Annotated in this window: 84 protein-coding genes (1 of these 84 cut by a window edge); 53 read left to right on the top strand and 31 right to left on the bottom strand. The window is 70.9% G+C overall.

The features are described from left to right. The 11 genes from K8625_RS34895 to cysI form a co-directional block, all read left to right on the top strand. Nucleotides 1–4,605: non-ribosomal peptide synthetase (locus K8625_RS34895; protein WP_223785118.1), on the top strand; the 4,605-nt coding region annotated here is incomplete at its 5' end. A gap of 99 nt (nt 4,606–4,704) precedes the next feature. Then, entirely contained in the window at nt 4,705–5,196 is a 492-nt protein-coding gene (locus K8625_RS34890) for a nuclear transport factor 2 family protein (protein ID WP_223751316.1), read from the top strand. Nucleotides 5,197–5,211: 15 nt separating this feature from the next. Next, nucleotides 5,212–6,315, top strand: coding sequence for a serine hydrolase (locus tag K8625_RS34885; RefSeq protein ID WP_223751315.1), 1,104 nt, complete (start codon nt 5,212–5,214; stop codon nt 6,313–6,315). A gap of 84 nt (nt 6,316–6,399) precedes the next feature. Then, the gene (locus K8625_RS34880) at nt 6,400–7,623 is read left to right on the top strand and encodes an alpha-hydroxy acid oxidase (protein ID WP_223785117.1); all 1,224 of its coding nucleotides are present in this window, start codon (nt 6,400–6,402) and stop codon (nt 7,621–7,623) included. A gap of 490 nt (nt 7,624–8,113) precedes the next feature. After that, nucleotides 8,114–8,848: a phosphoadenylyl-sulfate reductase gene (locus tag K8625_RS34875; protein ID WP_223785116.1), complete on the top strand. Its 735-nt coding sequence runs from the start codon at nt 8,114–8,116 to the stop codon at nt 8,846–8,848. A gap of 14 nt (nt 8,849–8,862) precedes the next feature. Beyond that, nucleotides 8,863–9,519: a bifunctional precorrin-2 dehydrogenase/sirohydrochlorin ferrochelatase gene (locus K8625_RS34870; RefSeq protein WP_223785115.1), complete on the top strand. Its 657-nt coding sequence runs from the start codon at nt 8,863–8,865 to the stop codon at nt 9,517–9,519. Then, on the top strand, nt 9,516–10,316 hold the full coding sequence (cobA, locus tag K8625_RS34865; RefSeq protein ID WP_223785114.1) for a uroporphyrinogen-III C-methyltransferase: 801 nt from the start codon (nt 9,516–9,518) through the stop codon (nt 10,314–10,316). Before K8625_RS34870 ends, cobA begins: the two co-directional genes overlap by 4 nt. After that, nucleotides 10,309–11,226: a sulfate adenylyltransferase subunit CysD gene (gene cysD / locus K8625_RS34860; RefSeq protein WP_223751310.1), complete on the top strand. Its 918-nt coding sequence runs from the start codon at nt 10,309–10,311 to the stop codon at nt 11,224–11,226. The genes cobA and cysD overlap by 8 nt, the downstream gene beginning before the upstream one ends. Beyond that, a complete protein-coding gene (locus K8625_RS34855) occupies nt 11,226–12,944 on the top strand; it encodes a GTP-binding protein (RefSeq protein ID WP_223751309.1) in 1,719 nt (572 codons plus the stop codon). The genes cysD and K8625_RS34855 overlap by 1 nt, the downstream gene beginning before the upstream one ends. Beyond that, nucleotides 12,941–14,776: an assimilatory sulfite reductase (NADPH) flavoprotein subunit gene (locus K8625_RS34850; protein ID WP_223751308.1), complete on the top strand. Its 1,836-nt coding sequence runs from the start codon at nt 12,941–12,943 to the stop codon at nt 14,774–14,776. The genes K8625_RS34855 and K8625_RS34850 overlap by 4 nt, the downstream gene beginning before the upstream one ends. 21 nt (nt 14,777–14,797) lie before the next feature. After that, nucleotides 14,798–16,483 (top strand): assimilatory sulfite reductase (NADPH) hemoprotein subunit, encoded by a 1,686-nt coding sequence (gene cysI / locus K8625_RS34845; protein WP_223751307.1) that lies wholly within the window; start codon nt 14,798–14,800, stop codon nt 16,481–16,483. Nucleotides 16,484–16,486: 3 nt separating this feature from the next. Here cysI and K8625_RS34840 read toward each other — a convergent pair whose 3' ends face one another. The 3 genes from K8625_RS34840 to K8625_RS34830 form a co-directional block, all read right to left on the bottom strand. Then, nucleotides 16,487–17,065 carry an HD family hydrolase gene (locus tag K8625_RS34840; protein ID WP_223751306.1) on the bottom strand — a complete coding sequence of 193 codons (579 nt, stop codon included), beginning with the start codon at nt 17,063–17,065 and terminating at the stop codon, nt 16,487–16,489. Nucleotides 17,066–17,145: 80 nt separating this feature from the next. Further along, nucleotides 17,146–18,204 (bottom strand): SDR family oxidoreductase, encoded by a 1,059-nt coding sequence (locus tag K8625_RS34835; RefSeq protein ID WP_223785113.1) that lies wholly within the window; start codon nt 18,202–18,204, stop codon nt 17,146–17,148. After that, entirely contained in the window at nt 18,201–19,388 is a 1,188-nt protein-coding gene (locus K8625_RS34830; RefSeq protein WP_223751304.1) for an MFS transporter, read from the bottom strand. Before K8625_RS34830 ends, K8625_RS34835 begins: the two co-directional genes overlap by 4 nt. 106 nt (nt 19,389–19,494) lie before the next feature. On the opposite strand from K8625_RS34830, the gene K8625_RS34825 reads away from it, so the two are divergent. Continuing rightward, a complete protein-coding gene (locus K8625_RS34825; protein WP_141327618.1) occupies nt 19,495–20,400 on the top strand; it encodes a LysR family transcriptional regulator in 906 nt (301 codons plus the stop codon). 9 nt (nt 20,401–20,409) lie between these two features. On the opposite strand, the gene K8625_RS34820 is transcribed toward K8625_RS34825, so the two are convergent. Further along, nucleotides 20,410–21,273 (bottom strand): NAD-dependent protein deacetylase, encoded by an 864-nt coding sequence (locus K8625_RS34820; protein ID WP_223751303.1) that lies wholly within the window; start codon nt 21,271–21,273, stop codon nt 20,410–20,412. Nucleotides 21,274–21,679: 406 nt separating this feature from the next. Here K8625_RS34820 and K8625_RS34815 point away from each other — a divergent pair, with 406 nt between their 5' ends. Next, a complete protein-coding gene (locus K8625_RS34815; RefSeq protein WP_223751302.1) occupies nt 21,680–22,147 on the top strand; it encodes a GNAT family N-acetyltransferase in 468 nt (155 codons plus the stop codon). Between the two features lie 13 nt (nt 22,148–22,160). Here K8625_RS34815 and K8625_RS34810 read toward each other — a convergent pair whose 3' ends face one another. After that, on the bottom strand, nt 22,161–24,419 hold the full coding sequence (locus K8625_RS34810) for a zinc-dependent metalloprotease (protein WP_223751301.1): 2,259 nt from the start codon (nt 24,417–24,419) through the stop codon (nt 22,161–22,163). A 111-nt stretch (nt 24,420–24,530) separates the two neighbouring features. Here K8625_RS34810 and K8625_RS34805 point away from each other — a divergent pair, with 111 nt between their 5' ends. Beyond that, nucleotides 24,531–26,099 carry a DUF1570 domain-containing protein gene (locus K8625_RS34805; RefSeq protein WP_223751300.1) on the top strand — a complete coding sequence of 523 codons (1,569 nt, stop codon included), beginning with the start codon at nt 24,531–24,533 and terminating at the stop codon, nt 26,097–26,099. A gap of 3 nt (nt 26,100–26,102) precedes the next feature. Here the strand turns inward: K8625_RS34805 and coaA are convergent, their stop codons facing one another. Both coaA and K8625_RS34795 read right to left on the bottom strand, forming a co-directional pair. Continuing rightward, nucleotides 26,103–27,053 carry a type I pantothenate kinase gene (gene coaA, locus K8625_RS34800; protein ID WP_223751299.1) on the bottom strand — a complete coding sequence of 317 codons (951 nt, stop codon included), beginning with the start codon at nt 27,051–27,053 and terminating at the stop codon, nt 26,103–26,105. Between the two features lie 67 nt (nt 27,054–27,120). Next, nucleotides 27,121–27,852 carry a M90 family metallopeptidase gene (locus K8625_RS34795; protein WP_223785112.1) on the bottom strand — a complete coding sequence of 244 codons (732 nt, stop codon included), beginning with the start codon at nt 27,850–27,852 and terminating at the stop codon, nt 27,121–27,123. A gap of 176 nt (nt 27,853–28,028) precedes the next feature. Here K8625_RS34795 and K8625_RS34790 point away from each other — a divergent pair, with 176 nt between their 5' ends. From K8625_RS34790 to K8625_RS34780, 3 genes are all read left to right on the top strand, one after another. Then, nucleotides 28,029–29,393, top strand: coding sequence for a BamA/TamA family outer membrane protein (locus K8625_RS34790; protein WP_223785111.1), 1,365 nt, complete (start codon nt 28,029–28,031; stop codon nt 29,391–29,393). Nucleotides 29,394–29,530: 137 nt separating this feature from the next. After that, complete coding sequence (locus K8625_RS34785; protein WP_223785110.1) at nt 29,531–32,629, top strand: poly(A) polymerase; 3,099 nt, start codon at nt 29,531–29,533, stop codon at nt 32,627–32,629. 97 nt (nt 32,630–32,726) lie between these two features. Further along, nucleotides 32,727–33,647 carry a hypothetical protein gene (locus K8625_RS34780; protein WP_223785109.1) on the top strand — a complete coding sequence of 307 codons (921 nt, stop codon included), beginning with the start codon at nt 32,727–32,729 and terminating at the stop codon, nt 33,645–33,647. Between the two features lie 9 nt (nt 33,648–33,656). On the opposite strand, the gene K8625_RS34775 is transcribed toward K8625_RS34780, so the two are convergent. The 4 genes from K8625_RS34775 to K8625_RS34760 all read right to left on the bottom strand — a co-directional run bounded on the left by K8625_RS34775 (nt 33,657) and on the right by K8625_RS34760 (nt 39,321). Continuing rightward, nucleotides 33,657–34,439, bottom strand: coding sequence for a DNA polymerase beta superfamily protein (locus tag K8625_RS34775; RefSeq protein ID WP_223785108.1), 783 nt, complete (start codon nt 34,437–34,439; stop codon nt 33,657–33,659). Beyond that, nucleotides 34,436–35,731 carry a DNA polymerase beta superfamily protein gene (locus K8625_RS34770; protein ID WP_223785107.1) on the bottom strand — a complete coding sequence of 432 codons (1,296 nt, stop codon included), beginning with the start codon at nt 35,729–35,731 and terminating at the stop codon, nt 34,436–34,438. Before K8625_RS34770 ends, K8625_RS34775 begins: the two co-directional genes overlap by 4 nt. A gap of 64 nt (nt 35,732–35,795) precedes the next feature. Then, nucleotides 35,796–38,579: a response regulator gene (locus K8625_RS34765; protein ID WP_370640432.1), complete on the bottom strand. Its 2,784-nt coding sequence runs from the start codon at nt 38,577–38,579 to the stop codon at nt 35,796–35,798. A gap of 136 nt (nt 38,580–38,715) precedes the next feature. After that, complete coding sequence (locus tag K8625_RS34760; protein ID WP_223785106.1) at nt 38,716–39,321, bottom strand: EF-hand domain-containing protein; 606 nt, start codon at nt 39,319–39,321, stop codon at nt 38,716–38,718. 469 nt (nt 39,322–39,790) lie between these two features. On the opposite strand from K8625_RS34760, the gene K8625_RS34755 reads away from it, so the two are divergent. Next, nucleotides 39,791–42,124 (top strand): RIO1 family regulatory kinase/ATPase, encoded by a 2,334-nt coding sequence (locus K8625_RS34755; RefSeq protein ID WP_223785105.1) that lies wholly within the window; start codon nt 39,791–39,793, stop codon nt 42,122–42,124. A gap of 64 nt (nt 42,125–42,188) precedes the next feature. Here the strand turns inward: K8625_RS34755 and K8625_RS34750 are convergent, their stop codons facing one another. Next, nucleotides 42,189–43,202 carry an NAD(P)-dependent alcohol dehydrogenase gene (locus tag K8625_RS34750; RefSeq protein ID WP_223751289.1) on the bottom strand — a complete coding sequence of 338 codons (1,014 nt, stop codon included), beginning with the start codon at nt 43,200–43,202 and terminating at the stop codon, nt 42,189–42,191. A gap of 157 nt (nt 43,203–43,359) precedes the next feature. Here K8625_RS34750 and K8625_RS44310 point away from each other — a divergent pair, with 157 nt between their 5' ends. Both K8625_RS44310 and K8625_RS34740 read left to right on the top strand, forming a co-directional pair. Then, on the top strand, nt 43,360–44,277 hold the full coding sequence (locus K8625_RS44310) for a multiheme c-type cytochrome (protein WP_305070931.1): 918 nt from the start codon (nt 43,360–43,362) through the stop codon (nt 44,275–44,277). After that, complete coding sequence (locus tag K8625_RS34740; RefSeq protein WP_223785104.1) at nt 44,274–45,800, top strand: hypothetical protein; 1,527 nt, start codon at nt 44,274–44,276, stop codon at nt 45,798–45,800. Before K8625_RS44310 ends, K8625_RS34740 begins: the two co-directional genes overlap by 4 nt. Here the strand turns inward: K8625_RS34740 and K8625_RS34735 are convergent. Then, the gene (locus K8625_RS34735) at nt 45,776–46,249 is read right to left on the bottom strand and encodes a putative toxin-antitoxin system toxin component, PIN family (RefSeq protein WP_223751286.1); all 474 of its coding nucleotides are present in this window, start codon (nt 46,247–46,249) and stop codon (nt 45,776–45,778) included. The genes K8625_RS34740 and K8625_RS34735 overlap by 25 nt on opposite strands. 53 nt (nt 46,250–46,302) lie before the next feature. Between K8625_RS34735 and K8625_RS34730 the strand changes: the two genes are divergently transcribed. The 5 genes from K8625_RS34730 to K8625_RS34710 all read left to right on the top strand — a co-directional run bounded on the left by K8625_RS34730 (nt 46,303) and on the right by K8625_RS34710 (nt 52,018). After that, nucleotides 46,303–47,322: a hypothetical protein gene (locus tag K8625_RS34730; protein WP_223751285.1), complete on the top strand. Its 1,020-nt coding sequence runs from the start codon at nt 46,303–46,305 to the stop codon at nt 47,320–47,322. Nucleotides 47,323–47,361: 39 nt separating this feature from the next. Next, nucleotides 47,362–48,354, top strand: a complete 993-nt coding sequence (locus K8625_RS34725; protein WP_223785103.1) for a VWA domain-containing protein — start codon at nt 47,362–47,364, stop codon at nt 48,352–48,354. Further along, the gene (locus K8625_RS34720) at nt 48,351–49,745 is read left to right on the top strand and encodes an adenylosuccinate synthetase (RefSeq protein WP_223785102.1); all 1,395 of its coding nucleotides are present in this window, start codon (nt 48,351–48,353) and stop codon (nt 49,743–49,745) included. Before K8625_RS34725 ends, K8625_RS34720 begins: the two co-directional genes overlap by 4 nt. 97 nt (nt 49,746–49,842) lie before the next feature. Beyond that, the gene (locus tag K8625_RS34715; protein ID WP_223751282.1) at nt 49,843–50,709 is read left to right on the top strand and encodes a VWA domain-containing protein; all 867 of its coding nucleotides are present in this window, start codon (nt 49,843–49,845) and stop codon (nt 50,707–50,709) included. A 58-nt stretch (nt 50,710–50,767) separates the two neighbouring features. Beyond that, the gene (locus K8625_RS34710; protein WP_223785101.1) at nt 50,768–52,018 is read left to right on the top strand and encodes a DEAD/DEAH box helicase; all 1,251 of its coding nucleotides are present in this window, start codon (nt 50,768–50,770) and stop codon (nt 52,016–52,018) included. Nucleotides 52,019–52,142: 124 nt separating this feature from the next. On the opposite strand, the gene K8625_RS34705 is transcribed toward K8625_RS34710, so the two are convergent. Further along, nucleotides 52,143–53,021, bottom strand: a complete 879-nt coding sequence (locus tag K8625_RS34705; protein ID WP_223751280.1) for an alpha-ketoglutarate-dependent dioxygenase AlkB — start codon at nt 53,019–53,021, stop codon at nt 52,143–52,145. A 98-nt stretch (nt 53,022–53,119) separates the two neighbouring features. On the opposite strand from K8625_RS34705, the gene K8625_RS34700 reads away from it, so the two are divergent. The 3 genes from K8625_RS34700 to K8625_RS34690 are packed head-to-tail and all read left to right on the top strand — an operon-like array spanning nt 53,120 to nt 56,165. Further along, entirely contained in the window at nt 53,120–53,605 is a 486-nt protein-coding gene (locus tag K8625_RS34700; protein WP_141328153.1) for an RNA polymerase sigma factor, read from the top strand. Beyond that, a complete protein-coding gene (locus tag K8625_RS34695) occupies nt 53,602–54,351 on the top strand; it encodes a DUF4384 domain-containing protein (protein ID WP_223785100.1) in 750 nt (249 codons plus the stop codon). Before K8625_RS34700 ends, K8625_RS34695 begins: the two co-directional genes overlap by 4 nt. Beyond that, entirely contained in the window at nt 54,351–56,165 is a 1,815-nt protein-coding gene (locus tag K8625_RS34690) for a caspase family protein (protein ID WP_223785120.1), read from the top strand. Before K8625_RS34695 ends, K8625_RS34690 begins: the two co-directional genes overlap by 1 nt. 88 nt (nt 56,166–56,253) lie before the next feature. On the opposite strand, the gene K8625_RS34685 is transcribed toward K8625_RS34690, so the two are convergent. The 5 genes from K8625_RS34685 to K8625_RS34665 form a co-directional block, all read right to left on the bottom strand. Next, a complete protein-coding gene (locus tag K8625_RS34685; protein WP_223751278.1) occupies nt 56,254–57,828 on the bottom strand; it encodes a penicillin-insensitive murein endopeptidase in 1,575 nt (524 codons plus the stop codon). A gap of 267 nt (nt 57,829–58,095) precedes the next feature. After that, nucleotides 58,096–58,821, bottom strand: coding sequence for a purine-nucleoside phosphorylase (gene deoD, locus K8625_RS34680; protein ID WP_141328160.1), 726 nt, complete (start codon nt 58,819–58,821; stop codon nt 58,096–58,098). A 22-nt stretch (nt 58,822–58,843) separates the two neighbouring features. Beyond that, on the bottom strand, nt 58,844–62,770 hold the full coding sequence (locus K8625_RS34675) for a hypothetical protein (RefSeq protein WP_223785099.1): 3,927 nt from the start codon (nt 62,768–62,770) through the stop codon (nt 58,844–58,846). Between the two features lie 35 nt (nt 62,771–62,805). Continuing rightward, the gene (locus K8625_RS34670; RefSeq protein ID WP_046712560.1) at nt 62,806–63,207 is read right to left on the bottom strand and encodes a TonB family protein; all 402 of its coding nucleotides are present in this window, start codon (nt 63,205–63,207) and stop codon (nt 62,806–62,808) included. Between the two features lie 316 nt (nt 63,208–63,523). Beyond that, nucleotides 63,524–64,435, bottom strand: a complete 912-nt coding sequence (locus K8625_RS34665) for a hypothetical protein (RefSeq protein WP_223785098.1) — start codon at nt 64,433–64,435, stop codon at nt 63,524–63,526. Nucleotides 64,436–64,688: 253 nt separating this feature from the next. Here K8625_RS34665 and K8625_RS34660 point away from each other — a divergent pair, with 253 nt between their 5' ends. Then, on the top strand, nt 64,689–65,360 hold the full coding sequence (locus K8625_RS34660; RefSeq protein WP_223785097.1) for an abortive infection system antitoxin AbiGi family protein: 672 nt from the start codon (nt 64,689–64,691) through the stop codon (nt 65,358–65,360). 6 nt (nt 65,361–65,366) lie between these two features. Here the strand turns inward: K8625_RS34660 and K8625_RS34655 are convergent, their stop codons facing one another. Beyond that, nucleotides 65,367–66,668 (bottom strand): hypothetical protein, encoded by a 1,302-nt coding sequence (locus K8625_RS34655; RefSeq protein WP_223785096.1) that lies wholly within the window; start codon nt 66,666–66,668, stop codon nt 65,367–65,369. Between the two features lie 2 nt (nt 66,669–66,670). Beyond that, nucleotides 66,671–69,430 carry a TonB-dependent receptor domain-containing protein gene (locus K8625_RS34650; protein ID WP_223785095.1) on the bottom strand — a complete coding sequence of 920 codons (2,760 nt, stop codon included), beginning with the start codon at nt 69,428–69,430 and terminating at the stop codon, nt 66,671–66,673. Between the two features lie 273 nt (nt 69,431–69,703). On the opposite strand from K8625_RS34650, the gene K8625_RS34645 reads away from it, so the two are divergent. The 3 genes from K8625_RS34645 (at nt 69,704) to K8625_RS34635 (ending at nt 73,610) form a co-directional block, all read left to right on the top strand. Continuing rightward, entirely contained in the window at nt 69,704–71,029 is a 1,326-nt protein-coding gene (locus tag K8625_RS34645) for an AAA family ATPase (protein WP_223785094.1), read from the top strand. After that, a complete protein-coding gene (locus K8625_RS34640) occupies nt 71,004–71,744 on the top strand; it encodes a hypothetical protein (protein ID WP_223785093.1) in 741 nt (246 codons plus the stop codon). The genes K8625_RS34645 and K8625_RS34640 overlap by 26 nt, the downstream gene beginning before the upstream one ends. 144 nt (nt 71,745–71,888) lie before the next feature. Beyond that, the gene (locus K8625_RS34635; RefSeq protein ID WP_223785092.1) at nt 71,889–73,610 is read left to right on the top strand and encodes a CotH kinase family protein; all 1,722 of its coding nucleotides are present in this window, start codon (nt 71,889–71,891) and stop codon (nt 73,608–73,610) included. A 24-nt stretch (nt 73,611–73,634) separates the two neighbouring features. Here K8625_RS34635 and asnS read toward each other — a convergent pair whose 3' ends face one another. After that, nucleotides 73,635–75,035 carry an asparagine--tRNA ligase gene (gene asnS / locus K8625_RS34630; protein WP_223751270.1) on the bottom strand — a complete coding sequence of 467 codons (1,401 nt, stop codon included), beginning with the start codon at nt 75,033–75,035 and terminating at the stop codon, nt 73,635–73,637. A gap of 262 nt (nt 75,036–75,297) precedes the next feature. Between asnS and K8625_RS34625 the strand changes: the two genes are divergently transcribed. Beyond that, nucleotides 75,298–76,326 (top strand): kinetoplast-associated protein, encoded by a 1,029-nt coding sequence (locus tag K8625_RS34625; protein ID WP_223785091.1) that lies wholly within the window; start codon nt 75,298–75,300, stop codon nt 76,324–76,326. Between the two features lie 78 nt (nt 76,327–76,404). Here the strand turns inward: K8625_RS34625 and K8625_RS34620 are convergent, their stop codons facing one another. Both K8625_RS34620 and K8625_RS34615 read right to left on the bottom strand, forming a co-directional pair. Continuing rightward, on the bottom strand, nt 76,405–79,692 hold the full coding sequence (locus K8625_RS34620; protein ID WP_223785090.1) for an RCC1 repeat-containing protein: 3,288 nt from the start codon (nt 79,690–79,692) through the stop codon (nt 76,405–76,407). A 120-nt stretch (nt 79,693–79,812) separates the two neighbouring features. Further along, nucleotides 79,813–80,244 (bottom strand): hypothetical protein, encoded by a 432-nt coding sequence (locus tag K8625_RS34615; RefSeq protein ID WP_223785089.1) that lies wholly within the window; start codon nt 80,242–80,244, stop codon nt 79,813–79,815. 321 nt (nt 80,245–80,565) lie between these two features. Here K8625_RS34615 and K8625_RS34610 point away from each other — a divergent pair, with 321 nt between their 5' ends. From K8625_RS34610 to K8625_RS34600, 3 genes are all read left to right on the top strand, one after another. Then, nucleotides 80,566–81,675 carry a kelch-like protein gene (locus K8625_RS34610; protein WP_223785088.1) on the top strand — a complete coding sequence of 370 codons (1,110 nt, stop codon included), beginning with the start codon at nt 80,566–80,568 and terminating at the stop codon, nt 81,673–81,675. A gap of 40 nt (nt 81,676–81,715) precedes the next feature. Beyond that, on the top strand, nt 81,716–82,525 hold the full coding sequence (locus K8625_RS34605) for an SAM-dependent methyltransferase (RefSeq protein ID WP_223785087.1): 810 nt from the start codon (nt 81,716–81,718) through the stop codon (nt 82,523–82,525). Nucleotides 82,526–82,678: 153 nt separating this feature from the next. After that, the gene (locus K8625_RS34600) at nt 82,679–83,389 is read left to right on the top strand and encodes a hypothetical protein (protein WP_223785086.1); all 711 of its coding nucleotides are present in this window, start codon (nt 82,679–82,681) and stop codon (nt 83,387–83,389) included. Between the two features lie 36 nt (nt 83,390–83,425). On the opposite strand, the gene K8625_RS34595 is transcribed toward K8625_RS34600, so the two are convergent. The 3 genes from K8625_RS34595 to K8625_RS34585 form a co-directional block, all read right to left on the bottom strand. After that, nucleotides 83,426–84,880: a hypothetical protein gene (locus tag K8625_RS34595; protein WP_223785085.1), complete on the bottom strand. Its 1,455-nt coding sequence runs from the start codon at nt 84,878–84,880 to the stop codon at nt 83,426–83,428. 216 nt (nt 84,881–85,096) lie between these two features. Continuing rightward, nucleotides 85,097–86,905 (bottom strand): DUF4215 domain-containing protein, encoded by a 1,809-nt coding sequence (locus K8625_RS34590; protein ID WP_223751262.1) that lies wholly within the window; start codon nt 86,903–86,905, stop codon nt 85,097–85,099. Between the two features lie 202 nt (nt 86,906–87,107). Continuing rightward, on the bottom strand, nt 87,108–88,568 hold the full coding sequence (locus tag K8625_RS34585; RefSeq protein ID WP_223785084.1) for a M20 family peptidase: 1,461 nt from the start codon (nt 88,566–88,568) through the stop codon (nt 87,108–87,110). A 199-nt stretch (nt 88,569–88,767) separates the two neighbouring features. Here K8625_RS34585 and K8625_RS34580 point away from each other — a divergent pair, with 199 nt between their 5' ends. Then, entirely contained in the window at nt 88,768–90,528 is a 1,761-nt protein-coding gene (locus K8625_RS34580) for a glycosyl hydrolase family 18 protein (RefSeq protein WP_223785083.1), read from the top strand. 54 nt (nt 90,529–90,582) lie between these two features. On the opposite strand, the gene K8625_RS34575 is transcribed toward K8625_RS34580, so the two are convergent. Further along, nucleotides 90,583–92,799, bottom strand: a complete 2,217-nt coding sequence (locus K8625_RS34575; protein WP_223751259.1) for a M3 family metallopeptidase — start codon at nt 92,797–92,799, stop codon at nt 90,583–90,585. A gap of 201 nt (nt 92,800–93,000) precedes the next feature. Between K8625_RS34575 and K8625_RS34570 the strand changes: the two genes are divergently transcribed. The 5 genes from K8625_RS34570 (at nt 93,001) to K8625_RS34550 (ending at nt 98,341) form a co-directional block, all read left to right on the top strand. Then, nucleotides 93,001–94,071: a hypothetical protein gene (locus tag K8625_RS34570; RefSeq protein WP_223785082.1), complete on the top strand. Its 1,071-nt coding sequence runs from the start codon at nt 93,001–93,003 to the stop codon at nt 94,069–94,071. A gap of 75 nt (nt 94,072–94,146) precedes the next feature. Beyond that, nucleotides 94,147–95,676 (top strand): acetyl-CoA hydrolase/transferase C-terminal domain-containing protein, encoded by a 1,530-nt coding sequence (locus K8625_RS34565; RefSeq protein WP_223751257.1) that lies wholly within the window; start codon nt 94,147–94,149, stop codon nt 95,674–95,676. Nucleotides 95,677–95,783: 107 nt separating this feature from the next. Further along, complete coding sequence (locus tag K8625_RS34560; protein ID WP_141330097.1) at nt 95,784–96,554, top strand: tetratricopeptide repeat protein; 771 nt, start codon at nt 95,784–95,786, stop codon at nt 96,552–96,554. A 214-nt stretch (nt 96,555–96,768) separates the two neighbouring features. After that, on the top strand, nt 96,769–97,866 hold the full coding sequence (locus K8625_RS34555; protein ID WP_223785081.1) for a hypothetical protein: 1,098 nt from the start codon (nt 96,769–96,771) through the stop codon (nt 97,864–97,866). 82 nt (nt 97,867–97,948) lie between these two features. Next, on the top strand, nt 97,949–98,341 hold the full coding sequence (locus K8625_RS34550) for a hypothetical protein (protein WP_223751254.1): 393 nt from the start codon (nt 97,949–97,951) through the stop codon (nt 98,339–98,341). Nucleotides 98,342–98,401: 60 nt separating this feature from the next. Here K8625_RS34550 and K8625_RS34545 read toward each other — a convergent pair whose 3' ends face one another. Next, complete coding sequence (locus tag K8625_RS34545; RefSeq protein WP_223785080.1) at nt 98,402–99,988, bottom strand: adenosine deaminase; 1,587 nt, start codon at nt 99,986–99,988, stop codon at nt 98,402–98,404. 252 nt (nt 99,989–100,240) lie between these two features. On the opposite strand from K8625_RS34545, the gene K8625_RS34540 reads away from it, so the two are divergent. Next, nucleotides 100,241–100,639 carry a GFA family protein gene (locus K8625_RS34540; protein WP_223751252.1) on the top strand — a complete coding sequence of 133 codons (399 nt, stop codon included), beginning with the start codon at nt 100,241–100,243 and terminating at the stop codon, nt 100,637–100,639. 78 nt (nt 100,640–100,717) lie between these two features. Here the strand turns inward: K8625_RS34540 and K8625_RS34535 are convergent, their stop codons facing one another. Beyond that, on the bottom strand, nt 100,718–101,437 hold the full coding sequence (locus K8625_RS34535; protein ID WP_223785079.1) for a hypothetical protein: 720 nt from the start codon (nt 101,435–101,437) through the stop codon (nt 100,718–100,720). A gap of 311 nt (nt 101,438–101,748) precedes the next feature. Between K8625_RS34535 and K8625_RS34530 the strand changes: the two genes are divergently transcribed. The 4 genes from K8625_RS34530 to K8625_RS34515 all read left to right on the top strand — a co-directional run bounded on the left by K8625_RS34530 (nt 101,749) and on the right by K8625_RS34515 (nt 106,416). Beyond that, nucleotides 101,749–102,678, top strand: a complete 930-nt coding sequence (locus K8625_RS34530) for an arginase family protein (protein WP_223751250.1) — start codon at nt 101,749–101,751, stop codon at nt 102,676–102,678. Nucleotides 102,679–102,687: 9 nt separating this feature from the next. Next, entirely contained in the window at nt 102,688–103,242 is a 555-nt protein-coding gene (locus K8625_RS34525) for a CGNR zinc finger domain-containing protein (RefSeq protein WP_223785078.1), read from the top strand. A gap of 152 nt (nt 103,243–103,394) precedes the next feature. Beyond that, a complete protein-coding gene (locus tag K8625_RS34520; RefSeq protein ID WP_223785077.1) occupies nt 103,395–105,347 on the top strand; it encodes a hypothetical protein in 1,953 nt (650 codons plus the stop codon). Nucleotides 105,348–105,522: 175 nt separating this feature from the next. Continuing rightward, on the top strand, nt 105,523–106,416 hold the full coding sequence (locus tag K8625_RS34515; protein ID WP_223751247.1) for a Virginiamycin B lyase: 894 nt from the start codon (nt 105,523–105,525) through the stop codon (nt 106,414–106,416). A 184-nt stretch (nt 106,417–106,600) separates the two neighbouring features. Here the strand turns inward: K8625_RS34515 and dusA are convergent, their stop codons facing one another. Continuing rightward, the gene (gene dusA / locus K8625_RS34510) at nt 106,601–107,599 is read right to left on the bottom strand and encodes a tRNA dihydrouridine(20/20a) synthase DusA (RefSeq protein ID WP_223751318.1); all 999 of its coding nucleotides are present in this window, start codon (nt 107,597–107,599) and stop codon (nt 106,601–106,603) included. Between the two features lie 150 nt (nt 107,600–107,749). Between dusA and K8625_RS34505 the strand changes: the two genes are divergently transcribed. The 6 genes from K8625_RS34505 to thrA all read left to right on the top strand — a co-directional run. Further along, nucleotides 107,750–108,652 carry a LysR family transcriptional regulator gene (locus K8625_RS34505; protein ID WP_255666194.1) on the top strand — a complete coding sequence of 301 codons (903 nt, stop codon included), beginning with the start codon at nt 107,750–107,752 and terminating at the stop codon, nt 108,650–108,652. Between the two features lie 124 nt (nt 108,653–108,776). Further along, nucleotides 108,777–109,103, top strand: a complete 327-nt coding sequence (gene trxA / locus K8625_RS34500; RefSeq protein WP_223785075.1) for a thioredoxin — start codon at nt 108,777–108,779, stop codon at nt 109,101–109,103. A gap of 190 nt (nt 109,104–109,293) precedes the next feature. After that, nucleotides 109,294–109,920 carry a DUF47 domain-containing protein gene (locus tag K8625_RS34495; RefSeq protein WP_223751244.1) on the top strand — a complete coding sequence of 209 codons (627 nt, stop codon included), beginning with the start codon at nt 109,294–109,296 and terminating at the stop codon, nt 109,918–109,920. A gap of 1 nt (nt 109,921) precedes the next feature. Continuing rightward, nucleotides 109,922–110,947: an inorganic phosphate transporter gene (locus tag K8625_RS34490; protein WP_141330118.1), complete on the top strand. Its 1,026-nt coding sequence runs from the start codon at nt 109,922–109,924 to the stop codon at nt 110,945–110,947. Nucleotides 110,948–111,023: 76 nt separating this feature from the next. Further along, nucleotides 111,024–112,601, top strand: a complete 1,578-nt coding sequence (locus K8625_RS34485; RefSeq protein ID WP_223751243.1) for an adenylate/guanylate cyclase domain-containing protein — start codon at nt 111,024–111,026, stop codon at nt 112,599–112,601. A 357-nt stretch (nt 112,602–112,958) separates the two neighbouring features. Further along, nucleotides 112,959–114,733 carry the 5' portion of a bifunctional aspartate kinase/homoserine dehydrogenase I gene (gene thrA / locus K8625_RS34480; protein WP_223785074.1) on the top strand. Its footprint extends 679 nt past the window's final position, so 1,775 of the gene's 2,454 nt are visible here — the first part of the coding sequence; the start codon lies at nt 112,959–112,961; its stop codon lies beyond the right edge, outside the window.

Raw genomic sequence — 114,733 nt, 5'->3', positions numbered from 1 at the left:
GGCACCCTCGAGTTCCTCGGCCGCCTCGACTTCCAGGTGAAGGTGCGTGGCTTCCGTGTCGAGTTGGGCGAAGTCGAGTCCGTCCTCCGCATGGCTCCGGGCCTGCGTGACGCCGCAGCCGTCGTCCGCGAGGACGTCCCGGGCGACAAGCGCCTCATCGGCTACGTCGTCCTCGGCACTGACACTCCGCTTGACGCAGAGGCCCTCCGTGCCTTCCTCCTCCAGCGCCTCCCCGAGTACATGGTGCCCTCCGCCTTCGTCTCCCTGGCGGCCCTGCCCCTGACTCCCTCCGGGAAGCTCGCTCGCAACCGTCTCCCTGCTCCGGACGTCGACGCCTTGCGTGGCGACTCCTCCTTCGTCGCTCCTCGCAATCCCGCCGAGGAGAAGCTCGCTTCCATCTTCTCCTCCGTCCTTCGCCTGGAGCGCGTTGGCGTCACCGACAACTTCTTCTCCCTCGGTGGCCACTCGCTCCTCGCCACCCAGGTCATCTCTCGCATCCGCTCTTCCTTCGGCGTCGAGCTGCCTCTGCGGGCCCTCTTCGAGGCCCCCACCGTCGCCTCTCTCGCCTCGCGCATCTCCTCCGCTTCTCGCGAGGCCCTCGGCGCTCAGCCTCCTCCCATCCTCCCTGTTCCTCGCACCGGGCCTCTCCCCCTCTCCTTCGCCCAGCAGCGCCTCTGGTTCATCGACCAGCTCCAGCCCGGCTCCTCCACCTACAACATGCCTTCCTTCGTGCGCCTCTCAGGCCCACTCGATTCGAAGGCCCTCCAGCTCAGCTTCGACTCCCTCGTCTCTCGCCACGAAGCGCTGCGCACGACCTTCTTCGAGCACGACGGTCAGCCCTTCCAGCGCGTCAGTCCGAACGGAGAGCTACCGCTGACGCGGGTCGACCTGCGGGGACTCGACGAAGAGTCCTCACGCACGGAGATCCAGCGAAGGTTGCGTGAGGAGTACCAGCGGCCCTTCGACCTCTCCACGGGTCCGCTCATCCGCGCTCAGCTCCTGGAGCTCAGCGACACCGAGCACGTCCTCGCCCTCAACATGCACCACATCGTCTCCGACGGTTGGTCCATGGGTGTCCTCATCCAGGAGGTCGCCGCCCTCTACGACGCCTTCTCCCACGGCAGGCCTTCTCCCCTCGCCCCTCTCTCCATCCAGTACGCCGACTTCTCCGTCTGGCAGCGCTCCTGGCTCCAGGGCCCTGTCCTTGACGCTCAGATCGACTACTGGCGGCACCAGCTCACGGGCATCCAGCCCCTGGCGATGCCCATCGACAAGGCCCGGCCTCCGCTCCAGACCTTCCGAGGCGCCACGCAACCCGTCCTCATTCCCCAGGCCGTCACCGCGAAGCTCAAGGCGCTCTGCCAGCGTGAAGGCTCCACGCCCTTCATGGCGCTGCTCGCGGCGTGGCAGCTGCTGCTCTCGCGGCACAGCGGACAGGACGACATCGCCGTCGGCTCGCCCATCGCCGGCCGTCACCGCTCCGAGGTCGAAGGCCTCATCGGCTTCTTCGTCAACACGCTCGTCTTCCGTGCCCGCATCGCTCCACGCGCTTCGTTCGTCGAGCTGTTGCGTCAGGTGCGTGAGACCGCGCTCGGCGCCTACGCGCACCAGGACATCCCCTTCGAGCGACTCGTCGAGGAGCTGCATCCCGCGCGCGACCTGAGCCGCAGCCCCCTGTTCCAGGCCCTGTTCGTCCTCCAGAACACGCCCGAGTCCTCCATCCAGAAGACCGAGCTGACGCTGAGCCCGGTCGACGTGGGCTCCGTGGTCGCCACCGCCAAGTTCGAGCTTCAGCTGAACCTGACGGAGACCCCGGACGGCGTCTTCGGAGGACTCGGCTACAACACGGACCTGTTCGAGCGAGCCACCATCGAGCGCCTGGCCCGGCACTTCGAGCAGCTCGTCGAGGCCATCACCCAGCGCCCCGAGGCCGCCCTCTCCGAGCACGCCATGCTCACGGAGGACGAGCGCCGCGACGTCCTCGGCACCTGGGCCCTCGCGCCCGCGAGAGTGTCCACGGACTCCACGCTCCCGGAGGTCTTCGGCCGCGTCGTGGCCCAGACTCCCGATGCCGTCGCGCTCATCCACGGCGATACGAGCCTCACGTACCGACAGCTCGACGAACGCTCGAACCAGCTCGCCCGACACCTGCGCGCCCTCGGCATCTCCACGGACTCCCGCGTCGCGCTCGCCCTCGAGCGGTCACCCGAGCTCGTCATCACCCTGGTCGCCATCCTCAAGGCCGGCGCCGCCTACGTCCCGCTCGACACGTCCTATCCGCGGGAGCGTCTGGTCTCCATGCTCGAGGACTCGCGGCCCGGAGCCCTCATCACCACGAGGGCTCTGCTCCCCAACCTCCCCGCGGAGGGCCTCACCACGGTCCTCCTGGACGAGGTCTCACTGGCGCACCAGTCCATCGACGCCGTGCCGCACGCCGCCCTCCCGGATTCGCTCGCCTACGTCGACTTCACGTCCGGCTCCACGGGCAGGCCCAAGGGCGTTGGCAGCACCCATCGCAACGTCATCCGCACGCTCATTGGCACCGACTACACGCGGTTCGGTCCCGAGCAGACGCACCTGCTGCTCGCGCCCATCTCCTTCGACGCCTCGACGTTCGAAATCTGGGGCGCGCTGCTGCACGGCGCGCGACTGGTCATCCTCCCGCCGCACGCGCCCTCGCTCGAGGAGCTCTTTCAGGCCATCGCCCGCCACGGCGTCACCACGCTCTGGGCGACCAGTGGTCTGTTCGCGCAGCTCGTCGAGGCCCGTCTGCCCGCGCCCGCCTCGCTCCAGCGCGTCCTCACGGGCGGCGACGTCGTCTCGCCGCTCCACGTCCGCCGCGCGCTGACGGAGTGGGGAGTGCCCGTGGGCCACGCCTACGGCCCCACCGAGACCACGGTCTTCGCCACGATGTTCACCATCGAGGGCGTGGAGGACATCGGGACCACGCTGCCCATCGGCCGCCCCATCCTCGGCACGAGCGTCCGGGTCCTGGACGCGTCGCTTCAGCCCGTCCCCGTCGGTGTCACGGGCGAGCTGTTCATCGGCGGCGAGGGCCTCGCGCGGGGCTACGTCGGCCAGCCTTCGCTCACCGCGGAGCGCTTCATCCCCGACCCGTTCTCCTCCGAGCCCGGCGCTCGCCTCTACCGCACCGGCGACCTCGTTCGCTGGCGGCATGACGGCCTGCTGGACTTCGTCGGCCGCGCGGACGCGCAGGTCAAGGTCCGAGGCTTCCGCATCGAGCTGTCCGAGGTCGAGTCGGCCCTGCTCGCGCATCCCGCCATCCGGGAGGCCGTGGCCATCGCGCGCGAGGACGTCCCTGGTGACAAGCGCCTCGTCGGCTACTTCGTGGGTGACGACGTGGACACGACGTCGCTGCGCGCCTTCCTCAAGTCGCGGCTACCCGAGTTCATGGTGCCGTCGTCCCTGCTGCGGCTCGCCGCGCTCCCGCTCACCGCGAACGCGAAGCTGGACCGCAAGTCGCTGCCGGCTCCCGAGTCCGTCCTCGGCGCACCGTCCGAGACGTACGTCGCGCCGCGCACGCCTACCGAGGAGCTGCTCGCGTCCATCTGGGCGGACGTCCTCCGAGTCCCCCAGGTCGGCGTCTCGGATGACTTCTTCGAGCTGGGTGGCCACTCGCTGCTCGCCATCCGCTTGATGGCGCGGATTCGCGAGCGGACGGGCAGCTCGCTCCCCGTCACCGCGCTCTTCCAGGGCTCCAGCATCGAGCGACTGGCCTCCGTGCTCGAAGTGCAGCAAGCCGGAGTGCGCGCCCTGCCGAACCTCGTGCGACTCGACGCGGGCACGTCCACCGAGCGCCCGCTGTTCCTCGTCCACGGCGGCGGCGGCAGCGCGCTGGGCTACACGGAGCTGGTGCGCGGGCTCACGCCGAGCCGTCCCATCCACGGCTTCTCCGCCAGCGGGCTCGACGGGGGAGAGCTGCCTCCGGCCTCGGTCGAGGTCCTCGCGCGCGACTACCTGTCGCAGCTTCGCGTCGTGCAGCCCAAGGGGCCGTACCTGCTCGCGGGCTGGTCCTTCGGCGGGCTCGTCGCGCACGAGATGGCGCGTCGACTCCAGGCGCAGGGTGAGCAGGTGGAGCTGCTGGTCCTGGTCGACAGCCACGCGCCCAAGCCGGAGCCGCGCCCCGCCCCCGAGGCGCTCACGCAGCTGGTCTCGTTCGCGCACATCCTGGGGCTGCCGTGGCGGGGGCTGCCAGTGGACCGGGAGCAACTGACGCGGCTCGAGGGGCGCGAGCGACTGGCGTATCTGCTGGAGCAGGCGCGGGTCGCCTCCCCGGGGTTGGCGTTGGACCTCGACACGGCGGAGCGGCTCTTCGCCCTCTATCAGCGGATGAGCGCCGCACAGCGGGCCTACGTCCCCACGGGCGCGCCGTACGAAGGGCCCAGCGTGCTCATCCGGGCCAGCACGCCGCTCGAAGGCGTGACGGTGACGCCGGACCTCGGCTGGGGTGCGTGGCTCGCGACCGCGCCCACGGTGCACGAGGTCCCGGGAGACCACTACACGATGCTGCGCGCGCCGCATGTCGACACGCTCGCGGCGCTGTTCGAGCAGCTCCTCGCGGCGCTGAAGCGGGACGCGGCCTGACGTCTCCCGTCAGGCGCGACACGACGGAATAAGCGCGGCGGCCCTGGGTTTCCAGGTCCGCCGCGCGAACACACCCCGCCGTCCTGTCACGGAGCCCGCGTGAAGCTGTCTCTCCTGCTGCTCTCCTGTCTCGTGTCGCTGCCCGCCTTCGCGCAAGCAACAGCCAAGGACACCACCGCGGCGCGTCAGCAGATCACCGCCGTGGTCGACGACTTCCGCGACGCCATCCTCCAGAAGGACAAGAAGAAGTTCCTCGGCTTGTTCCTGCGCGAGGACATCACCTGGCAGTCCGTCGATGGCGACGAGCTCATGAAGCGCCGTCGTCAGAAGAACCCCCAGGCGACCCGAATCAATCTGACGGCACGCGAGACTCCGACGCGGTTCATCGACGGAATCGTGGCGGACAAGGGGCGCAGCGAGGAGAAGTTCATCAACGTCCGCATCGACACGGACGGAACCATCGCCTCGGTCTCCTTCGAGTTCACCTTCCTCTTCGATGACCGCGTCATCAACCGAGGACAGGAGAGCTGGCACCTGGTGAACACGGACTCGGGCTGGAAGATCGCCTCCGTCATCTGGTCCAACAACTAGGGCGGGTGAAACGACATGGCCCTCCTCTCTGTCCTCGCCCTCGCGTCCTTCTGCTTGGGGGCCGCGCCCCAGGACCCCGTCGCCGCGAAACTCGACGCCCACCTCCGGACCTATGTCGACAAGGAGGGTTTTCGCGGCGCGGTGCTCGTCGCGAAGGACGGGAAGGTGATTCATCGTGCCGCGTACGGACTGGCGGACGAGAAGGGCAAGCGCCCCAATCAGGTGGACTCCCAGTTCCTCATCGGCTCTCTCACCAAGTCCTTCACCGCCGTGACGGTGATGCAGTTGGTGGAGGATGGCACCCTGGACCTCCAGACGCCCATTTCGCGCTACCTCCCGAAGCTGCGCGCCGACCTGGGCAACAGCCTGACGCTCCACCTGCTGCTCAAGCAGCAGTCCGGACTGCCCACGCACCTGGACTCCCTGGTGGAGCGCGAGTCCAAGACGGATGTCTCCTCCGAGGAGATATTGCGGCTCATCAACACCGCGCGACTCTCGTTCAAGCCTGGAACGAAGTACGAGTACTCCAATCTGAACTACCACCTCGCGGCCCTCGTCATCGAAGCCGTCACGGGGAGGTCCCATGCGCAGGTGCTCCAGGCGAAGACCTTCGGTCCGCTCGCGATGTCGGACTCGGGCATCGAGCGCGCCACGAACGTCCCGCCCAAGCGGTCATTCGGCTACGCCAAGGGCTTGCTGGGCGTTTCACGCGACGAGAACAACGTCTCCTATGCCCTGGGCTCGGGCGACATCTACGCGACGGTCGATGACCTGTACACCTGGGCCCAGGCGCTCTTCGGAGTGAAGTGGCTCTCCGCGGAGAGCAGGACGCGGCTGTTCACAGGAGGGACGCGCGAGCAGGGCTACTACGGCTATGGCTTCCGGATTCAGCCCTACCAGCGAGGCCCCGGCGTCCAGGAGCGCGGCGTGCTGGTGCGGCACGGAGGCTCGATGGATGGCTTCCTCTCCAATCTCCACCACTACACCGAGGACCGACTGACCGTGATTGTCCTCGGGAACGTGCGGCCCTTCCCCATCCGCGAGCTGACGTTCGAGCTGAAGGAGCTGGCTCTGGGGTTCGAGCCCGGGAGCCGCTCGCGCGCGGAGCTTGACGAGTAACCCCGCGGCTCGTCGCCTGGGTGACGCAGTCCAAGCCAGGGCTGCTATCCTCGGAAGCGTCGTCGCTTCCCGGGAGCCCGCATCGTGAGCGTCAGCATCGAGGACCTGCGTCAGCGCGCGCGGCGGCGGCTGCCCCGGACCGTCTTCGACTATGTCGAGGGCGCCTCGGACGACGGCTTCACCGCCGACGCGAATCGACGGAGCTTCGAGCGCTATCTCTTCCGTGCCCGCTCGCTCGTGGACGTGAGCGTCATCGACCACTCCGTCACGCTCCTGGGTGAGCGGCTCGCCACGCCCATCATCCTCGGCCCCACGGGGCTCGCGGGCCTGCTCGCACCCCGTGGAGAAGAGCTGGCCGCCAAGGCCGCCGCGAGCCGGGGCGCCGTCTTCACCCTCAGCACCATGTCCATCGGGACGATTGAAGAGGTCGCCGCCGCGTCCTCCGCGCCCCTCTGGTTCCAGCTCTATGTCTGGAAGGACCGGAGCGTCACGCAGTCCCTCGTGGAGCGCGCGAAGGCCGCGGGCTACCGCGCGCTGTGCCTCACCGTGGACGTGCCCGTCATGGGCAACCGCGAGCAGGACCGCCGCAACGGCTTCACCGTCCCGCCGCGCCTGCACTTCTCCAACGTGATGGACGTGCTGCGCCACCTCGGCTGGGTGCTGCGCATGACGTCCAGCCCACGCGCCACCTTCGGCAACTTCGTGGACCACCCCGCGCTCACCCAGGCGAACGCCGTGGGCGTGGCGCGCTTCACCAACAGCCAGTTCGACCCCGCCGTCACGTGGAAGGACGTCGAGTGGCTGCGCTCCATCTGGCCCGGCCCCCTCGTGCTCAAGGGCATCTCGTGCGCGGAGGACGCGCGCAAGGCCGTGTCGCTCGGAGTCGAGGCGCTCGTCGTGTCGAACCACGGCGGACGACAGCTCGACTTCCTCCCCGCCGCCATCGACGTGCTTCCCGAGGTCGTCGACGCCGTGGAGGGCCGCTCCGAGGTCATCCTCGATGGCGGCATCCGCCGGGGCTCGGACATCGTGAAGGCCATCGCCCTGGGCGCTCGCGCCTGCATGGTGGGCCGCCCCTTCCTCTACGGTCTGGCCGCGAACGGACAGGCCGGCGTGGAGCAGGCGTTGGACCTCCTCACCGCCGAGGTCGACCGCACGCTCGCGCTGCTGGGCCGCCCGCGGCTCTCGGAGCTGGACCGCTCGGCGCTGCGACTCGACGCCCCCGCGTCCCTGGAGCGCGCCACGACGTCCACCCACCTGGGGCCACATGCCCTGCCACGACGCGCGGGTGGGGCTCACGAGTCGTGAAGCGGAGCGTGGGTTGACGGCTCACCATGTCAGCCGTTAGCTTGCGCTTCGTGCTGATGCCTTCCACCTCGATGGCCGCGCCGTTCCGCCGCTGCTGTCAGGGGTGTGCCTGTTGTGCCCGCTCGGGCCTGGGCTGTTGAAGCGCGCGTCGGACGCTGCCTGAGTCCTCGTGCCTCGCCCAGCGCCACCTCGCCCCGAGGTCCGGCGCTCCCCTTCCGCACACCGCTGTTCCCCCTTCGTCGCTCCTCCATGCGCCTTGCCTTCCTCCAGCCCTCCGCCATGTCGCCGGCCCTCCAGCGGGCCCGCGCGTCCGCGTGCGCTGACGTGAAGGCCGCCTGTCGCTGTCTGGCGTGTGCGTGCGTGGTGTGTCCGCCTCCGGGCGGCCCACGAGCCTCGAGGAGTGGATAGCCGTCCCATCCATCCCCTGACCTGCTCGCGCGGCCCGCCCTCGAAAGAGGCGCGGGCCTTTTGTTTTCCCCAGGAGCCCACCGTGTCTTCCGCGCAGTCCACCTCACCCGCAATCCCCCCGCTGCTCTCGGAGGCGACCGCCCTCGGGGAAGCTACCGCGCAGACGCTCCTCGAATGGGTGGAGCAGCGGCTCGGCTCACGCGCGGCCATCGCCTCCAGCTTCGGCGCGGAGGACATGGTCCTCATCGACCTGGCGCGCAAGCACGCGCCCGGCGTGCGCGTCTTCACGCTCGACACCGGGCGGCTGCCTCCCGAGACCTACGAGCTCATCGAGGTCGTCCGCAGGCGCTACGGCATCGAGGTGGAGACGTACTTCCCCGAGCGCGCCCAGGTGGAGGCGCTCGAGTCCGCGCGGGGCTACTTCTCCTTCCGCCAGGACCTGGCCTCACGCAAGGAGTGCTGCGCCATCCGCAAGGTCGCGCCCCTGCGTCGCGCGCTGCATGGCAGGGAGGCGTGGCTGACGGGCCTGCGCCGCGAGCAGTCCCTCAACCGCACGGACGTCTCCGTCGTCGAGCTCGATTCGGCGCATGGCGGGCTGCTCAAGCTCAACCCCCTGGCGGCGTGGAGCCGGCAGCAGGTCTGGGCCTACATCCAGGAGAACGGCGTCCCCTACAACGCGCTCCATGACCGGGGCTACCCCTCCATCGGCTGCGCGCCCTGCACCCGCGCCGTGAAGCCGTACGAAGACGAACGCGCGGGCCGCTGGTGGTGGGAGGCACGCGAGCACAGCGAATGCGGCCTCCACCCCGTCCGATGAACCGAGGCCACACCATGACGACCGCCATTCCTGTCGACTATCCCATCTGCCTCCGCTTGGAGCGCCGCCGCGTCCTGCTCGTCGGAGGTGGTGCCGTCGCCGAGGGTCGCGCCCTGGCCCTCCTCGAGGCGGGCGCACACCTCCAGCTCGTGGCGCCCACCGTCACGCAGACGCTCGCGAAGCTGGCCGGAGAAGGCCGGCTGGACTGGGTGCCACGCACCTATGAAGACGGAGACACGCGGGGCCACACGCTGGTGCTGACGGCCACCGATGACGCCTCGGTGAACCAGCGCATCGTCACCGAGGCGCGGGCGCGAGGGCTCTGGGTCAACACGGCGGACGAGCCGGAGCTGTGTGACTTCACGCTGCCCTCGGTGGAGCGCCGTGGTCCCATCACCGTGGCCGTGTCCACCGCCGGGCAGGCCCCCGCGCTGGCGAGGCACCTGCGCCGCGTCCTCGCCGCGCACATCGCGCCCCACCACGTGCTGCTCGCGAGGCTGAGCGGGTGGCTGAGGCGGCAGCTTCCCAGGGGCCCTCGTCGCCAGCTGCTGCTCAAGCGACTGGCGGAGGGAGACCTGGGCGTGCTGCTCGCGCGCGGGGAGCAGGCGCGGGCCTTCGCGCGGCTGCGCACGGAATTGAAGCACTGGAAGTCGTCGGGGGAGCCCACATGAAGGAGTCATCGAGAGGTCGCGTGTACCTGGTGGGCGCGGGCCCGGGAGACCCGGAGCTGCTCACGCTGCGCGCCGCGCGCCTGCTGCGCGAAGCGGACACGGTGGTGCATGACCGGCTCATCCACCCCGGAGTCCTGGAGCACGCGCGTCCCCATGCGCGGCTCATCTACGTGGGCAAGGAGGGCGGAGGCGACTCCGTCCGACAGGAGGACATCCACGCCGTGCTCATCGCGCAGGCCCGGCTGGGTCGCGCCGTGGTGCGGCTCAAGGGCGGAGACCCGTTCGTCTTCGGGCGAGGCGCGGAGGAGGCGCTCGCGCTGGAGGACGCCGGCATCCCCTACGAGGTGGTGCCCGGCCTCTCCGCGGGCATCGCCGTCCCCGCCTCCGCGGCCATCCCCGTCACCCATCGGGACCTGTCCGGCGAGGTGACGTTCGCCACCGCCTTCCGCGCGGGAGGCGCGCCGGACTGGTCCTTCCTCGCACGCGCAAAGACACTGGTGCTGTTCATGGCCGGGCAGCGGCTGGAGGAGACGACCACAGCGCTCATCACCGCGGGCCGCGCGTCGACGACCCCCGCCGCGCTGGTGGAGGCAGGCACCTGGGAGCATCAACGCGTGGTGGAGGCCACGCTGGGAGACGTGGCCCGACAGGCACGGCAAGCGGGCCTTGGCTCCCCGGCGCTCCTGGTCGTGGGCGAGGTGGTCTCGCTGCGTGCGCGGCTCGCCTCACTCACCGCGCGCCGTGACTCGGCGCCGGAACAACCCCTTCCTCGTCGGGCGGAGGCCGGACATGACTGACACGACACACGCTCGCGCCACACACCTGGAGGAGCTGGAGGCGGAGAGCATCCACATCCTCCGGGAGACGGTGGCCGAGTTCGCCAACCCGGTGATGCTCTACAGCATCGGCAAGGACTCGCAGGTGCTGCTGCACCTGGCGCGCAAGGCCTTCCATCCCGCGCCCCTGCCCTTCCCCCTGCTGCACGTGGACACCACGTGGAAGTTCCGGGACATGTACACGTTCCGGGACAGCTTCGTGGCACGGCACGGGCTGAAGCTCCTGGTGCACCAGAACCGCAAGGCGCTCGCCGAGGGCATCAACCCGTTCGACCACGGCAGCCAGAAGTACACGCACGCGATGAAGACGCAGGCGCTGCTGGAGGCGCTCGCGCTGCACGGCTTCGATGCCGCCTTCGGTGGGGCCCGCCGCGACGAGGAGAAGTCCCGCGCCAAGGAGCGGGTGTTCTCGTTCCGGGACAAGCACGGTCAGTGGGACCCGCGCCGTCAGCGTCCGGAGCTGTGGAACCTCTACAACGGCCGCGTCGACGCGGGCGAGAGCATGCGCGTCTTCCCCCTGTCCAACTGGACGGAGCTGGACGTGTGGCACTACGTGCTGCGCGAGCGAATCCCCGTGGTGCCGCTCTACTTCGCCGCCGAGCGGCCCATCATCGAGCGCAACGGCACCCTGCTGATGGTGGACGACGAGCGCATGCGCCTGCGCCCCGGCGAGAAGCCCACGCCGCGCAAGGTGCGCTTCAGGACGCTGGGTTGCTACCCGCTCAGCGGCGCCATCGAGTCCTCGGCCACCACCGTGGAGGCCGTCATCCACGAGATGGTCCACGCCCGACAGTCCGAGCGCCAGGGCCGGCTCATCGACCACGACGAAGAAGGCTCCATGGAGCTGAAGAAGCGCGAGGGGTACTTCTGATGGACACCGCACTCCAGGCTCCACGCGAGCCCGACCTCCAGCGCCTGCTCGACGAGCACGCCCACCGTGCCCTGCTGCGCCTCGCGGTGGTGGGCTCGGTGGACGATGGGAAGTCCACGCTCATCGGCCGGCTCCTGTACGAATGCGATGGGCTGTTCGAGGACCAGATCTCCGCCGTGCGAAAGGCCAGCGCGAAGCGGGCCGCCGCCGCGCGCACCGAGGCACTGGCCCAGGGACTCAAGGCCGCCGCCGGCGGGGGGGACGAGGAGGAGCTGGACTTCTCCCTCTTCACCGATGGCCTGCGCGCCGAGCGTGAGCAGGGCATCACCATCGACGTCGCCTACCGCTACCTGTCCACGGCGCGCCGGAAGATCATCATCGCGGACACGCCGGGACACCTGCAGTACACGCGCAACATGGCCACGGGGGCCTCCACCGCGGACGCGGGGGTCATCCTGGTGGACGCGCGCCTGGGCGTGCTGCCGCAGACGCGGCGACATGCGTACATCGCCTCGCTGCTGGGCATCCCCTACCTCGCGGTGGCGGTGAACAAGATGGACCTGGTGGGCTACGAGCGCGCCACCTTCGAGCGCATCGGCAGCGAGCTGGCGGACTTCGCGCGCACCCTGGGCTTCGAGGGCGTGCGGCTGTTCCCCGTCAGCGCGAGCCGGGGCGACAACATCACCCGCCCCAGCGCGCACACGCCCTGGCACGAGGGCGGCACGCTCTTGAGCTGGCTGGAGTCCCTGCCGCATCAGCGCCGGCTGGACGGCGCGCCGTTCCGCTTCCCCGTGCAGTACGTGATTCGACCGCACCAGGACTATCGAGGGCTGGCGGGACAGGTCGCCTCGGGCACGGTGCGCGTGGGGGACGAGGTGCAGGTGCTCCCCTCGGGACGCAGGACCCGGGTGGAGGCCATCGACACATTCGACGGTCCGCGCGAGGACGCCTCGGCGACCGCGTCCGTCACGCTGCGCCTCTCGGACGACGTGGACGTGAGCCGGGGCGACGTGCTCTCCCACGTGGACCAGCCGCCGCTGTCCCTGCAGCACCTGGACGCCATGCTGGTGTGGTTCGGTGAGCAGCCGCTGGATGCAACGCGCCGCTACCTGGTGAAGCAGGGCACCCGCACCACCCCCGCGCAAGTCGAGCGCGTGCTGTGGCGCAAGGAGCTGGAGGACCTGTCGGAGGCGCCCGTGGAGGCGCTCGCGCTCAACGACATCGGCCGCGTGCGACTGGTGTGCCGCCGCCCGCTCCTGTGCGACGCGTACCAGGAGAACCGTCGCACGGGCGCCTTCATCGTCATCGACGCCCTCACCCACGACACGGTGGGCGCGGGGATGGTGCTGGGCCCGGCCGAGTCCGTGTCCCGCACGGGCACGTCGCTGGTGTCCCAGGTCGAGCGTGAGCGGCGGCTGGGACAGGCCGGCGCCATCGTCCTGCTTCCCCCGACACCGGAGGCCGCGGGTCGCGCCTTCGCGCTGGAGCGCAGGCTGTTCGACCTCGGCCGCGTCGTGGCGACCGTCGCGGGCGATGTGGAGGTCGCGCTCGCCCTGTCACGCGCGGGGCTGGTGGCGCTGGTCCACGCGGACGCGCCCCAGCTTCGCCGGGTGCTGCGCGAGGAGGCCCAGGAGGCGCGGACGCAGTGGCGGGAGCTGGACGACACCGAGACCTTGGAGCAATGGGTGGAGCGCCTGACGTCGGAGGTCGGGTCATGAGCGTCTCGTCTCCAGGGAGCATGACTCCGACCCCGCCCTTCGTCGACGCGCTGCTCGGCGCGGAGCGGGGCACGCAGCTGCTGCGGCTGGTGGAGGGGTTGGATGCCTCGGCCCTGCACTGGCTGAGTGGCTACGCCGCGGGGCTCGCGACACGCGCGCCCAGCGTGCAACCGGTGACTCACGCCGCGCCACCGGCGGAACCCTCCGTCGCGCCGCTCACCATCGTCTACGGGACGCAGACGGGGAACAGCCGCCTGCTCGCGGAGCGCTTCAAGCAGCAGACGGAGCGCGCCGGGTTGCCGGTGCGCCTGGTGAGAGCCAGCGAGTATCCGGTGCGGGAGCTGGCCCGGGAGAAGCTGCTCGTGGTGGTCATCAGCACGCAGGGCGATGGAGACCCGCCCGACGACGCGCGCGGATTCTGCGAGCACCTCCTGGGCAAGCGGGCGCCCCGGTTGGAAGGGCTGCGCTACGCGGTGCTCGGGCTGGGTGACTCCAGCTATCCGAAGTTCTGCGAGGTGGGACGACAGCTCGACGAGCGACTGGCGGAGTTGGGCGCTTCACGGCTGGCGGCGCGCGCCGACTGCGACCTGGACTTCGAGCCCGTGGCCTCCGGCTGGCTGGACCAGACCCTGGAGCGCGCACGGGAAGCGCTGGAGCCTCACACGCCCGTCGTCGCCACCGTCGTTCCCTTGCGAGGCAGCTCCACGGCCCCCGTCGTCAGCAAGCAGGCTCCGTTCGCAGCGCCCGTGCTGGCCAACCAGCGAATCACGGGGCGCGGCGCGCTCAAGGACGTGCGCCACGTGGAGCTGTCGTTGGAGGGTTCGGGCCTCGAGTACACCCCGGGCGACGCGCTCGGGGTGTGGGCACCGAATGGTCCCGAGTTGGTGGAGGCGGTGCTGACCACGCTGCGCCTCGATGGCTCGGAGCCGGTGACGCGCGATGGGAAGACCTGGCCGCTCGGCCACTGGCTGACGGAGGAGTTGGAGCTGACACGGCTGAGCCGTCCATTCCTGGAGCGACAGGCCGCGCTCGGCGGCAGCGAGGAGCTCGGCGCGTTGCTGTCTCCGGGGGGCTCGGAGTCCTTCCGTGCACTGCTCCGTTCGCACCAGGTCATCGATGTGCTCCGTCAGCACCCCGCCCCCTGGAGCGCGTCGGAGCTGGTGCTCGCGTTGAGGAAGCAGACGCCTCGGCTCTACTCGATTGCGTCGAGTCCCAAGCGCGTGGGCGCGGAGGCGCACCTGACGGTGGCGGTGGTCGACTACACGGCCTTCGGCGCGCGGCACCTGGGCACGGCGTCCCACCACCTGGCCACGCGTGTGGACGGGACGGACACGGTCCGCGTCTTCGTCGAGCGCAACGAGCGCTTCCGGCTCCCGGAGGACGGCGCGCGGGACGTGGTGATGATTGGTCCGGGCACGGGAGTGGCGCCGTTCCGGGGCTTCGTCCAGGAGCGCGCGGAGACCGGCGCGAAGGGCCGCAACTGGCTCTTCTTCGGCGAGCAGCACTTCCGCACCCAGTTCCTGTACCAGACGGAGTGGTTGGAGGCGTTGAAGAAGAAGACGCTGCACCGGCTGTCGGTGGCCTTCTCGCGCGACACCGCGGAGAAGGTCTATGTGCAGCAGCGCCTGCGCGAGTCGGGCAAGGAGCTCTACGCCTGGCTGGAGGGAGGCGCGGCCATCTACGTGTGCGGCGATGCCCAGCGCATGGCGCCGGATGTCCATCAGGCACTCGTGGACATCGTCGTCGAGCACGGCGCTCGCGGCCGCGAGGACGCCGAGGACTGGTTGAAATCCCTGCGGGACGAGCGGCGCTACCTGCGTGACGTCTACTGAAGCCCGATTGCGAGCGAAGACATGAGCCCTCAGCCCAAGCCCCTCTCGGAAGTCGAACACATCAAGGCGAACAGCCGCCTGTTGCGCGGCACGCTGGCGGAGAGCCTGGCCGACCCGGTGACGGGCGCCATCGCCCCCGCCGACACCAGCGTCATCAAGTTCCATGGCAGCTATCAGCAGGACGACCGGGACGCTCGCGAGGAGCGTCGGCAGCAGAAGCTGGAGCCGGACTACAGCTTCATGTTGCGCACCCGATTGCCCGGCGGCGTGTGCACGGCGTCGCAGTGGTTGGTGATGGACGGGCTCGCGCGTGAGCACGCCAACGGGACGCTGCGCATCACCACCCGGCAGGCCTTCCAGCTGCACGGCATCCTCAAGGGAGACCTCAAGCCGACCATCGCGCGCATCAACGCGGCCCTCATCGACACGCTGGCCGCCTGCGGTGACGTCAACCGCAATGTGCTGTGCAACCCCAACCCGGTGGACACCCGGGTGCACGAGGTCGTCCACGACTGGGCGGTGCGCCTGTCCGAGCACCTGCTGCCCAAGACGCGCGCGTACCATGAGCTGTGGCTCGGAGAGGAGAAGGTGGGCGGAGGCGAGGACGAGCCGCTCTACGGCGCGACGTATCTGCCACGGAAGTTCAAGGCGGCGGTGGCGGTACCGCCGGAGAACGACGTGGACCTCTTCGCCCAGGACCTGGGCTACATCGCCATCCTCGAGGACGGAGCCTTGAAGGGCTTCAACGTCACTGTGGGCGGCGGCCTGGGGGCCACGCATGGAGACGCGAGCACGTTCCCCCGGCTCGCGGATGTCATCGGCTTCGTGGTGCCTGAGCAGATGTTGATCGTGGCGGAGGAGGTGCTGAAGATCCACCGCGACTTCGGGGACCGGGGCAATCGCAAGCGCGCGCGGCTCAAGTATGTCCTCGAAGACAAGGGTGTCGCGTGGTTCAGGGAGGAACTGGAGCGCAGGCTGGGGTTCGCGCTGGAGCCCGCGCGGCCCTTCACCTTCGAGCACAACGGGGACCGCTTCGGCTGGCGTGAGGGCCATGATGGGCGGTGGCACCTGACGCTGCACCTGGACAGCGGGCGCGTGGCGGACCGGCCTGGGGCGCCGCACCTCACGGGGCTGCGGGAGATTGCTCGCATCCACTCGGGTGACTTCCGGCTGACGCCGAACCAGAACCTCATCATCGCGGGGATTCCGCCGGAGTCGCGGGAGCGCATCGAGGCGCTCGTCCGGGCGCATGGGCTGGAGGGCTTCCGGACGGCGAGCCCGCTGAGGCGCAACGCGCTCGCGTGCGTGGCGCTGCCCACGTGTGGACTGGCGATGGCGGAGGCCGAGCGCTACCTGCCGACGTTCGTGGAGCGGGTGGAGGCGCGGTTGAAGACGCATGGCCTCCAGGACGCGAACATCCTGCTGCGAATCACCGGCTGTCCGAATGGGTGCGCGCGGCCGTACCTCGCGGAGATTGGACTCGTGGGCAAGGCACCGGGCCGTTACAACCTGCACCTGGGTGGCGACAGTCGGGGGCAGCGGCTCAATCGGCTGTACCGGGAGAACATCGACGAGGCGGCCATCCTCGACACGCTCGAGCCGCTGTTCGCCGCGTATGCGCGCGAGCGGCAACCCGGGGAGGGCTTCGGGGACTACGTGGTGCGAGCGGGACACGTGTCCGCGCCCCGAAGTCCCCAGGCCGCGTGAGACTCAGGCGCCGAACCAGCCGCGCTGGCGTGCGTCCTCGAGCCGGCCTTCCAGATAGGTCCACAGGGCGGGGCAACCCGCCTGGATGGGCGGAGCGATGCGAGCCACCACGCGGGCGTGACTGACGCCGTTCTCTCGCCAGCTCTGCCCTTCATTGGACAGGTTCAGGAGGACGGGCATGGCGCGGTCCACGGCGTTCGCATATCGGGACTCGGCGGATTCTCCCTGTTCGAACTCGCGCCACAGGGCCAGGAAGAGCGGGCCCTGGGATTCGGGCAGGATTCCGAAGATGCGCTCCACGGCCGCGAGCTCGGCCGCCTTGCGCTCCTTCCAGCCGCCCTCGACGAAGGCCAGCGTGTCACCGGTGTCGATCTCTCCCACGTCGTGCACGAGCAGCATGCGCACCACCCGGTCCATGTCGGTGCCCGCGGGTGCATAGGCGGAGAGCGAGAGGGCCAGCATCGCGAGCTGCCAGCTATGCTCCGCGGAGTTCTCGTACCGCGACAGCCCCAGCGGCTTGACCTTGCGAGTCACGCCCTTGAGCTTGTCCAGCTCCAGGATGAAATCGATAATTTGTTGCATCGGATTCTCGCCCACTGTCGTGCCTCCCGAGGCGCTCGAGTCGTCTCGGGGATTCCATCACACGTGTCGACGGTGCGCGCCTACGGGATGACCTTCATGCGTCGCAGTTCGTCGAAGAGGCGAAAGAACATGGCCTGGGTGTCGACGAATTCGTGGAAACCAAAGCGGCGCGCCTTCGTCCCGTCGGCGAACATGTCGTAGTCCCACGAGAAGACGAAGTCACCGAAGCGCCACGACGACACGTCCTGGTACGAATGCCCCGCCAGCCCGTGCTTCGCCGTCATCGCGTCCCAGAGCGGCCCCTTGTCCGCCATCACCACGTCCAGCGACATGGGCAACCCCGGCGCCGCCTCCAACCCGAAGTAGCGCGCGATGCTCGGCCACAGCTCGCTCCACCGGAACAGGTCTCCGTTGTTGATGTTGAACGCCTGATTCGCGCACCGCGGCTCCGTCGCCGCCCACACCGTGGCCTTCGCGAGCAGGCCCGCGTCCGTCATCTCCAACAGCGCATGGTACGCCCCCGGCTTCCCCGGGAACCTCAAGGGCAACCCCAGCTCCTTCGAGATGGACGCATACACCGCGAGCACCAACGCCAGGTTCATCGGATTGCCCAGCGCCACGCCTCCCACCACCGATGGACGGATGGCCGACCACGTCCACGCCTTGCCCCGCTGACGCTGCTCCAGGAAGCGCTGCTGGTCCACGTTGAACTCCGGAGGCATGTGCTCCGGGTCCGTCTCCCGCGCCGGCGTCTTGAACGGCCCCAGGTGCGCGCCATACACCTTGTAGCCCTGCATCAGGCTGACATGACGCAGCCCCGGGGCCACCGGCTCCAGCACCTCCACGACATTCACGAGCATCGCCAGGTTCGGCGCCACCAGCTCCGCCCACGTCGGCCGGTCCTGATACGCGGCATAGAAGACGTGCGTCACCCGCCCCAGCTCCGCCAGCTTCACCCGGCAGTCCTCCGCGTCGAGCAGGTCCACCTTCACGTGCCGCACCCGCCCCGCCGACTCGCCCCCGCGTCTCGACAGGCCGATGACCTCCCAGTCTCCCAGCGACGCCATGTGCTCGATGAGGTTCTTCCCGATGACACCCTGCGCCCCCACCACGAGCGCCACCTTGTCCTGTGCATTCATTGCAGGCTCCCATGCAGCACCGCGCCGGAGCGCGGCTCACGCGACTCCATCCACAGCGCCACCAGCACGACGAGAATCGCGGACACCGGCACCAGCGCGGACACCCAGGTGATGGCTCCCAAACCCGGTCCGTCGTCGATGACGACCCCGCCGAACCACGCCCCCAGCGCATTGCCCAGATTGAACGCGCCGATGTTGAGACTCGACGCGAGGCTCTGCCCCGCCCCTCGCGCCTTCTCCAGCACCCACATCTGGAGCGGCGGCACCGTGGCGAAGGCCGCCGCGCCGAACACCCCCACCGCGATGACGGTGAGCACGCGGTCCTCCCAGACGAACGTCATCCCGAAGAGCACCACCGCCAGCACCGCGAGCGTCCCGAGAATCGACGGCACCAGCCTCCGGTCCGCCAGCTTCCCGCCCACCAGGTTCCCCACCACCAACCCGCCCCCGAAGACCAGCAGGATGGGTGACACCGCCGACGCCGAGAACCCACCCAGCCGCGTCAGCAACGGCGCGATGAAGGTGAACACGGCGAACACCCCGGCGAAGCCGAGCACCGTCGTCAACAACCCCAGCAACACCGGCCGCCGCCCCAGGGCTCGCAAGTCCGCGCGCCAATCCCCCGGCTCCTCCGGCGCGCCATCTTTCGGCACGTACACCGCAATCACCGCCACCGCGACGAGCCCGATGAGCGCCACCGCCCAGAACGTCGCGCGCCAGCCAGATGCCTGCCCCAGCCACGTCCCCAGCGGCACGCCGAGGATGTTCGCCACCGTCAGGCCGGTGAACATGATGGCGATGGCGGACGCACGCCGGTCCACCGGCACCAACCCCGTCGCCACCACGGAGCCCACGCCGAAGAAGGTCCCATGCGACAGCGCCGTCAGCACCCGGGCCGCCATCAGCGTGCCGTACGTGGGCGCCAGCGCGCAGAGCACGTTGCCCACCGTGAAGATGACCATCAATCCCAGCAGCACGTGCTTTCTGGACCAGCGTCCCGTCAGCACCGTGAGCACGGGCGCCCCGGCCACCACGCCCAGCGCGTAGCCGGAGATGAGCAGCCCCGCCGTGGAGATGGAGACGCCCAGGTCAGCGCCCACCTCCATCAACAACCCCATGATGACGAACTCCGTGACGCCGATTCCAAAGGCGCCCGCGGTCAATGCGAACAAGGCCAGCGGCATGGCTTCGTGGCCCTCCGATGAAGAAGTGGATGGGCCCTTGTATGGACGGCACGATTTCCGTGCGGTAGAGCGCCGTGCGGAACAGGACTTGTGACTTCGGCTCACCATGGCTCGACTCGACGTCAATCGCTTCGGAGAGATGGAGGTCTTCGTGAAGGTGGTGGAGCTGGGCGGCTTCTCCGCCGCGGCCCGCGCCTTCCGGATGACGCCCTCGGCGGTGAGCAAGCTGGTGGCCCGCCTGGAGCAGCGACTGGGAGCCCGCCTGGTCAACCGCTCCACCCGCGCGCTCCAGCTCACCCCGGAGGGCTGCGGCTTCTATGAGCGCAGCGTGCGCATCCTCGCCGAGCTGGAAGAGGCCGAGCGCGGCGCCGCCACGAGCGACGAGCCTCGAGGCCGCCTGCGCGTCAACACCAACGCCGCCTTCGGCCGCGTGCTGCTCATCCCCCTGCTGCCCGGCTTCCTCGCCCGTCACCCCGGCGTGTCGGTGGAATTGGTTCTGACGGACCAGCTCATCGACCTGCTCGACGAGCGCACCGACGTGGCCATCCGCCACGGCCAGCTCAAGAGCTCCCAGCTCACCTCGCGCCGCCTGGGCGAGACGCGGATGGTCATCGTCGCCTCACCGGACTACGTGAAGCGTCACGGCCTGCCCCAGTCGCCCGAGGAGCTCGGCGCCCACAACCGGCTGGGCTTCAGCTACGCGCGCGCCATCGAAGGCTGGCCCCTGAAGGAAGAGGACGCGCAGCTCGCCGTGCCGCCCATCGGCAACGTCCAGGCGAGTGACGGCGAGGCGCTGCGACAGCTCGCCCTGGCCGGCGTCGGGCTGGCGCGGCTGGCGCGCTTCCAGGTGCAGGACGACCTGGACAAGGGACACCTCGTGCCCGTGCTCGAGGCGCACAACCCCGGCGACACCGAGGCCATCCACATCCTCTTCATGAGCCAGGGAGGCCACCTGCCCTCGCGCGTGCGAGCCTTCGTGGACCACCTCACCGCCCACGTGCGCATCCCCTGACGCGCGACCTCAGGCCCGCGTCAGTCGCGAGGCGAGCCGGGGCAGCACGTCCCCCGCGCTCGCTTCGATACACAGGTCCGCCAGCTCCACGCCGCGACACTCGCCCAGGTTGAGGATGGCGATGGGTACCTGTCGCTCGGAGGCGCGCACGAGGAAGCGATAGCCGGAGTAGATGGCCAGCGACGAGCCCACCACCAGCAGCGCGTCCCCCTCCTCCAGCAACCCGAACGCATCCGCCACCGTGGGCGCGGGCACGTTGTCCCCGAAGAACACCACGTCCGGCTTCAGCGTCCCGCCGCAGCGCAGGCACGCGGGCACCCGGAAGGACTGGAGCGCCTCCGAGCTCAGCTCCGCGTCACCGTCCGGCCGCAGCTCCAGCACCTGGTGGGTGAAGTCCGGATTGAGCGACAAGAGACGCTCCTGCAGGTCGACGCGCGCCTCCTGCGCCCCGCAGTCCAGGCAGCGCACGCGGGCCAGCGCGCCGTGCAGCTCGATGATGCGCGAGCTGCCCGCGGCGTGGTGCAGCCGGTCCACGTTCTGGGTGATGAGCCCTTGGACATGGCCGCCCTGCTCCAGCGCGGCCAGCGCCTGGTGCGCGGCGTTGGGACGGGCGGCGGCGAAGCGGGGCCAGCCGAGCAGGCTGCGCGCCCAGTAGCGGGCCCGCACCTCGGGGCGCTGGAGGAACTCGCGGTGCTGGATGGGGTTGCGCGCGCGGGCGCGGGTGCCCGGGCCGCGATAGTCGGGGATGCCCGACTCCGTGCTGCACCCGGCGCCGGTGAGGACCACCGTGCGCCGTCCTCGCAGCAACGAGGCCAGCGCCTCCACGTCCTCGGCGGCTCCAGGCACGGGTGACGTCAGCGGCGATTGGCTCATGGCGGCCTACGTATAATGGCCACCCCGCCAACTTGCCCAGCCTCCCTGCCCGCCCTCCCCGCCCCAGGAGCGGGACTCCGCCCCGCCGGCCAGGCTGGCGAGCGGGCCGCCGCCCGATGAGGCCTGGAGTCCCCCAGCCGTTGCCGTGGCGAGCGAGCATCAGCTCGCCGACGTCGCCGAGTCGTTGCGATGCAGCGCGTCGGCGACACCCACGCGGTCCGCCTCGCCAGGGGCGATGAGTCGCTGCCGCCGCGCTGGCCACGCCCACACGGGTCAGCTCACCGTTGGCGCCAGGTCGACTCCATGGTCCCCGGCCACACCCGAGCGCATCGCGGGGACACCTCCGAAGAAGGCAACGCCCGGTCGACGCCGCTCCACGGGGGCCATCCGTGATAGACGCCCGCCCATGCCCAGCTGGCAATGGAAGGCGTTCGCGGAGCTGACGCTCGAGGAGCTGTACGCGGTGCTCGCGCTGCGGCAGGAGGTCTTCGTGGTGGAGCAGCGCTCCATCTACCAGGACGTCGATGGCCTGGACCCGAGCTCGCTGCACCTGCTCTCCCACGAGGGCGAGGGCCCGGAGCGCTTGCTCTGCGCGTACCTGCGCATCCTCCCGCCCGACGTGAAGTTCCCCGGCGCCGCGAGCCTGGGCCGCGTGGTGACCTCGCCGCGCGCCCGGGGACGCGGACTGGGCAGGGAGCTGACCGAGCGCGGCCTCGCGCGACTCGAGGCCCTGTACCCCGACGCCACCATCCGCATCTCCGCCCAGGACTACCTGCGCGCCTTCTACACGAGCCTCGGCTTCATCGCGGAGGGAGAGGTCTACGACGAGGACGGCATCCCTCACATCGAGATGAGCCGCCCTCCCCGTCGCTGAAGCCCCGCGCCGGCTAGTTGTTGAAGTACGGCGAGGTCGCCTGGCGAAGGAGCGCGGCCAGGTCCTCCGCCTCGAGCAGCTGCCGCCCGGAGAGGCCCGGCAGCTGAGCCTCCACCGCGAGCCGCCCCTCCCGGAGGATGGCGTAGGCCTCGAACGTCTGGACCTGCTTGAGGATCCGCACCATCACCTTCCGCGTGGCGAAGGTGCGCACACCATCCAGGTCGAGCAGGTTGGCGCGCAGCTGCGCGAGAATCAGGGGGGTCACCACCGTGTCCGTCCGGGGGGCGTTCCTCACGTAGCCACGCAGCGGCGACGCATCCAGGTAGAGCCGCTGGAACACCACGCGCGTCATGGCATCCGCCCTCGCGCCGTAGCCCGGGTCCGCCGCCAGCACCTCCGGAGCAATGGGCGCCTCCAGCCCCTGCATGGCGAGAGTCCAGGCCCGGACACGCTGGGCGGAGAGGCGGGAGGCCCTCAGGTACTGGAGGACACCGTTGAGGAGGGCGTCATCGGGACCGCGGCCACTTCCCGCCAGGTGCGCCTCCAGCGCTTGTCGATAGGCGGGACCGTAGAACAGCTCCAGCGGCGCGGGCGTCGCATCGTACCGGGTGCAGTCCGGGTCCGTGAACGAGTCCTCGTCCGTGCAGAACGGCTCCGTCGGCGGCGAGGAGGACAGGCCATACAGATAGCGGACGGCGGCGACGTCATAGGGGCCGACCGCCTCGCCCCGCAGGTCCTGCTCCGGCGCGAACGTGTACTCCATCACCGAGTTGGACGGCTTCGCGAACGAGCCCTTGAAGTTGTGCCGCAAGCCCAGCGTGTGCCCCACCTCGTGCATCACCACGACGGTGAAGAAGCGCTCCACCCGCTCCTCGGGCGAAGGCACGGGGAGCTCGTTTAGCGCGGACCCCTGCGCCCGGAGCGGACCGGAGAGGCTCGCCGCCGCGTCCGCCAGGTGCAGCTCGCACAGGTGGGAGGGCGCCATGCCGTTCCACGACAGCTGGAGGGCCTTCTCGGGCCGAGGCCTCACGGCCACCGCGGGCGCGGCCCCGGTCGGCAACGAGCCGATGACCTCGATGGCGTGGTCCAACCACGCGCTGCTGAGATACACGCTCGCGCCCAGCGTCTCGCCGGTGTTCGGGTTCGTGCGCCAGTTCGCGAACGCCGTCTCGTAGGACGGGTCCGGGTCGAAGAGGATGAAGTTCTTGTCGTCGTCCCCGAAGGACTCTCCGGGCTCGGCCATGCGCACGGTGAAGACCGTGAAGCCGAAGGCCTGGTTCCAGGACTCCACGCCCTTCTTCACCGCGCCGATGATGTCGTAGGGCAGGTAGCGAGGGTCCGCCTGGGACGTGCGCAACGTGTCGCTGATCACCCAGGTGATGGGCTTCATCCCGGGCCGGATGTTCCACTTGCCCACCAGCGTCTCGACGAGGCCACGGGTGTTGGGGACGATGCGGCTGGCGCTCTCGTAGAAGTACGCCGGCGTCGGGGGCGTCTGCATGGGCGTGAAGCCCTGGCCCTCCTGATAGCGGCGCAGCGCGACGCCCACCGTCGCGGTGACGCGGAACGTCTCGTCGGGTGAGGCCTCGAAGTCCGCATAGCCATACGCGCGTCCGGTGATGACCTTCTGGAAGGAGACCCCGTCCTTCAGCGCGCGGAAGCGCTGCGCGAACGCCAGCTCCACCGAGAACGGCGGCCCGTAGAAGGTGCGGGTGAACGCATCCATGCCCATCACCCGGTCCAGGCCCGCGGCCGGGTCGAAGAGCACGTACTGGTCCGAGCCCCGCAGGCGCGAGAAGCCAGGATGGTCCTCGATGACGGGCCACGCCTCGACGATCTCCTCGGGCTTGAAGAGCGTGCTGCGCACCTTCGTGTCGTCCACGTCGAACGCATACAACCGGCCGTTCTGCTCCTGGAAGGACACCACGCGCACGCCCAAGGAGGTGGCGCTGCTGCCGTAGAGGCTCTCCGGGGTGTGCTGCTCCAGATAGACAGACATGAACCAGCGCTTGCCCAGCTCACTTCTGCGCAGCGCCAGGTAGAAGGTGCCGGGCGAGTCGTCCTGAAGGCCCGTGGCCGCCGAGCCCAGCCCCGAGCGCAGCCGCTCGATGGAGCCCGGCTCCAGCGTCCTCGGAATGGCGACGATGGGTCCTTCCAGCGTCACCTGGGGCACCTCGGGATGGACTGCGTCAGAACATCCGGACGACACCATCCAGAGCGCGCACACCCACCCCATCAGCCCGCATCCGCGGACCTGTGTTCGAGTCGTCATGTCGCCTTCCTTTCCGGGAGACCTTCGAGGAAACGAGAGCAATCCCCACGCATATCGAAGCGCGCTACGCTGTCGGGACTTCAACCTCCAGCCCGACGAGTGTGTGTCTTCGTGTACGAGCGCTTGCGACTGTCCCTGCTGATGCTGGCGCTGTGGCTGGGCGCCTCGGGCTGCGTCATCGGCCCGCGCTTCACGCGCTGCCCCGGCGAGGGAGGGCGCGGCTGGGTGGAGCTGGACAGCGAGCACTACACGCTGCGCACGGACCTGCCTCCCGAGCAGGCTCGCGAGGCGATGGGAGAGCTGGAGCGCATGCGCATCGTGCTGCTCGCGGGCATGTGGCCCTCCGCGCTCCGACAGCCAATGGCGAAGTTGTCCGTCTACGTGCTCGCGGATTGGAAGGAGTTCAAGGGCCTCTACCCGCGCCGCGTGCAGGCGCTCTACCACCGCTCGGAGACCGAGGCGCTCATCGTCCTGTCCGGCCCACCCTCGGCGTGGGCGCGTCGCTACTCCGCCCTGTCCATGGACGCCTCCTCGCGGCTCAACCACGAGCTGGCGCACTACCTGAGCTCCTACGTCCTGCTGCGCCAGCCCCTGTGGCTCTCCGAGGGGCTCGCCGAGTACCTGGAGACCGCGCAGCTCACGGCGGACGGCAGGAGCGCCGTGCTGGGCGTCCCCAACAAAGATGCCACCTATGTGGCGGCCCGGATGCTGCGCGAATCGGTGGACAGCGCCCAGGGCGGTGGCGTGGTTCCAGGCACCCTCGCCTGGGAGCCGGGGCTGAACTTCGAGGAGCAGGACCGCGAGCTCTCCTCCATGTACGCGGGGAGCTGGGCGCTGGTGCACTGGCTCATCCACGAGCGCGCCGAGCGCTTCGCTGAATTCCAGACGCGGCTGTCCCAAGGGATGGCGCCCGACGAGGCCCTCCGCGGGGCACTGCCGGAGCTGGCGCAGGGCACGATGGACCAGACGCTCTGGGAATACCTCCGAGGGCGCCCTCCCCCGCCACGGCAGGTGGTGGTGCCACCCACGGACCTGGCCTTCGTCGAGCGAACCCTGGAGGACGCGGAGGTGCACGCCACGCGCTCGAAGCTGGCCGCGCTGGGGGCGTCGATGGCCCGGCAGGCGGCGCTCGTGAAGAACCGCCAGGTGCTGGCCCGCAAGGAGCTGGACGAGGCCCTGCGCATCGACCCCCAGGGACTCCCGGCCCTGGCGGTGAAGTCCGCCGAGGCCTCGCGCGAGGAGAGGCTCGCGCTCGCGAGGACCGCGGTGCGCGCCCACCCCGATGACAGCGGCGCGTGGCTGCTGCTCGGCGCCGCGCTGGAGTCGGACGAGGCCGCCCAGGAGGAGCGCGAGGCCGCCTACAAGAAGGCCCTCTCGCTGGAGCCGCGGAGCATCCCCGCCACGAAGGGGCTGGCGTGGCTGTACGTCACCCAGGGCCGCTCCGCGGAGGCGCTGCCCTTGGCCCAGTGGGCCGTGTCGCTGGCGCCGTGGAGCCCCTCCGCGCTGGACACCCTGGCGCTGGCGCTCGCGGGACAGGGGCGCTGCGAGGAGGCCATCCAGCTGGAGCACCGCGCGCTGGGACACCTGCGCGAGCAGCGCAGCACGGAGCAGGAGCACGTCCTGCGCGAGCGCCTGGCGAAGCTCGCCGACGGCTCCTTGTGCAAGCCCTCGCCGCCGTGACGGCTACAGCTTGCGCAGCCGCACGCGCTTGACCTTGTGGTCCGGCCCCTTGAGCAGAATGAGCCGGGCGCGCGAGCGCGTGGGCGCGATGTTCTGCGCCAGGTTGGGGCCGTTGATGTCGCCCCAGATGTTCTCCGCCATGGCCGTCGCCTGCTCGGGCGTCAGGTCCGAGAAGCGCCGGAAGTAGCTGCGCTCGTCGCGGAAGGCCGTCTGCTGCAGGCGCAGGAAGCGGTCCACGTACCAGCGGCGGATGTCCTGCTCGCTGGCGTCCACGTAGATGGAGAAGTCGAAGAAGTCCGACAGGAAGGTGTGCGGGATGCGCTGCCCGACGACGCCGGACTGCAGGACGTTGAGGCCCTCCAGGATGAGGATGTCGGGCTGGCGGATGACCTTCGCCTCCTCGGGCACCACGTCGTAGACCAGGTGCGAGTACACGGGCGCCGTCACCTCCGCGCGTCCCGCCTTGAGCTCCGCGAGCAGCCGCACCAACGCGCGCCGGTCATAGCTCTCCGGGAAGCCCTTGCGGTTCATCAGGCCGCGCTCGGTGAGGATGCGGTTGGGGAAGAGGAAGCCGTCCGTGGTGACCAGCTCCACCCGCGGGTGGTCCGGCCAGCGAGCCAAGAGCGCCTGGAGGATGCGGGCCGTGGTGCTCTTGCCCACCGCGACGCTGCCGGCGATGGCGATGATGAACGGCACCTTCTGCGTGGAGCCCCCCAGGAAGGCCTGCTGCTCGGCCCACAGCCGCTGCGCGGCCGCCACCTGGAGGTTGAGCAGCCGGGACAGCGGCAGGTAGACGTCCGAGACCTCCTCCAGGTCCAGGTGCTCGCCCAGCCCTCGCAGCCCGTCCAGGTCCTCCGTCGTGAGCGTCAGCGGCGTGGAGGCGCGCAACGCCCGCCAGGCCTCGCGCTCCAGCTCGACGAACATGGACACCGAGGGCACGGCGGCTGCGGTCATGGAGGGGCTCTTTTCCGGAGGCTGCTGGATACCGCGCCTACCACAGCGCGGCGCTCGGTGCGCGGGCTCAAGTGCCAGAGGCGGGGTCCCACCCGTAGAAACGCTTCAGCTCTTCATACAAGTCGGGGGTCTTCCTGCGCATCCGCTCGGGCCGCTCGAAGAAGTTCTCGCTGGCCACGGCGAAGAACTCCGCCTCGTTGAGGGCGCCGTAGTCATCCAGCACCTGGCGCTCGCGGGGGCGGCCCTGCTGGAGCGCGTGGAAGTGCTCGCTCATCACCGAGGCCCAGGTGCGGTAGTGCGAGTAGCTGCGCAGCCTCGGCGTGCCGTCGAAGGCGCCGTCGGCCCGGTCCAGCACGTGGGCGAACTCGTGGGTGGCGGTGTCGTGGCCGTCGTCGGGGTTCTTCAACCCGCCGAGCACCGCGGCCCAGGACAGGATGACCGAGCCCCAGTGCTTCGCCTCCCCCAGCACCACGCCGGTGCGGTCCGGCAGCAGGAAGGCGTCCGGGTAGACGATGACTTCGCGCAGCCGGTCGTAATACGACAGGTCCAGGTGCACGACGAGCTGCACGGCGGTGGCGGCCACGACGACGCGAATCTCGTCGGTGATGGCCAGGCCCCCCGCGCCGATGAACTCCTTCTCCCAGACGAAGACCTTCAGCTTCGCGAGGAAGTCCTCGCGCAGGGCGGGCGACAGCCGGGAGAAGAACGGGACATGGGCCTCCAGGTGGCCCAGCCACTCGGAGGGGAACGGCCGCCGCAGCAGACGTCGGCGTCGGAGCTGGCGAAACAGACCGGTCATCGGGACACGACCCCGGGGACGTCCCGGAGCTTCCTCGGGGGCAGGCATAGCAAATGTTCCACTGTCGTGCCTTCCCGTCACTCCGCAATCCCGATGGACCGGCGGTGGCGGTAGGGTGCGGTCCGGAGGGCTTGAGGCCGGTAGCCCCCGACGCGGTCATGGATGTGCGACGAGTCATGAGCGGACGAGTGGTGAAGTGGTGCGCGATGCTGGGACTCGCCCTGGGGGCGGGGCAGGCGGGCGCGCAGGAGCCGGGACAGGTGGTGGACGAGGTGGTGGTGCGCGGTCCGGAGAAGACGCGCCCGGAGACGGTGCAGGCGTACTCGCGCATCGACGCGGGGGACGAGCTCACCTTCGAGCAGTTGGACAAGGTGGAGCGACGGCTGCTCGCCACCGGTCTGTTCCAGGAGGTGACGGTGCGCACCGAGCCCACGGGCCCGGGCCGCGTCCGCCTCATCCTGGAGGTGGAGGAGAAGGCCTCGTGGGTGGTGGCGCCCACCTTCGCGTTGTCGTCGGACAACGTGGGCAGCGGCGTGCTGTACGCGGAGAACAACCTGTGGGGCCGCAGCAAGAAGTTCGCGACCGCCGCGCAGGTGAGCACCGCGGAGAGCGGCCTGTTCGTCGGCTACCTGGACCAGAACGTCTTCGGGTTGCCGCAGCTGCGCTTCAGCCTGGAGGGCCAGCTCCGAAGCGACCGCATGGACGAGTACCAGCCGGGGGCGGGCCAGGAGGACCCGGAGGTGGTGCGCCGCACGCGCCTCAACTCGGCCTCGCTCGCCGGGGAGTTCGGCGTGATGCTCTTCGAGCGCGTGCGCGCCGCGGTGAAGTACCGGCTGATGAGCATCGACGCGAAGTCGCCGGACGCGAAGGAGGAGGTCACCACGCCCGCGTTCTCCACCGGCCCCGCGCAGCAGGACGCGTCGGTGCGGTTGATGGTGGGAATCGACACGCGGCAGAACCTGCACGCGGTGATGGAGGGCATCAACCTGGAGGCCTCCTACGAGGTGTCCAATCCCGAGGTGGGCAGCGACTTCCGCTACCGGCGCTTCGGGCTGCTGTACCGCCATGGCCTGCGCCTGTTCGAGGAGCACAACGTGGTGCTGCGCGGCGAGGCGGCCGCGGGCGTGGACCTGCCCTTCCACCAGGAGCTGGTGATGGGCGGCAACTCGCTGCGCGGCTTCGTCCACCGGCAGTTCCGCGGCGACACGCGCCTGTCGTTCACCGCCGAGTACCACTTCCCGCTCTTCACCATCCGCCAGCTGTCCTTCCGGGGCGTGGGCTTCTCCGACACGGGGCTGATGGTGTGGAGGGACTTGCCCGCCGACGGTGAGCTGCGGGACGTGAACGGGCGCGTGGTGCGCGGCTACCTGCCCGACAGCAAGAGTGGCCTGAAGGGCTCCACCTTCGCGCAGGGCGTGGGCGCGGGCCTGCGGCTGTACCTGCGCAACATCGTCCTGCCGCTGGTGGGCGTGGACGCGGCCTACGGCGTCAACTCGGGGGAGTTCCGTTTCTACCTGGTGGCGGGCGTCAGTCCGTCCTGAAGCGGACTGTCAGCCGGGTGAGTCCCGCGGCGTCCGGTGCGGCGCGCGGGACGTCCCCCTTCGAGCGGTCAGCGCGACTACGCTCGCGGGAAGCCAGCGGCTCGCCGTCCCTCCTCTTCTCCCCGTGGGTGCTCACCATGTCCCAGGAACGCTTCACGACGAGCCGGGAGGTGTACCACCGCATCCGGTGGGACCCTCGGCTGGAGGCCCGTGAGTTCGTCATCGGCTACGACACCCACGGCGAGCGCCTGGAGGAGATGCCGTTCGAGGCCTTCGTGCCGGACGGCGAAATCCCCTGGCACCGCGTCTGGTACTTCAAGCGCGGGCGCGAGGTGGTGTGGGACCGCAAGGAGCGCATCGACCGGCTGAATCACCTCGTCGAGCCACCCGCCGAGGCTCCCGCCCCCACCCCGCCCCGTCCTCGCGAGGTCCCCGGCTTCGCGCGCCTGCATGTCCATCGCTACGACGCGCGGGCCGGGGATTGGATGAAGTCCCCATCCTCGGCGCCGGGGGACGCGCGCCTGGCGCCGGAGCGACTCACCGTCGCCACCTTCAACGTCCTCTTCGACCTGTACGACCGGGAGAAGCTCGCCACCGAGCACCGCACGCCCGCGGCCCTGGCGCTGCTGCGCGAGACCGACGCGGACGTCATCGTCCTTCAAGAAGTCACCGCGCCCTTCCTGCGGGCCCTGCTCGCGGAGGGCTGGGTGCGCGAGCGCTACCACGTGTCGGACGGTCCCGAGGCGAACACCGTCGTCCCCTACGGGCAGGTGCTCCTGTCGCGCGAGCCCCTCGCCTCGGTGTGGCAGCGGGTCTTCTCGCGCGACAAGCGCCTCATCGTGGGCGAGCTGCGACTGGCGGGCGGCCCGCTGTGGGTGGCCACGCCGCACCTGACGAGCAACCGCGAGGCCACCGGCGCCGCGGCCCGGGCCGTCCAGGTCCAGGCGCTGCTGGAGGAGCTCCCGACACTCACGGGCGACGACGACGCGGGCGTGCCCGACGTCGTGCTGGCCGGTGACTTCAACTTCGGCGACGGTGACGCGGAGGTGGAGTCCTTCCGCCGCGCGGGCTTCGTGGATGCATGGCCCATGCTGCGCCCGTCCGAGCAGGGGGAGACGTACAATCCTCGGCTCAACTCGCTGGCCGCCATCACCACCGTGTCCGGACGGCTCCAGCGGTTGGACCGCGTGCTGGTGACCTCGCCCTCGGGGCGACTCTCGCCGGAGTCCATCGAGCTGTTCGGCGAAGCCCCGCTGAAGGGCGCGCGTGCTCCGTCCGGCGAGCCGCTGTTCGCGTCGGACCACTTCGGCATCCGCTGCGTCCTGCGCCGCGACACCCGCGCGGCCTCCTCCGTGACGGGCGCCGCGGCGGCCCGGCTCGTCCACCACACCGCCGTGGTGCTCATCCCCCCCGAGTCCGTGTGGCCGCCCATCCAGGCGCTGCGCAAGAAGCACGACGCGAAGTTCGAGCGGTGGATGCCCCACGTCACCCTGCTCTACCCCTTCCTCCCCGAGGAGGACTTCGACACGGTGGCGGCGCTGCTCTGCGAGGCCGCGCGGAGCATCGAGCCCTTCCAGGTGACGCTCTCCGACTTCGACCACTTCGACCACCGCGCCAGCGCGACGGCGTGGTTGAGGCCCGAGGACGCGCCCCGAGGTGCCCTGACGCGACTGCACGCGAAGCTCGTCTCCGTGGTGCCCGAGTGCGAGCCCCCGGCCCATGGGTTCCACCCGCATCTGTCCGTGGGGCAGGTGCCCCACTCGGACGACGTGGACGTGGAGCGCACCGTCGCCACGTGGGCACGGGGCTGGCGTCCGCTGAGCTTCGAGGTCCGCGAGGTCTGCATCATCCGCCGCCAGGGCAACACGCCGTTCGAGGTCGTCCGACGCATTCCGCTGGGTGTCGCGCGCGCGGAGGCCACGACAGCGGGCACCGGTGACGACGCGCTGCGCTCCGCGCTCGGGAACGTGGGCGCCGTCGAGAGCGCTCCCGAGACACGGGCGAAGCGCGACGAGGCCGTGGAGCGGCTGCGGGTGCTGTGCGCTCGCGTGGGCGCCTCGCTGCATCCGTATGGCTCCTATCTGCTCGGGACCGATGGCGCGGGCAGTGACGTGGACGCGGTGGCGCTCGGCCCCGCGGGCCAGTCACGGGAGGACTTCGCGCGGGAGCTGTTGGGGGAGCTGGCGAGGTCGGAGCCCGAGAGCCGCGCGGCCTCGCGCTTCGTCGCCGATGCGGCCATCCCGCTGGTGAAGGTGGTGCTGGGCGGCGTGAGCTTCGAGGTGTCCCACGCCAGTCGGCCCGAGGGCGCCGGGTCACTGGACCCGCTGGAGCTGCTCGCGCGACACGCGGACGCGTTCGACCCCGCGGGCCTGCGCTCGGTGCTGGGGCTCGCGGACATGAAGGGCGTGCTGGAGGCGCTCGGTCCGGACGAGGACACCCACGCGAGGTTCCGGAGGCTGCTGCGTGCCGTGAAGGCCTGGGCCCGGGCTCGGGGGCTCTACTCAAATGCGCTCGGCTATCTCGGGGGCCTGTCGTGGACGGTGCTCGCGGCCTGGGCCACCACGCGCGCGGCGCCCGAGGCGGTGAAGTCCGACGTGGACCTGCTCGCGCACTTCTTCGACACCTTCGCCACGTGGCCCTGGCCCCAGCCCGTGGCCCTGACGATGGAGACGGCGCGCTACCGGCCGGATGGCAAGCGGGACCTGCTGCCCATCATCGCCCCCGTGGCGCCGCTGAGGAACACCACACGCAACGTGTCGCGCTCCACCTCCCGCATCCTTCGCGAGGAGTGGGCGCGTGCACGGGAGCTCGTCGCGCAGGCGCGCAGGACGGGGACGCCCGGAGCGTGGTCCCTGTTGTTCGAGCCGCTCGATTCGACCAGCCAACCGTCGACCCGACTGCGGCTGAGCGCCGACGCGAAGACCCCCGAGGGGCGCGAGGTCGCCCAGGGGTGGCTGCTCGGGCACATCACGGCCCTGGCGTACCGCCTGGAGAGTGATCGCCGCCTGACGGTGCGTCCCCTCCAGGCGCCGGGAGCCGGGGGCTCGCTGCTCATCGGGCTGGAGGCCCGGGACCCGAGCGCGCTCGCGTGGAGGCCGGGCACGCCGCTCGTCGAGGCGGTGGAGTCCTTCCGCGCGTCGTTCCTCGAATGGGCCCACCGTCCCGACGGGGCCACCCTCCAGGTGGAGCTGTCACGCGCGAGCGCCTCGGGCCTCCTCGGGGAAACAGACCCGTAAGGACAGACACCCCGCTCCAGCCCTGGCGCATCCCATGAACATCCTCCCTGGGTGAGATAGGCTTCACCCGAAGTCATTCACACCGAGGGGGGTCGTCGTGTCCCAGAGCCATCGTGTCGCGAAGCTGCCCATCCGCATGCGGGGCTTCGTCCAGCCCGACACCCAGTCTCAGTTCGAGGGCTACGTCGAGGCGGGCACCTACTTCGTGCTGGAGGAGAAGCCGGGCAGCCCGACGCCGGACACCGACTTCGTGCGCCTGGAGGTCCCCACGCTGGGCGCGCTGGACACCTGGGTCTGCACGCGCTGGCGCACGCAGCACTACGTGAGCGTGACGAACCAGGCGCAGCCTCCGCCCGCCGTGCGGCTGCCCTTCGATGACGACCCGCTGGCCATCGCCGAGAGCCAGCTCGTCACGTTGCTCCAGGGCCTGAAGGACTTCCGCTACGACCTGGACCAGGCGTACTACCCCTGGGACCTCCCGGGCATCCGCGTGCCTCGCGCGCCGCCCCTGTTCAACAACTGCTGCACCTTCGTCGAGGCGCTCACGGTGAAGGCCTTCGCGGACGCCCACGGCGCGAACTTCGCGTGGGACTCGCGGCGCCACCGGCAGATGATGATTGCCTCCACGGAGGACTTCTTCTCCCCCGTCACCGCCGCCGTCGAGAGCGGCATGGCCATCCCCGCGCCCTCGGCCGATGCCCACCCGCATCCGTGGACGCTCATCCAGGGCTGGCGCAACCCGTGGCGCTCCGGCCACACCTTCCTCGTGGTGGACCACCACCCCGCCACCGACAAGGCCCTGGTGCTGGAGTCCAACAGCGCCAACGGCCTCGACGGCGTCGGCTACCGGGGCATCGGCAACCTGAGGGACATCGGCCTCGAGCCGCCCGAGGGCTGGTGGAACCTGCCGGACGTGTGGACGTGGCGGAAGCTCTGCTCCACGTATCTCTTCCGCCAGCAGGCCTGGCTCAAGGTCAAGGACCGCTCCTTGTCCAGGCTGTCCGCCACCTCGCCCTGAACGCGCGGCTCAGAAGCGCCGGCGCCGCAGCTCCAGCATCCAGGCCTCCAGCGCGTCCACGGCGTTGGAGGGCGGCGCCTCGGGCAGCACCGACGCCGCCAGCGCCGCGTCGAGCACCTCGAACGAGCGGGCCACCCGGACGCGCCACGCTTCGCTCAGCGCCTCCGGCAGCTCGCTCTTCTCCCCGCGCCGCTTCTGCTCCACCAGCTCGCGGGCCTCGGGGAAGCCGTGGGCGTCCAAGAGCTCGGTGACGTCCGTCTCCACGACCCCGGTGCGCAGCAGGTGCGTGCCCGTCAGCGTGGTGCGCAGCACGTAGAGCAGCTTCTTGGCGGAGCGAAAGCCGCTCTTCTCCCACTCACGCAGCTGGCCGTGGGCGAAGCCGTTGTAGTGACGGAACACCCGCCGCGACAGCACCTCGCGCGCCAGCGGCTGGAGCGACTCCAGGTCCGGAGAGGCCCGCAGGGTGATGGCGCCCAGGATGCGCTCCAGGTAGTTGCCATTGCCCTGCAACAGTCCCTGGAGGACGGATGCGAGCTCATTGGACGAGTAGTCCACCTCCACGCCATCCACCACCTCCAGGCGCTCGGCGTTGAGCTGCCGGGGGCTGAGCCCCAGGAGCATGGCGGTGGGCGCCACGTGGATGGACTTCAGGTCCAGGTCACTGTCGGGCGAGGGGAACCCGTAGGCATGCGCCCCCGTCAGCGACACCACCAGGTGCTCGCGTCGCGCGGACTCCTCGTCGAGCACGCGGTCCGCCACCGTCTTCTCGTGCTCCGTCAGCGTGCCCTTCATTCCGAATCCCTCCACTCCATCCGCGGGGCCTCGGGCGCCTCGCGTCCCCAGGGCCCCGGCGCCTTCGTCACCCAGCGCCGCGCCACCTCATCCCCCACCCGCCGCAGCAGCCGGTCCGCTCGCGCGTAGTCGGGCTGCTCCGGCAGACGGCTCTCCCGCCGCGCCGCCTCCAGCTCCGGTGCCATCGCCTCCGCGTCGCGCAGCACGTCCTCGAGCGGGACCTGCCCCGCCTTGATGTCCAACAGCCGAGCCTTCAGGGCACCCGTCGCCTCGAAGACGGGCTCGCCGTGGCGCAGCCAGCCCGTGGCCGTGGCGATCAACCGCAGCAGGTTGTACGCGTTCTTCGGTCGCAGCTCCCGCGCCGACGGAGGACGCTGTCCCCCTCCACGCGCGTAGGCGGTGAGCGCCGCGAAGTCGTTGGCGGCGAGCAGGCCCTGGTCCGACTGCGAGCGATAGAGCTGCTTGACGTAGGTCTTCGCCGCCAGCAGCGCGTCCTCGGGCGTGGGCGCGCCGCGCGGGGAGATGTCCGCCAGTCGCCGGGCCACTTCGTCCAGGTCCGGCGTGGGGTCCTCGCACAGCCACTCCAGCAGCAGGTCCCGGTGCTCGGCGAGCCGCTGGCTGCGCGTGAGCTTGTCGAGCTGGCTCATGGCGTAGCGACCGAAGCTGCCGAAGATGGACTGCGAGACGAAGGCCTCGCGCTCCGCGAGGAACCACTCGCCCAGCTCATCCAGCGCCCGGGCGCCCGGGACGAACAGCGTCTCCAGCGTGTTCGGGTCCGCGCGCAGGGCCTGCTCCACCGTCTTGCGCGCCTCCCAATAGGTCGTGCTGCCGTCGGCGCTCACCAGGTCCTGCGGCGCCTCCACCAGGCCGAAGCTCCACGAGAGCGGCAGGGCGAACACCCCTCGCACGTCCACGTCCGACTGCGCGTTCGCCAGTCCCCAGGCATGGCTGCCCACGCGCGTCTCCAGCACCACGCACGGCCCCAGCGCGTTCCAGGCGGCCTCGCGCCGCTGGGCGAACTGGACCTGTCCCGGACGCCGGGGCACCAGCTCGTCGCGCGCGAACCACACCTCGCCCACGCCGACGATCTGGATGTCGAGCCCGCCGTCCTTCGCCCGCACCACGCGCCCCACCACGCCCTGGGGGATGCGCCGCCCGCCGGAGGTCATCCGCTCCACGCGCGTCGTCACCTCGGTGCCATGCGGCAGCGGCACCGACAGCCGGTCCACCTCTTCCAGGCCTCGGATGCGCGCGGCGCCCGGGTGGGAGGAGTCCTTGGGAGAGTCACTCATCGTTCACCTCGAAGTGCGCGGCCGCGCGAGGGACGCCCGAGCCCCCGGAGGGCTGACCGGGACCTCAGCGGCGCGCCGTGGGCAGGGCGATGCTCTCACGAAGGCGCGACAGCAGTCCGCGCGTCGTGGACAGCTCCGCCCGGCACCGGTCCAGCCGCTCGCGCAGGGAGTCGACGTCATCGCCCGCGTCCGCGCTCAGCTCCAGCTCCCGACTCAGCGTCTCCAGGGCCGACGCGCCGAACCAGGCCGCGTTGGACTTGAGCGTGTGCGCCGCGCGGCTGAGGTCGTCGAGCAGCCCCTGCCCCAGCGCCGTGTACGCGTCGTCGAGCAGCGCGGGCATGCTCTGCAGCGCGGTGTCGATGAGCTCCGGGAGGATGTTCCCCGCCTGCGAGCCCAGCTCCCGCCACAGCCGGGCCAGCGCCGCGGGCTGCAGGCCGGGGATGCGCGCGGCCTCGGGCACCAGGTCGTCGGAGAGCCCCTGCTCCGCGATGACGACGCGCTCCGGCCGCGTGCGGGTGCCGCCGACGGGCCGAGGCGTCTGGCAGCGCACCAGCGCGGCGGTGAGCGCCTCCACGCGGATGGGCTTGGACAGGAAGTCGTCCATCCCCGCCTCGAAGCACTGCTCCCGGTCGGAGTCCATCGCGTTGGCCGTCATCGCGATGACCCACGGCTGCACCGTGGGCGGCAGCTCCTTGCGGATGCGCCGCGTGGCCTCCAGGCCGTCCATCTCCGGCATCTGCAGGTCCATGAAGACCACGTCGAAGCGCTGGCGCAGGGACCACTCCAGCGCCTCGCGCCCGTTGGACGCCGCCTGCACCTGATAGCCGAGCCGGTCCAGCATCAGGCTGGCCAGCCGCTGGTTGGTGAGGTTGTCCTCCACCAGCAGGATGCGCAAGGGGACGCGGTCTCCGGGCCTGTCACGCGGCGCGGGAGCCCCTGTCGGCGCGGGCTCCACGCGCACCCGGGGCACGTCCTTGGAGAAGCAGGACATCAGCGTGTCGTGGAGCTGCGAGGCCTTCATCGGGCGCGACAGCACCCCGGAGAACAGGCCCGGCGGAGGCGCGGCGCGGCGTCCCGGTGAGGTCAGCAGGAACAGCGGCAGCGCCCGCAGGTCGTCGCGCTCGCGGATCCGCGCCGCCAGCGAGGGACCGTCCAGTCCCGGCATCTGGTGGTCGATGAGCGCCAGGTCGAACCCGGAGCCGCCCGACTGGAGCTTGGAGAGCGCCTCCATGCCGGAGCCCGCCTCCACCGGCTCGGCGCCCCACGCCTGGAGCTGTCGTCCCAGGAGCCGGCGGTTGATGGCGTTGTCGTCGACGATGAGCACGCGCCGGCCGCGCAGCAGCGGCTCGTCCGAGCGCAGGTAGCCCGCCGTCGTCTGCGGCGCGGCCTGCACGGTGAGCGCGAAGAAGAACGTGGTGCCTCGGCCGGGCACGCCCTCGCTCTCCACCCAGATGCGCCCGCCCATCGCCTCCACCAGCCGCTTGGAGATGGCGAGCCCCAGGCCCGTGCCGCCGAAGCGCCGCGCCACCGACACGTCGAGCTGGTTGAACGGCTGGAACAGGCCCTGGCGCTTCTCCTCGGGGATGCCCGGCCCCGTGTCCTGCACGGAGAAGGTGAGCTCCCACGGCGCGTCGGTCGCCTCGGCGCGGCGGACCCCGTCCACGGAGACGACGGCGCCGCCCGACTCGGTGAACTTCAGCGCGTTGCCCACCAGGTTGAGCAGCACCTGGCGCAGGCGTGAGGCGTCCCCCATCACCACCTGGGGCACGTCGGGCGAGATGTCCGCGCCCAGGTCCAAGCCCTTCTCGCTGGCGCGCACCGCGAGCAGGTCCAGCACCGACTCCACGCACTGACGCAGGTCGAACGGGTGGCGGTCCGTCTCGAAGCGGCCGGCTTCGATCTTGGAGAAGTCCAGCACGTCGTTGAGCAGCGTGAGCAGCGCCTCGCTGCTCTGGCGGATGGTGGAGATGAACTCGCGCTGCTCGCCCGTCAGGTGCGTGTCCAGCATCAGCCCCGTCATGCCGATGATGGCGTTCATCGGCGTGCGGATTTCGTGGCTCATCGTCGCCAGGAACAGGCTCTTGGCCTGGTTGGCGGACTCGGCCGCCTGGCGCGCGCGCTGGAGGTCGGTGATGTCGTGGTAGATGGCGATGAAGCCCAGCTGCCGGCCGCCCACCGACACCGGCAGCGCCAACAGCTCCACGTCCACCATCGTGTGGTCCTTGCGCAGCCGCCGCGTGACGGAGTGCACGCGCCCGCGCTGGGTGACGTCGCGCTGGGCCTTCTTCGCCTCGGGCAGGACGCTGTCCTCGGTGGCCACCAGGTCGAAGATGTGTTTGCCCAGCGCCTCCTGCGGCGTGTACCCGAAGAGCCGCTCGGCGGCGGGGTTCCACGACAGGACGATGAACTGGCGGGTGATGGTGACGATGGCGACGGGGCTGTTGCGCACCACCGCCTCGAAGAACTCCTTCTGCTGACGGATGGAGGCCTCGACCTCCAGGCTGCCGCGCATGTCCTGGAGCTGGAGCACCCAGCCCAGCGCGTTTCCGGCCGCGTCGAACTGGGCCAGCGTCTGCACGCGCAGGTAGTACGCGGGCCCGGCACCGCCCGGCCGCTGTCCGGCCAGCTCCGTCTCGTGCGGCGTGTCCGGCGAGCCGCGCGTGTCCGGCGGACGCCACCCCGACAACAGGCGCGTCACCGCCATGCCCACCAGCTCACCGCGCGGGCCGAAGATGCGCTCGGCGGCGCGGTTGACCTGCTGGATGAGCTGGGCAGCGTCGAGCACGAGCACCGCGTCGCGCGCGTGCTCGAAGACGGTGGTATGGGCTCTGGACGCCAGGTCGGACACCACTCCCCCTACCCTCCCGAGTGTAGGTCAGCTCCGCCCCCGCTCCTATTTTCGAGACCACGCGAGCAGGCCAGGGCCCAGGGGCCCGCCCACGACGGGCACGGGCCCCTGCCCAGCGTGCTGGTGGCGCGCGCTTTCAGCGGCTGCGCCACCACGCCTTGAACTCCATCCAGGAGATCCTCCCCGTGCGGTCCGCGTCGACGATGTCGAGGGCGATCTCCAGCTCCTCGTCCGTGACGTCCTGCCCGAGCGCCTCCAGCAGCCGCGCGAACTCGGCGCGCTCGATGGCACCGGTGCGGTTGCGGTCGTAGCGCTGGAAGATGTCGAGCAGTTCGTTGCCGGAGCTGGTGAGTTCGTCCACCGCCGCGTGCTCGGGCGCCAGCGGGAGGATGCCGGCGGAGGACGTCTCCACCTGCTCCACGGAGGCGAGGCTGGGGGCGGGGCGCTCGTCCGGGACGGCGGGGAGCGGCGTCTCGGGCACGTCCCGCGAGACGACCAGGCGCGGTGACAGGGGCGCCGTGGCGGGCGCGGACTTCCTGCCTCCACGGGAGGGCTTCCGGGTCGAGCCCTTCTTCGCGGCGCGCTTCTTCGTGACGGCCTTCTTCGCGGTGCTCTTGCGAGCCGCGCTCGTCTTCGCGGTGGCCTTCCGGGCCGTGGGCTTCTTCGTCGCGGCCTTCTTCGTCGTGGAGGCGCGCCGGGATGACTTCTTCGCAGCACTCGACTTGCGCTTCTTCGTCGCCATGGGTGAGCCCCTCCTGGGCGGCGCGCATCGTAGCGCTCTCCTGGTGCGGGTCGGCAGCCCCTGGGTGCAGGTCCCCGGCCGGCGTCTCCCCGGCGGAGCCCACCGGCGGCCCCTCCGCTCGCCCGCACACCGAGTGTCGACTCGTCGGTGCCAGGCCCCTGTCCGGCCCCACGGCCCGGCGCTCGCCTGGACGTCTGGAGGGCGGTGGTCCGGCATCCGGACTTTTCTCCAGGGATTCCAAGGTCTTGGTCAACTTTGACCCAGCCGGGCTGGAGCGCATCGATGGCCTGGAACCCTGGCGGACAAACTGTTAGCAGGCCGGGCGTTGGTTCACCTGATTGCTCCTGGCGTCATGCTGGTAGCAAGAGGGCCCCGCGAGATGTTCACATGCCGCCGCGCGCTGCGAGCAGGGCCGCCCCGCGCGCATTGGAATGCCCCCGCCCGCCCCCCATTGGACTTCCGCCTCTGAATGAATGACTCGCTAGAGACCCTCCTCGCCGATGGAATCATCGAGGCCGTTCTCGGCCAACTGAAGACGGGCAAGGAGGCGGAGGTGTGGCTCGTCCAGCACGCCGGGCAGGTGGTGGCGGCCAAGCTGTACAAGGAGCGCCACGAGCGTAACTTCCGCAACAACGTGGGCTACCGGGAGGGGCGTGAGGTGCGCAATTCGCGCACGCGTCGCGCCATGGAGAAGGGCAGCAAGTTCGGGCAGGCCGCCGCGGAGGAGGCCTGGAAGAGCGCGGAGTCGGACTCGCTCTACAAGCTGCACGCGCAGGGCGTCCGGGTGCCCACGCCGGTGTTGTTCTACGAGGGCATCCTCCTGATGGAGGTGGTCATCGACGCGCAGGGACATCCGGCCCCGCGCCTGGTCGAGGCGCCGCCGACCACGCCCGAGGAAGCGCTGGCGATGTACGTGGACCTGCGCGCGCAGGTCATCAGCATGCTGTGCGCGGACCTCATCCACGGAGACCTGTCGCCGTACAACATCCTGATGGGGTACGCGGGGCCGGTCATCATCGACTTCCCGCAGACCATCGCCGCGGCGCGCAACAACCGCGCGGAGTTCTACTTCCGCCGCGACCTGGACAACGTGCGCGAGTTCCTCGCGACGTACGCGCCCGCGCTGTACGGCATGGCGGGGGACACCGGCGAAATCTGGAGCGCCTATGTGCGGCGCGAGCTCACGCCGGACTTCGTGCCCTCGGGAGGCTTCCGTGAGGGGGCTCGCCGTGGGGGCCAGGGCAAGGGCCGTCCGGACGCGCGCTTCGGGGGCGGCCATCCGCGACTGGAGCAGCGCGCGCCGCAGGTCGAGGTCGCGCCCGCTCCGCCCAAGCCGGCGATGACGCCCGAGGAGGCCGCCGAGGCGGAGCTGCTCGAGCTGGAGGCGCTGGTGCTGAGGCAGGGGGGTGGCGAGCGAGGCAAGCCGCCCGCCGCTCCGGCGCAGCGAGGAGGCCGCAGGGGTCCGGGGCGAGGACCGCCGCGCTCGGGCAACAACCGTCCGAACCCGCCCGCGTCGCAGCAGGCGCGTCCGGCGGGTGGTGGTGGTGCTCGGCCGCCGCAGGCGAATGGCGCGCGGCCGCCGCAGGGAGAGCAGCGCAATGGAGGTCCTCGAGGCTTCCAGGGCGGCGCGTACAACGGCAACGGCGAGGCAGCGCGCAACGGTGACTCGCGCAACGGCGCGCATCGGCCGCAGGGCGGCGCGGGAGAGTCGCGTGGTGGTGGACCTCGCGGCTTCCAGGGCGACTCAGGTCAAGGCGCTGGAGACTCGCGCGGGGCTCCTCGTGGCTTCCAGGGCGAGCGCCGCAACGGCAATGGGGCGCAAGGCGCTGGGGATTCGCGCGGTGAGCCTCGTGGGTTCCAGGGCGAGCGCCGTAACGGTGATGCCGCGCAGGGCTCGGGCGACTCGCGTGGCGGTCCTCGCGGCTTCCAGGGCGAGCGCCGTAACGGCAATGCGGCGCAAAGCGCTGGAGATTCGCGTGGTGGTCCTCGCGGCTTCTCGGGCGAGGCTCGCGGCGCGGGCGATTCACGCGGCGGTGGTCCTCGCGGCTTCCAGGGCGAGCGCCGTAACGGTGATGCCGAGCAGGGCCCGGGCGATTCACGTGGGGGCCCTCGCGGCTTCGAGGACGGAGCGGCGCAAGGTGCTGGCGACTCGCGTGGCGGTCCTCGCGGCTTCCAGGGCGAGCGTCGCGACGCGGCGGCACCGGGCTCCGGTGATTCACGTGGCCGTGGCCCTCGCGGTGCCCAGGGTGAGCGTCGCAATGGAGGCCCCAGGGACTTCCAGGGTGAAGCTCGCAACGGCCAGGACGCGCACGCGTCCGTCGCCCCTGCGTTCGAGGGCGGGGACACGCGTGGCGCGGAGGCTTCACGCAACGGTGGCCCGCGGGGTCCCGGCGACTTCCGCAATGGAAACCGCCGCGGCGACCCGTCCGAGCCCCGCAACGGCCACGCCAACTCACGGCCCCCGATGAACGGACGCGGCAACCGCGACGAGCGTCAGCCCCTGGTCGAGCACCGGGGACAGGGCAACGAGGTCCAGGCAGGCGCGAGCAACACCTTCGCCGGCAATGACGCGCGGCCTCCCCGTGGCGAGCGTCGCGGAGGTCCCAATCGGCCCTCGCAGCCCGCCGTGGAGACCCGTCCGCCGACCGGCCCGGGGGGCAACACGCTGCGCGAGGCGCGCCAGCAGCGCCCCAACTCGAACCGGGGCAACGCCCCTCGCGGTCCCCGAGGCGGTCCCCAGGTGAGCTACGTCGCGCGCAACAACAACCCGTCCGACTCGGGCCCCACCGAGACCGGCTCCTGAGGCCCCAGGGCCCGGTGGACGCCAGTCGTCACCGGGCCCTTCCCCACTTCGACACGGCGTCACGTCATCCCACGCGGATGACGACCTTGCCGAAGTGGGCCCCGCTCTTCAGGTGATGGAACGCCGCCACCGCCTCGTCGAAGGGGAACACGCGGTCCACCACCGGGCGGACGGAGTGCTGCGAGAACGCACGCAGCAGCGCCTCGAAGCTCTGCCGATGTCCGACGAGGATGCCCTGCACCCGCAGGTTCTGCATCAGGATGGACGTCAACGGCACCGCCCCCGCGACCCCGCTCAGCACGCCGATGACGGACACCGTGCCGCCGGGCCGCACCGCGCGCAGCGACTTCTCGAACGTCCCCGCCCCACCCACCTCCACGACGTGGTCCACGCCCGCGTTGCCCGTGAGCGCACGCGCCGCCTTGTCCCAGTCCGGCGTCGTCACGTAGTTGATGCCGTCGTGCGCCCCCAGTCCTCGCGCGCGCTCCAGCTTGTCGTCGCGGCTCGAGGTGATGAGGACGCGCGCCCCCATCATCCGCGCAATCTGCAGCGCGAAGATGGAGACGCCCCCCGTCCCCTGGAGCAACACCACGTCCCCCGCCTTGAGCGCGCCATGCGTCACCAGCGCGCTCCACGCCGTGAGGGCCGCGCAGGGCAGCGTCGCGGCCTCCTCGTCGGTGAGGTAGTCGGGCGTGGGCACCACCCCGTCCTCGCGCAGCACCATCGTGTCCGCGAGCGCGCCATCCAGCGGCCCACCCAGCGTGGACTGCTGCGCCAGGCGCGTCGGCTCACCAGCGGCCCACGCCTGCGCGAAGAGCCCGATGACCCGCTCTCCGACCTTCACCCGCGTGACACCCGGCCCCACCGCGTCCACCACTCCCGCGCCATCCGAGTTGGGGACCAGCGGCAGCTTCTGCCGCGGGTTGTAGCGCCCCTCCACCATCATCAGGTCGCGGTAGTTCAGGCTCGTCGCCTTCACCCGCACGCGCACCTGGAACGGGCCCGGCGTGGGGTCCGGCCGCTCGCACGACACCAGCTTCTCCAACCCGAATCCGTCCCGAATCTCGTAGGCCTTCATGGGTCCGGTTCTACCGCTCCCGCACGCCCCGGGGGAGGTGCGTCCGCGAGTCCCATGCGAATACACTCCACGTTCAACAGTGCACGCGCTCCTCCTCCTCACCTGCTCGCTCCTCGCCTCCGCGCCGAGTGCCCGCTTCCCACAGGGAACCGCGCGCATGGAGGTGGGCCCGGCGCCACACGGGCTGCCGGACTGGAGCCTCCAGCGCTGCGCCGAGTGTCACGCGCCCGAGGTCGACGCCTGGAGGAACAGCGGCCATGCCTCGGCGCGCACGGATGACGTCTTCCAGGTCGCCATCACCGAGGACCGTCCGGGCTGGTGCGTCCAGTGTCACGCGCCCCTCGCGCGGAACCTGGAGCGCGGGGCGCTGCCCGCGAACAGTCCCCCCGAGGAGCACGGCGTCACCTGCGCGGCCTGTCACGCGCGCATCGACAAGGCCCAGGCCGCCCCGGGCATGCCCTGCGCGGGCTGCCACCAGTTCGGCTTCCCCGTCCTGAACATCGATGGCCAGCGCGTGCGCCTCTCCAAGACGCAGTGGCAACAGGACACCGTGGGCGAGTGGACCGACTGGCGCAAGGCCACCGGAGACACGCGCCACTGCACCGACTGCCACATGCCCCGGGGTGACCACGGCCTCGGCGGAACCCGGCGCACCGAGGCGCTCAAGGCGGCGCTCGTCGTGGAGCCGCGCGATGGCGGGCTCGTGCTGTCCACGCGCGAGGTGGGCCATGGTTTCCCCTCCGGCGACGTCATGCGCTGGGTGAGCGTGGAGGTCGCCGACAATCCGCTCTTCGAGTCCGCCACCACCGTGGCCACGCTGGGCCGCCGCCTGGAGGTCCGCCAGTGGGCCCCGGAGCCGCTGGCCCACCTGGGCGCCATCGAGGACACCCGCCTCGTCCCGGGCCGCCCCCTGAGCGTCCGGCTCCCGTCCACGGCCCGCTACGCGCGCGTCGTCTACCACCTGGTGTCCCGCGAGCAGGAAGACTCGGGACTCTACCCCGCGGGCCTCTCACGGCTCGTCCTGTGGGCCGCACCCCTTCCGCCACCCCGCCACACCCTGGAGCGCAAGCCATGATCCTCCTGTCGCTCATCCTCGCCGCAGCCCCCCCCGTCCTGCTCGAGCCCGACGCGGGCGGCGCGCACCGGCTGCATCCGCGCCGCGTGACGGCGTCCACGTTCCTGGAGAACGGCTGGAACAAGCACGCGCAGAACTACCTGCCGCTCTACGTCGCGGACGACGACCCGGCCACCGCGTGGGTGGAGGGCGCGAAGGGGCGCGGCGAGGGAGAGGCCCTGGAGTGGTGGGGACCGTCCCTCACGCGCGCCAAGGTGTTCCGCGTCTTCGTGCGCAACGGCTACCAGAAGTCCGAGAAGCTCTACCGCGCCAACGCACGTCCCCGGAAGGTGAAGCTGGAGCCGCTGGTCCAGGGCGAGACGGGCCCGCAGACGACGGGCGCGCCGGTGGAGGCGGAGCTGCGCGACGTGCTCGGCTGGCAGGAGGTCCGCGTGCCCGTGCCGGAGCGCGTGGGCGGCGTGCGGCTCACGCTCGTGTCCACCTATCCGGGCGCGACGTATGACGACACGTGCCTGAGTGACTTGCGCGTGTACGTGGAGGGCGAGGACCCGTACAAGGCCGAGGCGGAGACGGCGGCCTTCGAGCAGGTGCGCGGCTACGCGTACGAGCGGAAGATGGCCGCCGCGCGCAACGACACGAAGGCGAAGGTGGAGTGGGCGCCGCGCTACAAGGTGGAGACGCTCTTCGAGAAGGACTTCACGGAGAAGGAGATGCTCTCGCGCCCCGGTGGGGTGATGAGCGTCGCCGCCTCCGACTTCCTGGCCACCGTGCCGGAGAAGCCCGCGTACAAGGCCGCGCTCGCTCGCGCCCGGCAGATGGCCGCGGAGTTCGACCGCGTCGACCTGAACCGCGCGGGCACCGACTCCGAGGCCCGTGGAACGTGGACCCGCGTGAAGCCCGCGCAGCTGCGCCCCCAGAAGGCCGCGGCGAGCGCGGCGCTGTCCGCGATGGAGGACCCGGGCCTGGTGCGCGTGGCCGGGCTGCTCCACCTGGCGGACACCACCTTCTTCGAGGCCGACACCACCCAGGCGCAGATGAAGGCGCGAATCCAGAAGGCGCTCGCCCAGGAGGGCCGCGAGCTCGTCGCGTGCGAGAAGCGGTGCGAGAAGGAGCGCCGCGAGGCCCCCGCCGAATCGGACTTCACCTGCGAGGAGGAGTGCTCGGGCGTCTTCTCGGAGCTGTCGGGCTCCAAGAGCGAGCTGCTGGAGCACCGGGCCTCGGGCGGCGAGTTCCTCCAGGGGCCGCTCGACAAGCCCACCGCGTTCCTGCGCGGCACCTCCGAGGCCTCCGGCAATCGCGAGGTGTGGCTCACCTTCCGCCAGACGCTCATCACCTACAAGGACCAGCGGGCCGACTCGGTGGTCGTCTACGGCAACATGCAGGGCTCGGACGACCCGGTCTTCTTCTACGTGCTCGAGTGGAGCGAGAAGGCGGGCAAGTCGCGCCTGGAGAGCATCACCGCCATCGTGGTGAACGCCCAGGCCGCGCGCGTGCTGCGCTACCGCCCCGCCTCCAGCGCCTGAGCGGACAGTCGCGCCACCGCCTGCCGGGGCGTGAGGATGAGGAAGGGCATCCCGTGCCGGTCCGCCATGGACAGCACGCGCTTGTCCTTGCTCACCAGCCACGACGCCCCGGCCCGCGCGGCCAGGACGAGGAACTTCTGGTCGTCGCGGTCCTTGCATCGGGGGAGCTCCAGCGCCGGGTTCCCCTCCCCCGCCGGCAGTACCCGCGCGTGCTCGCGATAGCGCGCGAGCGCCGTGCTCCGCGTGTCCTGGGCCCGGCCCGGCAGGAAGTGGCGCGAGGCGAGCACATAGCCCAGCTCCGCCAGCGTCGCGTCCTCGGCCCAGGCCACCAGGCGTCCGTCCCGCAGGGCCTGGTGCAGCTCACGCAGGGCCGGGTCCTCGAACACGTAGAGGTCCAGGACGACATTGGTGTCGAGCACCACGGGCAGCACGGGGGCAACGGGAGTCATTCGGGTTTCCTGCGGGCACGGTATGCTGCCCCCGCATCGCATGAGGGGGTCGGATGGAGCTACAACTTCTGAAGTGTCCGGGCTGCGGCGCGAACCTACCGCCCCCCGCCTCGGCGAACGGCATCCTCACCTGCGCCTACTGCGGCGCGATGGTGTCCGCCAAGGGCGTGGCCGTCTGGCCCAAGCCCGCGCGTCCCGCGGATGACCCGCCCTTCGCTCCGGACCGGCCTCGCGTCACCGTGGCGGGCACGCGCTACGTGCTGCTCGGCCGCCTGGGCCAGGGGGACAGCTGCGACGTGTTCCTCGCGCGGCGCGACGCGCGCATCACGGAGATGGTGGTGCTGAAGGTCGCCCGCGCGCTGTCGGATGGAGACCTGGTCGCGCGGGAGTACGAAATCCTCGAGGAGCTCCAGGGCTCCAGCGCCCAGGGCGCCGAGCACTTCACGCGGCTGCTCCCCCAGCCCGTGGCGCGGGGCAAGGTGAAGGACCCGGTGGGCACCGCGCGCCCGGCGGCCGTGTATCGCTGGATGAGCGGCTTCCAGCACTCGCTGACGGAGCTGCGTCAGGTGTCTCCGGAGGGCATCGACCCGCGCGCGGCGGTGTGGATGTGGAAGCGCGCGCTGGAGGTGCTCGGCTTCGTGCACCGCGCGGGCTACGTCCACGGCGCGGTGCTGCCGCCCCACCTGCTCGTGCACCCCAGGGACCATGGCGTGATGCTGGTGGGCTGGGCCAATGCCACGCGGTACCACTCGACCCTGGCCCTGCCTTCCGCCAGCGTGGCCCACCCGGACTTCTACCCGGAGGCGCTGCTGGACGGCGCGACGCCCTCGCCCGCCACGGACCTGGCCATGCTCGCGCGCTGCCTCGCCTGGGTGCTCGGTGGGACGGCGGCGACGGGCCTGGCGCCATCGAAGGTGCCGGCGCCACTCATCGCGCTGCTGCGCGACCAGGCCCGGCTCCAGGGCGGAGCGCGGGTCGATGCGTGGAGCGTGAAGGAAGAGGTGTCACGGGCGGCGCTCGAGGCCTTCGGACCTCCGCGCTTCGTTCCCTTCACCCTGCCCGGGTGGCGTTGAGCGCGGCGGAACGCCGTGGCGTGGAAGGAGAGTCGAGCGATGGGTTACGGGAGCTACAGCAGCCAGGCGCACGAGGCGCTCATCCAGACCCGGGGGACCTTGTCCCGGCAGGTCCTCTTCCGGCAGGAGCGCTGCCATCCGTTGATGGACCCGCGCGGGGTGGACTGGCGCGAGAGTCGGGACAGCGAGGAGCATCCCCTCTCGCTGGGCATCGTCTTCGCGCTCGATGTCACGGGCTCCATGGGCGACATCCCGGAGCTGCTGGCGCGGCGCGGGCTGCCCAGCTTCATGCGGGCGCTCCTGGACGTGGGCGTGACGGACTCACAGGTGCTCTTCATGGCGGTGGGCGACGCGAACAGCGACCGCGCCCCGCTGCAGGTGGGCCAGTTCGAGTCCAACGAGCGACAGATGGACCAGTGGCTCACCTCGTCCTTCCTGGAAGGCGGCGGAGGCACGCCGGGCCACGAGTCGTATGAGCTGGCGATGTACTTCGCCGCGCGCCACACGGACCTGGACTGCTTCCGCAAGCGCAACCGCCGGGGCTACTTCTTCATGACGGGTGACGAGCGGCCCTACCCGTTCGTCTCGCACACGCAGGTGGCTTCGCTCATGGGGGACGGGCTGGAGAAGGACCTGCCCGTGCAGCAGGTGGTGGACGGGCTCCAGCGCGCCTTCGAGCCCTTCTTCCTCATCCCCGGTCTGGCCCGCCGCCGCAACTGCGAGCGGTACTGGCGGGAGCTGCTCGGGGACCGCGTCATCTGTCTGGAGGAGCCCGGAGACTGCGTGGACGTGACCTCCAGTCTCGTCGGCCTGTGCGAGGGCGCCATCGCCGACATCGACGCGCTGGCCCGCCACCTGGAGCGCGAGGGCAGGGATCGCTCCCGACGCGGCGCCGTCATCCGCGCGCTCACGCCCTTCGCGGCCACGCTGGGACGCGACGGCACGCCTCAGCCGCGGCTGGAGGATGAGCACCTGCCCGTCGACGACGCCAGCTCCGGCCACCGGCGCATCGTCCCTCGCGACGGGCGATGAGCGCCTCGCGCGCGGCCCACATCGTCGTCGACCTGGGCTTCGGCGACGCGGGCAAGGGCACCCTCACGGACTGGCTGACGCGTCGGCATGACGCGCGGCTCGTGGTGCGCTTCAACGGCGGCGCGCAGGCGGGGCACAACGTCGTCACCGAGGACGGCCGACACCACACCTTCTCCCAGTTCGGCGCGGGCACCTTCGTGCCTGGCGTGTGGACGCACCTGGCGCACTCCACCGTCTTCCATCCGCTGGCCCTGCGCGTGGAGGCCCGCTACCTCGCCGAGCGCGGTGTGCCGGAGGCCCTGTCGCGCGTGACGGTGAGCGAGCGGGCCCGCGTCATCACGCCGTTCCATCAAGCGGCGGGGCGGCTGCGGGAGCTGGCTCGGGGCGATGCGCGACATGGCACCTGCGGCGTGGGCGTGGGCGAGACGGTGCGCGATGCGCTCGCGCACCCCGAGGACACCGTGCTCGCGGGCGACCTGAGGGACGCGAGCGGACTCGTGCGCAAGGCCCGCGCGGCGCAGGAGCGCTTGCGAGGGGCGCTGGAGGAAGTGCTGCGCCTCACCGAGGGACTCTCCGACGCCGCGCCGGAGCGGGCCCTGTTGGAGGACTCCGGCGTGAGTGCCCGCTGGGCGGAGGCCGTGCGGAGCATCGAGCCTCTTCAGCGCGTCGTCGACGACGCATGGCTCGGGGCCCGGCTTCGCGCGGGCACCACGCTCTTCGAGGGCGCGCAGGGCGTGCTGCTGGACGAGTGGCGCGGCTTCCATCCCCACACCACCTGGAGCACGTGCACCTTCGAGCCCGCGCTGGCCCTGCTGCGCGAGCATGGCTTCGATGGCGAGGTGCACCGGCTGGGCGTGCTGCGCGCGTATGCCACGCGCCACGGAGAGGGCCCGTTCCCCACCGAGGACGCGAGCCTCGCGCCCTCTCTCCCCGAGCCGCACAATGGCGCCGACGGCTGGCAGGGCGGCTTTCGCGTGGGCGCCTTCGACGCGGTGCTCGGCCGCTATGCGCTCGCGGTCTGCGGTGGGGTGGATGCGCTCGCGGTGACGCACCTGGACCGGCTGACCTCGCGCTGGCCGGTGTGCGACGCATATCGCGCCGCGCCCGGGCAGGTCGGCTCCGGCGAGGACTCGACCCTGGTGCGTGAAGCGCCGGGTTCCGAGCGCATCACCGCGCTGCGTCCCAGTGACTCCGAGCGGGACCTCGACTGGCAGGCGCGCCTGACGCGGGCCCTGGCGCGCTGCGTGCCCGAGCGGAGGACCCTGGAGCTGGGTGGGGCCCCGGAGGCTCGCGTCGAGCGCTTCCTCGGCTGGGTGGAAGCCGCCCTGGGCGCGCGCGTCACCGTGGCGTCCCGGGGGCCGACGGCCGGGGACAAGCAGCCCCGAGGCTGACGCCACCCATGCCTCCGCGTTAGCGTCGCGGTGTCTCGAACGAGGGGGTCAAGCCAACATGGGGTACGGGTCCTACAGTCACGAAGCGCACAGGGCGATGACGGAGGCTCGCAGCGAGCTGCCGCCGCAAGAGGTGTTCAAGCAGCGCGCGTGTCATCCCAGGATGGACCCGTTCGGGGTGAAGTTCCGCGAGAGCCGGGACAGCGCGGCCCACCCGAACTCGCTCGCCGTCGTCATGTCGCTCGACGTGACGGGCTCCATGGGCAACATCCCCGAAATCCTGGCGCGCAAGACGTTCCCCTCGTTCATGAAGGACCTGATGGACGCGGGCATCGCGGACCCGCAGGTGCTCTTCATGGCCGTGGGTGACGCGGACTACGACAGGGCCCCGCTCCAGGTCGGCCAGTTCGAGTCCTCCGAGCAGCAGATGGACCAGTGGCTCACGTGGATGTTCCTGGAGCGCGGTGGCGGCGCGAACCCCTCCGAGTCCTACGAGCTGGGCATGTACTTCGCCGCCGAGCACACCGCGATGGACTGCTTCGAGAAGCGCGGCAAGAAGGGATACTTCTTCATGACGGGCGACGAGCCGCCCTCCGAGGAGGTGGCGGCGCGCCACGTGACGAAGCTCATCGGCGACTCGATGAAGGACAACCAGCCCATCTACCAGACGGTGAAGCGGCTGGAGCGGACGTTCCATCCGTTCTTCCTCATCCCGGACCAGCGCCGCCGAGGCTCTTGCGAGGAGATCTGGCGCATCGTCCTGGAGGACCGGGTCATCTGCATGGACGACGCCGCGGACACCTGCGACGTGGCCGCCGCGCTGGTGGCCCTCACCGAGCGCGCCGTGCCGCACCTGGACGCGCTGGGCAGGCGGCTCAGGGACGCCGGCAAGCCCGCCGAGCGGGTGAAGAGCGTCCTGCGGGCCGTGGAGCCCTGGGCCCAGAAGCTGCGCGACACGCCATAGGACAGTGCCGGCGTCAGGCCCTTTCCCACGGGGCCCGACGCCGTGATACCCCCAGGCCGTGAGTGATTCCTTCGAACGGCTCGGGTTGTCTCCGGACACGCTCGGCGCGCTGCGCCGGGTGCGCTTCACCCAGCCCACCCCCATCCAGGTCCAGGCCATCCCTCCCGCGCTCGCGGGCAAGGACGTCATCGGCTGCGCGGCCACGGGCACCGGCAAGACGGCCGCCTATGTGCTTCCCCTCGTCGAGCGCTTCGCGGGCCGGAAGGGCACGCTGGGGCTGGTGCTCGCCCCCACGCGGGAGCTGGTGCGGCAGATTGCCGAGCCGCTGGGCGTCTTCGCCGAGGCGCGCGGCCTGACGCACACCGTGGTCATCGGCGGCGAGGACATGTCCGCGCAGGTGGAGGCGCTGAAGGCCCATCCCACCTTCGTGCTCGCCACGCCGGGCCGGCTGGTGGACCTGCTAGAGACGGGCTCGGTGAGCCTGTACCGGATGGAGGGGCTGGTGCTCGACGAGGCGGACCGGATGCTCGACATGGGCTTCCTGCCCCAGTTGGAGCGCATCCTCGCCGCGCTGCCTCGCAAGCGGCAGACGCTGTTGTTCTCCGCGACGCTCGGCCCCGACGTGGGCAGGTTCGCGCGGGAGCGGCTGCACAAGCCGGTGCGCGTGGAGGTGACCCGCAGCGGGACTCCCGCCGAGCGGGCCGAGCAGCGGCTCTACATCGTGAAGCCGGAGGAGAAGTCGGCGCTGCTGCTCACGTTGCTCGCGGAGAGCGACTCGACGGCGCTCGTCTTCGCCAAGTCGAAGGAGCGCGCGGACAAGGTGCTGCGGCTGCTCCAGCGCGAGGGCCACAAGAGCGCGGTGCTGCACGCGGACCGGACGCAGAACCAGCGGCGCCAGGCGCTCGAGGGCTTCCGCGAGGGGACCTACCGGTGCCTGGTGGCGACGGACATCGCCGCGCGCGGCCTGGACGTGGAGGACGTGGGACAGGTCATCAACTACGACCTGCCGCACTCGCCCGAGGACTACGTGCACCGCATCGGCCGCACGGCGCGCGCGCAGGCCAGCGGCGTCGCGTCCACCTTCGCCACGTCGCGGGACAAGCACGTGGTGGCGGAGATCGAACGCATCATGCGCGGACAGATTCCCCGCGTCCCCGTGCCGCGCGAGGACCCCGTGTTCCAGGAGGCGTGGACGCGCTTCCTCGCGTCCCAGAAGGACCCCGGTCCTCCGCAGAAGGACTCGGGAGCGTCCCCCGGCAAGGAGCAGGGTCGCCACGCCCGGACCCACGGCAAGCGCAGGCCCCGCTGAGCGGCACCACCGCTCGAGCGTGCCCCCATCCGCCGCTCCGCCGCAGGAGGCCCTCGGAGCCCCCGGGCGCGCCTGCGTGGCGCTCGCCCTGCCGCGCACGCGCGGCTTCGACGGCGCACGGCCTTCAGGGCGTGGCGGTCTGCTCCCGCGCCAGCTCCGCGCGGAAGAACGCGCTGCCCTCGGCCAGGGTGCGCATGTAGCCGCGCACGTCCTCGCGCGCCTCGGGCGACAGCTTGAAGAACGGCGTCACGTGCTCGTCGGGCACGTAGCGGAACGTCAGGTTGATGCGGCGCGTGCGGAAGTCCGGCAGCTTCGGCGCCAGGTCATGCCCCGCGCGCGTGTCCACCCGCTGCACCCGATGGAACGTCTCCTCCTTCCACCGCGTCCCGCCGAACAGCTCCAGCGCCCCGTCGTCCAGCCACTGCTCCAGCACCACCGCGTCCCGCTCACCGGGCCGAGAGGACGTCACGAACTGGATGAGCGCCCGCTCGCCGAAGGACAGCGACGCCACCGGGCCGGGCTCGAAGTCCTTGTGCTCGCCCACCCGCGCCGTGTCCACCCAGCGGTCCTCCTCCAGCCGGTTGCCGTAGAAGTTCACCAGACACGTGTTGAGGTGCCAGCCCTTGGGCATGTCCGGCCCCCGGAACATGCGCCGCGCCAGCTCCTCGATCTTGGTCACCTGCCGCTGGAGCACCTCCGGGAACGGCTCCGCCTTCACGCACCGGTTCCAGACGCCCTTGGGCGGCCGGTAGTAGTCCAGGCACGCGAACTGCCAGTTGCCCAGCCAGTACACCGGTCGGAGCAGGCGCCGCTGCTGCTGCCCCGGCGGCGGCGGGAAGTGCTTCGAGAAGCGCTCCTCCCACAGCGGGTGCAGCCCTCCCAGCCAGGTCAGGATGGCCTCCTTGTCCAGGGCGGACAGGAAGCTCGCGTTGTAGTGGTGGCCGGGTGTGCGCTGGCGGGCCTTGTGCGCCAGCGAGGGGCCTCGACGGGGGGGGAGGGCCATGGGCGACCCCGTGGTACCACACCGGCCGCGTCCGGAGGGGCCCTTGCGCAATCCGCCCACCCCCGGTGTTGGTAGGGAGGCCGGATCGCGAAACCACCATGTCCGAAGACCGTCTCCACACGCTGTACCGCACCTACGGGCCCTCCCTGTACGCCCGCTGTCGCCAGATCCTGGGCGATGACGCCGCCGCGGCCGATGCGGCGCAGGAGACCTTCCTCCGGCTGCACCGCCAGCTGGACCGCGCCCCGGATGCCCAGCACGCCCTCGCGTGGATCTACCGCGTGGCCACCAACTACTGCCTCAACCAGGCCCGGGACAGGCGCCGCCGCGCGGTGCCCGTGGAGGAGCTGCCCGACGTGCCCGGCGTCGACAGCGAGCGCCTGCTGGAAGACCGGGACCTCGCCCGCCGCCTCATCACCACCGCGCCCCCCAAGGTGGCCGAGGTCGCCTGGCTCCACCTCGCCGACGGGATGACGCAGGAAGAGGTGGCCCAGCTCCTCGGAATCTCCCGTCGCACCGTCGTCAACCGGCTCGCAGACTTCCACCGGCACGCCCACGCGCTCGCCGGGAGGCCCCCCTCATGAACGCCCCCCCTCACGTCTCCAGCCTCAAGCTGGAGGCCCTCGCGATGGACGCGCTTCCCCCTCCGGAGCGCGCCACCACGCAGGCCCACCTGGACACCTGTCTCACCTGTCGCGCCCGCTCCGAGGAGCTCGCCTCCCACCGCCGGCACTTCACCGCCCACGTGCTCCCCCGCGCCCAGCTCCCCTCCCCGCGCGGGATGCCCCGGAGCGACTGGCGCTGGTGGGCTCCCGCGCTCGCGCTGGCCTCGGCGGTGGTGCTGCTGTTCGCGCTGGTCGCGGTGCCCTCGCCCCAGGAGCCCGAGCTCGCGGTGAAGGGCGGCGCGATGCTCCAGCTCTTCGCCCACCGGGGCGAGCGGACGTGGAAGGTGGAGGAAGGCGAGGCCCTGGCCCCAGGGGACCAGGTGCGCTTCGTCGTGGAGGGGCTGGGCCTGCCCTACGTGCTGGTGGTGTCGGTGGATGGCGCCGGACAGGTGAACACCTACTACCCCTTCGGTGGACATGAGAGCGTGCAGTTGCCGTCGCGGGGGTTGCCGGTGGAGATTCCGGGGAGCGTGGTGCTCGACAACGCCCCGGGACCCGAGCGACTGTTCGCGCTGTTCTCCCGCCAGCCCTTGTCGTTCGAGTCGGTCGCGCCGGCGCTGCGCGAGCTCTCCACCGGAGGCGCGGAAGTCATCCGGGACCGCAGGCGGTTGCCGGTCGCCGCGGGAGCACAAGCCACCTTCCTCTTCGAGAAGACCCAGCCGTGATGACCTCTCTGCGCTGCCTCGTCGTCGCCGCGGTGCTGTGCGCGTCCCTGCCCGTCGAGGCGGGGACCCGACGCATCGCCGTGTTGGTGGGCCACAACGTGGGCAGCGGGGAGCGGCCGCCCCTGCGCTACGCGGAGGCCGACGCCACGAAGCTCGCGGGCGTGCTGTCGGAGCTGGGGGACGTGGCGCCCTCGGACCTCATCATCCTGAAGGGTCAGGGGCTGGCGCCGGTGCGGTACGCGCTGGACGAGGCGGCTCGCAAGGTCGAGGCCCTGCGCCGTCAGCCGGACACGCGCGTGGTGCTGTTGTTCTATTTCTCCGGACACTCGGACGGCGTGGCGCTGGAGCTGGGCACGGAGCGGCTGCTGTACTCGGAGCTGCGGCGCTGGCTGGACGCGACGCGCGCGGACGTGCGGCTGGCCATCGTCGACAGCTGCCGCAGCGGCGCCCTGCTGCGCTTCAAGGGAGGCCGCCCGGGTCCCTCGTTCGAGCTGCGGCTGACGGATGAGGTGCACAGCACCGGGCACGCGCTGCTGACGTCCAGCGCGGAGGACGAGCTGGCGCTGGAGTCGCGGGAGGTGGGCGGCTCGCTCTTCACGCACCATCTGGTGTCGGGGCTGCGCGGCGCGGCGGACGCGTCCGGAGACGGGCTGGTGACGTTGGCGGAGGCGTATCAATACGCGTATGCGCACACCGTCTCGTCCACCGCGGACGTGCTGACGGGCGCGCAGCATCCGGCGTACGACTACCGGCTGACGGGCAAGGGGGAGCTGGTGCTCACGCAGCTTCCGAGCCCGGGCACGGCGTTGGAGCTGCCGTCGGACTTCGAGCGCGCGCTGCTGTTGAAGCCGGGGCGAGGACAGGTGCTCGCGGAGCTGGGGCCGGGCGCGGTGCCTCGGCTCGCCGTGCCTCCGGGCGAGTACGAGCTGCGAGCGTGGCGAGCGGGACGACAGCACGTGGGCGCGGTGAACGCCGCGGCCGGACAGGTCAGCAAGGTGCGCTGGGACGACCTGAAGCTGGCGCCGCCATCGCCCACCCTCGCCGGCCTCAAGGGGAGCCATCCGGTGCCCATCTCGCGCAAGGTGGTCATCGCGTCACCGGAGGAGTGGCAGTGGCTGGAGCCGACGCCGGAGGAGACACAGGCCCCACCCGAGGAGGCACCGCCACCGGAGCCGGACCCGACCCAGGAGCCGAGGCCCTGGGGCTCGGTGGAGCAACGTGTCGCCGCCGCCGCGCTGACCGAGAATCAGAACGCCCCCGAGCCCCTCGTGGCCCGCTCTCCCGAGCCGGTCACCGAGGGGCGCACGCTTGATTCGGCCCGCGCGTCTGCGCCGCTGGAGATCTCGCCGTATGTGCCCGCGACGCCCGGGGACCGGGAGCTGACGTTGACGGCGGGGATGCGCCACACGGTGGTGGACCCCGCGGGCGCGCTGCTGGCGTTCCGCGCGGAGCTGTCCAAGGCGCTGCAGGGACTGACGTTCGCGCTGGAGGTGGGCCAGGGGCCGCACGAGGAGAACCGTGAGTTCACCACGGGCCTGACGGTGGGCTATGCGCTCAAGAAGCGCTACCGCTACACGGAGCTGGCGCTGGGCGTCGAGGCGGGGTTGCAGGTGGTGGTGCAGACGGGGGACGGAGACTCGGGCTGGACGATGGGCCCGTCGGCCGCGCCCGTCGCGTCGTTCGCGCTGTACGTGGTGCCGCAGATGGCCGTGACGGTGGGCGGGCGCCTGCCGGTGGTCGTCGTCCGGCTGGATGAGCGGACCCAGTGGAAGCTCATCCCCGCCGCGGACGTGGGACTGCGGATTCCGTTCTAGCGGAGACTGTCGGTCGCGAGTTGGCGACTCGAGCAGGGCTCACGTGGGGCCACCGCACTGGCCCCACGTCGAGGCACCTCGAACCGGCTCAGCGTCCGTGCGTGATTCCCACGGACGCGCCTTCGGACGGCTCGCGCGCGGACGCGGGCATCACCGTCGGCTTCGGCGCTGCCGCGCCCGCGGGGGCCACCACGGCCCGAGCCGGCTCGACCGAGGCCGCGTTCATCGGCGTGACACCGGCCTGCACGGCGGCGGCGCTGTTCACGGACTCGGCACCCGCCTGCACCGCGGCGTTCACCGGCGTGCCCGCCACAGGGCCCGCGGCGGCGTTCACCGGCGTGCCCGCCACCTGCACGGTGGCATTGCTCACGGACGCGGCACCGGCCTGCACGGCGGCGGCATTGCTCACGGACGCGGCACCGGCCTGCACGGCGGCAGCGTTCATCGACTCGGCGCCCACCGCGGCGGGCTGCGCGGACGCGGTGGACTTCGCCACCTGCGTGCCCGGCGCCGGAGCCAGCACGGGCTTCGCGCAATCCGTCACGGCCTTCGCCTCGGTCGCCGCCACCGCGCCCACCGACGCGACCAGCGGGGCCTTCGGCTCGGGAGGCAGCATGCGCGGCGGCAACACGAAGGGCGGCGGCACGGGGCAGTGCGTGCACGGCCCTCGCAGCGGCACCGCCAGGCGCTGACCGGCGCGCAGGAAGCTGCCCTTCATCCGGTTCGCCTTGCGAATCAGCGCCACCGACGAGTTGTACCGAAGCGCGATGCCACCCAGCGTGTCACCCGAGCGGATCCGGTGCGTCGTCACGTTGTGCTCGGGCTGCAGCGACAGCAACGGCTGCACCCGGCGCCCCAGCTCCTGCGCCTTCGGGTTGTGGAAGCGCAGGTGGAAATGGTCCCGGTGCCGACGCGCGTGCCGGATGATGCCCGCCGGGTGGAACAACGAATCCAGCCACGCCTTGTCCTCGCCCGCCGACAGCGCGTAGTCGTACAGGACCTTCTGCACGCGCTTGTCCACGAGGATGAGCTGGATGTCCGTCTTCGTCACCACCGCGCGGATGAACGCCCAGTTGAGCGGCACGTTGATGTACTTCTCGCGCTCGCGCTCACGGATGGGGTCCACCGTCGGGTAGTAGAAGCCGACGTCCACGTCGCGGCCGTTCTGGTGGCTCTTGTGGGGGCGCTTGTAGCCACCCTCCTTGTTGCTGATGCCGTTGACGCGGATGGGCGGCGCCTCCGGGAAGCGCGAGCGCACCTCCCGAATCGCGGTGATGAGGTAGTCGATGCTCTCCTGCGTGCCCCACGCGATCTCGGGCTGCACCACGAGCCAGTCGGCGCCCTCCCCCTTCGGGAACTGCACCGAGTTCACCAGCCGGCCACTGTGCGCGAAGCCCACCGCCATGGAGCCCAGCGACGCGATGTCGTCCTTCCAGCGCCGCGCCAGCTCCTCGTCGGAGATGTCCGCCGTGTACAGCGGCCCCGTGGGCACCTCGCCGCCCACCACCGGCGTCTCACCCTCGCCGTCGTCGCCCTCCCCCTCGCCGGCCTCCGCCGTCTCGTCCTCGCCCTCCAGGTCCTCCTCGGACAAGGAGCAGCCCTCGGCCGGAGCCTCCGCGGCGACAGGCACGGCGGCTGTCTCGACGGCGACCGGCGACGGCACGACCGCCGGCGGCGCCTCCTGACTCCCCTGCGTCAGTCCTTCTGAACGCACGGAGGCCAGGGCGGACTCGCCGCCAGAGTGGGGAACCACGCGCCCGGCACAGCCGGCGCAGACCAGAAGGAGCCAAAGGGGGTAACGCACCGGGGCGAAGGATTGCCCGAGATTCGTTCGAGCACAAAGCCCCTCCCCGGATTTTTTGGCGCCCTCCCGGCCCAGGGGGCCACCTGGAGTGGCCCCCACCACACTTGCCGAGCAGGAAGGGAGGCGTCAGGGGGCCGGCGGCGGGACCTTGAGCGCGACGTCGAGCGCCAGTTCGATCATCTCGTCGAACGTCGTCTGCCGGTCCTGGGGCGACAGGTGCTCCCCGGTCTGCAGGTGGTCCGACACCGTCAGCAGGCCCAGCGCGCGCGCACCGAACTCGGCCGCCACGCCGTACAGGCCCGCGACCTCCATCTCGATGGCGAGCACCCCCATGCGCACCAGCGCGGCGTTGAGCTGCTCCTGGGGGTGGTAGAACAGGTCGGAGGTGAAGACGGAGCCCGCACGCACCGGCTTGTTGCGACGCTCGGCCGCCTCCACGGCCCAGCGGGCGAGCTCGAAGTCCGCCACGGCCGCGAAGTCATGGTCCAACAGCCGCATCCGGTTCACCTTGGAGTCGGTGCCCGCGCCGGTGGCCACGATGACGTCGCGCAGCTTCACGTCCGGACGCAGCGCGCCGCAGCTGCCCACTCGGATGAGCGTGCGGGCGCCGTACACCTTGATGAGCTCCGTGGCGTAGATGGAGATGGAGGGCACCCCCATGCCGTGCCCCATCACCGACAGGCGACGGCCCTGATAGGTGCCGGTGAAGCCGAACATGTTGCGCACGGAGGTGACGCCCCGGGCGTCCTCCAGGAAGCGCTCGGAGATGTAGCGAGCCCGGAGGGGGTCACCGGGCATCAGCACCACGTCGGCGAAGTCGCCGGGTGCGGCGGAGATATGAGGAGTTGCCATGGGCGCGCACCATAGCCCGGGATTACCAACTTGAGCTGCCGAAACCCGAGCCGCTCCCCGAAGAGCCGCCTCCGTAGGAAGAGCTGGAGAAGCCGGAGCCGCTGCTCGACGAGGAGGACGACGAGGACGAGGACCACGACGAAGAGGACGAGGAGGACGAGGACCACGACGATGCGCGGGAGCGCTCCTCCTCGCGGCGGCGCTCCTCCTCCGCCTCCACGATGGCGTCGGACGCGGCGCGGGAGGCCCTGCCCGCGGACTGCTCGGCCTCGACGTACAGGCCCCGGTCCAGCGAGCGCCGGGCCTCGTCGAGGTAGGAGCCTCCGGGCCGCCCCCGCCACGAGCTCGCCTGGAGCACCAGCTCGGCGGCGCCCGAGATGGCGTTGGCGGCCTGCTCGGCGGAGCGCAGCTCTCCGCGCAGGTCCGCCGTCCTGCGGGCCGCGTCGGAGGCGATGCGTCCGGCCAGCGTGTCGACCGCCGCCCAGTCGTTGTGGGGCTTGCCGAACTCCGCCTGGGCCTTGGACAGGTCCTTGCCCAGGGACAGGAGGGCATTGACCGCCACCACCGTCGCCCGGCTGTCGGCGATGCCGTCATTGGCGGCCTGGCGGATCCACACGTCCGCCGAGGACACGGCCCGCTCCGCCGACGCCAGGCTGTCCTGGGCCTGCGCGTGCTGAGCCCTGTCCCGGGCGACGGACTGGCGCACCTGCTCCAATGACAGACACGCGGCGGCGAGCTTCTCACCGGCGGCGAACGGGTCCGCGGGCCGCGCCTCCGTGGTCTGCACGGCCGCCTGGAGGAGCCCCTGGGCCGCGTCCCGAGCCTTCACGGTGGACCGCTTCACCCGGGCGTCGGAGACATCGGCGGTGCAGGCCGCGAGCAGGCCCCGGGCGGCCAGCAGGACGCCCGCGTTGTGCTCCTCCGCGGCCTGGAGTCGTCGCGCCTTCTCATCGACCTCCAGCAGACGGGCATGGCTGAGCGCGTGGAGGCGCTCCACCTGGCCCAGCAGGTCCGCGGAGGCGAGCAGCCGCGCCTCGGCGAAGGCCAGCTCCGCGGCCTTGAGCTTGCTCGCGGCGTCGAGGCGGTGCCGGACGACCTCCGCCAGGTTGTCCTGGACGGTGCCGTTGGCCTCGGGGTGCACGGGGTCCTCGGGGCGAAGGCGCAGCGCGGTGGGCCGGTAGCGCTTCAGCAGCGACTCGAGCAGCACGGTGCCCTCCGCCACCCGCGTCTCCAGTCGCCGGGCCTCTTCGCGACAGGCGTCCCGTCGGGAGGCGAAGGTCTTCCGGGCCTCGCGACTGCTCGCGATGATGGCGCGCACCTCGTCCACGCGGGCGAGCACGGCGTCCAGCGCCTCGCGCGCCGTCTCCAGCCGGCCCTCGGCGAGCGCCTCGCGCCCCGTGGCCAGCAGGTTCGTGCCGACCGAGTGCCGGTCCGTCGGGTTCGACTCCGGCTCGTTCAAGAGCGCCGACGCGGGCTTGTCCAGCTCACGCCCCAGCGCCTCGCGCGCCGACGCCGTCTCCTTCTGCGCGCGGCCGAGCTCGTCCTGTGCGCGCGCCGCGAGCGTCACCAGCTCGGAGGTCTCCGCCGCCTGGCCGGCCAGGGCCGTGAAGGACCGCGCCAGCACCGCGACCGAGTCCCCCGCGGGAGCCTGGAGCAGCGCCTGCGCCACCTCCTCCGTCGCCTCGCCCCGAGCCGCGAGCGCATCCTCCAGCCACCGACGCGACAGGCCCGCCTTCACCAGCGCCGCCCCCGCGCGCTCCACCGCGGGAGCCACCTGCCCCACGGCCGCCTCCATCACCGCCACGAGCGCCTCGGCGTCCTCCAGACGCCGTCCGCCCTCCGTCAGCGGTCCCTCCACCGCGGCCATCGGGTCCTTGGTCAGCAGCGGGCGCGCGGCCGCGACGAGCGTCTCCAGCGACGGCGCCACGAGCGCGACCACCTGCTTCACCCGGAGCACCTCCGCCCCGGGCGTCAGCGAGCGCAGCCGGGCGCAGAACGTCTCCAGCGCATTCACCGCGTCCAGCGCGACCTGGGGGACACTCTCGAGGGCCTCCACGAGCCGCAGCCCCCGCTCCGCGTGGGAGTTGAACGCCTCCAGCAGGTCCAGGAACGAGAGCGAGAACGGCTGATAGCTCTTCACGTCTCCGATGAGTCGCTGGGCGTGCGAGCGCGGCCCGCGCAGGACGCCTTCCACGCCTTCATCCGGGTGGAAGACGATGGGCGCGTCGCGCAGCAGCTCGGTGACCTTCTCGTAGCGCGAGGTGCCCAGGTGCGCGCCCAGCCCGTGCAACGGGCCCGAGCCCGCGAGCAGGTCCTCGGCCCGGTGCAGCACCCGCGCGGCGGCCGTCACCAGCAGGAAGAGCTCGTCCACATTGGACGCGAGCTGCTGTCCCCGCTCGCGCGTGAGCCCCTCGAAGCGCCGCGCGATGTCGTCGCGGGACTTGCCCGCCACCAGGTGCGTGCGCTCCAGCAGGTCGAACAGCGCCTGGGTCTTCTCGTCGACGACGGTGCGGAAGCGCTCGTGTTGTTCGATGGCCGTGCGTCGGCTCGCGTTGCGACGACGGCGCGCCAGCACGCCCGCGAGCAGCAGCCCCGCGCCACCCGCCGTGGCCCCCGTGTCCCGCATCCGCCGGGCCTTCCGCGCCTTCTGGGTCTCCCGCTCCGCCCGCCGGAGCGCCTCTTCGCTCTCGTCCATCGCGTGGCGATGCAGCTGCGAGCGGGACTCGAACGTCTCGCGGGCCTTCTTCTGCGCGGCCCTCGCCCTCGTGAGCGCGTCCTGGACGGCCTCCGCGGTCGGCAGCGCCTCGAGGGCCTTGAGCGCCTCGTCGATCTCCACGAGCCGGCGCTCGTCCTTCTCGGCGGACGTCAGGGCCTCGGCGACCTTCACGCGAGCGGACTCGGCGGCGACGAGCGCGTCGCGATGGGACGGCGACATGTCGCGGACCGCGGCGTTGGCATTCTCCACCGCCGTGTCCAGCGCCTCCAGCTGCGGCTTCGCGAAGCCCGCGTAGCGGTGCCCGGGCAGGCTCTCCAGCGCGGCCTCCAGGACCTTCAATCGGTCGCTCGCGAGCCGATGGGACTCCATCGCCGCGCGCAGCCCCTCCAGGTCCGCGCGCAGCCCGTCATACAGGGACGTCGCCCTGGCGAGGTCCGCCTTCTCCGGCGGCGTGAGCAGCGCGAGCGCCTGGAGGAGCGTCTTGCCCGCGGCCTGGAGGTCGACGGCTGCCGCGGACAATCCCGGCGGTATCGCCGACCTGAAGACCGAGGCGCGACGCTCCTCGAGCCCGGGGAGCTCCTTCTGGAGCGCCACGAGACTCGCCCTCAGCGCCTCGATGCGACGGGTCCGCTCAAGCTCCTCCCTGTCCAGGGCGGCGCGCAGTTGGGTCTCGATGGAGTCGACGGTGTTCTTCACCGCGTCGATGAGGCGGCCGCCGTTGCGCATGGCCTCGACGGCGCGGGCGTCCAGCGAGCCTGCCCAGCGGTCCTCGCCCAGCCGGCGTTGGTCCTTGGTCTCCGAGGCGAAGTACGACAAGCGGCGCTCCGCCAGGGAGATCAACAGCACGGTGCCATCGGGCTCCCTCGTCCGGGGGTTCTTCAGCGCGCCGAAGCCCGTCCGGTTCGACAGGCCCTTGCCCAGCGCGTGCAGCGCGGCGTCGATGTCGCGGAAGGTCGTCCCCTCGGCGTCGACGTAGCGCTCCCCTTCCGCGTCCGACATCAACACCACGGTCCAGCGCGGCGCTTCCTCCGTGAGCCACGCCTCCAGGTCCTCGAGCTGGTCGTCGGTGACGCCGACGTCGCCCTTCACGTAGAGGTGCTGGGACTCCTTCCAGACGCCGATGACGCTGGTCGCGCTCGTGACGCGTCGAGGCGCACGGGCCGCCTCGACAGGCGGCGCGGCCAACAGGAACAGGACGACCACGAGGGCGAAGCGCGGCAACCCGAGGGTCATCGATGGCTCCGAAGCGATGCGACGTGGCTGGATGTTCAAGGAGAGGCGGTCCACTCGACGTGGAAGTGGGCATCCAACGTCGGCAGGACATAGTCCGCCGGCAGCGGCGCGAAAGGCGCGGCCTTCTGAACGGCCGACAGCGCGGCGGCGTCCCAGGCCTTGGAGCCGGACTCCACGCCCACGACCGCCGAGACGAGCTTGCCGTCCCGTCCAATCACCGCCTGGACCACCGCCTTGCGCCCCACGGCGGGCACGCTCTTGCGTCCTGGCTGCTTCCACTTGCCGGCGACCTGCGCATAGACCTTCTGCTGGTAGGCGACGTTCGTGAGGTCGGGCTGGAAGAAGGCCTGCAACCGGGGACCCGCGGCGGCGAGCGCCAAGGGCGCGACGACCAGCGTGAACAGGGCCACCAGAGACAGCGAGCGGGAGCGGAGCATGGCCGACCATCGTAGTCGCCACCGAGCGTCGCCGCACAAGGGGCTTCCTCCGGGCCTCCGCGACTCACCCGGGCGCCCCCTTCGGATGACACGTGGGAGCATTCCCATCGGCGCAGCACCCGGTCATCGACGGAGGTGCCAAGCCGAGACTGCCTCGCGAAGCAAGCGCCGCGCCTCATCCAGCCATCAACGTGGGCGCCGGAGCTGGCCTCTCCGCCGAGGAGCCGAAGCCCATCCGCCCCCTCGACGTAGCCACCGGGTCTACCTCGCGGCGGCGGACACATCCCTCGCGCGACGCGGGCACGAAGCCCGTGCGTCAACGCCAGCGCTTCAGGGTGAGCGCGGTGAGCATGAGCGCGCCGCCCGTTCCCGCCACGACGGCGAACGGCCGACGCAGGTGCTCCGACAACGCGGAGAGCACGCCCAGCGTCACGTCCCGGCTCGCCGCCCGTAACGAGGAGCCCGAGTGCTCGTCCCGCGCCGCCCTGCCCTGCCGCCGCAGCTCCTCCGACGCGCCTCTCACGGTCGCCACCGCCGTGCGCTCGGCCATCGCCGCCACGGCTCCGCCCAGGTCCGTCCCCTCTCGTCGTGCCTTCAGCTCCAGCGCCAACTGCTCCACCACGGAGTGGACGAACCGCCGGCCCGCTCGCTCCAGCACCTCGTCGAGCCGCTCGGACCGCGCCTCCAGCGCGTGGCTCAACCCTTCGATGAGCCCCTGACCCGCGCGTGACGCCAGGTGCGCGGCCATGGGGGCCACCATCTCCATGTCATGCTCCAGCTCCTTCACCGCGCCCCGCACCGCCCCCGTCGCCATCGTCCGGGCCCGGGCGCCAGGCTTGCGCAGCTCCCTGCGGCGCAGCGCCTCGGTCTCCGCCGTGCGCTCGAGCCACCCGTTCATCCGCTCCACCAGCTCGCGCGACAGCAGGTCCACGCCTGGCATCGAGCGCCGCAGCTCCTCCACCGCGCCCCGGACCGCGCTCTCCGCGAGCGTGTGCGTCCAGGCACCTGGCGCATGCTCGTTCGCCTCGTGCACCGTGCGAGCCAGCAGGAGCACCGTGTCCTGGATGAGCTCCTTCAGGGTGCCGTCGAGCGCCGGCAGCTCTTCCTGCAGCCCCTCGGTGGCGCCGCTCACCGCGCCGCTCGCCAGCCCGTGGGCGGCCAGCCGCTCCAGCGACAACGCGAGACGCCGCACCCGCTCCACTGGCGACAACCATCCTCCGTTGCGCATCGCTCGCTCTCCCGCTGACCGCTCCGTCGGCCACGTGCCTGGGAACGATTGCGACGCGCGCCGCTGCCCGACACCCCGAGCAGGCGACGAGGGCGGCGCACGGCGGTCCCCACCCATCGCGCATCGCCGGCAGGAGGGCAGACAGGCATCTGGGAGACATCTGCACTCGGGTTGCGCGCCCCACCCCGCTCCGGAACAGTACCGCGGGGGTAGGACGATGCTGGGCTATCAGGCGAATGCACAATGGCGGGACATGTCTGACTTCGTGGTGCACTTCACGAAGCCGGGCGCGCCATTCCATGACGCCTACCAGAACATGATGAACATCCTGGGCACGCGCACGCTCATCCCCGGAGCCCAGGGCTTCGGGCTCGCGCGCAAGGAGCCCCAGGTCGCGGAGCGTCACCGCGCGGTGTGCTTCAGCGAAATCCCCCTGGACCAGCTCGCCCGGCTCGTCCAGCGCCGCAGCCTGTACGGCATCGGCTTCCGCAAGAGCTTCATCCTCTCCCAGGGCGGAGGGCCCGTCTGGTACGTCCAGTACGCGTCGCCCGCGCACCTGTCCCTCAAGCACCAGGTGGACCAGGCCCTGGCGGCGCCGGACTCCAGGGCGCATCCCCTGTGGTCCATGACGCCCTTCGTGGACATCCAGGGTGACTCCCACAACGCGCCCTACAACTACCGCTTCGACTGGGAGCGGGAGTGGCGCGTCCCGGGCCTGTTGCGCTTCACCGAGTACGACGTGGCGGTGCTCTTCCTCCCGGAGGAGCTGCACGCGACGGCGCGCGGCTTCTTCGAGTGGGCCGTGCGCGAGAAGGCGGGCCCGGGCTACTTCTGCCCGTGCCTGGATCCGCTGTGGAACGCGCCGCGAATCGCCGAGGCGCTGGAGAAGCACGCGGAGGACTCCGCGCGCCTGCGTGCTGGCTAGGCCCGGCTACTCGAACACGGACAGCTCGCCCAGGGCCTGTATCTCTCCGGAGACCTGCGCCTCACCCGCGTGGTCGAAGCTCGCCGGTCGCAGCCGGACGTAGCGCACCGGTCCCACCGGCTCCAGCGGGCCCTCCAGGAAGTGCGGTCCCTGGGACCAGGAGAACCGCCCGTCGAAGGGGCTGTCCCACTGCGTCTGCTCGTTGTAGGCGCGCGGCCCCCTGCGGTTCAGGGGCGGCGGGACATAGTCCTTCGCGAAGTTGCGCAGCACGCCCATCCGCGTCCACTGCTCGGCGTCCAGGCTCCCCTCCACCACGAAGCCCAGGAAGTTGCCTTCCGCGCCGCGCACCACCGCGTGACGCAGGCTCCGAGGCTCCTCGAGCGTGAGCGTCAAGGCATCCACCGGCTTGAGGCCCAGCGCGACGCGCTCCAGCCTCCCGTCCGTCCAGGGACAGGCGCCCCTCGAAGGAGCGGGCTGGCACGTCGCGCCGCGGCTCACGGGCCGGAGCCCCGCGGGCGGCAGCGGAAGCTCCTCCGTCCGCCAGTCCACCCGGAAGACCAGCGGGCTGTGCTTGCCTCCCAGCGGGTAGAACATGAACCCGCCCAGGGAGTGGGCCCGCAGCATGACGGCGGGCTGGGCGAAGTCCTCCAGCACGAAGCGATTGGCGACCCACCCGGACGACGCCGCCCACACCCGGAACAGGGGCTGGCCGCCATCGACGATGAAGAGCGCGGGCTCCGGTGTGGTGGGCAGGTTCGGGATGACGTTTTGATTCTCGTCCGACGTCATGGCGTACTCGCCGGTGAGCGGCGGCACCGGCACCGGAGGAAGCGCGCCGAAGCTCACGACGGAGCCCTCCGCGCCCGACGAGACGGCGAGCTGTGAATCCCAGATGCGCAGCGTGGGCAGCTCCACGTCGTCATGGAAGATGAAGGACGCGAAGACACCCGCGCCCGTCTCGTCCCGCCACTGCGCCCGGAAGCGGAAGGGCTGGTGCAGGTCCGGGTCCGGCGAGTTGGCCGACTGCACGTCGCCGTAGCGCATCTCCAGGAAGAAGTCGCCGTAGCCGTCGGTGACGCCTTCTCCGTAGTGGATGAACTCCGGCATGACGTACTCCACGTTCGCCTCGCCACGCGGCTCGTGGTGGGCCGTCCTCGCATAGGGCACCACGCCGTCGGTGACGGACGAGCCGTCGCGCCGCTCCAATCGGCCGTAAACGAAGATGAGGTCGTCCTGGAAGCGATCACACCCCGGCGCGAGCAGCAGCAGCACGGCGGACAACCCCAGACTCGGAAGAGATGGGCGCATCTTCAGTAGCTCCCCTTCAGGCCGAACATCGGCAGGATGACGGGCAACCCCATCGCGTTGCGTTGCAGCTTGCCGGCCTTCCGTTTGTATTCGTAGGCGAACACCTCCTGCTGCAGCGAGAGGTTGAGGATGTCCAGGTACGCCTCGACGTTGAACTCCTCGTAGGCCCAGGCCTTGGCGACGCGGAAGTCCACGCGGAAGAACGCGGGCAGTCGCTCCACGCGGTCGGCGTCCTGACGCACCCACAGCCGATAACCATCGTGCGTGCGCGACTCGCGCTGGGTGACGGAGGAGACCTCGCCGGACTCGGGCCTGCCCGTGTTGAAGTGCAGCACCGAGCCCACCGTCCAGTTGTCGCCGAACTTGTAGCTGACGGCGGCGTTGAAGACGTGGGCCTGCTCGAAGGCGAAGGGCAGCTCTCCCTCCGCGACCTCCCGGATGCTGTTGTCATCGTTGTAGCGCGCGAAGCGGCGGTGGCGCTTGCTCTGCAGGAAGCTGTACGTCACCCAGCCGAACCAGTCGCGGCCCAGCGGGTGGCGGACCATCAGGTCCAACCCATACGCGTACCCACGCGCCTTCGGGTCCGCGTACGGCTGGCCCCGGCGCTTGCGGTTCTCGAGGACGTCCATCACCTCGAACTCCACCGTGCGGAACAGCGGGTTGAAGTAGACGTCCCCCGACAGCTCCAGCCCCGAGCCGAGCTTCCACTCCGCGCCCACGTCGAACTGGGCGCCCTCCTGGACGCCGTGGTTCAGGCCCGACACGTCCATGGCCGGCAGGTGGAGCAGCACGGTGGGCGGCTGGTGGTAGAGCCCGGCGCCGCCCTTGAGGGTGAGCGAGGACGTCAGCGTGTGGCGCACCGCCAGGCGCGGCTCGATGACGAAGTGCTGGATGCCGGGGACCAGGTGATAGCCATCCACGCGCAGGCCGGGTGACACCAGCCACTTCTCCGCGGGACGCCACGTCGCGCCGGCGAACACGCCCGTGAAGGTGGCGAGCGCGGAGGGCTGCTTGAGCGGATGGGCATCATCCTGGGGACGCCAGCCCGGGGGTCTTGCGGAGCCGGTGATGCCGGTGGCCACGCGGCGGTGCTCCACGTCCGCGCCCACGTGGACCGCGAGGGACGTGGACAGCTCGCGCTTCCAGCCGGTGCGCGTGGAGAACGTGAGCTGGTCCAGGCCGTAGCGGCCGGCGAGGACCTCCTCCGGCCCCCGCTCCTCGCGGAGGATGATGCGCCGATAGCCGAGCAGCGCCACCTCGTCGAGGCCCACCGTGAAGCCGAGCTCCGCCTCGCCGCCCGCGAGGGGATGGGTGCCGCGCAGGTCCACGCGATGGAAGCGCGAGACGATGGTGGCGCCCATGCTGTCCTCGTAGCCGGCGGTGGCCTCGCCCGCGTCGTCGGAGCTGCCCAGCGCGAGCAGGCGCAGCCGTCCGGCGCCGACCTTCTGTTCGATGCGGGCCTGGTAGTCCCAGAAGGCCGCGTGGATGGGGTTGTCCTCCTCGTCGTTGAAGATGGCGTAGGCCAGGGGGATGAGCAGCCCGGTGTAGCTGTAGCGGCCCGACACGGTGAGGGAGGTGCCGGTGCTGTCGAAGGGGACCTCGACGAAGCCGCCCGCGTTGAGGAGGTCCGCGTACGCGGCGAAGTGCGGACGGTCCTCGCGCGGCTTGCTCAGCCGGCCCTCCACCGCGCCACCCAGGAGGCGTCCGTACTGGACGGGCGGTGTGCCGGGATGGAAGTCGATGGTGTCGATGAACTCTGGATGCACCACCGCGGGGCCGAGCAGCAGGTGGTACAGCATGGGCACGCGCACGCCGTCGATGTAGTAGCCGGTGGCGGCGGGCTGGCCGCCTCGCACCACGGGATAGCCCAGGCCCGAGGCGACGCTGGCCACGCCCGGCATGAGCATGATGACCTTGAACGGGTCGCCTTGGGTGCCGGGCACCTCGCGCAGCTCCTGCTCCTGCAAGGTGATGCGGGAGACCTCGGTGCGCGGGCGCGTGTCACGGACCACCGTCTCGTACGGGCTCACTCGGGCGGGCTGGAGGCGGTAGATGACGTCGAGCGTCTGTCCCGACGTGAGGGACTCCTCGAAGGTGCCGAGCTGATGGCCGGGGGCGCGCACGCGGAGCGAGTGGGTGCCCGGGGGCAGCTCGAGTTCGAAGCGGCCTTCCAGGTCGGTGATGGCGACGGGCTCCTCGCCGTCCGCGAGGAACAGGGCGGCGTCCACGAGCGGCTCGCGGGTGCCTCGGGCGCGGACCTCGCCGCGCAGGCGGGACTGGGTGAAGCGCAGCGGAGCTGGAGGCTCGAAGTGGTAGGCGTATGGCAGGCGCACCGACACGGCGCGGTCGCCGAGGGTGGCCGGGGTGAAGCGCAGACCTCTCGCGGCCTGGACGGCGGCCTCGTTGAGCTGGGGGTGCGTGGCGGGCTTCTCCACGGTGACCTCGGCCACGGCGCCCTGCTCGTCGATGCGCAGGAGCAGGCCGACGTCACTGGGGGCACCTTGCAGCCCTTCGGGCCAGGAGACGGGGGACTCGGTCAGCAGACGAGGCGTCAGCAGGGAGACGGCGCCGCCATCCGGAGTCAGGCCCAGGCGCGTGGCGTCCTCCGCGGCGATGGTGGTCCCCGCGTCCGTGGCCTGGACATCGATTTCGACGGCGCGGGCCTCGCCACCGGCGGTGGGGAGCGCTTGAGCCCAGGAGGCCAGCGGCACCCAGAGGATGCAGAGCAACAGGGCGAGGGAGGGACGGGGGGAGTCCTTCATGAGAGGGATACGTGGGCAGCCCCCTGCCCTGGCTGGAGCATTCCCACCCAGCGGCACATCCTTGCCCGGCGCAACTGTCCACCCGCGTCGCTGGCTCCACGGCACGGCGCAAACTCTTGCCGCCATCCAGGAACGCGTCTTGACACGTCTCAGCAAGCTCCGTCGGGCCACTCCTCGGAGACCAAGGCCTACTCATCGAGCGTGTGGAGGCAACGCTCGGCGCTGCGTCGGTCCGAAGGGCCGTGCTACGGTGCGCGCCCTCCCGAGGAGCCGATGCACATCCAAAGACTTGAGCTGAAGAACTTCCGTGGGTTCGAGGACTTCGGGCTCGATCTCCACCCAGAGTTCACGCTCCTGCTGGGGCGCAACGGGGCGGGAAAGACGGCGGTGCTGGAAGCGCTCGCGGTCGCCATCGGCGAATGGTTCACGGGGCTGCGTCAGGTAGCGGGCCAGTCCCGCTACCTGAGAGCCGATGACGTCCGCCAGGTCGGGCACATGTCCCAGGGAGTGCCTTCGATCGAGCAGGTCTACCCGGTCGAGGTCACGGCTCACGGGACAGTCGTCGACGGGCAGGCGGTCACCTGGAGCCGGCACATCCTCGCGCGAAGCAAGAAGTCGCGGTCCACCGGCGGAACTCCCGTGAGCCAGCGAGCCGAGGCCATGGAAGCAGCCGTCATCCGTGGCGAAGACGTTGACCTGCCGGTCATCAGCTTCTACGGCACCGCCCGGCTATGGCTGAAGAAGCGAGATCGCGAGGGCTCCGCGGTGACCTCGCGCCTTCACGGCTACCACGCGAGCCTGGAGCCCGCCTCGTCGACCTGGCAGTTCGAGGCGTGGATGCAATGGCGGGAGCAGGCGCGCATCGAGCGCGTGGCCTCGGCACTTCAGGCGGGGCAGGATGTCTCGGCGGTGCATGAGCCCCAACTCGAGGCGGTACAGCACGCAGCAGCCGCCTGCCTTCCAAGCGCGAAGAAGCTCTACTTCAGCCTGAACACTCAGTCGGTGATGGTGGATCTCGAGGACGGCCGCACCCTGCCCTTCCATCTCCTGTCGGACGGCTACCGAAACCTCGTTGCGCTCGCGGCCGACCTCGCTTGGCGATGCGCGCAACTCAACCCACACCACGGGGTCAATGCCCCCAAGCTGGCACGAGGCATCGTGCTCATCGACGAGATCGATCTGCACCTGCACCCGCGCTGGCAGCGGCGTGTCATCGGGGATTTGAGGAAGACCTTTCCGGGCGTGCAGTTCGTGGCAACGACCCACTCGCCCCAGGTGCTCTCGACGGCGGAGGATGCGTGGGTCCGGGTGCTCGTTTCTGGCGAGAAGGCGCCCCGGACTGTCTCGCACGTGAAGGGGAAGGACACGAATGCGCTGCTCGAGGACATCTTCGATGAGCCATCACGGCCCCAGGAGATGCAGAGCGCTCTCGACAGATTGGCTGAGTTCATCGATGGCTCGAAGCTGATGGAGGCCCGGGCGCTGCTGGACACGCTGCGAGCCCAGCTCGGCGCCGATGACGCGGACATCGTGCGTGCGGAGTGGGCGGTGCGAGACCTCGAGGATGATCTCAGTGCTGAAGATCACGAAGAGTCCTGAACCCTCGCGCCTCGCAGTGGCGCGTGCGCAGTACGAAGAAATGTACGGCACGGTGGACGACAATGCCTGGACCTCGCTGGACGGACAGTGCAAGCAGTCGATGCGCGAGCAAGCCTGGGACGAACAGGGCGGGCTCTGTGCGTACTGCATGTCGCCGCTCAAGGGCACGCACGCAGCAGACTCCAGGCAGCCCCAATCAGGAGGGATGAAGCTGGAGCATTTCGAGGCGAGGAATGCCGCCGGCCATCGCACGCTCGACTGGGACAACCTGCTCGGCGTGTGTCCAGGAGTCATCGTCGGGCGCTCCTTTGCTGGAGCTGGAACCCATGATGAAGGCACTGCGCATTGCGACACGTATCGGGGAAATCTGCCAACAGCGCAGCAGCCCCTCTCCTACAGCCCGGCCAGGATGCCGCCGGATGTCGGTGAGCGCTACCGCTACGACAAGGTCCGAGGGGAGATCCTCAGCGACGACGAGAATGCCACCAAGGACATCTCGCGCTTGAATCTCAACGTCGCAAGACTCAAACGCAATCGCATGGCCGTGATTGACGAGATCCGTCAGCAACTCGAAAAGGACGACAGTCCCCCACGGCTGAAGGCGCTCCACCAGCACTACGCGCAGAGGGATACAGACGGGCGGCTCCGGCCCTACGCGGGCGTCGGCCTCTGGTACCTCAAGCGCAAGCTCCGCCGCCATGGAGTGAGTCCTTGAAGAGCCCCGCCTGAATGCGCACGGCGGCGCTCGCCCTAAGTCCACCGGACGACACACGTCCGTGGCAGGGGGCCTGTCAGCGCTCCTCCGGATGCCTATTCCTTCGAGTCCGACGGGGTTGGCGGGAGGCGGAGGAGCAACACGGTGGCCCGGAAAAGCGTGTCGAGCGTCGTACTGGCGTGTGTCGTGAGTCTGCTGGTGGCCTGCGGGGGCGACAGTCCCCCCGGTCCCGAGGGTCAGCCGCCCGACCGGGCGCCCTCGGGTGACCCCGACGCGGGTCCCCCCACCGGACAGCCCGGCCCGGATGCGGGCGTGCCCGACGCCGGCGAGCCTCCTGCTCCCGACGCGGGCACACCCGACGCCGGCCCCGCGCCCACCGTCTGCGCACCCACCGCGGGCGAGGCGAAGTGGGTCACCGAGGGACAACAGGTCACCGCCACCGTGACGTGCTCCACCGGCCACACCGGGGCCGCCGTGCGCTTCACCGTGGACAACCTGCCCACCGGCGCCACCTTCGACGAGGCCACCGCCACCCTGCGCTGGACGACCGGCAAGGACCAGGCGGCCGTGTGGAACCTCGTGCTGCGCGAGCGCTCCACCAACGAGACGGGCACCCTCAAGGTCGGCGTCGCCGAGAACAACGGCGGCCCGGGCAACGTGGCCATCGTCGACCCCTCGAAGTACACCGAGGAGTACGGCCTGCCCGTCTTCCACCTCACCTACGAGCCGCCCCTCACGTCGGGCAGCTACAAGGGCGCCAGGCTCATCTACCGGGGCCGCACCTACCAGGTGGAGGCCAAGTACCGCGGCGCCACCTCCGGCGCCTTCCCCAAGCGCAGCTTCACCTTCAAGTTCCCCGACGAGGACCTCTTCGATGAGACCGTCTACGGCGACGGCTTCGTCGACAAGAAGCGCATCGCGCTCGTCACCACCTTCAATGACAACTCGTACGTGCGCACCCGGCTCGCGTTCGACCTGTGGAGCCGCATCTCTCCCGACAACATCCGCGTGCGCACCTACAGCGCCGTGCTGTACGCCAACAACCGCTACCTCGGCCTCTACACCGTGGCGGACCTGCCCCACAAACGGCTGATGGCCGACCACGGCCTGGACAAGGACTCCGACCTGTTCAAGGCCGTGGAGAACGACGCCAACTTCTCCCGCGTCCGCCGCGACGGCACGCCCAAGGCCTCCCTGCGCGAGGGCTTCGAGAAGAAGGTCGGCGAGCCTGAGATGGGCCAGCCCCACGCCTGGGACACCCTGGAGGCCTTCATCGGCTTCGTCGCGGACTCCGATGACGCCACCTTCCGCGCCCAGTTCCCCCAGCGCGCCAGCCTGAGGGACTACGAGAACTGGTGGATCTTCAACACGCTCATCCACGGCACGGACTCGCACTCGAAGAACGCCTATCACGCGTATGACCCGAACACGCAGGGCCCCTGGCGCTTCATCCCGTGGGATCTGGACGCGAGCTTCGGGCAGAACTTCGACACCACGCGCACGTCGCCGACCACGCGCTCCAACTTCGCCAACACCAACCGCATCTTCGCGCGCCTGCTCGCGGACCCGACGTTCTCCGGGCCCATGCGCGAGCGCTACCGCGCCCTCCTGAAGAACGAGGTGAAGCTGGAGACGGTGCTCGCCCTCATCGACGTCTACGAGCGCGAGACCTCCGCGGTGGCGAAGCGCGACTGGGCCAAGTGGGAGCTGGAGTACCGGGCCCTGGGCGCGCCCGGCACCGTGGGCGAGGGCAACTTCCCCAACTGGTACCAGCGCACCGACTTCAACACCTACGAGCAGGAGCTGGAGTACGTGCGCCAGTGGGTCCGCACCCGCTGGCCCGCCCTCCAGTCCCAGCTCCCCTGACACCCTTTCTCGGGCCGGCGCGGCCTAGAACTGCGCCGAGCCCGGCACGCGCGGGTACGGAATGGCGTCGCGGATGTTCTGCAGGCCGCACATGTAGACGATGAGCCGCTCGAACCCGAGCCCGAAGCCCGCGTGCGGCACCGTGCCGTAGCGGCGCAAGTCGCGGTACCACTCGTAGTGCGACGGCTCCAGGCCGAAGCGCTTCATGCGCGCATCCAGCACGTCCAGCCGCTCCTCGCGCTGGCTGCCGCCGATGATTTCGCCGATGCCCGGGGCCAGCACGTCCATGGCCGCCACCGTCTTCCCGTCCTCGTTGATGCGCATGTAGAAGGCCTTGATGGCCTCCGGGTAGTTCATCACGACGACGGGCCGGCCCACGTGCTCCTCGGACAGGTAGCGCTCGTGCTCCGTCTGCAGGTCCTTGCCCCACTCCGGCGCGTACTCGAACTTCTTCTTCGCCTTCTTGAGGATCTCAATCGCGTCCGTGTAGTCGATGCGCTCGAAGCTCGAGTGGATGAACTTCTCCAGCCGCTCCGTGACGCCCTTCTGCACGCGCTCCTCGAAGAACTTGAAGTCCGGGCCGCAGTCCTCCAGCACCGCCTTGAAGACATACTTGAGGAAGCGCTCGGCCAGGTCCGCGTCCGCGTTGAGGTCCGCGAAGGCGATCTCCGGCTCGATCATCCAGAACTCGGCCAGGTGGCGCGTGGTGTTGGAGTTCTCCGCGCGGAACGTGGGGCCGAAGGTGTACACCTTCGACATGGCCATGGCGTAGGCCTCCACGTTGAGCTGGCCGGAGACGGTGAGGTACGCCTCCTTGCCGAAGAAGTCCTTGTGCCAGTCGATCTTCCCCTCGGGCGTGCGCGGCGGGTTGACGGCGTCCAGCGTGGACACGCGGAACATCTGCCCGGCGCCCTCCGCGTCGCTCGCGGTGATGATGGGCGTGTTGACCCAGAAGAAGCCCTCCTGGTCGAAGAATCGGTGCACCGCCTGCGCCGCGCGGTGACGCACGCGCGTAATCGAGCTGAACGTGTTGGTGCGGACGCGCAGGTGCGCCACTTCGCGCAGGAACTCCAGCGTGTGCTGCTTGGGCTGGATGGGGTACGTGTCCGGGTCGTCCACCAGGCCCAGCACCTGGACCTCGTCCGCCTGGACCTCGAAGGCCTGCCCCTTGCCCTGGGACTTCACCAGCGTGCCGCGGCAGACGACGGAGGCGCCCGCGGTGAGGCGGAGGACCTCCTTCTCGTAGTTGGGCAGCGAATTGGGGGCGACCACCTGGAGGGGGTCGAACACCGAGCCATCGCTCACGTTGACGAAGCTGATGCCCGCCTTCGAGTCGCGCCGGGTGCGCACCCAGCCACGGACCTCCACCTTCGTCCCTGCCTCCACCGCGCCGGCGAGGACCTGCTTCACACTGACGACCTGCATTGACGCTCTCCCTTGAGCGGAGTCTGGGCCGGGAGTTAGCCGGCCCCCGGCCCCGACCACAAGCCCGGCGTGGCTTCTTGGGGCCCCCAACAGCCCTTTCCCGGCCCCCGGAAGCACGCCTGGAGCCCGGCCAGCCGTGTCAGACCCTCCAGGTACTCTTTTCACATGGTCGCCCGAGAAGGGGACCAGAAACCCCACGAAACCCTCACGCCATTCGCGAGCCAACGCGGCCCGCCTGGCCGTGCCCTACCTGGAGAGTCACATGGCTTCCACCCAGTCCAAGTCCCGCAAGTCCGCCTCCCGCAACCGCTCCTCGGAGTCCACCAAGGCGGCCTTCGAGGACCTGGCTCGCAAGGCGCGCAACAAGCCCGTCGTCCCGGCCAAGGAGCAGGAGGCCCGTGACGCGCACGCGCGCGGCGTGCTCGCGGACGTGTCCAACCTGTCGGCCGAGTCCGCGGTGAAGAAGGTCACCGAGGCGGGGCTCACCATCGGCAAGACGCTGGCGGGCATCAACGAGCAGGTCATTGCGCTGGTGGAGGAGATGAAGCAGCTGGACGAGGCCATCCGCCTGAAGACGGAGGAGCTGACGGAGCTGCATGGCAAGGACGTGGCGGCCAGCGCCGTGGACGTGCTGGTGGCCGAGTACGACGTGCGCAAGGCGAAGCTCCAGGAGGAGATGGAGCAGCTCCAGAAGGACATCGCGGAGACGCGTGAGCGGGCGGCCTCGGAGCTGGCCACGGAGAAGGCGGCGGCGGAGCTTTCGCGCACGCGCGCCGAGGAGCAGTACGCCTACGACGTGCAGGTGCAGCGCAAGAAGGAGCAGGACGCGTTCGCCGAAGGGCTGCGCGTGCAGGCCGCCTCGGAGAGGGACCGCAAGGAGAAGCTGGAGAAGGACTGGGCCGGCCGCGAGGAGCAGCTGAAGCTGCGGGAGAAGGAGCTGGAGGACCTGCGAAAGCAGGTGGCCGAGTTCCCCGCGCAGCTGAAGAAGGAGGCGGACACGGCCGCGGCGATTGCCGGCAACCGCGTCAAGGCGGACTGGGAGCTGAAGCTGACGCTCGCCAACAAGGACGCGGAGACGGCGCAGAAGGTGGCCAGCATGGAGATTGCGTCCCTCAAGGAGACCAGCACGAAGCAGGCCCAGGCCCTCCAGACGCTCCAGACGGAGCTGGCCGAGGCCAAGCGCCAGGTGCAGGCCATCGCGGAGAAGGCGCTCGAGTCCGCCTCCGGCGCTCGCGCCCTCGCCGAGGTGCAGGGCGTCATCGCCAGCCGCGAGTTCGGCAAGGCGAAGTAGTCCCGCCCCGCTCCCGCGTCCCACCCGGCCCGCTCGCGATGGACTCACGCGAGCGGGCCGCCGTCCGCGCGGGGGGAGCTACCAGACCTGCACGGGCGCCTCGCGGAAGCCCGCCATGCCGGTGCCCAGCTGGCCCTGGCTGCCGTTGCCCCAGGCCCAGACGCCGCGGTCCGCGAGCACGGCGAGCGAGTGCTCCCCGCCGCCCGACACCGCCACCGCGCCGGTGAGCCCGAGCACCTGCGCGGGCAGCTTCTGCCAGTTCGACTTCACGCCGTTGCCCACCTGGCCATGCTGGTTGCGGCCCCAGCCCCAGACCTTGCCGCCGGTGGTCACCGCGAGGCTGTGGTGCTCGCCGGCGCCCACCGCGGTGACGCCCGTCAGGGTGTTCACCAGGATGGGCGCGAGCCGCCGCGTCTGGGTGTTGTCCCCCAGCTCGCCATAGGTATTGGAGCCCCACGCCCAGAGCGTCGCGTCCGCCTTGAGCGCGAGCGCGTGCGTGCGCCCGGCCGCCACCGCGGTGACGCCCGTGAGGCCGGTGAGTTCCACCGGCTCCAGCCTGCGCTGGGTGGAGTTGTCCCCCAGCTGTCCCAGGCCATTGGCGCCCCAGGACCACACCGTGCCGTCGTGCTTGAGCGCCAGCGAGAAGCCCTCGCCGGCGGCGATGGCCGCCACGCCCGACAGGTTCAGCACGCGCACGGGGAGCCGCCGGGACACCGTCGTCCCATCGCCGAGCTGGCCCTGGAGGTTGGAGCCCCAGGCCACCACCGTGCCGTCGCCATGCAGCGCCAGCGAGTGACGGCCGCCCACCGCGATGGACAGCACGCCCGCGAGCGACGGCAGCTGCGCGGCCTGCATGCGGGGCGTCGTCGTGCCATCCCCCAATTCGCCCTCCAGGTTCGCGCCCCAGGCGTAGACGTGGCCATCGGTCTTCAGCGCGAGCGCGTGCCCCGGGCCCGCGGCGATGGCCCGGACCTCCGTCAGCCCCATCGCGGCCACGGGGTCCGCGCGCGTCAGCAGGCTGCCGTCACCCAGCTGCCCGGAGTCGTTGGCGCCGGTGCCCTGCACGCTGCCATCCAGCGCGACGACCAGCGAGTGGCGGGACGCGGCGGCCACGCCTCGCGAGGCCACCAGCCCCGAGCGGGTCGGCGTCAGCTGCCAGTCCACCGCGCCGATGCCCAGCTGCCCGTCGCCATTGCCGCCCCAGGCCCAGAGCGTGCCGTCCTCCTTGAGCGCCAGGGTGTGCGAGGCCCCCGAGGACAGCGTCCTCACGCCCGCCAGCGAGGGCACCTGCACGGGCGCCACGCGCGGAGCGGACAGGCCCGCGCCCAGCTGGCCCAGGGGATTGCTCCCCCACCCCCACACGCCGCCGTCCTGCTTGAGCACCAGCGCCTGGCGCGGCCCCACGGCGAGCGACACCACGCCGGTGAGCCCCGTCACCTGGGCGGGCGTCATCCGCGCGAGGAGCCCCCCATCCCCCAGCTGCCCCTGGTCATTGCTCCCCCAGGCCCAGACAGTGCCATCCGCGCGCAGCGCCATCGAGTGACAGAGCCCCGCGCCCACCGCCACCACGTCCGTCAGCCCCGGCACCTGGCGCGGCGCGCGCACCGCCAGCGCCTCGCCCCCCGGGTCCTCGCACGTGTCCTGCCGGCCCCAGACCCAGACGGTGCCGTCCGACTTCAAGGCGAGCGAGTGCTCCAGGCCCGCGGCCACGGAGACGACGCCGTCCAGGTCCGGCACGCGGGTGGGCGTGGTCCGCGTCGGCGTGACGTCGCTGCCGTCGCCCAGCTGCCCCACGCTGTTGTCCCCCCACGCGAAGACGGTTCCATCCACGCCCAGCGCCAGCGAGTGGTACGCCCCCGCCGCCACCGCCGAGGCCACCAGGGTGCCCTGCCCCACCCGCACCGGCTGCGAGCGATTGACGAGGCTCCCGTCCCCGACGGCGCCCCAGCCGTTCGCGCCCCAGCCGAACACCGCGCCGTCCTCCTTCAGCGCCAGCGAGTGGAACGCCCCGGCGGCGACGGACGCCACCTGCGTGAGCGTCCCCACGCGCACCGGCAACCGACGCGACACATTCGTCCCGTCGCCGAGCTGGGCCTGGGTGTTGTTCCCCCATCCCCACGCGGTGCCATCCCCCTTGACGGCGAGCGAGTAGCCCTCCCCCGCGGACGCGCCCGCGCGCTCCAGCAGCCCGCGCGCCAGCGTGGGCACCAGCTTCATCAGGTACGTCCCATCACCGCACTGCCCATCGGAGTTGGAGCCCCACGTCCACACCTCGCCGCTCGCCTTCACCGCCACCGAGTGCTGCCCTCCGCCCGCGGACACGCCCAGCACGCCCGTCAGCCCCGGCACCTGGAACGGCGACAGCCGCTGCGTCTGCGTCCCATCCCCCAGCTGCGCGCGGATGTTGCTGCCCCACGCCCACACCGTCCCGTCCGCCTTCAGCGCCACCGAGTGCTGCCCGCCCCCCACCACCGCGGCCACGCTGGTGAGGCCCGGCACCTGCACCGGAACCAGGCTCGCGGTGGTGTTCCCCAGGCCCAGCTGGCCATCGTCGTTCTTCCCCCAGCCCCACACGGTGCCGTCCGTCTTCAGCACCATCGAATGCGAGCCTCCACCCGACAGCCCGGACACCATGCCCGTCATGCTCGCCAGCGCGCCCGGGAGCGAGCGGGGCGTCTGGTTGCCCGTGCCGAGCTGCCCGTCGGCGTTGCCACCCCACGTCCACAGCCGCCCATCCGCCGTCAGCGCCAGCGAGTGCACGTTGCCCGCGGCGATGGCCACCGCGCCCGGCAGCCCCTGCACCTGCACGGGCGACAGCTTGCGCACCGTCGTTCCATCGCCGAGCTGCCCCGTCGCGTTGAGCCCCCACGCCCACACGGTGCCGTCCGACTTGAGCACCATCGAGTGGGTGAAGCCGGCGGCGATGGCCACCACGTTCGTCAGGTTCGGGATTCGCGCGGGCACCGGGCGCGACGTCGTCGTGCCGTCGCCCAGCTGGCCGTTGTTGTTCCAGCCCCAGGACCACACCGTGCCGTCCACGCCCAGCGCGAGCGAGTGCTGCTCCCCCACGCCAATGGCGCGGATGCTCGACAGGCGCCAGACGCGCGAGGGCATCGGGTTGGGGCGGGTCGAGTTGTTGCCGAGCTGGCCGAAGGTGTTGCCACCCCATGCCCACACGGTGCCGTCCGTCCTCAACACCAGCGTGTGATGCCGTCCCGCCAGCACCGAGCCCTGACGGGAGGCGCCCTCCCTGGCGCGCACGGTGCCCAGCTCGCCGGTGAAGGACGACGCCCCGGGCTCGACACAGCCCGCCCACCACAACAGGCACAGCAGCAACCCAGACACACGCCTCGCGACACGTTCCATGGGACACCCCCGTTCCAGACTGCCCGACGACGTACTCGCTGCATCCGGGCCCACCGGGGCGCGGAGTTCTCGAGGGAGGGCGCGTAGGACGCCCTCCCGTTTCGCGTGAGGCACGGCGCGCTACCAGACCTTCCCGGGGGAGGCCCGAACCGTCGACAGGCCCGTGCCCAGCTGTCCCTGGGCGCTGTCGCCCCAGGCCCACACACCTCCCGCGCGCAGCGAGCGCGCATGGCCCGCCGCGAGCGCGCCCACCTGCGTCAGCCCCACCGCATGCACCGGCGCCCACCGCGACGCCGTCGTGCCGTCACCCAGCTGACTGGCGCCGTTGTCTCCCCAGCCCCACGCCGTGCCATCCGCGCGCATCGCCAGCGTGTGATGCCGCCCCGCCAGCACCGTCCCCTGTCGGGCCACCCCCTCCACCGCCTGGGCACCGGCGCCCAGGCGCCCCTCCTCGCTCGCGGCCCCCCGCTCCGAGCAGGCGCCCAGCAGCGCCACGCACAGCAAGGCGCACCCCGCCAGCAGCCCCGACACACGTCTCCCGATGAGTTGCATGACTCCCCCTTTTCCAGACGACGTCTCACGCAATGCCTGTCATGGGCCCCGTCCCGACATGGACGCGCCCCGCCAGGGCAAGACGGGCTCGGCGGAATCTCGTGGCGCACGGCGCATGTTTCCCCCCTCGGAACGATGCGGGCCCCAGAGAATCACCAGACACGCATGCGGAACAAGCCATTGCCCAGGACACCCTCGTCCCGGCCGCCCTCCCAGGTTGTCATTCCCAGGGCCGGGCCCCCGGACGGCGACTGTCTCCAGGTCACCGTGGACCTCCCCGGTGGCAGGCGCGGCGCGGCGCGGACGGCGTACGATGGCGCCATGACCGGCAGCCCTCCGTCCCCGGCGACTCGACGTGTTCCCGCCCCCGGGCTCTGGCTGGAGGGCTTCGGCCTGACGCCCGTGGCCGGCGGCGCGCTGCTCACCGGCGGACAGGGCTGGCACGCAGAAGGGGGCGGCTCCACGCCCAGGACCTCCGCCAGCGCCTTCCTCTGGGACACCCTCCGTCAGGAATGGCGGGAGGCAGCGCCCCTGCCGGAGCCCCGGCACGACCACGCGGCGGTGGCGCTCCCGGACGGGCGCGTGCTGCTCGTGGGCGGCCGCGACAATGCCCACCCGGACCTGGCCAGCACCGTGGTCTGGGAGCCGGACGCGCTGCGCTTCGTCCCCGGTCCTTCCATGCGGGCTTCGCGCTCACACCCCGTTGCGCTGGTGCTCGAGGACGGGGCGGTGCTGGTGCTGGGCTCGGACCACGACGACGACCTCGAGCGCGGAACGCGCGCGGAGCTGCTGCGGCCCGGCGCGGCGGAGTGGGAGCCCGCGGGCCAGACGGTCCGCATCTTCCACATCGGCCCGGTCTGCGTGAGCCGGGGCCGCGTCGTCATCGCCGGGGGGCGCGACAACGGCTTCGGCTTCGCCATCGTCGAAGGCCAGCACCTGGCCCCGCCGCTCGACATGAGCACCGAGGTCTACGAGCCGGCCACCCGCACCTGGAGGACTGCGCCCCATCCGCTCACCGCGTCGCGCGACGACGCCGCCGGCGTCACGCTCGCCGACGGTCGCATCCTCGTGGTGGGCGGCTGGCACCAGGGCACGCTGCTCACGAGCGCCGAGCTCTTCGACCCCGCCACCGAGCAGTGGAGCGCCACCGCGCCGCTCGCCCTGGGCCGCTCCAGCTTCGCGCTCACCGCGCTGCCGGACGGACGCGCCGCCGTGTCCGGAGGCCTGGAGTCGACGACGTACGGCGCCACCCCCGACGTGGAGCTGTGGAACCCGGCCACGGGCCTGTGGAGCCCGGGGACACCGCTGGCCCTCGGCCGCGCGGGCCACCGCGTCGCGCCCCTGGGCGATGGCGCCTACCTGGTGGTGGGCACCACCCGCGCCGCGCCGGACAGCCCGCCGGAGACGACCTCCGAGGTCTGGCGCCCCTGAGAGCCGCGCAACCCCCTACCCCACGAGGAGCGAGCGAAGGATGGACAACCAGGAGCTCTCCCGCATCCCGGGCGTCAACCCCCACGTGCCCGACGCGGCCCGCATCTACGACTACACGCTGGGCGGCACCCACCACTTCGAGGTGGACCGACAGGCCGCCGAGTTCATGTTCTCGCTGGTGCCCTCCACCCGGAAGTGGCTGCGCATGCTCCGAAGCTGCCTGCGCACCGCCGCGCTGCGCCTGTCCGCGGACGGCTTCGACGACTGGGTGGACTTCGCTTCGGGCCTGCCGACGAGCGACCACATCCACTCGGTGCTGCCCGACGCCAAGGTGCTCTACACCGACATCAACCCGCTCACCATCGCCACCGGCAAGCACCTGCTCGGCGACAATCCGCGCACGCGCTACATGGAATGCGACATCCGCTCCGCGGGCGACTTCCTGCGGCGGCCCGACGTGCGCGCGTTCCTGGATGGCGAGCGGCGCGTGGCCTTCGGCGCCAATGGCATCACCGTGTTCCTCTCCTCGGAGGAGAACCGGAGGTTCTTCAAGGATTTGTATGACTGGGCCGCGCCCGGCTCGAAGCTCTTCGCCACCTTCGAGACGAAGGCGCCCGGGCTGAGCACGCCGAAGTGGGAGCAGTTCGTCGGCATGTTCCAGAAGATGGGCGAGTCCTTCCAGCTCTACTCGCTGCGCGAGTACCTGGACCTGTGCGGCCCCTGGTCTCCCGGGCCCGGAGGGGTGATGACGGTGCGGGAGTTCCTGGGCCTGCCCGTGGGCCACATCACCGAGGAGGACCGCGAGGGCGTGGGCATCGAGTTCTACGCCGTCATCCTCGAGAAGCACTGAGCAGGCGGCCACACCAGCCGCCCTCCTCCACGCCCGCCCCCCGAGCGGGCGCGTCAAGGCCAGCGTCGGGTGTCGCACCGTGCCTCCTGCCTCGCCGTCGCCGAGTGCCTACCGTGTCGAGCAAGCGACGATACGCACGGTCAGGAGGAATTCATGTTCCAGTCGACGAGGAAGCATCGGGTTCTGGCGGGAGTGGTGTTGGGGACGGCGCTGGTGCTCGGCGGGTGCAGCTCATCCAAGTCCGCGAAGAAGCAGGTGGACGAGTCCTGGCTGGCGCGCGTCCCCGAGAGCCAGCTCGGCGACGTCCGCAACGCCCAGTCCGAGCGCACCAAGGCCCAGGACGAGGTCACCCGCGCCGACGTGGCGGTGAAGGACGCCGAGCGCGCGGTGGAGGTCTCCCGGCGCAACGAGGAGGCGGCCAAGCTCTCCCACGAGGCGAACCAGACGGCGCTCGAGGCCGCCCGCGCCACCGGTCAGCAAGCCAACATCACCCGGGCCCAGAAGGACCTGAGGACCACCGAGGCGAAGCTCCAGGCGGCCCGCGCCCAGACGGCCTGGCGCCAGCGCGCCGTGGAGACGCAGAAGGCCCGCAAGGACTTGCGCCAGGCGGAGCTGGAGCTGTCCGAGGCCCAGCTGCGCCAGGCGGAGCTGCAGGCGCTGAAGAACAGCGATGACGTGCGCGCCAAGGAGATGTCCGACGCCGAGTTCACCCGCGCGGTGGCCGACGCCCAGCGCAAGACGGAGGAGGCCCAGCGCCAGGTGGACGTGCGCCTGGGTGAGGAGCGCCAGGCCCGCGCCGACTTCGAGAAGGCCCGCGGCTCCTCGCAGGGCTACGGCGGCAGCGGCATGAACGACGACGAGTGAGTGGCGCCCTGATTCCAGGCCCGCGTCTTCCGGCGGCTACTTCGGCGGCCGGAAGACGTACTGGAAGATGGGCTCGTCCTTCGCGGGCGGGTACTGCGCGTCCAGGAAGGCGAAGTAGGCGTGGCCGGCGACGAGCGGGTCCTCCAGGCTGTCGTAGAGGACCTTCACCTGCGTGGCCTTGCCCGTCTCGTCCACCTGCACCTGGAGCTTCAGGTTGCCCTTGAGCTCCGGTGACTCCTTGAGCCGCTCCATGTAGATGGCGACCAGGCCCAGGGACACGCGGGCGTAGATTCTATCCGGCACCCCCTTGGCGGGCGTCGCGGGCAGCCGGAAGCGCCGCACCAGCTCGGCCGTCTCCGCCTCGGCCTCGGGCACCTTGCGCTCGGGCGCGGCGAGCGCGGCGCGGTAGGACACCAGGGCCTCCCGCCAGCGCTCCTGATTGAGACACAGCCGCGCGCGGCGCACGTGGATGTCCGAGCGCGCCGGCGCCCGCTCCGAGGCGCTCACCAGGAAGGCCTCGCTCGCGGCCGCATCCCCGCGCGCTTCGGCCAGCTCGGACAGCCGCAGCAGGGGCTCGGGGTCCTTGAGCTCCACCTCGATGAGCCGCGCGAGCGCCTTCTCCTCGTCCGCCGCGCGCCCCAGCTCCGCGTACACGCGCGCGCGCAGCGCCAGGGGCGCCACGTCCGCGCCGCCCAGCTCCACGTAGCGCTCCAGCGAGCGCGCGGCCTTGTCCTTCTCCGACGCGGACAGCCACAGCTCCGCCTGGAGCCGGTGCGCCTCGCGGTCCGCGGGCTTGAGCGCGACCAGCTTCTCGCCCGCCGTCGCGGCCGCGCGCACGTCCTTGGCCGCCTGGGCCAGCGAGGCGAGCTTGCGCAGGGCCTCGGGCTGCTCCGGCCACGCCTCCACCGAGCGCGTCAGCTCCGCGCGGGCCTCGGCCTCGCGCCCCGGGCTCGCGGCCAGCAGCAGCCCCAGCGCCGTGCGGGCCTGGGGCGCGTCCAGCCTGGAGAGCGACTCGCGCAGCCGCGCCTCGGCCTCCGCGGGCTTGCCCTCCGCCTGGAGCAGCAGCCCCTCCCCCCACAGGGCGGGCGCGAAGTCGGGGGACACGCGCCGGGCGGCGGCCAGCGGCGCGCGCGCCTCCGACAGGAGCCCCCAGCGGATGTAGATGAGCCCCATGCCCAGGTGCGGCCAGGGGTTCTCCGGCTCCAGCGAGGACAGGGCCTTGAGCTCGTTCCAGCTGGTGTCCGCGGGGAACGCGAGCCAGGCGCGGTACACGCGCGGCATCACGCTCCTGGGCTGGGCGCGCGTCAGCTCCTCGAACTCGCTGTCGAGCACGCGCAGCGTCCCACGCACCCGCGCCGTCTCCACCCGCCGCAGCACGCCCATCACCTCGTCGGCGGGAGGCGGTGTGCTCCGCGCGCTCGCGGCCCCGGCCGGGACGGCCAGCACCAGCGACAGCAGCAGCGACAGACGGAAGAGGACGGAGGGCGCCATGAAGTCGGGCGCGAAGATACCAGACGGCCTCGCGTGAGCATCCCACTTGGGAGCACGGGCCTGCCTGCTTCCCCACCGGGCGGCGCGGTCATCCCGGCCCCAGGGCCTTGGGGACGACTCGCCCCCGGCGACAGCCGCCTCGCGGGAGCTTCTTCCGCGAGGCGGTGAGCCGCTCCGGGGCACTCGCGCCCGGAGCGGCCCGTCACGTCGGACGACTCAGCCGATCTCCGACTTGCACGTGGCGCTGCAGCCGTCGCCGCTGGTGGTGTTGCCGTCGTCGCACTCCTCGTTGGCCGGAGGCGCCGTCTGCGGGATGCCGTCGCCGCAGCGCGGACCCCAGACGCAGCCGGGCGCGCACTTGCCGTAGCCACCGGCGTTGACGAAGTCGTCGCACTCCTCGCCCTCGTCCACCTCGCCGTTGCCGCACGTGGCGTTGCACACCGTGCGACGGGTCTCGAAGTTGTTGAGCGTCAGCCGGTACGACGAGCCGGAGGTGTGGCGCTCGGCCTGGAACACCACGACCTCGTAGATGCCACCCACCGTCAGGCCCAGGGCCGCGGCCTGCTGCGACACCGTGACGGTGCCGTTCTCCGGACCGTGGACGCCGCCCAGGTCCAGCGCGAGCTTGCCGTTGATGAAGACCCACACGTCGTCGTCACCGCGGAACAGCAGCACCTCGGTGCCCTTGTACTGGAACCAGTACCGGACCTCGCTCGTGAAGCTGAAGTTGTGCTGCTGGGAGGGCTGTCCGTTGTCGCCGCGCAGCGGCTCCTTGCCCGCGGCCACCCAGCTGTCCGGGTGGTTCGTCAGCGGGAAGAACCGGTCGCTGTCGAACACGTACGAGCCACCCGCCTGGCGGTTGAGCTTGAGCGTCCCGACGATGGTCTTGTTGATGTTCGCGTGGTCCGTGTACCACTGGTGGAAGGCGGTCGCGCCGTGGGTGGTGGCGGACGACTGCCCCGTCTTGGCGTACTCCGGCTTGCCACCCGGGAACGTCTTGCCCGGGATGCCCTCCAGCGTCGTGGCCAGCTGCGCCTTCACGATGCCGCGCTCGCCGGCGTTCCCGTTCTCGAAGTCGATGTGGCCGCGCGGCAGCGCGCCATCCGCCGGCAGGTCATACCCGCGGAAGTCGCGGAAGACGGCGGACAGGTCGAGCGAGGCCGGGGGATCCGTCTGGACCACCTGGCACACGTAGCCCGTCTCCAGCTTGCACGTGGCCGAGCAGCCGTCGCCCGAGCGGGCGTTGCCGTCGTCGCACTCCTCGGAGGTGTCGTTGGGCAGGATGATGCCGTCGCCGCACGTCGCCTGGCACTGGCCGTTCTGGCACCGCGGCTCGCGCTTGCACGCCGCCGAGCAGCCATCGCCCATGTCCTTGTTGCCGTCGTCGCACTCCTCGGTGCCCTCGACGATGTTGTCGCCACAGGTCGTCTTCGAGCAGGCCGCGCCCACCGTCGGGCACTTCCAGCCCTCCTCCAGGCGGCACTCCGCGGTGCAACCATCACCGTTATTGGTGTTGCCGTCCTCGCACTCCTCCTCGCCCACCTTGAAGCCGTCGTTGCACTGCGCGGCGTGGCAGCGGCCACCCGCCGACGGGCAGTTCCAGCCCTGCTCCACGGTGCACGTCTCGCTGCAGCCGTCGCCGCTGGACACGTTGCGGTCGTCACACTGCTCGCCCGCCTCCACCTTGCCGTTGCCGCACCCGACCACCTTCACGCACGGCTCGCCCGGCGTGTTGCACGCCCAGCCCTCCTCGAGGGTGCACGTGGCCGAGCACCCGTCGCCGCTCACCTGGTTGCGGTCGTCGCACGTCTCCCCGGACTGGAGGGTGCCGTTGCCGCAGTTCTCGACGGGACACGTGCCTCCGTCACACGGCTGGGTGGGGCCGGCATCGTCATTGCCGCCACCGCCGCCATCCGGCTTGCCATCACCACCACCGCCTCCACATGAGGATGCGATCAACGAGAAGAGAAGAGAGGCGAGTACGAGACCCGCGAGGCGCTTTCCAGCAGAGGGGACGGTCACCATGACCCCCGATGCTGGAAGTGCGCGCGGTGCGTGTCAACGCGGTTGCGATTTCTCACTCCCGCACAGCGCGTGAAAATGCAGGAATTGCGCAGATGTGCAGGAAGAGCGGACTGAATCGCCTGATTTCGTGTCTCGGACACACATCCGCGTCCATGTCGCGATACAGGCCCCCACCGAGGGGAGGGCCTGTCTCAGCCATGTCTCAGCGCGCGGCGTTGCGGAGGTATTGCGCGTAGAAGCGCACGGCCTGGGCATGCGCCGTCACGGCGATGCGCTCGTCCTTGCCATGCACGCGCGCCAGGTCCTCGGCGCGCAGGTGCACGGGGAAGAAGCGGAAGACGTTGTCGCTCAGCCCCACGTAGTGGCGCGAGTCGGTGGCGGCGACGTTGAGGTAGGAGGACACCACCACCTCCGGGAACACCTGCCGCAGCGTGCGCTCCAGGTGGCTGAAGGCCTCCGTGTCCGTGCGCGACACGGGGGACGGCTCGCTCTGGAACGCCAGCGTGCCCAGCTCCACGCGCGAGTCATCCACCACCGAGCGCACGTGCGCGAGCACTCCGTCCACGCTGTCGCCAGGCAGGATGCGGAAGTTCACCACCGCGCGGGCGCTGGTGGGCAGCACGTTGTCGCGCACGCCGCCCTGGAACATCGTCACCGCGGTGGTGGTGCGCACCGCGGCGTTGGTGGTGGGCTTCTGGGTGAGCTGGCGCACCACGAGCGGCTCGGTGAGCCACAGGTTGGCGAAGAGCAGCCGCATGCCGAAGGGCATCTCCGGGCCCACGCGCAGGAACAGCTCGCGGCTGCCGCCCTCGAGCCGGGCGGGCATGGGCGAGTCCTCCACCTTCGCCACCGCGCGGGCCAACACCCCCACGGCGCTGCGCGGCGGCGGCATGGACGAGTGCCCTCCCTCCCCCTTCACCTTCAGCTCCACGCTGGTGAAGCCCTTCTCGGACGTGCCCACCAGCGCCACCGGGGCGCTCACCCCGGGCACCGTCCCGGACATGATGACGCCGCCCTCGTCGAGCACGGACTCCAGCCGCACGCCCCGCTCCTTCAAGAGCGCCGCGATGGCCACAGCGCCCTTCAGGCCCCCCACCTCCTCGTCCCCGCCGAACGCGAACATCACCGTGCGCCGGGGCTTCTCCCCCGCGGCGAGCAGCGCCTCCACCGCCTCCAACTGCGCCAGCACGCTGCTCTTGTCATCCAGCGCGCCGCGCCCCCACACGAACCCGTCCGCCACCACGCCGGCGAACGGCGGGTGCGCCCAGGACTCCTCCGTCCCGGGGGCCACCGGCACCACGTCCAGGTGCCCCACGAGCAACATGGGAGGAAGCGACGCGTCCGTCCCCGGCCACGTGTAGAGCAGCGAGTGCGTCCCCACTGGCTCGCGCTTCAGCTCCGCGTGCACGCGCGGGAAGTGCTCGGCCAGGTAGGCATGCAGCCCCGCGAAGGCCGCGTCCTCCGCGGGCACGCCCTCCGACGCCGCCACCGTCTTGAGCCGCAGCGCTCCGGCCAGGCGCGCCGCCGCGGCGTCCGCGTCCACCGTCAGGGGTTCCATCGCCGCCGGCGCCACCTGCCGCGAGGTGAAGGACAGCGTCCGCACCACCAGCACCAGGACGAGGACACTGGCCGCGAGGGCCATGGACAGGAGCAGTCGTTTCATGGATGGAAGCGGCCACCGTAGCAAAGGCCGCCTCCAACGACGCGGGAACGGCCCGCACCCTCCCTAGCGTTTTCCCAGAACCCGAGACAGACGCGACCACCTTGTCGCTCGTCGAGCAGATGCAGTATTGCCACACTATTTCAACGCAGGGATGTCGGACTTCCCCGTATTATCTGTGCCAGTTCGAAGAGGTGCGCAGGTGAAGACTCGACTCGTGACGCAGTGGTGGTGCCTTCTCGTAGCGGGGGTGCTGCTCGGGGGATGCGGAAAGGGTGAGGAGGGGCCGGGGCTGCCCGGGGCGCCCTCGGACGTGGAGGCGCAGGCGGCGGACGCCCAGGCGCTGGTGACGTGGACGCCGCCGACGAGCGATGGCGGCCACCCCCTGCTGTACTACGTGGTGCGGTGCGACCCGGCCTGCGGCGGCGCCATCGTCAGCGCGAGCGAGCGCCAGGCCACGGTGCTGGGGCTCAACAACGGCTTCAAGTACCTGTTCAAGGTCTCCGGGGTGAACGCGCGGGGCGAGGGCGACGCTTCCTTGCCGTCGGTGCCGGTGGTGCCCCAGCCGGGCATGTCCATCCCCAACCCCACGACGCCGGGTCAGCCGCGCTCGGTGAGGGCGACGCCGGGCAACGGCGCGGTGTTCGTCAGCTGGCTGGCGCCGGCGAGCTTCGGCGGACGCGCGCTCAAGCACTACCTCGTCACCGCCGAGCCCGGGGGACACTCGGTGACGGTGGACGTCAAGGCCGGGAGCGCGAACGTCCCGGGGCTGCCCAACGGCAAGCCGCACACCGTCACGGTGAGGGCCGTCAACGACGTGGGCGAGGGTCCGGGTGCGCAGGTCGGTCCGGTGACGCCCAAGCCCGGCGGCGCGCCGGCGAGCTGGGTGTCCGGCTACTACGTGGGCTACCAGCACCGCTCCTACCCGCCCGACTCGGTGGACTTCTCGGGGATGACGCACATCATGGTGGGCCGCGTGCGCCCCCGCTTCGACGGGACGCTGTTCACGGACTTCGACGTCTCCGACCTGGAGGGCCCCGCCATCGCCCGGACGCTGTCCGCCCGGGCGAAGGCCGCGGGGAAGATACCGCTGCTCATGATTGGTGGCTTCGGCGAGCACGACGGCTTCGTGCTGGCGTCCACGGGTGAGAGCCGCATCGTCTTCGTGCGCGAGCTGCTCAAGACGATGGATGAGCTGGGCTACATGGGGCTGGACCTGGACTGGGAGCCCATCAACCTGCCGCCCGCGGGCAACGACGGGGAGCTGCTCCTGGCGCTCATCGACGAGCTGCGCGCGGCCCGTCCGGACATCATCCTCACGGTGCCGGTGAACTGGCTCAACTCCAACTTCGGGATGCCGGAGCACGAGGCGAAGTTCATGAAGGAGCTGGGCTCCCGCGTCGACCAGCTCAACATCATGTCCTACAAGATGAGCGGCCACTGGGGCGGCTGGGAGAGCTGGCACTCCAGCCCCCTCTGGGACGAGGCGCAGAACCGCCCCAGCTCCGTCGCCAACTCCGTGGCGGGCTACATCCGGGCGGGCGTGCCGCGCGGACGGCTGGGCGTGGGCATCGGCTTCTTCGGCACGTGCTGGCAGGGCGTGACCCAGCCGCGCATCCCCCTGGACGGCCGGCCCGACGTCAACGAGGGCCAGAGCGACAACGCCATGAGCTACGCCAACATCGTGGACAAGTACCTCCAGGACCCGCTGATGAAGCGGCACTGGGACGAGCGCGCGGCCTCGCCCTACCTGTCCGCCTCCGACGTCACCGGCGCGGGCCACTGCAACTACGTCTCGTACGAGGACGGGCAGTCGGTCGCGGTGAAGGGCCAGTGGGCGCGCGACGAGGGACTGGGCGGCACCATCATCTGGACCATCAACCAGGGCCACCGCCCCCTGCAGCCCGCGGGCAAGAAGGATGAGCTGCTGCTCGAGGTGAAGCGCGCCTTCCTGGACCCGTGAGCCCCCAGGTGCGCGAGGCGTCATCCCCCCGCGCACCTGGACGTCACGCGCCGCCTACGGCGTGGACTTGGACTGCTTCGCCTGCGCGGGCACCGGGAAGCCCCGCTTGCGCATCAGCGCGTTGATGCCGGCGTCGCGGCCTCGGAAGGCGCGGTAGCCCTCGGCCGGGTCCACCGTGTTGCCCACGGAGAACACGCTCTTGCGCAGCTTCTCCGCCACGGCCTTGTCGTAGGCGCCCTTGCCCTCGGTGAAGGTCTCGTACGCGTCCGCCGTCAGCGTGTCGGACCACAGGTAGCTGTAGTAGCCCGCCGAGTAGCCGTCGCCCGCGAACACGTGGCCGAACTGCGGCGTGCGGTGGCGCATCACGATCTCCTTCGGCATGCCCAGCGCCTTGAGCGTGTCGCGCTCGAACGCGTCCGGGTCGATGCTCGCGTCGCCGGCCAGGTGCAGCTTCATGTCGATGAGCGCGGAGGACAGGTACTCCACCGTGCCGAAGCCCTGGTTGAAGGTCGCCGCCTTCTCGATGCGCGCCACCAGCGCCGGGGGGATGGGCTTGCCCGTCTGGTAGTGCAGCGCGAAGGTGTTGAGCACCTCGGGCGTGGACAGCCAGTGCTCCAAGAGCTGCGACGGGAACTCCACGTAGTCCCGCGCCACGGCGGTGCCGGACAGCGACGGGTACGTCACCGACGAGCTCAGGCCGTGCAGCGCGTGGCCGAACTCGTGGAACAGCGTGCTCGCGTCCTCCCACGAGATGAGCACCGCCTCGCCGGGCGCCGCCTTCACGAAGTTGGAGTTGTTGGAGACGATGGTCGTCACCTCACCCCGGAAGCGCTCCTGGCCGCGGTACGCGTTCATCCACGCGCCCGAGCGCTTGCCCTTGCGCGCGTACGGGTCGAAGTACCACAGGCCCACGTGCTTGCCGCTCGTCTTGTCCTTCACCTCCCACACCCGCACGTCGGCGTGGAAGACGGGCACGTCCGTCACCTGCTCGAAGCTGAAGCCGAACAGCTCGCCGGCCACCCAGAACATGCCCTCGCGCAGCTTCTCCAGCTGGAGGTAGGGCTTCACCTCGTTCTGGTCCAGGTCGTACTTCGCCTTGCGGACCTTCTCCGCGTAGTAGCGGTAGTCCCACGGCTCGATCTTGAGCTTCGCGCGCTCCTTGTCGGCCACCTTCTGCATGTCCGCGACCTCCTCGCGGACGCGGGCCACGGCGGGCTTCCACACCGCCTCCATCAGCTCCATGGCGCGCTCGGGCGTGCGGGCCATGGCGTTCTCCAGCCGCCAGTGCGCGTGCGTGGCGTAGCCGAGCAGCTTCGCGCGCTCGGCGCGCAGCTTGAGCACCTCCGAGATGATGGCGTTGTTGTCGCGCTCGTCGCCGTTGTCGCCGCGGTTGACGTAGTTGCGCCAGACCTTCTCGCGCAAATCCCGGCGGGACGAGTACGTGAGGAACGGCTCCATGGAGGAGCGCGTGTTGGTGATGACCCACTTGCCCTTCTGGCCCCGGGCCTCGGCCGCGGCGGCGGCGCCCGCGCGCACGGAGTCGGGCAGGCCCGCCAGGTCCGCCTCGGACTCCAGGACGACGGTGTAGGCCTCCTCGTCGCCGAGCACGTGCTGGCTGAAGGCCGTGTAGAGCGAGGCCAGGCGCTGGTTGATGGCGCCCAGGCGCTGCTTGGCGGCGCCGTCCAGCTTGGCGCCGGAGCGCACGAAGCGCGTGTGGTGCAGCCACGCGAGCCGCTGCTGCTCGGGCGTCAGCTTCGCCTTGTCGGGCGAGTTGTAGACGGCCTCGATGCGGCGGAAGAGGGCCTCGTTCTGGAAGATCTCATCCTCGAACGCGGCGAACTTCGGCGCGAGCTCGCGCTCCACGGCCTGGTACTCGGGGCTGCTCAAGGACGAGCCCCAGATGCCGTAGAGCGTCTCCACGTTGCTCAAGCCGCGGCCGGCGTCCTCCAGCGCGGCCAGCGTGTTCTCGAAGGTGGGGGCCTCCGGGTTCGACGCGATGGTCGCCAGCTCCTTGCGGAAGGTGTCCATGGCCGCCTCGATGGCGGGCTTGAACAGCTCCACCTTCACCTGGTCGAACGGGGGCACGCCGCCATGGGGGCCGCTCCACTTCGCCAGCAGGGGGTTGGCGGGAGCCACGGGGGCCTCGGGGGCAGGGGCGGCAGGGGCCGCGGTGGAGGTGGCGGCGTCCTCGGGACGGGCGTCCTTGGAGGTCGCGCATCCGGTGGAGGCGAGCGCGGCCACGCCCGCGCTGACGATGAGGAGGTTGCGCATGAAAGTGTAGGTCTCCCGAGGATGGGGTGGGTTGTGCACCAAAGCACGGAATCGCGGCGCCCAACACGTCCACCCGTCCACCTGTTCCCTTCTCGCGACAAACACCTGGCGGGTCGGATGAGGACGGGGCCCCGGGCCGGCTAGAGGAGGCGTGCAGGCCTCCGTCCTCGAGGGCCTTCGTCGCCAGGAGACACCCGCCGGATGCGAACCGTCCTCGCCCAGCCCAGGGGCCGTGCCTCGCGGGGCCTCGCGCTGGCGCTCCTCTTCGCGGCGGGCGGGGCCCGGGCGGACTGGAAGGTGGAGTACAACACCCCCGCCCCGCTCTTCCTGGACCGCAGCTACATCTTCGGCTCGCCCAACCGCATCCGCCGGCAGGGAGATCCCGACTCCCCGGCGCCGCTCCTGTTCGAGGCGCAGCTTGCCCCGAACCTCTTCCTGCCCCAGCTGCACACGGGCCGATTCCGGAGCGAGCACGGCGAGTGGTTCCTCACCGCGGTGCTCACGCCGTACATCCGGCTGCGGATGCTGAACACGGACAGCAGCCCCGTCATCCCGCCGTCGTACGTCCCGAAAATCACGCTCCAGGTGGCGCACCTGCGCGTGCTGCCGGGCTCGCTGGCGGAGGACCGTCCGATGCGGGGGCTCGCGCTCGCGGCGAACCTCACGGTGGGCCACTACTCCAATGGCCAGGACGGCTGCTTCTTCGCGAACCAGGAGGGCACGGACCCCGACTGCGCGCCGGCCCAGGGGGAGCTGCCGCTCAACGAGCTGACCGGCAGCTTCTCCACCAACTTCGTGCGCGGGGAGCTGCACGCGCGCGTGGCGTTCGGCGTGGACCCGGACCTGGACAGCGCGTGGCTGGTGGGCGGCGGCTCGTTCCTGGAGCTGAACACGGCCATCGGCTCGGGCGGCATCACCGAGGACCAGAGGCGCGTCTACGGCAAGGGAAACTGGGGCGTGAGCGCGCTGGGCGAGCGCATCTGGCACCAGCACCGCTTCCGGCTCGAGGGGACGGTGTCCGCGCCCTTCGGCGAGACGCCCCACCGGCGCGCGACGGTGAGCGGCGCGCTCGCCGCGCTGCCCTACTGGGGCGCGGGCTTCGGCGTCTTCACCCGCTACGTGTACGGCCAGGACTCGTACAACATCCTCTTCCTGGAGCGGCTGAGCCAGTGGCAGTTCGGGCTCGTCTTCGAGCTCTCACCCGGCGCCAGGCTCAAGGCCGAGGAGGCGCCCGGGGACACCGGGACGCGGCGTCCGCCGGGCTTCCGCTAGGGATGGCAGGACGTCCCGGGTGTGACATCTTCGACCGCGGACCCGCCGCCTTCCGCGGGGGTTCCCGACTTGAACATGACCGCTCCGAGCACGCTGAAGGACCGCATCCAGAACGCCGACCTCCTGGCCCGGGTCGTCCCCGTCGAGGAGGCCGTGAAGCACGTCACCGACGGGAACACGGTGGCCATCAGCGGCTTCACCAAGTCGGGCGAGCCCAAGACGTTCTTCCCCGCGCTGGCCTTCCACCTGTCGCGCACCGCGCCCCAGACGCGGCTCACGCTGTTGTCCGGGGCGTCGCTGTCCGAGGACGTGGAGGGCCCCATGGCGCCCTTCATCCGCAAGCGCGGGCCGTACATGTCCTCGTCCGCGTCGCGTCGGCGCATCCACGCCGGGGAGATGGACTTCACGGACGTGCACCTGTCCGCCTTCGCGCGCAACCTGATGTACGGGTTCTACGGCGACATCGACGTGGCGGTGGTGGAGGTGTCGCGCATCCGCCCCAACGGCAGCGTCATCCTGACGTCCTCGGTGGGCATCAGCGCGGAGGCGCTGGCGAAGGCGAAGAAAGTCATCCTCGAGGTGAACACGTCCGCGCCGGACTACACGGGCTTCCACGACATCGTCGTGCCCACGGTGCATCCGCACGTGGGCTGGCCGCTGCCGCTGTTGAACGTGAGAGACCGCATCGGCACGCCGTACGTGGAGTTCGACCTGGGCAAGGTGGTGGCGGTGGTGGAGTCGAGGACGCCGGACCACCCGGTGCCCTTCAAGGCGGCGGACGACACGGACAAGCGCATCGCGCGCAACGTGGTGGACTTCCTGTTGAGCTGCCGCGAGGAGTTCGGGTGGGGCAAGCGGCTGCCGCCCATCCAGTCCGGCGTGGGCAACGTGGCCAACGCCATCATCGGGGAGCTGTACGAGTCACCGTTCCAGAAGATCCGCTTCTGGACCGAGGTGTTCCAGGACGGGATGCTGCGCTACGTGGAGGACGACGCGAAGTTCGAGTACGCGTCCGCCACGGCGGTGTCCTTCTCCGCCGAGGGGCGCCAGCGGTTCCAGCAGCTGTTCGAGCGGTGCAAGGAGCGGCTGGTGCTGCGGCCGATGTGGCTGTCGAACAGCCCTGAAATCATCTCGCGGCTGTTCGTCATCGCGATGAACACGCCCATCGAGGTGGACATCTACGGGCACGTGAACTCGACGCACATCGACGGCTCGCGCATCGTCAACGGGCTGGGCGGCTCCGGGGACTTCTTCCGCAACGCGTACCTGAGCATCGTGCACACGCCGTCGGTGCGGAAGCTCAAGGACGGGCGGACGGTGAGCTGCGTGATGCCGTACGTGCGGCACATCGACCACACGGAGCACGACATCAAGTGCGTCGTCACCGAGCACGGCTACGCGCGCAACATGGACATCCGCTCGCCCCGGCGCCGGGCCACGGACATCATCGACCACTGCGCCCACCCCTACTTCCGGCCGCTGTTGCACGCGTACCTGGACATGGCGGGCCCGGGGGACGAGCCGCGCGCCACGGACATGAAGGTGCTCGAGGCCTGGTGGCGCGACTACGACGCCGCCTGCCGCGCCTTCCCCCAGGGAGGCTGAGCACCGGCATGGCGGGGCGGGACGACAGAGACGACGCGCCAAGGGGAACGCCCGGGCCAGGGAGCCCCGCGACGACGCCACCCCCCTCCGAGGGGCGCGCCTCCCGCATGCCTGCGGAGGCCTCCACGGCCGTCGACGCGGCGAGAACCGGAGGCACCGCGAGGAACGGGCGGGAGCCCTGCCCTCCCGAGGTGGCGGAGCAGCTCCGACAGGTCGACCGACTGCGACGGACGGGCCGGTACACCTCCGCGCTCGCGCAGGTGCGCGCGCTCGCCGAAGCGCACCCGAGGCTGGGCATCGTCCTGATGGAGCTGGCGATGACGCTCGGCATCTGGGGCGGCGCTCCGGCCGAGGCGCTCCCCTGGTTCGAGCGCGTCCTGGAGCTGGCCCCTGGACACCGGACGACCCGGCTGCACCGCGCGCTGTGCCTCGCCCGGCTGGGTCGCCATGCGGAGGCCGTGGCGGACTTCGACGCGCTGGTGGATGGCGGCTATCGCAAGGCGCTGGTGCTGCACATGAAGCGCGCCGAGTCCCTGGAGGCGCTCGGACAGGACGCCCGCGCGGAGCAGGACTGGACGCTCGCGCTGGCCGAGGACCAGGACAATCCCTGGCTGCTCCAGCAACGAGCCGCCGTGCGCGCGCGCATGGGAATGCACGCGGAGGCGCTGGAGGACCTGTCCGCCGCGCTCGCCCTGCAACAGGGCGCGGACATCGACCCGGAGCTGCTCCACGAGCGCGGCCTGCTCCGCGTGCGGCTCGGCGACGTCGGCGGCGCGCGCGCGGACTTCCAGGCCGGGCTCGCAGCCTTGCGCCGGGGAGACCCGGACTGGCTGCCGGACGCGCTGCGCTCGGCAGTCCAGGCACTCGACGTGCCCTGAAACACGCTCCCGCCGCGGCCTTTCGCCTCGGGCCCGCAGACGAGCCCGCAGGACGAAGGGCCCCCCTGCACTCCTGCATCCGAGGGCGATGTCACTGATGCGGACTGAACATGCCCACGCGGCCAATCACAACCCAAGGGCCCCGCGGCTGCCGCCCGCCGCGACCGCATTAGCTTGAACATCCACACCCGACACCCGGACGTGGGGGCCGCACATGCTCGAGCTCGAACTCAATCCCAGACTGGAACAGATCAGACACCAGGGCTTTCGCGAAGAGGCGGAGAACGTCCTCCGCTCGGGGGAGCTGCGCAAGCTGATACGCCTCATCGGCCCCGTCCCGGGGGATTCCCGCGAGAGGAACATCCCCGCCTTCGAGCCCGCGGTCGACCTGGCGGAGGTCGAGCGGGAGACCCGCTTCATCCGACAGGAGGCGCTGGCCCGTGGCCTGGACATGGATGAGGAGTTCATCCAGACCATGACGTACATGCGCCACATCACGATTCCCATCCAGGACCCCAGGTTGGGGCGGGCCATCAGTCGCGTCTGGAGCCTGGTGCTGTGGTTCGACCCCGACAAGGAATACAACCCGGAGAAGCACTTCCTGGCCCTCAAGCATGCGAGCGCGGTGGCCCACCCACCCTCCGCGCTCATGGACTACGTCGACTTCTCCTTCGAGGAGCTGGGTCACTCTTGCGACTCGGACTTCCTGGGTCTCTACAAGAACCTGTTCTTCCAGTACCACCTTGGAACCCTGCTCGAGGTGCTGGTGGCCCGGCACGGTGCCCAGCGGACCACGCACAGCGTCCGGTACATCCGCGACCACAACGGCTCCTCGGAGTTCTGGTACCTGTCCCTCCAGTTCATCGACGCGCGGCTGAGCTTCGCTCGCGACCCGCTGTTCTGGGTGGACACCCTGGAGGCGGCGCGGGACTTCATCGCATTCACCAACGACGTCTTCTCCTTCTACAAGGAGGCGAAGTCCCAGCTCGACTTCGAGAACTGCTACCTGTTCAAGCAATCCCAGACGCAGAAGCGCCCTTACCTGGAGGTGTACCGGGAGACGCTCGCCACGACGGTGAGGAACTACCACGCCATCCTGGAGTCCGCGTCCTCACGCGCCCCGGAGCTGCGAGCGCACGTGGAGCACTACCTGAAGAGCTTCATCTACTGGCACTTCCGCAGCCGGCGATACCTGTTGCAGGAGGTCTACCCCGAGCTGCGCTACTGGGAGGACCGGCTCTCGCCCCCCCTCACCCGGGCGGGTGGGCTGACCCAACCTCCGCCACATTTAATCGCGCTTAATCCCGGTTAATCAGGGAGGAACGTAGGGTGGCCTCCACTCGCCGACGGGGAGGTCCCGGCCACGGCGGGCTGACAATCCACGAGGTCAATCCATGTTGAAGCAAGTCATGCGGCCGTTGTTCCTGGGAGCGCTGTGCATGGGCATTATCGCCTGTGGTGGCACGCCGATGGACGAGGTGGCTCCGGAGACGGAGGACCTGGGCCAGGTGGAGCAGAACGCGTGCAGCGTCGGGACGTACCAGGGCGCGTGTCGCGACTACGGCAGCGGCGGATGGGTGGACGGGAGCTGTCCGGCCGCGACGCCGTACAAGTGGAGCTTCTGGAACTGCTCCCAGTACATGGCGGGCTCCGGTCCGACGGCCCAGTACTACCGCCAGTACTGTTATGACCTGCAGCTCTACACCTGCCACAGCAGCATCAGCACGCCGCCCGCCGGCAGCCCGCCGCCCGTCGGCCCGCCGCCTCCCTGCAAGCAGAACTGCTGAGCCCCGCCTGAGATGAGCCGTGGTCGCGCCAACTGCTCGCGCGCGACCACGGCTCCGGCATCAGTTCGCGAAGCGCGCCTCGAAGTTCGTGAACTGCGCCTCCAGGCGCCACTGCAGCGCCGCGCGCTTGTTGGCCCCCAGGAAGGTCTGACACGACGCGGACGGGCCCGCCTCGCCCGCGTCGTCCTGGGCGCAGGCCGCCACCCGGGCCGTGAAGACATCCCGCTGGGCCCACAGGCTGTCCCCCTCCACGAAGGCGTGCTCCAGGCTGGCGCGCGCCAGCTGCTTGAGCGTCTTGTAGTCGAGCCCCTGGACGGTGGCCGCCGCGACGTACTCCTGGGTGATGTCCCCCCGGAGGATGCCGGAGTCATCCGTCGCCAGCGTCACCGGCACCTTCTCCACCAGGTACGCGGAGAGCGGATGGTCCGTGCCCTTGACGCCCAGCAGGACGTTGTTCGAGGACAGGCAGATCTCCACCAGCACGCCTGCCTCGCGCATGTCGCGCAGGAGCGCGTCGACGCCCTCCCCGTCCGTCTCGCCCAACACGTCCACCCCGTGGCCGATGCGCTCCGCGTGCGCCAGCTTCACGGCGTTGCGGATGTGGAAGCGCAGGTGCCCCTGGTCCTCGGGCTTGAGCACCTCGGGAATCAGCTCGCCTGCGTGCAGGGAGACGTGCACCGTCTTGCGGCCGGGCGTGGTGTCATTGTGGTCATCCAGCGTGCCCAGCGCGAACATCTCGTCGTTGTAGTACGCGAGCGAGTTCGGGTGCTCCTCGGGTGACACCAGGTTGACGCCGACAATCTGGGGCACGCGCTGGGCCAGCTCGAAGGCATACACCCACTGGCCGAAGACGTTGGCCCGCTCCGCCGTGCGGTTGGCCGACACCAGCAGCCGCACCTCCACGTCGCAGCCCGGGTCCGCCTGGGGCGTGCCACAGGCCATCACCTGCCGGCTCCCCACCAGGAAGCTGGCAATGCTCTCCGCCTGACGGGTCAGCGCCGTCTGGAAGTCCGGCAGGGCGATGAGCTGCTCGCGCTTGGCCAACAGCGTCGGCGCGTCCCAGGGGTCCGTGGGCGAGAACAGCGGCGCGGCGAGCCGTCCCCCCGTGCTCGCGCCGAAGCCCTGCATCAGCTCCACGTAGACCTGGTTGTGCTGGCCCGCGCGGGAGAGGATGTCCGCGTAGATGTCGTCCCCCCGGGCCTCCGTCTGCACCGCGCCGTACTTGGCGAAGGCATCGAAGAAGTGCTGGTGCGCCTCCAGCAGCGGACCGGTGAAGCCCTCCATCGACCAGGCGCCCAACACCGCGTCATAGAGGGCCCGGTCCGACGCCGTGTTGGACAGGGGCGTCGCGCCCTGCTCACAGGGGTTGCTCGCCACGTAGGTGGTGGGGTTGACGCAGGCGCCGTCCTCGGAGCCCCATTGGATGAGCTTCTCCATGGTGATGGCGCCGGAGGTGTGGCTGTGGAGGTCGCCGCCCTTGGGCATGTCGCGCAGGAAGGCGGAGAGCGCGATGGGGTTGGAGCGCAGGGTCTCCATGTGCTCCTGCGTCAGGTCCTCGGGGGGACGCGGAGTGGGAGGCTCCGGATCCTCCCTGCAGGCACTCAGGCCCAGCGTCATCGTGACGACGACCAGCGAAAGCTTGCTCATGTGGGGACCTCACGGCGGGGGTGTCCGAGGAGCGTCTTGTCCGCGGGGCGGCGAACACCAGTCGGCGCGGGCGCCATGCGTTCCCTGCCGCGCATCGGGCTGCGCCAAGAGGGACTTTTCAACCATGACCCACGCCCTCGCGCCGCCCCTCGATGGTCTTGACGTGCTGGCGCGCCGTCCGGAAGGTTGCACTTGTCTGTCCGCGGCTGAAGCCGCAGGCTCCCCGCCCCCACCCTTCGGACGAGGTCATCCATGCATCGGGGTTCCTGCTTGTGCGGCGCGGTCCGCTTCACCGTGGAGGGCGAGCTGCCCGCCCCCGACGCCTGTCATTGCACGAAGTGCCGCAAGCACTCGGGGCACTACTTCGTGTCGACGGACGTGCCCCGCTCGGCCGTCACCCTCGAGGGACAGGACCAGGTCCGCTGGTTCCAGTCCTCGGAGAAGGCGCGGCGCGGGTTCTGCTCGGTCTGCGGCGCGTCGCTGTTCTGGGACCCGCTCCAGCGCGACTGGATTGGAATCGCCATGGGCGCGTTCGACACGCCCACGCGGACGCGCGTGGCGCTCCACGTCCACCTGGCCAACAAGGGCGACTACTACGAACTGGAGGAAGGGACGCCCCGGTTCGACACCATTCCGCCCAGGCCCCACTGAGGACGGGAACAACGGCCCAAGCACCCAGTTCGGGTGCCCGGGCGGGACCGACTCACGCCGCCGTGAGCCGGCCTGAGGTCACTCCTCGACCAGCTCGGTGAGCGCCGGGCAGTAGGTGGCGTACCCATGGCCGGTGAATGCGCCGTCCTCCATGACGGCATCCACGTCGAACGCCACGAAGTGTGACGCGGGGAACTCGCCGGTCTTGGCGCAGGTGGCGCAGAGGGAAGCCGCCACGGGCGTGAAGGTGAAGCTCGAGCTGTGGTCGAACCAGTTGAGGCTGAGCGAGCCATCGAAGTCGACCAGCGTCGCTCGCGGCTCCCCCTCCGTGGTCGTACCGCTCTGCGGCGTCGCGTCCACGGGCACCTTCACGTCGTAGACGTTGACGAGCTGAGCCGGCACCGACGAATCCGGCGAGGGGCACTCGCCCGGGGTCCCGTTGTTCAGCTCGATCCACAGGGTCCACGACCCGTCCGGGCTCTCCGGCTCGGTGTAGCCGAAGTACGCGTTGGTCAGGACGCGCGAGTTGTCGCCCATGCGGATGGTGGCCGAGGTCTCACGGCAGGCCCCCTCGCAGGTGGTGAACGGGTCAGGCGTCACGCCCGCATCGGGCTCCGTGCCAGCGTCGGGCTCCGTGCCGGCGTCGGGCTCGAGGCCCGCGTCGGGTTCCGAGCCCGAATCGGGCACGGTGCCGGCGTCCGGCGGGGTCCCCGCGTCGTCGCCCACTTCGGGCGTCGACGGCTTGTCATCAGAATCACAAGCAGAGAGTGCGGCAACAGCAACGAGGGAGACAAACATCCAGGAGAGAATCGAGCGTTGCAGGGTCATGTATCAGGATTGTTACGGCCCTCTCCGAGAGAAGCGAGCAAACTCAACGCCCCGCGTCACAATGTTTCAGTCTCACTCCCGAGCGCCCCCGTCGAGCGTCTCGATTCCACCGAGGCTGGACGATCTTTGCGCAGAAGCCGACAAATTCGGGGAATAAACATGCATCCGAACTGAAACCCCCTATCGCAATTTGGCGGTTGCAACTGCGCCACCTCCGCCCTAGCTTCACTGAAACCATTAAAATCAATTTGATGGTTTCCGGCCATCAACAGGGAGCGCCCATGTCATCGCCCATCGCCCTCGTCGCCGTGCCCTCCGGTCTGGGTCTGAGCCGTCCGGACGGGCGGATTCCCCGTGTGGACCTGCTTCCCGAGGCCCTGATGGAGGCGGGCCTGGGACTCAAGCTCCAGGCGAAGGTGGAGCACACCGTGACACCCCGGCCCTATGTGGAGCAGCGCGACGCCCGGACGCACATCCTCAACCCCCATGGCATCGCCGAGCTGAGCCTCCAACTCGCGGACGCCGTCGAGGCCATCGTGCGCGCCGGGCGCTTCCCGCTCGTCCTGGGCGGAGACTGCAGCATCCTGCTCGGGTGCCTGCTGGGACTGAAGCGCACCGGCGCGCACTCGGGGCTCGCCTTCATGGATGGACACACCGACTTCTGGCCGCCGGAGGCCTCCGAGCTCGGCGGCGCCGCGGGCATGGACCTCTGGCTCTCCACCGGCCGGGGCCCCGCCCTGCTGTCGAACCTGGAGGGCCGAGGTCCCCTCGTCCTCGACGAGGACGTGGCCGTGCTCGGCGTCAGGGACCCGGAGCGCCAGGGTGAGAAGGTCGGCGCGGAGGACGCGCGCGACACGGGCATGGCCTGGCTGGACCTGGACGTCCTGCGCGCGCAGGGAATCGCCGCCGGAGCGAAGCGCGCCCTCACCCGCTTCAAGGAGCGCGGCGTGCGCGGCTTCTGGATGCACCTGGACGCCGACGTCATGGACGACGCGGTGATGCCCGCCGTCGACTCGCGCCAGCCCGACGGCCTGCGCGTGGCCGAGCTCGGGGAACTGGTCGCCCGGCTCGTCGACTCGGGACTGGCCGTGGGGCTGGACGTCACCATCTACGACCCGAGCCTGGACCCCCGGCGCGACGCGGCCCGGGCCCTCGTCGAGGCGCTCACCCGCGGCCTGGGGGCCCTGGTGCCCACGCCCAGGACACGATAGGCCCACCGCATGGCCGATGCGCGCAGCCCCGGACTTCCCACGGACGTCGTCCTGCTCCTCGAGTTCGTCAACACGCTCGACGTGGAGAAGCTCGTCGACGCCGTGCCCACCCCGGCCGCGCTCGACGCCTGGTGCCGCGCACGGGGCCTGGTGGCGGCCTCGGACACCTTCTCCCCGGACGCCTTCCGCGCCGCCATCGACGCCCGCGAGGCCCTGCGCGCAGTGCTCCTCTCCCACACCGGCGAGCCCCTGGCCGCCTCGGATTTGAAGACGCTGGAGCGCGTCGCCGCCTCCAGCCCCCTCACCGTGGGCTTCGGCCAGGACGGCGTGTCGCTGCGCCCCGCGGCCACCGGCGGCTGGAAGGCCCTGGGCGCCCTGTTCGCCGCCATCGTCTCCACCCAGCGCGATAGACACTGGCCCCGGATGAAGGTGTGCGCCGCGGGCGCGTGCCAGGAGGCCTTCTACGACACCTCCAAGAACCGCTCCGGCCGGTGGTGCTCCATGGCCGTGTGCGGCAACCGCACCAAGCTCCAGCGCTTCCGCGCCAGCCCGCCCCGGCGCTGAAGCACCTCCACATCCGCACGGGATGAGCGCCAGGGCTTCACTCCCGGGCCGAATCTCGCGGGTAACACCCGGAAACTCCTCGCCATCCGCAACCCGGCGCGTCGACTCCCGAGAATTGGGAATCTCGTACGGCAGCTAGGAGCCCACACCCCATGGGAACTGGACGCGTTGGTGACGGTGGAGCAGCAGAGGCGGCACGCAGGGCGGCGGAGGCCGCGCGCAGGGCCGCGGAAGAGGCGGCGCGCAGGGCGGCGGAGGCGGCTCGGCAGGCTGCCGCGGAGGCCGCGAAGAAGGCCGCGGAGGCGGCCAAGAAGCTGGCCGCGCAGAAGAAGGACGTGTCCACCTTCGAGCCCGCGGGCGCGAAGAACAAGCTGAAGCTGGATGGCCAGGGGGCCCCCTCGACGTCGCTGTTCACGGAAGACAGCAAGGACGCCAAGGTCAACTGCCTGGACAAGGCCGCGGACTTCATCAACAAGTCCTCGCCGGAGCTGCAGGGTCGCTCGGACCTGGTGTTCCTGAAGGACTCGCGCGCGGGCGCCGAGGGCCAGTCGGGCCACGTCGTCGTGCGCCAGGGCGAGCGCGTGTTGGACCCCAGCAACGGCAAGAGCTGGGACGACATGAAGTCGTACCTCCAGGGCAACTCGCACTACAGCGAGGCGGGCTCCCTCCCCGGCACCACCGCGGCCAAGGTGTTCGGCACCGAGGCGGGCTCGCCCGAGCGCGCCCAGGCGCTGGCGGACGCGAACGTGTCCCCCGAGCTGCAGCAGATGATGGTGGCCGACTACCCGGCGGACGTGGGCAGCGTGCCGGACGCGGCCAACGTGCAGCCGCACGAGACCACCATCCCGGGCCAGGCGGGCCCCGTGTCCGTGGAGTTCAGCGACACGCTCGAGAAGGACGTGAAGAAGGAGGACGGCTTCGTCACCGTGTCCATCAACGCGGAGACGTCCGTGTCCGCGTCGGGCTCAGTGGAGTTCAAGAAGGCCAAGGTCGGCGTGGGCGCGTCCGTGGAGGGCAGCGTCGAGGCCGGCAAGAGCATGACGTACGAAGTGAAGATGACGGAGGCGGACTTCGAGAAGCTCAAGCGCGGTGAAATCGCGCCGCCGCACCCGCTCAACCCGGAGACGATTCCGGATGGCACGTCCATCAAGATGGAGCAGAGCCAGTTCACCGGCTACGGGCTGGACGTGGGCCTGTCCTACCACGCGGTGGAGCTGGGCATCTCCGGCGACGTCAAGAGCGGCAAGGGCATGTCCATCGAGGTGAGCCGCGCGGGCGACAAGCTGTCGATGACGACGGGCCCCACGGAGTTCATCGAGAACAACGGCAAGGTGACGCTGGGCGCCGGCCCCGTCTCCGTGAGCATGGGCCGCGAGGACACGCTCAAGGAGTACAAGCTGCGCACCGCCGAGTTCGACCTGGGCAACCCCGAGGGCCAGAAGGCCTTCGAGGCCTTCGCCAAGGACGGCCGGATGCCGGAGAAGGAAGGCCCGGGCGTGTCCAACACGCTGCGCTTCGACAAGATCAACTACGAGTCGACGGGCGGCAAGGTGGGCATCGACGTGGGGCCCTTCAGCATCGAGACCGACGGCACCACCAACACCGGCGACTACCTCATCACGCACCACCCGGATGGGACGAAGTCGCTGACGTCCGACATCACCTACGGCGGTGACCACCCGGACATCACCCTCGAGCAGAAGTACGACAAGGACGGCAAGCTCGTCCCCGGCTCGGAGAAGTTCGCGATGAAGTTCGACACCAAGGACGACAACGCGCGCGAGCTGCTCGTGTACTCGTTCACCGGTGACGCCGACAAGGCGAAGGCCGCGCGCGAGCACGACAAGCCGATCACCCTCAACCTGACGGCCGACGACATCGAGGAGATGCAGCGCCGCTCCGGCATCCAGGCGCAGAACGGCGGGCACATGGGCATCAACGTCCTGCTCACCGACTACGACGGCAAGCCCAATGACCCGCTGATGGCGGTGCGCAACATGGCGTGCTCGCCGGCGTACAACGAGTACAAGCTGGCGCAGAGCTACTTCGGGCTCTTCATGGACGAGGGCAAGAAGCCCCTGTCGGGCGAGCTCGTCATCGGCTGAGCCAGCACGGTTTCACCCCCGCGAGCCCGGGTCCTCGAGGTGAGGGCCCGGGCTTCGTCGTGTCTGTCGTGGAGGGAACACGCGCTCGCGCGGGGCGAGGTGACGCTGGACGAGGTATCACGTCCGGGCGAGGGTCCAGGCCTCCACCTCGCGCTCGACCTCCGGGAGACATCCGATGACGCAGGCCCCTGGACGCATCACGGAGTACCCGCTCACGGCGGCTGGAACCGGGCCCTATGGAATCTGCGCCGGGCCTGACGGCGCGCTCTGGTTCACGGAGGTGCACGCGGGCCGCGTGGGACGCATCGAACTGGACGGCGCGGTGACGACCTTCGCGCTGCCGACGCCGGACTCGGGGCCCTCCGTCATCACCGCGGGGCCCGACGGCGCGCTCTGGTTCACGCAGCAGAAGGCGAACCGCATCGGCCGGGTGACGACGCGCGGCGAGGTGCGTGAGTTCCCGCTGCCGACAGAGGGGGCTGGCCCGTTCGGGCTCTGCGCGGGGCCCGACGGCGCGCTCTGGTTCACGCAGCTGTCGACGCATCGGCTGGGGCGAATCACCGTGGAGGGCGCCGTCACCGAGTTCGCGCTCGAGGCCGGCAGCTACCCGTCGTTCATCACCTCCGGACCGGATGGGGCGCTCTGGTTCACGCAGAACGCGAGCAATCGCATCGGGCGAATCACGGTGGACGGGCAGGTCTCCGGGTTCGCGCTGCCCACGCCGAAGGCGGGCCCCGTGGGAATCACGCGGGGGCCGGATGAGGCGCTGTGGTTCGTGGAGCTCCTCGCGGACCGCATCGGGCGCATCGGGCTCGACGGGGGCATCACCGAGCATCCGTTGCTTCGGACCGGCGCGAAGCCTCACGCCATCGTCACGGGCGCCGACGGCGCGCTCTGGTTCACCCAGTGGGGAAGCAATCACCTCGGACGGATGACGACCTCGGGCGAAGTCACGGAGTACGCCATCCCCACCGCGAAGGCGGAGCCGCATGGAATCTGCTCCGGGCCGGATGGCGCGCTGTGGTTCGCGCAGGAGGTGGGGAAGATAGGGCGACTGGCGCCGCGCTGAGGGCTGGGCGCGAGCAGCCCAAACCCCGCGGGGGGGACACGTCGCGAGAGCCGCCATGGCGGCGTCGCGTTCAAGACGTCCCTCGGCGAGCCTCCGCCAGAAGTCCCTCCGTGCATGCGCCTTTAAGGGACGATACGGCGACGGCAGGCACGCAGCGCACCGCGCCCTTTCGGGTCCGCGCCGCTCAGGCCGCGACGACCGCGTCGGGCTCGCGGCGCACCTTGGCGAGCGCGGCCACCACCACCTCGGGCCCAGCGCCGGCCTTGTGCGCGTTCTCGCTCAGGTGCCGTCGCCACGCGCGCGCGCCCGGCAGGCCCTGGAACAGGCCCAGCATGTGCCGCGTCACCGCGCTCAGCGGCGCGCCCTGCTGCCGGCGGCGCTCGATGTACGGGAGCATCGCCTCCACCACCTCGTGGCGCTCGCGCGGCGCCTGGGTCGCGCCGAAGAAGCGGCGGTCCGCCTCCGCCAGGAGGTACGGGTTCTCGTAGACGGCGCGGCCAATCATCACCCCGTCCACGTGCTTCAGGTGCTCGGCCGCCGCGTCCAGCGTCTTGATGCCGCCGTTGATGCTGATGTCCAGGTGCGGCAGCTCCTGCTTGAGCCGGTGCACCAGGTCGTAGCGCAGCGGCGGCACGTCGCGGTTCTCCTTGGGGCTCAGTCCCTGGAGCCACGCCTTGCGCGCATGCACGATGAAGCGCGTGCACCCTTCCGCCGCAATCAGCCGCACGAAGCGCTCCAGCGTGGGCCACTCCTCCAGCTCGTCGATGGCGATGCGCGACTTCACCGTCACCGGGATGCTCACCGCCGAGCGCATCGCGCCCACCAGCCGCGCCACCAGCTCCGGCTCCGCCATCAGACACGCGCCGAAGCGGCCTGACTGCACCCTGTCGCTGGGGCAGCCCACGTTCAGGTTCACCTCGTCGTAGCCCCACGACTCGGCGATGCGCGCCGCCTCCGCCAACGCCTCTGGCTCCGAGCCCCCCAGCTGGATGGCCACCGGGTGCTCGGCCGCCTCGTAGCCCAGCAGCCGCTCGCGGTCGCCGTGGAGCACGGCGCCCGTGGTCAACATCTCCGTGTACAGGAGCGTGTGCTGGCTGATCTGGCGGTGGAAGTACCGGCAGTTCCGGTCCGTCCAGTCCATCATCGGCGCGACACACAACGGCATGGGGCTTGAGGGCATCATGGGCAGGACCTGGGAAACGTCCTGCATCTACCCGGCTTTTTCTCCCCTGCCCACCCCCCAGTGACGCCCGGAGGCCCGAAGAGCGAGGAGCCGGACGACCTCCCCGGCTAGGCTCCCCCCGTGCCTCCGAGCCCGCCCCTGCTGGACGACATGCTGCTCTTCACCGAGGTGGTCACCTCCGGAGGGCTCACCGCCGCGGCCCTGCGGCTGGGATTGCGCAAGTCCACCGTGAGCCGCCGCCTCTCCGCGCTCGAGGCGCGGCTCGGGGTCCGCCTGCTGGAGCGCAACGCGCGCCACCTGCGCCTCACCGAGGCGGGGCGCGACTACCATGTCCACTGCGCGCGGCTGGTCTCCGAGGCCCGCGAGGTGAACCGCGCCCTGGGCGAGTCCCGCGCCACGCCCCAGGGCACCCTGCGCATCGCCACCCTCTCCCTGCTGGGCGAGCTGCTCACCCCGCTCATCGCGGAGCTGCTCCTGCACCACCCGCTGCTGCGCGTGGAGCTGGCGCTCGCCGAGGCCCACGTCGACCTCATCGCCGAGGAGTACGACGTGGCGCTGCGCACCGGCCCGCTCGCCGACTCGTCGCTGGTGGCCAGGAAGCTCGGGCGGCTGCGCACCGGCTACTACGCCAGCCCCGCGTACCTCGCCCGCCAGGGCACACCCCGCACCCCCGCCGACCTCCAGGGCCATGCCTGCGTCGTGCTCGCCGAGCCCCGTACCGACGAGGTCTGGTTCTTCGGCGAGGGCCGCGAGGCCTCAAGCCACCCCGTCACCGGCCGCCTCCGCGTCCCCAGCGTGCGCGCGGGACAGGCCGCCGCCCGCGCGGGCCTGGGCGTGGTCCGCCTGCCCGCCTCCCTCGTCGTCGACGACGTGCGCAGCGGCCTGCTCGTCCCCGTCCTGGAGGCGGCGACGCCGCCGGGCCTCCCCGTGTTCGCCGTCTACCCGAGCAGCCGCCAGCTCCCACCCAAGCTGCGCGCCTTCCTCGCGCTGCTCTCGGAGCGCGGCGCGTCGCTGCCCTGGGAGGTGGAGGCCCCTTCCCCCCGGAGACGTTGAGGGCCCTTCACGCAACCTCGCGTTCCGTGAGGGACGCTCGTCTCCGAGCCCCCCGGCCACTACATGTCCTGCTCGAACCGAGGCACGGCCCCGACGCCGCGCCTCCAACGCAGGAGGACAGGACATGGCCACGGACGTCATCGAGCTGGGCGACGCGCGGTTCCACCAGGAGGTGCTCGAGTCGAAGGAGCCGGTGCTGGTGGACTTCACCGCCGCCTGGTGCCCACCGTGCCGCGCCATCGCCCCCACCGTGGCCGCGCTCGCCACCGAGTACCGGGGCCGCCTGAAGGTGGCGAAGCTGGACGTGGACGCGAACCAGGAGACGGCCCAGCGCTACAACATCCGCTCCGTCCCCGCCCTGCTGCTCTTCAAGGACGGCCAGGTCGTCCAGCAACTCCTGGGCGCCATGCCCCAGGCGAAGCTGGAACAGGCGCTGCTTCCCCACCTGTAGACCTGGGGGCCCCTCCCGCTGGCGGGCTAATGGCTCGATACAGCGAGACTCGGGGCTCCCGAGCCCGGCATTCCGTTGCAAGTCAAAAAGGAAGGCTGGCGATTCTCTCCAGGTGAGGTAGTCACGGGCCGCCTCGGCTGTGTCACACGAAGGTGACACCCGGGGCATGCCCCCATCCGGGAGGGAAGCGATGCTCGAAAGGCTGATGCCCAAGTCGGACGAGTTCTTCGACGACTTCGACAAACAGTGCGCCGCCACAGTGCAGGGCGCGAAGATGCTTCACGAACTGCTCAGCGACTACACGGACGTGCCCAGGCGGGTCCAGGCGCTCAAGGACGTGGAGCACCAGGGTGACGAGGTCACCCATACCGCCTTCAACCGTCTGCACAAGCAGTTCATCACCCCGTTCGACCGAGGGCAGATCCACTCGCTGCTGTCGCGCATCGACGACGTGCTGGACCTGGCGAACGCGGCTGCGTCACGGCTGCACTACTACGAAATCCAGAGCAGCCTGCCGGACGCGACGGAGCTGGCGCGGCTCCTGGTGCTGTCCGCCGAGAAGGTGCAGGAGGTGGTGGCGGCGCTGCGGCTCATCAAGAAGCCGGAGCAGATCCTCGCCGGCTGCAAGGAGATCAAGCGCCTGGAGACGCAGGCGGACGAAGTGCTTCGCTCGGGCCTGGGCCGGCTGTTCAAGAGCGGGGTCGACACTCTGACCATCATCAAGTGGAAGGAGATCTACGACCTCATCGAGACCGCCACGGACAAGTGTCAGGGCGTGGCGAACGTCATCGAAGGCGTGGTGCTGGAGCACTCCTGAGATGCTACTCGCGGCCGTCATCGTCATCGTCGGAGTGGCGCTCATCTTCGATTTCATCAACGGCTTCCACGACGCGGCGAACTCCATCGCCACCGTGGTGTCCACCCGGGTGTTGTCACCGAACCTGGCCGTGGCGTGGGCCGCCTTCTTCAACTTCGTGGCCGCCTTCGGCGGCGGTGTCCATGTCGCCAACACCATGGGCAAGGGCATCATCAACTTCGAGATGCTGCGCGCCACGGGCCCCACCGCGGTGCTGTCGGTCATCTTCGCGGCGCTGATGGGCGCCATCGCCTGGAACCTGCTCACGTGGTGGTGGGGGCTGCCGTCGTCGTCCTCGCACGCGCTGGCGGGCGGCATGATTGGCGCGACGCTGCCGGTGTTGGGGCTCAAGGGCCTGATGGGCGCGGGCATCGCGAAGATCGCCGCCTTCATCGTGCTCTCGCCGCTCATCGGCACCACGCTGGGCATGACGCTGATGCTGGTGAGCACCTGGGTGGTGCACAAGCAGACGCCGCGCGTGGTGGACGTCTGGTTCCGCCGGCTCCAGCTCGTCTCGTCCGCCATCTTCTCCTACAGCCACGGCACCAACGACGCGCAGAAGGTGATGGGCATCATCGCCGTGGTGCTCTTCGGCACCATCTGGGCGGACCGTCCGTTCCACATCGACTGGTGGATGATCATCTCCTGTCACGCGGCCATCGCGCTGGGGACGTTCTTCGGCGGCTGGCGCATCATCCGCACCATGGGCCACAGCCTGACGAAGCTGGCGCCCATCGGCGGGTTCAGCGCGGAGACCGGCGGCGGCGTCACCATCATCGCGCTGGCGGAGCTGGGCATCCCCGTGTCCACCACCCACACCATCACCGGCGCCATCGTCGGCGTGGGCTCCACGCGCGGCTGGCGCGCGGTGAAGTGGGGCGTGGCGGGCCGCATCATCTGGGCCTGGGTGTTCACCATCCCCGCGTCCGCGCTGATGGCGCTGCTCATCTACGGGATGACCCAGGTCGTCGTCCGCCTGGTGGGCTGAGGGCCCGCCACCCTCCCCGCCCGCGCCGGCCACTTCCTTCGGGAGGCCCGCGGGCGGGTGTAGCATCCCGGGCGCCATGCGCCTCATCCTCAACCCTGGGCGGGAGGGCGAGCAGGAGCTGCTGCTCCCCGAGGGCGTCACCACCATCGGCAGGACGGAGGAGAGCTCCGTCTGCGTGCTCCACAAAAGCCTGTCGCGCAGGCACGCGCGCCTGGAGCGCGAGGGCTCGCGCGTGGTGCTGGTGGACCAGGGCAGCAAGAACGGCACCTTCGTCGGCGAGCAGCGCGTGGAGCGCCATGAGCTCGACGCGGGCCAGGCCTTCCGCTGCGGCGAGGTGTGGTTCCAGCTCCTCGCGGCGGACCCCGACCTGGACGCGGGGCTGAGCCCGCTGCACACGCGCACCCTGGACACGCGCTTCTCGCCTGCGCCCGGTGAGCTGTCCCTGGACGCGCCGCGCCTGCGGGTGCGCCCGGAGCCGGAGGCGGACGCGACGCGCGAGCGGCTCCAGGTGCTGCTCGCGGTGGCGCAGCTGTTGTCGTCGCCCGGCTCGCTCGACTCGCTGCTGGAGCGCATCCTCCAGCTCGTCTTCCGCGTGCTCGGCGTGGACCGGGCCGCGCTGCTGCTCGTGGACGAGGCCACCGGCGAGCTGCGTCCCCGCGTGGCGCGCGCCGCCACCGGCGAGGTGCTCTCCGAGCGCTTCCACAGCCAGCACATCGTCGACTCCGTGCGCAAGCACGGCCTGGCGGCGCTCTTCGCCAACGCCCAGCAGGACGTGCGGCTGGACAGCTCCGTCTCCATCCGCGCGCAGTCCATCCACTCCGCCATGTGCGTGCCGCTCAAGTCCCGGGACACGTGGCTGGGCGTGCTGTACGTGGACAACCGCTCGCACGGGGGCCTGTTCACGGAGGCCGACCTGGAGTTCCTCACCGCCTTCGCCCACCAGGCGGCGGTGGCGCTGGACAACGCGCGGCTGACGCGGCGGCTGGAGGAGGAGGCGGTGCTGCGCAACACGTACCTGCGCTTCTTCCCGCCCGCCGTCGTGCGCAGGCTGCATGCCTCGCCCGGCACGGCGCTGGAGGTGGTGGAGACGGAGGTGACGGTGCTCTTCGCGGACATCTCCGACTTCACGCCCCTGTCCTCCTCGCGCGGCCCCCGGGACGTGGTGGACATGCTCAACGCGTACTTCCCGGTGATGGCGGACGTGGTCTTCCGTCACGAGGGGACGCTGGAGAAGTACATCGGCGATGCGCTGATGGCGGTGTGGGGCGCGCCCTTCTCGCGCGAGGACGACGCGGACCGGGCCGTGCGCGCGGCGGTGGACATGCAGCGCGAGCTTGCGGGGCTCAACGCGCGCTTCCGGGCCCGGGGACAGCCGGAGCTGCGCATCCACGTGGGCCTCAACAGCGGCCCGGCCGCCGCCGGCAACATCGGCTCCGAGCACTACCTCCAGTACGCCACGCTCGGGGACGTCACCAACGTGGCCAGTCGGGTGTGCGGCGTGGCGAAGGCGGGCCAGGTGGTGCTCTCCGAGGCCACGCGCGTGAGGCTGCGCGAGTCGCGCTGGCCCTTGACGACGCTGCCCCCCACCCACGTGAAGGGCAAGCAGGAGGCGCTGACGCTGCACCGCGTGGAGTGGGACGTGGCGGGTGGGTGAGCCGTCGTCCCCCCGTCCGGGAGGGCGGCTTGACTCGCACCGGGCTCATCGGTCAGCGTTCGGGTTCGTGAACGGCATCGGCCTCGACCTCGCGTGGACCTCGGGATGGACGTCCCGGACCTCCGCGCGCGCGGCGACCTTCACCTCCACGACGACGACGACGCACACGACGACCCGCGGAGCGCGGGCGGTCTAGCTCGGAATCGCTGTCCTTCCGACCCAGGCCCCGCGCTCCCCGGCGCGGGGCTTTTTTCGTTTCCCTCCACCCACCAGGAACCCCATGCAGACCCAGACCCCGACGACGACGCCCCGCCCGCCCGTGTCCCTCGGCCGCCTGCTCCCGAGCGAGGTGCCGTCATGCGGGTGATGAAGTTCGGCGGCACCAGCGTGGGCGGCACCGCGCAGATGCGGCGCGTGGTGGACCTGGTCGCCCGGGCACGTCAGGAGACACGCGTGTGCGTGGTGGCCTCGGCCGTCTGTGGCATCACCAACCTCCTGGTGGACACCGCCCGGCTCGCGCAGGAGGGCAGCTCGGTGGAGGAGCCCCTGTCGCGCTTCGAGCAGACGCACCTGGGCATCGCCCGGGAGCTGGGCGGAGAGCTGGAGGCGCTGGCCCCGCTGGAGCTGGGGCTCGCCGCCATCTCCACCGAGCTGCGCGGGCTCTTGCAGGGCGTGGGGCTGCTGCGCGAGTGCTCGCCGTCGGTGCTCGCGCACCTGTCGGGCCTGGGCGAGCGCGCCTCGTGCCTGGTGCTGGAGGCGCTCCTGTCCGCGCGCAAGCTGTCTCCCCACCTGGTGGACCCCAGGCAGGTGCTCATCTGCGCGGGGGACCCGCTGCAGGCCACGCCGCGCATGGACGAGATTCGCGCCAGGTTCGCCCCGCTGCGCGACGCCCAGGGGCCGGGGCTCCTGCTGATGCCGGGCTTCTTCGGCGGTGACGCGCGCGGCAAGACGATGTCCCTGGGACGCGGCGGCTCGGACTACTCGGCGGCGCTGGCGGCGGCGGCGCTGGACGCGGCGCTGCTGGAGATCTGGACGGACGTGGACGGCATCTACAGCGCCGACCCGCGCCTGGTCCCTGAAGCCTTCCCGCTGGCGGAGGTGAGCTTCGAGGAGGCGATGGAGCTGGCCTACTTCGGCGCCAAGGTGCTGCACCCCAAGACGATTGCCCCGGCGCGCGAGCGCGGCATCCCCGTGCGCGTGTGCAACAGCTTCAAGCCCGAGCACCCCGGCACCCTCGTCACCGACAGGGCCGCCCCACCCGAGCACCCGGTGCGGGGCCTGTCGTTCCTCAAGGACGTGGCGCTGGTCAACATCGCCGGCGCGGGGCTCAAGGGCGTGCCCGGCACCGCCGCGCGCGTCTTCGAGTCCATGGCCCGCGCGGGCATCTCCGTGGTGCTCATCACCCAGGGCTCCAGCGAGTGCTCCATCAGCTTCTGCGTGCAGCAGTCGGAGGCCGACGCCGCCGTGCGGGCGCTGGAGTCGGAGTTCGAGGTGGAGCGCGAGGCCGGCAAGGTCGACACCATCGAGCGCCAGGGCCGGCTGGCCGTGCTCAGCATCGTCGGCGACGGCATGCGCCACCGCGTGGGCGTGGCGGGCACCTTCTTCAGCGGCCTGGCCGACGTGGGCTGCAGCATCGCCGCGATTGCCCAGGGCTCCAGCGAGCGGAGCATCTCCGCCGTCATCACGGAGGCCGACGGCCCGCGCGCCATGGCGCACGTGCACCACCGCTACTTCGGCACCACGGAGGTGGTGGAGCTCTTCGTGGCGGGCGTGGGCAGCGTGGGCGCGGAGCTGATGCGGCAGGTGCGCCAGCAGGCCCCCCACCTGCGCGCGCAGGGCGTGGACCTGCGCGTGTGCGCCATCGCCAACAGCCGGCACGCGCTCATCGAGCCGGGCGGGGTCCCCCTGGGCGAGTGGAAGGAGCGCCTGGAGGCAAGCCGCGCCCCCGCGTCGCTGGAGTCCTTCCGCGAGCAGGTGCGGGCCAAGCGGCCCGGCCGTCCCATCTTCGTGGACTGCACCAGCAGCGAGGACGTGGCGCTCGCCTACCCGTCCCTCCTGGCCGCGGGGCTGCACGTCGTCACCGCGAACAAGAAGGCCAACGCGGGGCGCATGGCCCACCACCGCGCCATCCG

It is taken from the genome of Myxococcus sp. AS-1-15 (assembly GCF_020037055.1).
GTDB lineage: Bacteria > Myxococcota > Myxococcia > Myxococcales > Myxococcaceae > Myxococcus > Myxococcus fulvus.
The sequence above is the reverse complement of the archived record's forward strand: the minus strand, read 5'-3'. Positions and strand labels throughout refer to the sequence as shown.

Bases quoted from the DNA above. Each gene is read 5' to 3' on its own strand.
- K8625_RS34720 (WP_223785102.1), top strand. From the start codon at position 48,351: ATGAGCGCCTCGCGCGCGGCCCACATCGTCGTCGACCTGGGCTTCGGC.
- K8625_RS34775 (WP_223785108.1), bottom strand. From the start codon at position 34,439: ATGAAGGGCACGCTGACGGAGCACGAGAAGACGGTGGCGGACCGCGTG.
- K8625_RS34555 (WP_223785081.1), top strand. From the start codon at position 96,769: ATGCTCGAGCTCGAACTCAATCCCAGACTGGAACAGATCAGACACCAG.
- cobA (WP_223785114.1), top strand. From the start codon at position 9,516: ATGAAGGAGTCATCGAGAGGTCGCGTGTACCTGGTGGGCGCGGGCCCG.
- trxA (WP_223785075.1), top strand. From the start codon at position 108,777: ATGGCCACGGACGTCATCGAGCTGGGCGACGCGCGGTTCCACCAGGAG.
- K8625_RS34735 (WP_223751286.1), bottom strand. From the start codon at position 46,249: ATGACTCCCGTTGCCCCCGTGCTGCCCGTGGTGCTCGACACCAATGTC.
- K8625_RS34505 (WP_255666194.1), top strand. From the start codon at position 107,750: ATGCTGCTCTTCACCGAGGTGGTCACCTCCGGAGGGCTCACCGCCGCG.
- K8625_RS44310 (WP_305070931.1), top strand. From the start codon at position 43,360: ATGGAGGTGGGCCCGGCGCCACACGGGCTGCCGGACTGGAGCCTCCAG.
- K8625_RS34535 (WP_223785079.1), bottom strand. From the start codon at position 101,437: ATGTTTGTCTCCCTCGTTGCTGTTGCCGCACTCTCTGCTTGTGATTCT.
- K8625_RS34740 (WP_223785104.1), top strand. From the start codon at position 44,274: ATGATCCTCCTGTCGCTCATCCTCGCCGCAGCCCCCCCCGTCCTGCTC.
- K8625_RS34595 (WP_223785085.1), bottom strand. From the start codon at position 84,880: ATGGCGCCCTCCGTCCTCTTCCGTCTGTCGCTGCTGCTGTCGCTGGTG.
- K8625_RS34815 (WP_223751302.1), top strand. From the start codon at position 21,680: ATGCCCAGCTGGCAATGGAAGGCGTTCGCGGAGCTGACGCTCGAGGAG.
- K8625_RS34530 (WP_223751250.1), top strand. From the start codon at position 101,749: ATGTCATCGCCCATCGCCCTCGTCGCCGTGCCCTCCGGTCTGGGTCTG.
- K8625_RS34855 (WP_223751309.1), top strand. From the start codon at position 11,226: ATGGACACCGCACTCCAGGCTCCACGCGAGCCCGACCTCCAGCGCCTG.
- K8625_RS34615 (WP_223785089.1), bottom strand. From the start codon at position 80,244: ATGCAACTCATCGGGAGACGTGTGTCGGGGCTGCTGGCGGGGTGCGCC.
- K8625_RS34660 (WP_223785097.1), top strand. From the start codon at position 64,689: ATGTCTGACTTCGTGGTGCACTTCACGAAGCCGGGCGCGCCATTCCAT.
- K8625_RS34690 (WP_223785120.1), top strand. From the start codon at position 54,351: ATGACCTCTCTGCGCTGCCTCGTCGTCGCCGCGGTGCTGTGCGCGTCC.
- K8625_RS34675 (WP_223785099.1), bottom strand. From the start codon at position 62,770: ATGACCCTCGGGTTGCCGCGCTTCGCCCTCGTGGTCGTCCTGTTCCTG.
- K8625_RS34545 (WP_223785080.1), bottom strand. From the start codon at position 99,988: ATGAGCAAGCTTTCGCTGGTCGTCGTCACGATGACGCTGGGCCTGAGT.
- K8625_RS34665 (WP_223785098.1), bottom strand. From the start codon at position 64,435: ATGCGCAACGGAGGATGGTTGTCGCCAGTGGAGCGGGTGCGGCGTCTC.
- K8625_RS34885 (WP_223751315.1), top strand. From the start codon at position 5,212: ATGGCCCTCCTCTCTGTCCTCGCCCTCGCGTCCTTCTGCTTGGGGGCC.
- K8625_RS34790 (WP_223785111.1), top strand. From the start codon at position 28,029: ATGAGCGGACGAGTGGTGAAGTGGTGCGCGATGCTGGGACTCGCCCTG.
- K8625_RS34670 (WP_046712560.1), bottom strand. From the start codon at position 63,207: ATGCTCCGCTCCCGCTCGCTGTCTCTGGTGGCCCTGTTCACGCTGGTC.
- K8625_RS34755 (WP_223785105.1), top strand. From the start codon at position 39,791: ATGAATGACTCGCTAGAGACCCTCCTCGCCGATGGAATCATCGAGGCC.
- K8625_RS34810 (WP_223751301.1), bottom strand. From the start codon at position 24,419: ATGACGACTCGAACACAGGTCCGCGGATGCGGGCTGATGGGGTGGGTG.
- K8625_RS34770 (WP_223785107.1), bottom strand. From the start codon at position 35,731: ATGAGTGACTCTCCCAAGGACTCCTCCCACCCGGGCGCCGCGCGCATC.
- K8625_RS34715 (WP_223751282.1), top strand. From the start codon at position 49,843: ATGACGGAGGCTCGCAGCGAGCTGCCGCCGCAAGAGGTGTTCAAGCAG.
- K8625_RS34590 (WP_223751262.1), bottom strand. From the start codon at position 86,905: ATGGTGACCGTCCCCTCTGCTGGAAAGCGCCTCGCGGGTCTCGTACTC.
- K8625_RS34655 (WP_223785096.1), bottom strand. From the start codon at position 66,668: ATGCGCCCATCTCTTCCGAGTCTGGGGTTGTCCGCCGTGCTGCTGCTG.
- K8625_RS34705 (WP_223751280.1), bottom strand. From the start codon at position 53,021: ATGGCCCTCCCCCCCCGTCGAGGCCCCTCGCTGGCGCACAAGGCCCGC.
- K8625_RS34650 (WP_223785095.1), bottom strand. From the start codon at position 69,430: ATGAAGGACTCCCCCCGTCCCTCCCTCGCCCTGTTGCTCTGCATCCTC.
- dusA (WP_223751318.1), bottom strand. From the start codon at position 107,599: ATGATGCCCTCAAGCCCCATGCCGTTGTGTGTCGCGCCGATGATGGAC.
- K8625_RS34570 (WP_223785082.1), top strand. From the start codon at position 93,001: ATGCGAACCGTCCTCGCCCAGCCCAGGGGCCGTGCCTCGCGGGGCCTC.
- K8625_RS34550 (WP_223751254.1), top strand. From the start codon at position 97,949: ATGTTGAAGCAAGTCATGCGGCCGTTGTTCCTGGGAGCGCTGTGCATG.
- K8625_RS34575 (WP_223751259.1), bottom strand. From the start codon at position 92,799: ATGCGCAACCTCCTCATCGTCAGCGCGGGCGTGGCCGCGCTCGCCTCC.
- K8625_RS34825 (WP_141327618.1), top strand. From the start codon at position 19,495: ATGGCTCGACTCGACGTCAATCGCTTCGGAGAGATGGAGGTCTTCGTG.
- K8625_RS34795 (WP_223785112.1), bottom strand. From the start codon at position 27,852: ATGACCGGTCTGTTTCGCCAGCTCCGACGCCGACGTCTGCTGCGGCGG.
- K8625_RS34525 (WP_223785078.1), top strand. From the start codon at position 102,688: ATGGCCGATGCGCGCAGCCCCGGACTTCCCACGGACGTCGTCCTGCTC.
- K8625_RS34565 (WP_223751257.1), top strand. From the start codon at position 94,147: ATGACCGCTCCGAGCACGCTGAAGGACCGCATCCAGAACGCCGACCTC.
- K8625_RS34840 (WP_223751306.1), bottom strand. From the start codon at position 17,065: ATGCAACAAATTATCGATTTCATCCTGGAGCTGGACAAGCTCAAGGGC.
- K8625_RS34870 (WP_223785115.1), top strand. From the start codon at position 8,863: ATGACGACCGCCATTCCTGTCGACTATCCCATCTGCCTCCGCTTGGAG.
- K8625_RS34625 (WP_223785091.1), top strand. From the start codon at position 75,298: ATGGCTTCCACCCAGTCCAAGTCCCGCAAGTCCGCCTCCCGCAACCGC.
- cysI (WP_223751307.1), top strand. From the start codon at position 14,798: ATGAGCCCTCAGCCCAAGCCCCTCTCGGAAGTCGAACACATCAAGGCG.
- K8625_RS34730 (WP_223751285.1), top strand. From the start codon at position 46,303: ATGGAGCTACAACTTCTGAAGTGTCCGGGCTGCGGCGCGAACCTACCG.
- K8625_RS34600 (WP_223785086.1), top strand. From the start codon at position 82,679: ATGTTCCAGTCGACGAGGAAGCATCGGGTTCTGGCGGGAGTGGTGTTG.
- cysD (WP_223751310.1), top strand. From the start codon at position 10,309: ATGACTGACACGACACACGCTCGCGCCACACACCTGGAGGAGCTGGAG.
- K8625_RS34835 (WP_223785113.1), bottom strand. From the start codon at position 18,204: ATGAATGCACAGGACAAGGTGGCGCTCGTGGTGGGGGCGCAGGGTGTC.
- K8625_RS34725 (WP_223785103.1), top strand. From the start codon at position 47,362: ATGGGTTACGGGAGCTACAGCAGCCAGGCGCACGAGGCGCTCATCCAG.
- asnS (WP_223751270.1), bottom strand. From the start codon at position 75,035: ATGCAGGTCGTCAGTGTGAAGCAGGTCCTCGCCGGCGCGGTGGAGGCA.
- K8625_RS34620 (WP_223785090.1), bottom strand. From the start codon at position 79,692: ATGGAACGTGTCGCGAGGCGTGTGTCTGGGTTGCTGCTGTGCCTGTTG.
- K8625_RS34540 (WP_223751252.1), top strand. From the start codon at position 100,241: ATGCATCGGGGTTCCTGCTTGTGCGGCGCGGTCCGCTTCACCGTGGAG.
- K8625_RS34520 (WP_223785077.1), top strand. From the start codon at position 103,395: ATGGGAACTGGACGCGTTGGTGACGGTGGAGCAGCAGAGGCGGCACGC.
- K8625_RS34785 (WP_223785110.1), top strand. From the start codon at position 29,531: ATGTCCCAGGAACGCTTCACGACGAGCCGGGAGGTGTACCACCGCATC.
- K8625_RS34485 (WP_223751243.1), top strand. From the start codon at position 111,024: ATGCGCCTCATCCTCAACCCTGGGCGGGAGGGCGAGCAGGAGCTGCTG.
- K8625_RS34605 (WP_223785087.1), top strand. From the start codon at position 81,716: ATGGACAACCAGGAGCTCTCCCGCATCCCGGGCGTCAACCCCCACGTG.
- K8625_RS34695 (WP_223785100.1), top strand. From the start codon at position 53,602: ATGAACGCCCCCCCTCACGTCTCCAGCCTCAAGCTGGAGGCCCTCGCG.
- K8625_RS34830 (WP_223751304.1), bottom strand. From the start codon at position 19,388: ATGCCGCTGGCCTTGTTCGCATTGACCGCGGGCGCCTTTGGAATCGGC.
- K8625_RS34495 (WP_223751244.1), top strand. From the start codon at position 109,294: ATGCTCGAAAGGCTGATGCCCAAGTCGGACGAGTTCTTCGACGACTTC.
- K8625_RS34585 (WP_223785084.1), bottom strand. From the start codon at position 88,568: ATGAAACGACTGCTCCTGTCCATGGCCCTCGCGGCCAGTGTCCTCGTC.
- K8625_RS34750 (WP_223751289.1), bottom strand. From the start codon at position 43,202: ATGAAGGCCTACGAGATTCGGGACGGATTCGGGTTGGAGAAGCTGGTG.
- K8625_RS34610 (WP_223785088.1), top strand. From the start codon at position 80,566: ATGACCGGCAGCCCTCCGTCCCCGGCGACTCGACGTGTTCCCGCCCCC.
- K8625_RS34560 (WP_141330097.1), top strand. From the start codon at position 95,784: ATGCCTGCGGAGGCCTCCACGGCCGTCGACGCGGCGAGAACCGGAGGC.
- K8625_RS34700 (WP_141328153.1), top strand. From the start codon at position 53,120: ATGTCCGAAGACCGTCTCCACACGCTGTACCGCACCTACGGGCCCTCC.
- K8625_RS34760 (WP_223785106.1), bottom strand. From the start codon at position 39,321: ATGGCGACGAAGAAGCGCAAGTCGAGTGCTGCGAAGAAGTCATCCCGG.
- K8625_RS34490 (WP_141330118.1), top strand. From the start codon at position 109,922: ATGCTACTCGCGGCCGTCATCGTCATCGTCGGAGTGGCGCTCATCTTC.
- K8625_RS34645 (WP_223785094.1), top strand. From the start codon at position 69,704: ATGCACATCCAAAGACTTGAGCTGAAGAACTTCCGTGGGTTCGAGGAC.
- K8625_RS34850 (WP_223751308.1), top strand. From the start codon at position 12,941: ATGAGCGTCTCGTCTCCAGGGAGCATGACTCCGACCCCGCCCTTCGTC.
- deoD (WP_141328160.1), bottom strand. From the start codon at position 58,821: ATGGCAACTCCTCATATCTCCGCCGCACCCGGCGACTTCGCCGACGTG.
- K8625_RS34515 (WP_223751247.1), top strand. From the start codon at position 105,523: ATGACGCAGGCCCCTGGACGCATCACGGAGTACCCGCTCACGGCGGCT.
- coaA (WP_223751299.1), bottom strand. From the start codon at position 27,053: ATGACCGCAGCCGCCGTGCCCTCGGTGTCCATGTTCGTCGAGCTGGAG.
- K8625_RS34820 (WP_223751303.1), bottom strand. From the start codon at position 21,273: ATGAGCCAATCGCCGCTGACGTCACCCGTGCCTGGAGCCGCCGAGGAC.